Origin of the sequence: Mesorhizobium abyssinicae, from assembly GCF_049887195.1 — a bacterium.
GTDB classification, from domain to species: domain Bacteria; phylum Pseudomonadota; class Alphaproteobacteria; order Rhizobiales; family Rhizobiaceae; genus Mesorhizobium; species Mesorhizobium abyssinicae.
In genome coordinates this window covers 682409-793124 of record NZ_JARAKC010000001.1, presented here as the reverse complement: position 1 = coordinate 793124, position 110716 = coordinate 682409, and the positions used below count along the sequence as shown (strand labels likewise).

Genomic DNA, 110716 nt, shown 5'->3' with positions numbered 1-110716 from the left:
CGGCCATGAAGGCGTTCTGCTGGTCGCGGAACTTCTTCAGCGCCAGGGCCTTGATGTCCTTGACCAGCGGATTGGCGAGGCTGGTGACCTCCTTCACCTGGCCGACGGCGCGGGAGCTCTCATAAGCGTTCATTCAGGCCACCCAGCGCGAGAACAGCGAGGTCGACAGCGCGCGGCCGGCGGATTTCTCGCGGATGATCAGCTCGCCCGATTCGACCGTGCCGCCCATGCCGGCGAAGGTGTCGCGCATCAGGGCATGGATGGCGAAGAATGAAGCGCGGATCGAATAGGCGGTGAGCACAACGGCGAGCGGCTTCGGCGTCAGGATTGAGCGGCAGAGGTCGGTCAATCCGGGCAGGTCGTCGAACAATTGCCAGACCTCGCCCTTCGGGCCGCGGCCATAGGCGGGCGGGTCGAACAGGACGATGTCGTAGCGGCTGCCGCGGCGCTCCTCGCGCTCGGCGAACTTCACGGCGTCCTCGACGATCCAGCGGATCGGCTTGCTGGCGAGCCCGGCCATCTCCTGGTTTTCCCGGGCCCAGCCGATGGCCTTTTTGGACGCATCGACATGGGTGACCTCGGCGCCGGCGCGGGCTGCCACCAGCGATGCGAGCCCGGTATAGCCGAAGAGATTCAGTACCTTGACCGGCCGTCTGGCCGCCATGATCAGCCCGGCCATGTGATCCCAGTGGGAGGCCTGTTCGGGAAAGACGCCGACATGGCGAAACGAGGTGAAGCGGCCAAGATAGTCGATGCCGTCATGCTTCATCGGCCAGGTTTCGCCGAGCGGCGTTTTCGGGAAGCGCCAGCGGCCGATGCCCTCCTCGTCGATGTCGCCGGTGAAGATGGCGTCCGCGCGCTCCCAGTCTCTGGCCGGCAGCGTCCGCTGCCAGATCGCCTGGCCCTCCGGCCGCACGATGCGATAGGGGCCGTACTGCTCCAGCTTCTGTCCGGCGCCGCTGTCCAGCAGGGCGTAGTCGGCATTGGGCGCCACTTCGAGGATCAGTGGCAGCCGCTCGGCCGGCAGCGCGCCCTCGCGGCGCGCAAGGACGCGCGGCGCGGATTTGGGTTCGGGGCGGCCCTGTGGCTCCTGCCTCGTTGCCGCGCCGGCCTCGCGGGGATGCGATTGGGCGGCATTGGCTTTGGCGGGCTGGCGCGGACGGTTGTCGCGGTTTCGATCGCGAAAGGATTTCAAGAACACTCTCCGGAACGGCAGGCCGCTTTTGACATAGGGCCATCGGCGGCGCAACAAAATGGTCCGACGTCCGTGATGGACCTTAGCGGGGGAAACGGGCAAATCTGGGCCATGTCCCGCTCCGAACGCCTGCTCGACCTGATCCAGATCCTGCGCCGCCACCGCCGGCCGGTGAGCGGGCGCACGCTCGCGGGCGAAATGGGCGTCTCGATCCGCACGCTCTACCGCGACATCGCAACGCTGCAGGGGCAGGGCGCGCCGATCGAGGGCGAGGCGGGGCTGGGCTATGTGCTGAAGCCTGGCTTCATGCTGCCGCCGCTGATGTTCACCGACGAGGAGATCGAGGCCGTCGTGCTCGGGTCGCGTTGGGTCGCCAAGCAGCCGGACAAGCGGCTTTCGGCCGCCGCGACCGATGCGCTGGCCAAAATCGCGGCCGTGCTGCCGGATGACCTGCGCGAGGATCTCGACGCCACCGCGCTGCTCGTCGGGCCAGGCGCCGAGGCCACCGAAGGCATCGACCTTGGCCTGGTGCGCCTGGCCATCCGCAACGAACGCAAGCTCGGGTTCCTCTATCGGGATGGCGCAGGCGCCCAGTCCAAGCGCATGGTCTGGCCCTTCGCGATCGGCTTCTTCGACAAGGTGCGGGTGATGGTCGCCTGGTGCGAGACGCGGCAGGATTTTCGCCATTTCCGCGCCGATCGCATGTCCGGCCTCAACGCCACCGATGTGCGCTATCCGCGCCGGCGCCAGTCGCTGCTCAAGGAGTGGCGGGCAACGCTCGACACGCCGCAAGCGGGTCGGGATGCGTCGAAAGGCACCGGCCGCTGATGGCTGCTGCCAGAATCTGACAGTGGTGGTGCGTAAGGTCCTCCAATCGCAGACACGTTGGAGAACAGCAATGAACACCCCCAATTTCGTCATCCTCTATGTCGACAGCCCGGAGCGGAGCGGCGCCTTCTACAGCGCGCTGCTCGGGCGGCAGCCGGTCGAGGCGTCGCCGACCTTCGTGCTGTTCGTGCTCGACGACGGCTTCAAGCTCGGCCTGTGGTCGCGCCACACGGTGGAGCCGGCAGCGGCGGCCGCCGCGGGCGGCGGAGCCGAGCTTGTCTTCGCGCAGGACACGCCGGCGGCGGTCGACGCCGTCCACCGGGACTGGGCGGGGCGCGGCCTGAACATCGTGCAGGCGCCGACCGACATGGATTTCGGCCGCACCTTCGTCGCGCTCGATCCCGACAATCACCGGCTACGCGTCTATTGGCTGAACGACGGGGACCAGGCGTGAGCGCGCACTGGATCGCCGTCGCCTCGGCCGCGCATGTCAGGCTCGGCCGCGCGGGCGGCTTCATGCAGGTCAATCATGGCAGACTGGCGCCGCTGCGCCGCATCAGGCCCGGCGATGGCATCGCCTACTATTCGCCGAACACGGTCCTCGGCGAAAAGGACGGCCTGCAGTCATTCACGGCAATCGGCACCGTGCGTGACGGCGGGCCCTATCAGGGCGATATGGGTGGCGGCTTCACGCCGTTCCGGCGCGATGTCGATTGGGCGCGGGCGGAGGAAGTGCCGATCAAGCCGCTGCTCGACAGGCTGAACTTCACGGCGGGCAAGGTGAAGTGGGGCTATCAGCTGCGCTTCGGCCTGTTCGAGATCGACGAGCACGATTTTCGGCTGATTGCCGAGGCGATGGGTGTCAAGGCCATCGAGGCTGCCTGAGGTCCGCAGCGGCTCCGGAATGGCCACTGGTGACAAGGCTGCTGACGCCAAGCTGTCAGCAGCCTCGTGCGAGAAGCGCATCGTCACCTGATCCGCAGCGCTCGCTCCAAGGAGAACAATATGGACTTCGTCTCGATCCGCATCATCACCGACCAGATCAAGCCTCTGGTGGCATTTTACGAGGCGATCACCGGCTTGACGGCAACCTGGTTCACTCCGGATTTCGCCGAACTGGCAACCGCCTCCTGCACGCTGGCGATCGGTAGCACGCGCACCCTGGCGCTGTTTGGAGCGGATGTGGCGGAGCCGGCCGCCAATCGTTCGGCAATCATCGAGTTTCGCGTTGCCGATGTCGACGCGGACTATCGCAGGCTGACGGAGACGATCGGCGACTTCGTGCAGACGCCGACGACGATGCCATGGGGAAACCGATCGCTGCTGCTGCGCGATCCCGACGGCAATCTGGTGAATTTCTTCACTCCGGTCAGCGCCGAAGCGATCAGGAAGTTCGATCGCAGGGCCGTGGCGCCGGCAGACGCTATCGCTTGAGCGCGTTGTAGACGGCTATGCCGGCGGCAAGGTCCTCGAGCGCGGCGCCGACCGACTTGAACAGGGTGATCTCGCCGTCGCTTTGCCGCCCGGCCTTCTCGCCGCGCGCCAGCTCATGCAGGTCGGCAATGATGGCATCCGGCTTCAGCACGCCGGCGGCGAGCGGCTGGACAATGTCGCCCGCTTCCTTGGTGGCGCCGGCGCGGGTGTCGACAAAGACGCGGGCGCGCCGGATGGCGTCGTCGTCGCTCTCGCGCATCGTCGGCGTGAAGCCGCCGACAAGGTCGACATGGGCGCCCGGCTTCAACAACGCGCCCCTGACCAGCGGCTGGGTGGTTATCGTCGCCGAGGAGACGATATCAGCCTCCGAAAGCTCGGCGTCGAGGTCTTCGGCGGCGCTGGCCGGCAGCCCCTCGGCGCGCAAGCCGGCGGCGACCTTTTCGGCATTGGCCGGGGTCCGGTTCCAGATGCGAATGGCAGTGATCGGCCGTACCGCCGAATGGGCCTTGGCAAGGAAGGTCGAAAGCGCCCCGGCGCCGACGATCAGCAGCCGCGAGGCGTCCTTGCGGGCGAGGTAGGAGGCGGCAAGCGCCGAGGCGCAAGCGGTGCGCCATTGCGTCAGCCGCTGGCCGTCGATCAGCGCTTCCGGCTCACCGGTCGTTCCGTCGAGCAGCAGGTAAAGACCCATCACGGCCGGCTTGCCGATGGCGTTGTTGTCGGGCGAGACGGTGACGATCTTGACGCCGATATGGCCACCCGCCGAGGTGCCGGCGGCGTTGAAGTCGGTCCAGGCCGGCATCAACAGCAGCGTCGAGGCCTCGCCGTCGGGACGTTCGACGGTGTGATGATGGCGGACCGGCTGCACGGCGCCGTCACGGAAAGCAGTGCGCAGCGTCTCGACCAGCCCGGGAAAGGTCAGCGCCTGGTCGACCTCGGCGGCCGAAATGGTCAGCATGAAAGACTCCGTGCAGTGAGGGCGCCCGCGAAACGGAAATTCTTGCGGCATCCCTGGCGCGCGCCCTGAAGGGACACGCGGCGTTGCAATGCTTCAGGCCGTCGGCTTCGGCAGGGCCGGGCCCTGCGGCGCCTGCGGAGCGCGGCTAACCGCCTGGCGCAGGTTCTCGGCCTCGACGCCGCGCTGGCGCGCCAGCTTGCGATAACGGCCCTGCTTGACCCAGGTCGCCATGCTGCCGACGATCATGCCGACGGCGAGAGCCAGGAACAGGAAGATGAAAAGCGGCAGCTTCAGCGTCAGCGCCGGATTGCCGGGATTGAACGGGTCGAGCGTGAAGGCGACCGGCTCGCGGTTGGCGACGGCCAGCGCGATCAGGATGATGGCCAGCGGCACGAAGACAACGACGAGCATGAAGCGGTTAAACATCTGATTTCCTGTCGAAAGCAGGCCTGTCGGAAGGCCGGCGCATGAATTACGCGCCTATTTGCCGCCGTTAAGCCTTTCGCGCAATTCCTTGCCGGTCTTGAAGAACGGCACCCACTTCTCCTCGACCTCGACGGATTCGCCGGTGCGCGGGTTGCGGCCGGTGCGGGCGGGCCGGTTTTTCACCGAAAAGGCGCCGAAACCGCGCAGCTCGACCCGATTGCCCTCGGCAAGGGCGTCGGTGATCTCGTCGAAGATCGCGCCGACGATGTTTTCGACGTCGCGCAGGAAAAGATGCGGATTGCGTGTGGCAATAATTTGCACAAGCTCGGATTTGATCATGAGAACGGCTCCCCTGAAAGCACTTCAGTCAAATTATGAGGATGATTTTATTTGCTTTTTCGCTCGTCCCAAACGGCTCGTCAAGGGTGCCAGACCGAAACGAGACCGTCAAGAAACAAGCGGTCCGCTCCAATTTCGTGAATGACGTCGCCGCCGGCGTCGGGAAGGCCGAGCGCGCCGGCGATGGTTTTCGCCATTGTCTTTGAGAACAGGAAGCCGCCGTGCCGTTCGGTGTCCTTCCACTCCACCACCTTGAGCTTGGCGTCGACGCCCTTGGTCGCCAGCCAGCCGATCGCCTCGGTCTCGCCGCCGACGGCGTCGATCAGATGGTTGGCGAGCGCCTGCCTGCCGGTGAAGATCGAGCCGTCGGCAAGCGCCAGCGCCTGCTCGTGGGTCATCTTGCGGCGGTCGGCGACGATGCCGACGAACCAGTCATAGCTGTCGAGGATGAGCTTGCGGACCATGGCGCGCTCGTCCTCATTGGTCGGCTTGAAGGGCGAGGGCGAGGCCTTCAGCGGCGAGGATTTCACCTCCTCGAGCTTGATGCCGAGCTTGTCCATCAGGCCGCTGACGTCCGGATACTGGATAAGCACGCCGATCGAGCCGACGATCGAGGATTTGCGCGCGACGATATGGTCGGCCGCGCTTGCAATCATGTAGCCGGCGGACGCGGCGAGCGTGCCGACTTCCGCCACGACGGGCTTGTCGCCGGCGAGCTTGCGCACTGCCTCGAAGATCGATTCACCGCCGACGGTGGTGCCGCCGGGCGAGTCGATCGACAGGATGACGCCCTTCACCCTCGGGGATTCGCGGATGGTCTCCAGCCGCTTGATGAGCTCCTCATCTTCGGTGATGGTGCCTTCGATCCGGACCTTGGCAATATGGTCGACGGCCGAGCCGCTGAAGTCGTCGCGATAGACCCAGGTCGACAGGGCGATCAACGCGATGGCCGCGACGACGAGCGCGGCAACACGCCAGAACGTCACTTTGCGGCGCAAACGGCGGCGGTCGATCAGATCATCGGCTCTCATTGCCATGGTCAGCCTCTCGGTCGGTGGGAAGAGTTGCTTTTAAAGCAAGCGTCCGCGCCCGGCTACCGTTTCCTGGCGGGGTTGCGTCAAAGCGTCCGCGCGGCGCGAGGCGGTGCTTCATGAAAAATTAACGCCGCTCGTCCGTATCTGCTATGAAGTGCGGAAATTGCGTCGACTTCACTTCCGTTTGTACAACGGCAGCCGTCACATTTTTGCGGTTTTCCTCCGCTTGTGCTTGCTTACGGGGGCCGACATCCCACCTATAGGCGGTGATTTGGCGGGGCAAGGGTTTATTAGAATTTAGTCATGCTAGCGCGATCGAACGAAACGACCAATGCCGAGACGGCTTTGGCGCCAGCGGCGCCAGCCGGCACGCGCGGTGATGCGTTCGACCGCGCGCAGCGGCATTCGCGCCGGGTGCGCGTGCTGAAATTCGCGGTGCCGCTGCTTGCAGCTGGCATCGCCATCGCCTTTCCGGTCTATTCCTATCTTGCCGCCCCGGTTTCGATCTCGGTGCAGGCCGAAGGCAGCGCCTTCGCCGACGGCAAGCTGGTGATGGCCAACCCCAAGCTCAACGGCTTCACCAAGCAGAAGCTGCCCTATTCGCTGACGGCGCTGCGCGCCATCCAGGACGTCGGCAAGCAAGGCATCATCGATCTTGAAGGGATCAACGCCAAATTGCCGTTGACATCGGACAATGTGGCGACCGTCAACGCCACGCGCGGCGTCTACAACCGCGACGGCAACACGATGAGCCTGACCAGCGACATTACGGTGACGACGACCGACGGCATCGAGGCCAAGCTCAAATCGGTCTTCCTCGACATGGGCAAAGGCACTATGAAGACGGATGATCCGGTCGATGTCAGCCGTGGCGGCTCGCGGATCACGGCGGATTCGATGGCGGTCCAGGACAATGGCAAGGTCCTGGTCTTCGAGAGCAAGGTGCGCGTCAACATCGATCCCGCCAGCTTGAAGGCGGCAGAGCAACAGGGCGGAGAATCGAATGCGTCGCAATAGTATGGCACGGCTTTTGAGCGCGGCTTCGGTGCTGCTGCTGCTCGGCGCGTCGCCGTCGCTTGCCCAGTCCGGCACGACCAGCCAGGTCTCGGGCCTCAAGCTTTCCGGCGATCAGCCGATCCAGATCGAGAGCGACAAGCTCGAGGTTCGCCAGGCCGACAGCGTCGCCGTGTTCAGCGGCAATGTCACCGTGACGCAAGGGCCGACCACGCTCAAGGCCGGCAAGATGACGGTCTACTATGTCAAGGATCCCAATGCCGCCAAGGGCGCCGCCGCCGGCGCGTCGGCGATGACCGGCTCGGCCAACATCGACCACCTTGTGGTCGACAACAAGGTCTACATCAAGTCGAACGACCAGATCGCCACCGGCGACAATGGCACGTTCGACATGAAGAGCCAGGTGCTCGTGCTTTCCGGCAAGGAAGTGGTGCTGTCGCAGGGCCCCAACGTGCTCAAGGGCTGCAAGCTCACCGTGCAGATGAAGAGCGGCCTCGCCCAGGTCGACGGCTGTGGCGGGCGCGTCATCATGTCGATGACGCCGCCGCCGAAGTCGGGAGCGCCGAAGCAATAATGGCCGGCGTATCGTCGCTGCTGGCTCGCCTTCCGGGGCGGGCCGCCGGCAAACCAGCGGCGCCGGCAACGGTTTCCGCCGATTCCGCCAAGTTCAAGGGCACCTTGATCGCCAAGGGCCTGACCAAGAGCTACAAGGGCCGCAAGGTCGTCAGCGGCGTGACGCTTGGCGTGCGCGCCGGCGAGGCGGTCGGGCTGCTCGGCCCCAACGGCGCCGGCAAGACGACCTGTTTCTATATGGTCACCGGGCTGGTGCCGGTGGACGAAGGCACGATCGAGATCGACGGCTTCGACGTCACTTCGATGCCGATGTACCGCCGCGCCCGGCTCGGCATCGGCTACCTGCCGCAGGAGGCCTCGATCTTCCGGGGCTTGAGCGTCGAACAGAACATCCGCGCCGTGCTCGAAGTGGTCGAGAAGAGCCGCAAGGCACGCGAGCGCAGCCTCGACGAGCTGCTCGAGGAATTCCACATCAGCCATCTGCGCAAGGCGCCCTCGCTGTCGCTGTCCGGTGGCGAGAGGCGGCGTCTCGAGATCGCACGCGCGCTCGCCACGCGCCCGGCCTATATGCTGCTCGACGAGCCTTTCGCCGGCATCGACCCGATCGCGGTGGCCGATATCCAGCAGCTGGTGCGGCACCTGACCGCGCGCGGCATCGGCGTGCTGATCACCGATCACAATGTGCGCGAGACGCTCGGCCTGATCGACCGCGCCTACATCATCCACGCCGGCCAGGTGCTGACGCATGGCCGCGCCGACGAGATCGTCGCCAATGCCGATGTGCGGCGGCTTTATCTCGGCGAGGGTTTTACCCTCTAAACAGGAAATCCAGCTCCCGACGCAATTTTTCGGCGATTTTTGGGATTCTTGTCCGATTTTTGCCTGAAATAACGCTCCGGTAAGCGCGTTTTGCTACCGTTTCCCTTGACAAGCAAAAGCCGGGCCAGTTTGTTTGTCCCGGTCGGAAAAACTCGTTCCGGCATGTCCTGTGCGTAGAGGCGTTTGAAAACCAACCATGGCGCTGGCGGCGAAATTACAGCTACGGCAGTCCCAGTCGCTGGTGATGACGCCGCAACTGATGCAGTCGATCCGGCTGCTGCAGCTCACCCATGTCGAGCTCGAGCGCTTCATTGATGACGAGATCGAGCGCAACCCGCTCTTGGAGCGCGCCGAGCCGCAGGACGACGCGGCGAGCGACCTGGCGCAGAAGAGCGATGCCGCGCCGGAAACCGCCGCCGACGGCGACTGGTTCGAAGCCGAGACCGAATGGAGCGCCGAAGCGATCTCGGACAAGCTCGATTCCTCGCTGGAGAATCTCTTTCCCGACGATCCCGGCACCAGCGAGCGGCTCGGTCCGGATCTCAGCGCGCAATGGAAATCGGCTTCCGGCAGCGGCATGGGCGCGTCCTCGCCCGAAGGTTTCGATGTCGGCGACATGGCCGCCAGCGCGATCACGCTGCGCGAACATGTCGGCGAGCAGATCGCGCTCGCCTTCGCCGACCCGGCGGCGCGGCTGATTGCCGGGGAGCTTGCCGATGGCCTCGATGAAGCCGGCTATCTGCGCGCCGACATGGCCGAGATCGCGGCTCGCCTCGGCGCCAGCGAAGCGGCGGTGGCCAAGGTGCTGGTGATCTGCCAGACGTTCGAACCCGCCGGCCTGTTTGCCCGCGACCTCGCCGAATGCCTGTCGCTGCAGCTTGCCGTGCGCGACCGGCTCGATCCGGCGATGCGGGCGCTGGTCGCCAACCTCGAGCTGCTGGCGCGGCGCGATTTCCAGACGCTGAAGCGGATCTGCGGGGTCGACGAGGAGGATCTGCTCGACATGCTGGCCGAGATCCGGGCCCTCGATCCGCGGCCCGGAATGGCGTTTTCGGGCGGCGCCAGCGACGCCATCGTCGCCGATGTCGAGGTGCGGGCCGCCAACGACGGCAGCTGGGCAGTCGAGCTCAATGCCGAGACGCTGCCGCGCGTCCTGGTCGACAATGTCTATTTCGCCAGGGTTTCGGGCCACGCGAAGGACCAGGCGGAGAAGGACTTCCTGGCCGAGTGCCTGCAGAGCGCCAACTGGCTGACGCGCAGCCTCGACCAGCGGGCCAAGACCATCCTCAAGGTCGCTTCGGAGATCGTTCGCCAGCAGGACGCCTTCCTGGTCCATGGCGTGCGCCACCTCAAGCCGCTCAATCTGCGTACGGTGGCCGATGCCATCGGCATGCACGAATCGACGGTGAGCCGGGTCACGGCCAACAAATACATGCTGACACCGCGCGGCGTGTTCGAACTGCGCTATTTCTTCACCGCTTCCATCGCCTCGGCGGGCGGCGGCGAGGCGCATTCCTCGGAAGCGGTGCGCGACCGCATCAAGCAATTGATCGATGAGGAAAAGCCTGTCGACGTGCTCTCCGACGACGCCATCGTCGACATGCTGCGGGAAAGCGGCGTCGACATCGCCCGTCGTACAGTCGCCAAATACCGGGAAGGCATGAATATTCCGTCCTCGGTGCAGCGGCGGCGTGAAAAGCGGGCTATCGCCAGCGCCGGGCGCTGACCGCACCGTCAAACGGCCGCGGCGCGGATTTCCACAGTTTTCGAGCTTCATTGACAAGCCGCAATGAAGTGTCTAGAAGCCCGCCCGCATGAGGCGGGCCTGAAACCCGCAAGCGGATGGGTCCGTCACAGCGAAGGCCTCGCGACGGCCAGAAGGCAACTTGTGATCAACCGGAAAGTTCGGATTTAAAATCGGCGCGAGCGCCGCCGCAAAGCTTGTGCGCGCGGACCACGAGTATAAACTCGGGACAGTTTGAAGCCTGAGTAGGGAAGGTCAGTTTTCAGATGAAACTGCGCATTTCGGGAAAACACATGGACATCGGCGATGCGTTCCGTACGCGCATCAACGACCGTGTCGGCGAGGCGATCGGGAAATATTTCGATCGCGGTTTTTCAGGGCATGTCACGGTCATCAAATCGGGGTCGCGCTTTTCGGCCGACTGCATGATCCGGCTCGATTCCGGCGCCTCATTGCAGGCGACGGGCGACGCACAGGACCCCACGCTTGCCTTCGAGGCGGCGGCTGATCGCCTCGAAACCCGCCTGCGGCGCTACAAGCGCCGCCTGAAATCGCACAATTCCGGCAACGGCAATGGCGAGCCAACCGACATCGCCTATACGGTGATGGCGCCTCTCGCCGACGACGACGAGGAGATTCCGGAGAATTTCGCTCCGGCGGTCGTCGCCGAATCGACCATGACGCTGCGCACCATGTCGGTGGCGTCCGCCGTCATCGAGCTCGACACCAAGGACAGCCCGGTCTTCGTGTTCCGCAACGCCGGAAACGAGCATCTCAACATCGTCTACCGCCGGCCGGATGGGAACATCGGCTGGATCGACCCGTCCACGACCAAAGTCGCACAGGGATAGCAGCCAGCCGCGCGAGGGGGCGAGGACTGGCTGCGGCGGGCGAACAAGGGATTTTTCAGGCATGGATCTTAGCGATCTGATCAACGTTCCGGCGATCATGCCGGCGTTGAAGGCGAACTCCAAGAAACAGCTGCTGCAATTGCTGTCTGAGAGGGCGGCGGCGATTTCGGGCATTCCGGAGCGGGAGGTGTTCGACACCATCCTGCAGCGCGAGCGGCTGGGTTCGACCGGAGTCGGCAACGGCATCGCCATTCCGCATGGCAAGCTCGCCGGGGTGAAGCGGATCGCCGGCGTCTTCGCCCGGCTGGAAACGCCGGTCGATTTCGAGGCGCTGGACGACCAGCCGGTCGACCTGGTGTTCCTGCTGCTTGCACCGGAGGGTGCTGGCGCCGACCATCTCAAGGCGTTGTCGCGCATCGCGCGCGTGCTGCGCGACGCCGACACCGTGGCCAAGATCAGGGGTACGCGCGATGCGGTGGCGATCCACGCGCTGTTGTCGGACACGCAGGCCTCGCACGCGGCCTGAAGCTCTTTTCGGGATTAAAACCTTCGGAGGGCCGCCAAAAGCGGCCCTTTCCATTTGGACCCTGACAGACCGCCGTCAGTGAATGGCGACGGTGGTCAGGTCGTTCTCCAGCGCGCCAGCCAGCGCCCGGTCGCGGGCGTCGGACAGCAGGATCGGCTGGCCATTGGCCGCAAACAGCGCCCACAGCTCCATGCCGGGGGCGATTTCGTCGAGGCCGGGGAAGCGGCCGCGCAAATCGTCGCTCGAGACTTTCCGGAGATAGGCGACCGAGCCTTCGCCGAGATGGGCGAATTCGCCGCTGGTCATGGTCGAGGTTTCGTCGGTTCTGGTCATTTCAAGCCTCCTTGGCGCGAGGACGCCGTCCAAGGCCGCCCCGCATGAGAGCCATTAGAGCGCCGTGCGTCCAGTTGGACGCACAAAGGACGCTCTAACTTCAAGTCTGCTGCATCGTGCTTTCGGAAAATCGATTCCAATTTTCCGGCCGATGCAGTGGTAAAAATCAGTCTTTCACCGATATGTTTATTTTCCGTACCAGCCGCTCGACCTCCGGCCGATCGAGATCGATCGACAACAGGCCGTTCTTCAGCTCCGCCGCGATCACCCGCATGCCGTCGGCCAGCACGAAACAGCGCTGGAACTGGCGCGCGGCAATGCCGCGGTGAAGGAATTCGCGCTCGGTATCGTCGGTCTGACGGCCGCGCACGATCAACTGGTTCTCCTCCGTCGTGACATCGAGGTCGCTTTCGGCGAAGCCGGCGACGGCGAGCGTGATGCGCAGCCTTTCGGCCATGCCGTCGGCGCCGCTGAGGCGCTCGATGTTGTAAGGAGGATAGCTGTCACCGGACTTCGCCAGACGCTCGAGCGTCTTTTCCATGGTGTCGAAGCCCAGGAGAAGCGGGCTCGAAAAGGGCGTCATTCGGCTCATGTTACAGTGTCCTCTGGAGAGCGACATAAACTGGAAAAACCCGGATGGCATTTTTCCCGATTGTCTTGATATGGTCCGCCGCGCGGACAAGTTCAAGCCATCACAAACCCCGCCCCAAAACCCCGCGCAAAAGACTCCCAGAAGGAATTGAAATGCCGCAGTCACGCAAGATCATCATCGACACGGATCCCGGCCAGGACGATGCCGTCGCCATTTTGCTGGCGCTCGGCAGCGCCGAGCTGGAGATCGTCGGCATCACCGCCGTTGCCGGCAACGTGCCGCTGAATCTGACCGAGAAGAACGCCCGCAAGATCTGCGAGCTGGCCGGCCGGCCCGATATCAAGGTCTATGCCGGCGCCATCCGGCCGCTGGCGCGCCAGCTCGTCACCGCCGAGGAAGTGCATGGCAAGACCGGCCTCAACGGCCCGCAACTGCCCGATCCGACGATGCCGCTGCAGGATCAGTACGCCGTCGATTTCATCGTCGAGACGCTGATGAGCGAAGACAGCGGCACGATCACGCTCTGCCCGCTCGGACCGCTCACCAACATCGCGCTGGCGCTGATCCGCGAGCCGCGGATCGCGCCGCGCATCAAGGAAATCGTGCTGATGGGCGGCGGTTTCTTCGAGGGCGGCAACGTCACCCCGACCGCCGAGTTCAACATCTATGTCGACCCGCACGCCGCCGACGTCGTCTTCAAATCCGGCGTTCCTATCGTGATGATGCCGCTCGACGTCACCCACAAGGCATTGACCACGGCCAAGCGCACGCAGGCTTTCCGCGACCTCGGCACCAGGGTGGGCATCGCCACGTCGGAGATGCTGGAGTTCTTCGAGCGTTTCGACGAGGAGAAGTACGGCACCGATGGCGGGCCGCTGCACGATCCGTGCGTGATCGCCTATCTCATCAAGCCCGAGCTGTTCAAGGGCCGCAATTGCAATGTCAGCGTCGAGACCTCTTCCGAGCTCACCATGGGCATGACGGTGATCGACTGGTGGGGCGTGACCAAGCGGGAAACGAACGCCATGGTGATGCGCGACATCGACCATGACGCGTTTTTCGCGCTGCTGGTCGAGAGGCTGGGGCGGCTCTGAAAGCTTCCTTCTCCCCGTTTAGGTGGAGAAGGTGCCGGCAGGCGGATGAGGGGCGGCGCGAATGTCGGTGTTTTGCCTGCAACCTGGCGCTGCCCCTAACCCGGTCGCTTCGCGACCAACCTCTCCGCGTAAGCGGGGCGAGGGAAGGTAGGCGCTACTTCGCCTTCGAGAACGCCAGCCAGAGGCCGCCGCCGACCAGGAAGCTGCCGCTGATGCGGGACATCAGCTTGATGCGGCTGGCCGACAGCAGCCGGCCGGCGCGGCCGGCGGCAAGCGCGTAGGTGGAATCCGACATCGCGGCGAAAACCATCGCGGTGAGACCCATCACCACGATCTGCAGCGTGTAGTTGCCCTGCGGCGCGATGAACTGCGGGAAGAAGGCACCGAAGAAGACCAGCGTCTTCGGATTGCTGATCGCCACCAGGAAACCCTGCAGGAAGAAGCCGCCGCGCGGCTTCCTGGCCGAGCCGTCAGGGTTCAGCGTGCCTTTCGAACGGAACATCTGCACGCCCATCCAGATCAGATAGGCGGCGCCGATCAGCCTGACCCATTCGAACCAGTGCCCCATGCCGGCGATCAGCGTGTTGAGGCCGATGCCGACGATGGCGATCATGATGGCGAGGCCGGCCTGGGTGCCGGCGACATTGGCAAGGCCGGCACGCGAGCCGTGGCGGATGCTGTTGGCGATGATCAGCGTGACGGTCGGGCCGGGCACCAGGATGATGACGATGCAGGCGACGACATAGGTGGCGTAGAGTTCCAGCGACATGGTCTTCCCTCAAGCAGGATGGCGCCGATCCGGCGGCGGCCGAACGCGATCAATGCACGGCGCCGAGGCCGGCGCAAGCGCCAGCCTGCCGCCACAGGCGGTCCTCAGCTTGCCCCTGCCTGCCAGGGCAAGGTCGCCTCGTAGGCCGCGCCGGCCTTGAGCACAGCGAGGTCACCGCGTGGCCTCCCGATCAGTTGCATGCCCATCGGCCGGCCCTTGCCGTCGAAGCCGACGGGTACGTTGAGCGCCGGACAGCCGCCGAGCGTGGCGAAGGCGGAGACCTGCATCCAGCGATGGTAGCTGTCCATGGCGCGCCCGGCCACTTCGCGCGGCCAGCGGGTGGCGACCTCGAAGGGAAAGACCTGCGCGGTGGGCAGCGCGACGAGGTCGAAGCGATCGAAGATCGACAGCAGCGTCCGGTGCCAGGACGAGCGCCGTACCGTGGCGGCATGGATCTCGGGCGCGGTGAGGCGCATCGCCTGCTCCACTTCCCAAACGGCCTCCGGCTTCAGCAGTTTGCGCCTGGCCGGATCGTCGTAGTGGACCTTGAGCGCGCAGCCGCTGCTCGCCTGGCGCAGCGTGACGAAGGCCTGCCACAGCGCCTCGAAATCGACATGCGGAACCAGCGCTTCGCTGTGGAACGACGCGTCGGCGAAGCGGACGAGCGCGGCCTGGCAAAGGTCGAGGATGCCAGGCTCCATCGGCAAATGGCCGCCGAGATCGCCGAGCCAGGCGATGCGGCCGCCGGTCGCCTTCGTCGACAATCCGTCGAGGAAGGAACCCTGCTTGTCGTACGACAGTGGGGCGCGCGGATGATGGCCGGCCTGTTCGTCAAGCAGCAGGGCGATGTCGCGGACGCTGCGGCCCATTGGCCCTTCGACGCCCATCTGGGCATGGAAGACATCGATGTCCGGCCCGGCCGGGACCAGTCCCTGCGAGGGGCGGAAGCCGTAGACGTTGTTGTAGGCGGCAGGGTTGCGCAACGAGCCGCCGAAGTCGCTGCCGTCGGCGACCGGCAGCATGTCGAGCGCCAGCGCCACCGCAGCGCCGCCGCTCGAGCCGCCGGCGGTGAGAAGCGGATCGAAGGCGTTGAGCGTCGGGCCGAACACGCTGTTGTAGGTGTTGGAGCCAAGTCCGAATTCGGGAACGTTGGTCTTGCCGATGATGATGGCGCCCGCCTTGCGGACGCGCTCGACGAAGAAGTCGTCCTCGCCGGGGACAAAGTCGGCGAAGATCGGCGAGCCGAAAGTGGTCCTCAGGCCCTTGGTCAGCGCCAGGTCCTTGATCGCAATGGGCAGACCGAACAGCGATCCCGCCTTGCCGCCGCGCGCCAGATGGGCGTCGGCCCTGTCGGCTTCGGCGAGGATATCGGCGCGGTCGCGTAGCGACACGATGGCATTGACCAGCGGGTTCACCGCCTCGATGCGGTCGAGGAAGGCGGTGACCACCTCGCGCACCGACAGGCGGCGCTCACGGACTGCGCCGGCCAGCTCCACGGCGGACAGCCGGCAGATATCACCCGCGGGCGGGACGGCATGTCTGGTCGCCGGACGCATGGCCGTCACCCGGCGGCCGACAAGGCGGCGTCGACGTCCTTCGCCAGCGGTATCGCCGGCTGGGCGCCGGGCTTCAGGCAAGCGAGCGAGCCGGCGGCGGCGGCGCGGACGAGCGCCTGTTCGAGTGGCAGGCCCGACGACAGGCCGGCACCGAAATAGCCGCAAAACGTGTCGCCGGCGCCGACCGTATCGACCGGAGTGATCTTCAACGCCGGCACGGTCAGGAAGGTGTCGGGCGTCGCGGCGAGCACGCCGTCGCCACCGAGGGTGACGACAATGGCGCGTCCGGTCTTGCCGGCATAGTCGCGCATCCGCGCCGGGCGGTCGCGGCCGCTGAGCGACAGCACCTCGCCGTAGAGATCGAATTCGGTCTCGTTGGCGACGGCATAGTCGGCCTTGCCCAGAAGCTCGGACGCCTCGGGGCGGAACGGCGCGGTGTTGAGCACGCTGATGGCGCCGGCCGCCCGCGCCGCCTCCAGCGCGGCGTCAACGGTCTGCAAGGGGATCTCGTGCTGCAGCAGCACGACGTCGCCCTTCTTGAGCTGTGCCTTGGCGATATCGCCTGGCAGCACCGAATCATTGGCGCCCGGGACCACGGCGATGACGTTTTCGCCGTCGGCGCCGACCAGGATCAGCGCCGTGCCGGTCGAGGCGAAGCTCTCGCCTATGCCGGAGAGATCGACCTTGCCAGTGAGCAAAGCCAGCGCCTCGGCGGCGAAGCCATCCTTGCCGACGGCGCCGACCATGCTCACCTTGGCGCCGGCGCGCGCGGCGGCCAGCGCCTGGTTGGCACCCTTGCCGCCGGGCGCGGTGGCGAAAGCGGAACCGCGCACCGTCTCGCCAGGCGCTGGCAAGCGGTCGACATTGGCGATGAGGTCGAGGTTGATCGAGCCGACTACGATAATCAAGAAGTGCCTCCTGCTTAATGGGCGGGAAGCTAGCCCGTAAGAGTGCCGGTTGCCAGCCCATTGAGCAGTTCCGCGCGAGCCGCCACGCTTTCATTCGCAGCGCACGGTGACAGTGCCCTGGTAGCTGCCGGCGGGAAAGATGCCCGGCGATTTGGTGGCGGTGAGGTCGACCTGCATGGTGTGGGTGCCGTTGATCACACGCTGCGGCGAACTGCCGGGAATATCCGTGCCCGAGCCGTCGAGACGGAAGACGGTGGCGAAAGTGACGTTGGTGTCGCCTCCGCTTGGAGCGGAGGTGAAGGCGATCGGCGCCGGCGCCGAAACAGAAAAGCAGTCGATCAGGTTGAGGATCGTGCACAGCAGCGAGCTTGCGGTGATGGTGGCGCCGGCGCTCGACCCGCCCGCCTGCTTGGAGCCGAAGATGTTGATGGCGGGATTCGGCTTCATCGTTCCGGAGGCGCCGATCACGATCGTGCAGGTGCCAACGACCGCCGCCTGGGTCGGAAGGCAGAGGCCGGCAAGTGCTGCCATCGCCAGCAGGGCGCGGCTATTTCTTCTTCTTTTTCCTGCCATCGCCGTTTGTCCCTCTGATGCTCCAGCCTTCGTTGGCCCATCCGGCCGATGCGGCCGCGGGAGCGCGAGCGGCCGTCGGAGGGGCGACAGGCACGCTTGCCGTCGTCTGGCCGTCGGTGCCGAGGCCCATCTTGAGCAGCTTCAGTTCCAGTTGCAGGCGCTCGACCTCGAGCTCGTACAGGCGGCTGCAATCGACGCGCTTCGGCGTCCGCCCGATCGGCACCACCACGCGGCCATAGGTGGCGAGGTCGCTGTTCGACTGGCTGCTGTTGTTGCCTCTGATGACGCCGACATCGAGATAGGCGCCGCTGCCGGAAACCGAAGAGCGGCAGGTGGTGCCGTCGGAAGCGTGAACCTCGTCCTGGCCCTGGGGCAGGGTGACGCCGGGCAGGGTGAAGCCCGTCTGGTTCTGGTTCAGGTTCAGTATGTCCTCGGCAAACCCCTGACTCACGACCGCCAAGGCGGGCAGCAAGGCAAGGGTCAGGACCTGCGATGTCCGAAGAACTTTCCGCATATCTGTGCCCTTATCTGCGTCTGCTCGCTTGGAAAGGGGATACTCTCGGTACAGATACGCACTTTACGCTCGGTCGCGCCGTCGAACGGCACGACCACCAGGACCGGACGCGATGCCTGGCCGGCCAAAAGGAAGGCGCTCGGTGTGATCCTGGCGGCGACCGGCTGGAAATCCTGGTCGTAGACATGAACCTCGACGCGAATGCGCTGGTCGTACGGGTTGCCCGGGAAGACCCGGACGGCGAAGGCATCGGTGAACGACCTCACCTCGCCGCGCATCGGCGTCATCGACTGGCCCGTCGCGGCGATGGGAGACAGCACGGCGGCCAACGCCGCCGCCAGAGTTCCAATCTTTCTCAAAGATCGCTCCTTTCGCGAGAGGCTATTCGCAGCGCAATGTCACGGTCGCCTGGTAGTTGCCGGCGGAGAAGCGGTTTGAGCCGCCCTTGGTGCCTGCAAGGTTGACGGCGACCGTCGATGTGCCGGGTACCGTCAGCGCGGTCGCCGTTCCGGTTTCGGCAATCGTCTGCGCGCCGGAGGTGGCGAAGGTCGGGGTCCATGTGGTGGCCGTGACATCCGAGGCCGGCACGGTGGTGGTCGTAACCGGGTCGACGCTGAGCGTGACGCCGCCCGTGGTGTCGACCTGGGCGCTGCCGGCCGAACCGCCGGCATTGTGGGAGCTCAGCGACTGAAGGTTGGTGCTGACGGTCATCGTGCCGTTGGAATTGATTGTGATCGTGCAGGTCGCGGTGATCGTGCCGTTGAACAACACGTTTCCGGTGGCGGCCGATGCGGTCTGGTCGATACAGGCGACCAGCAGTGCCGCACCGATGACGGCGCGAAAGAACTTCATCGAGACCCTCCTATCAAGCCGGCTGGTCCGACTTAATGCAAAGGTATCTTCGCTTTGTCGTGGTTAATTTAGGGTAAACTCAAGTGGCGTGACTTGCCTGCAAAGAGAAAAACCGGCGAAACCACAGGTTGTCGCCGGTTGCATCGCTTATTGTTGCAGGCCAATAAGTGTAAGAATACTTGCTTATACTTCGATCTGCGGTTTTGTGCAACAATCACCGAAAAAATCGATGTTTCAAGGCCCGACCTGTCCCGCCTCCCAGCCGAGGATGGCGCGCTTGCGCGTCAGGCCCCAGTGATAGCCGGTCAACGCCCCGGATTTGCCGAGCGCGCGATGGCAGGGCACGACGAAGGACATCGGATTGGCGCCGACGGCCGCGCCAACCGCGCGGCTCGCGCTCGGCGCGCCGATGCTGGCGGCGATCGAGGAGTAGGTGCAGGCCTTGCCCATCGGAATGCGCAGCAGGGCTTCCCAGACGCGCAGCTGGAAGTCGGTGCCGATCATCACCACGCGCAGCGGCTGGTCGGCGCGCCACAGCCTCGGATCGAAGATGCGCGCGGCATAGGGCGCGGTGGCGCTCATGTCCTCGACATACGTCGCGTTCGGCCAGCGCCCCGACATGTCGGCGAAGGCTGCGCGCTCGCCGCCGGCATCGTTGAAGGCAAGGCCGGCAAGGCCGCGGTCGGTGACCATGATCAGCGCGATGCCGAAGGGCGAGATGTGATAGCCGTAGCGGATGGTGAGGCCGGCGCCGCGCGTCTTGTAGTCGCCCGGCGACATCGCCTCATGGGTAACGAAGAGGTCGTGCAGCCGGCCGGGGCCGGACATGCCGAGCTCGAACGAGGTCTCGAGAAGCGGCATGCCGGAATCGAGCAGCCGGCGCGCGTGGTCGAGCGTGACCGCCTGCAGGAAGGCCTTGGGCGACAGGCCGGCCCAGCGGGTGAACAGCTTCTGCAACCCGGTCGGCGTCTCGCCGACCTCCTCGGCCAGAACCTCGAGCGAGGGCTGGTCGCGATAGTCGAGGCTGATCTTCTCGATGGCGCGGCGCACGACCTCGTAATCACTGCCTTCGGGGGTGATGTCGTTCTGAAGGATCGCGGTCGGTTTCATCTGCGCATTCATGGTCATCTGGGCGTTCATGGCAATATCTCCTTGAGCGCGAATATCGTTGTTCCCGCCCTCTGCCACCACCCGAAACTTGCCTTCCAGCAACCGGCGCCCAGATAGAACTGGCTCAGTGAAAGGAAAGCCCATGGCCGGCGAGAAAGTCCATCTCACCCGGGAAAAGGAAACCCTGCTCATCACCGTCTACGGCAAGGCGCTGGAAAGCCGGAGGCCGGATTCGCTGTTGCAAGATCGCTTCGCGGATGAGGCCGTTCGCCGGATCGACTATGACTTCGCGAGGCTTAAGGTCGACGACAATCTCGCCGTCAGCCTGGCAATCCGGGCGAAGGCGCTGGACGACTGGACGTCGGCCTTCTTGGCCATGCACCCCAACGCCATCGTGCTGCATCTCGGCTGCGGGCTCGACACACGGGTGTTCCGCATCGATCCGCCGCCAGGCGTCGATTGGTTCGACGTAGACTATCCCGAGGTCATCGAGCTCAGGCGCAAGCTCTTTCCGCCGCGCGACCACACCCATTTGATCGCTTCGTCGGTTACCGAGCCCGGCTGGCTCGATGCTGTGCCGGGCAATCGGCCGGCAATGATCGTTGCGGAGGGGCTCACGCCCTATCTCGCCGCCGACGAGGGTCCAAAATTGTTTGCGCGGCTTGTGTCGCATCTGGCCGGTGGCGAGCTTGTCTGCGACGCCTACAGCGATCTCGGTCTGAAATTCGTGCGTTCCAGCCCGACGTTCCGAGCTACCGGGGCCGAGCTTCACTGGGCGATCAACGACCCGCGCGAGCTGGAGCAGGCTGCGCCTGGCCTGCGGTTGGTGGAGGAGACCTCCGCCTACAAACCCGAACATGCCGCGCGCGTGAGCTGGTTCGCGGGCCTGATCTTCCGCCTTTGGAGCCACATCCCGGCCCTTCGCAAGGTGGGTCGGTTGCTGCGGTTCCAATTTTGACGATCAGCGCGCCCTGGCGGTGGCGAGCGCGCGCGAAAAGGCTGCGGCAAAACTTTCGCGGGAAGCGGGGTCGAGGAAGGACCCGATCGACACGATCTGCCCCTGCGCCTCCACTGCCATCCTGGTGATGCCGATCTCGGCATGGCGGGCGATCGAGAAGCGGGCCCAGAATGGATTGAAGCGGTGCGCTTCCGATTTGCCCGAGGGCGCGGTCTTGCGGATGTCGAGGCTGGTGCGCGACACCGACACCTCCTCGCGGGCGCGGGCGGCGCGGTAGTTGACGCGGAAGGCGATGTAGACGGCGATCACGTCGAGCCCGAAGAAGCCGAACACCGGCCAGGCGCCGCGCGACAGGAAGAACGCGCCGGTGACCAGCCAGCCGAACGACAACGCGGCCATCAGGACGAAGAAGCCGGTGCGGCCGAGCGAGCGGTGCGGTGTCAGCAAGGCATGGAAGAAGGGTTCGTCGGCCTGGAAAGAGGCGTTTGTGTCGCTCATGGCTGGATATTATAGGAAGGGAATGGCAAGCCCCAAGACGAAAAAATCCCCGATGGCCAAAAATGCACTGCCGCCCGGCCGGCGCGACGGCTCGAACGCCAAGCCGCGGCCGCGGCCGGCACGATCACGGCCGCTCTACAGCCCGGCCGAAGTGCATGAGATCTTCCGGCGGTTTTCGGTGCAGCGGCCGGAGCCGAAGGGCGAGCTCGAGCATGTCAACGCCTTCACCTTCCTGGTCGCCGTGGTGCTTTCGGCGCAAGCGACCGATGCCGGCGTCAACAAGGCGACGCGGGCGCTGTTCAAGGTCGCCGACACGCCGCAGAAGATGCTGGCGCTGGGCGAGGCAGAGGTCGGCGACTACATCCGCACCATCGGACTCTGGCGCAACAAGGCCAAGAACGTGATCGCGCTGTCCAAGGCGCTGATCGACGAGCATGGCGGCGAAGTGCCAGACGACCGCGACCAGCTGGTCAGGCTGCCGGGGGTCGGGCGCAAGACCGCCAATGTCGTGCTCAACATGGCCTTCGGCCAGCACACGATGGCGGTCGACACGCATATATTGCGCATCGGCAACCGGTTGGGGCTGGCGCCCGGCAAGACGCCTGAGCAGGTCGAGCAGGGGCTGCTGAAGATCATTCCGGAAGAATATATGCGCCATGCGCATCACTGGTTGATCCTGCACGGCCGCTATGTCTGCAAGGCGCGCAAGCCGGACTGCCCGGCCTGCGTCATCGCCGATCTGTGCAAAGCGGCCGAGAAAACGTCCGAGATACCAGCGCCGCTGGTGCCGATCGCGCCGCTTGCGGAGAGCGTCGCCGTGGAGGCTCAGTAGCCGCGCGCCATCGCCGCGGCAAAGACCGGGATCAGCAGGAAGACAAAGGCTTCGGCGCGGACATAGGTCTTCACCGAGGCGAGCTCCGCCGCCGGCACCTGAAAGCCGGGAGTGGCGCCGGCCTGCCGGTTCCAGGAGATGAAGCGCATGGTCGGGATGATCGACAAAAGGCCGACGATGACGAAGGCCGTCATCTTTGCCCAGAACATCCAGTTGTAGATGTAGAACTCCGAGCCCTTGAGGCCATAGAAGACACGGCCGGCGCCGACGATGACGATCAGCGCGGCGATGATGCCGTAATGGCGGTCGATGCCGACAAGGCGCTTCAGCGTCGCGGCGGGCAAGTCGCCGCGGATCAGCACGAATTCGGCGCCGATGATGCCGGCCAGCGAAAACACCAGCAGATGATGGATGATGGCCAGCACGAGGTCGGTGGTATCCATGCTTTTTCCTCTGGTTGGATGACACGCGGGCTGAATCAGATTCCCGCGAAGACTAGCATCGCCGGACAGAATTCCCAGACATGGCCGGCAGCTAGCTGCCCTGGCGTGATGGGACGTTCTGGTCTGGAGGATGATCCGGACCGCCGTGGCCCTTGTTCGGTGCAGGAGGTTTGCTAGGCGCCTGCTTGACGTTCAAGGGAGGCAAGTTTCATGGGCAGTCCGAAGGCAACCGGCGTGCCGGTCATCGAAACGGCGCGGACCATCCTGCGGGCGCACCGGCTGGACGATTTCGACGCCTACGTCGCCATGTGGGCCGATCCCGCCGTCACCCGCTTCATCGGCGGCAAGCCGCGCACACGCGAGGAAAGCTGGATGCGCTTCCTGCGTCATGCCGGCCTGTGGTCGCTGCTCGGCTACGGTTTCTGGGCGATCGAGGAGAAGACGACCAGCCGTTTCATCGGCGAGGCCGGCTTTCACGATCTGAAGCGCGCCATCGAGCCCTCGATCGAGGGCGTGCCGGAAGCTGGCTGGGCGCTGGCTCCGGAAGCGCAGGGCCGGGGACTGGCCAGCGAAGTGGTACAGCGGGCTCTCGCCTGGGGCGACGTGACGTTCTCGCCGGCCAGAACAGTCTGCATCATCGATCCGGAAAACACCGCCTCGCTCAATGTCGCGGCCAAATGCGGCTACACGGAAATCCTGCGCACCACCTATCACGACAACGCGACGATCCTGCTGGAGCGGCATCCCTGAGCCGGCCCGGCCATCCTCAGCCGGCCATCCTCAGCCGGCCATGCGCAGCTTGCGCGCGAGAGCGCTGTCCGGACCGCCGTCAGCGGCAGGATGCGCGCTCGGACTCAGCAGCTTCGTCGTTGCGTTGAAGGGTTGCGGCCGGGCGATCGCATAGCCCTGGCCATAGTCGACGCCGATCGACTTCAGGGCCTCGATGATGCTCTCGCTTTCAACGAACTCGGCAATCGTGCGCTTGCCCATCACCTTGCCGATATGATGGATCATCTCGACCATGGCTCGGTCGATGCGGTCCTCCAGCATGTCCTTGACGAAGCTGCCGTCGATTTTCAGATAGTCGACGGGCAGGTGTTTCAGATAGGCGAAGGACGACATGCCGGAGCCGAAGTCGTCGAGGGCGAAGCGGCATCCCAACTCGCGCAACTGGGCAATGAAGCGCATCGCGTTGGCGAGATCGGCAATGGCGCTGGTCTCGGTGATCTCCAGGCAGACCATGTTCGGCGGAATGCCGAAGACGCCGAACTGTTCGCGCAGGAAGTCGAGGAACGTCTCGTCGCCGAAGCTCGCCCCCGAGAGATTGATGGCGCAGGTGGCGATCGGAGCGGCCGTTGGGTTGGCAAGGCGCGCGGCCAGAACGGCGAATGCGCCGCGCACGACCCAGCGGTCGATCGCCGGCATCAGCCCATAGCGCTCGGCCGCCGGGATGAAGCTGGCCGGCGAGACGATGGAGCCGTCCTCATCCGTCAGCCGCAGCAGGATTTCGATATGCGCGCCGGCTTCGGCCACGGCATCATTGAGCGGCCAGATCTCCTGGCAATGGAGCCTGAAGCGATTTTCCTCCAGGGCAGCGTGCAGGCGCTGGACCCAGGCCATCTCGGTGAAGCGTTCGCGCAGGGCAGTGTCGCTGTCGCTGTGCAGCTGAACCCGGTTGCGGCCCTTCTCCTTGGCCATGTAACAGGCGACGTCGGCGGCCTGCAGGGTCTCCTCGAGTGTGACTTCGGCATCGGTGATCTGCACCACGCCGATGCTGACAGTGATAACGAAGGGCCGTCCATTCCAGGAGAAATGCAGATCCTGCACGGTCGCCCGCAACCGTTCGGCGATATCGGCCGCGACATCGGCGCTGCAGTCGAAGAGCAGCACGCCGAACTCGTCGCCGCCGAGCCTGGCCAGGATGTCGCCCGCGCGCAGCTCGTTGCCGAGCAGGACCGAAACCTGGCGTAGCAGCTGGTCGCCGGCGGCATGGCCGCATGTATCGTTGACGAGCTTGAACTGATCGAGATCGAGATACATCAGCGCGTGCTGGCCGGGCCGGCTGTGCAAGTCCGCCGCCGTCCTTTGCAGGCGGTTCTCGAAGTCGCGGCGGTTGGCAAGCCCGGTCAGCGCGTCGTGCGATGCCTGCCATGAGAGCCGCTCGATATAGTCCTGTTCGCGCGTCATGTCGTGGACCGCGAGCACGGCGCCGACCAGCCTGCCCGCGACCGACAGCGGCGCGCCGGTCAAGGCGACGGGAACGACCGAGCCGTCGGCGCGCTTGAGCAGCCATGGTCGGGCGTTGGCGGGCTGCGGCTCGCCGGCCAGCAGGCGCTCCATCCATCGTGTCTCCTCGACGCCCGTTTCCTTGTCGATGAGCCTGAACAGCGATGCGATCGGCTTGCCCTTTTCCGCATCGAACTGGCGCGCCAGCAGACGCTCGGCAACGGCGTTCATATAGTCCAGCCGCCCGTCGGCAGTCGTGCTGATGACGGCCTGGCCGATCGAGGCGAGCGTGATCTGGGCCCGTTCGCGTTCGGCGTTGAGCGCGTTCTGAAAGGCCTGACGCTGCGCCAGCAGCTTGCGCGTGCGCCACACGGCAAGCAGGATCAGCAAGGCCGCCGTGGCGAGGTTGGCCAGCGTCAATGCCAGCTTGATGAAACGCGAACCTTCACCCAGGCTGTCGGAGAATGCCTTGGAAAGGGGGCCGATCTCATCGTTGAGCCGGTGGATCTCTGCCTTCCAGGCGCCGATCTGCGCCGCCGATGCCGGTCCTTCCTCGATCTTGCGGTGGATGGCGTTGCCAAGCTCGTCGAGCGCCAGGATCATGACGTCTGCCGCCGCCCAGCGCTGGATGGCCACATCGAGGTAGCTGACATCGCGGAAGTTGCGGAACAGCCAGATCATCCCGGTGACATCGTCGGCGTGATTTCCGCCTTGCAGGAAACCGGCGCGCGCCGCGTCGGTGTCAGGCTCGGCTTGCTCGAGCGCCAGCCGCGCCTTGTGGTCGGCCAGCGGAACGGCGATCGCGGCGCGATATTCGTTGAAGAAGTCCGTTTTGCCGGTATCGACATAGAGGCTGAGGAAATAGATGGCCTCTTTCTGTCCCTTCGACCAATGGCTTTCGCCGCCAACGTAGGCGCGAACGGCCGAAAGCGTATAGAGGCTGCCGCTGGCAACGAGAGCCTGGATCAGGACCACGAGTATGAATGGCCAGACCAGCCCGACAAGACGCGGACTGGCAAGCGCCGCTGACAGCCTCATCAAGCTTCCATGGAAATTGCCATGGCTCCCCGTGAATCCGCCGGTCCGACCGATCAGTCATGGGTCGGACGAAACCTCTCGCCCTCATGTCGCAGCTCGTCATGCGACAACAGCTCGACTAGCATGTCGGCCTTAACAGCCAATAAACTTGTCGAGTATTTTAGCTCGACACAAGGCGTCTTCTTCCGCGGCGAGCTTACGCTAGGGTATAGGATCGGATTTTAGGAAAATATTATTGCGGCTCGACTGCTTCCAATTTGCCCGAACGCCAATGTCCGGCAAGTCGCGGCCGAAGCCTGTGAACATAATTCAGATGGATTCCAGTGCTTTGCCGGCGCCGGCCGCTTTCACGCTTGCCCGTTCGAGCATCGAGGCGTCTTCGCCGAAGGCGCGGGTGGCGCGGGCGGCGGCCTCGAGCAGGGGCGTGGTCATGCGCCGCAGAAAGGCCGCGTCCACGCGCGTTCTCGGCCCGGCCAGGGTGATCGCGCCGAGAAGGGTCCGTCCGGGGCCGAAGACAGGCGCCGAGACGCCAGCCGTCTCGGGATCGCGATCGCCCACCGACAGGTGATGATAGTCTTCGCGGATGGTCTCATAGGGTTCGCCCGGCTCGCCGGAAAATGCCGCGAGCACGCGGCCGCCGGAGCCGGCCAGCAAGGGCAGCACGTCGCCCTCGCGGATCGTGTAGCGGATCGGATGCTTGGACTCGACGCGGTAGAGGCAGGTACGGACGTCGCCGGAGCGGACATAGAAGGCGACGCTTTCCCAGCTCCGCTCGGACAGGTCGCGCATGATCGGCAGCAGGACATCCATCGCCACCACCGAGCGCTGGTAGAGCGCGCCAAGCCTGAAGGTGGCCGGCCCGATGCGATAGCGCCCGTCGTCCAGGCGTTCCAGCAATTGCCCGCGCATCAGCGAGTTGGCGAGCCTCAGTATGGTGCTCTTGTAGAGGCCGGTGCGGGTCGCGATCTCGGCCAGGCCGAGCGAGCGGTCGGCGGGGGTGAATGCGTCGAGGATGGCGATGGCGCGGTCGAGCGCGGCAACGCCTTCGGCCGACGCCGGGCTGGCAGGTGTATTTTTCATCCCGATGATGATTTCATGTTGGTCGCCCCGTCCAGGCCAAGCCCGGATGAGGCGATTTTGTCGTGGCAAAATCGTTCTGTCCAGTAGAATGCCATTCCCGTTGACAGAACGCAGTCACAAATGCTTGAACTCGAAGGCGGGTCTGAATTCAGGCCACGTCTTGGCAGGCACCGGAGGAGGTGTCGTGATTTGGAGGAATCCCATGCTGAACAGACGCAGATTCTTGACGAGCACCGCGGCCGGCTTCGCGGCACTGCACTTCACGCCCGCCTTCGCGCAGGACGCGCCGCAGCTCCAGATCTTCGTGCCGGCCGCGCCCGGCGGCGGCTGGGACCAGACGGCACGCACGATCGACCAGGTGCTGCGCTCTGAAAAGCTGATCTCGGGCTCGCAGATCACCAATGTCGGCGGTGCCGGCGGCACGGTCGGCCTGCCGCAATTCGTCAACCAGTGGAATGGCAAGGCCAATTCGCTGATGGTGGCCGGCATGGTCATGGTCGGCGCCATCATCGCCAACAAGTCGGCCAACAACCTGACCGAGGTGATCCCGATCGCCCGCCTCACCGGCGAGTTCGAAGCGCTGGTGGTGCCGGCGGCGTCGCCGTTCAAGACCGCCGCCGACTTCGTCGCCGCGCTCAAGGCCGATCCGACCCAGGTTCCGGTGGCCGGAGGCTCGGCCGGCGGTTCGGACCATATTTTGTTCGGGCTGATCGCCAAGTCGGCCGGCGTGCCGGCGACCAATCTCTCCTATGTGCCGTTCGCCGGCGGTGGCGAGGCGCTGTCGGCGCTGCTCGGCAACCAGGTGGCGGCCGGCATTTCCGGCTATGGCGAGTTCTCCGAGCAGATCAAGGCGGGGGCGCTCAGGCTGCTCGCCATCTCCGCCGATAAGCGCCAGGAGGGCATCGACGCGCCGACGCTGAAGGAGGCCGGCATCGATGTCGAATTGTTCAACTGGCGTGGCGTCTTCGCCCCGCCCGGCGTGTCCGATGCCGACAAGGCGTCGCTCATCAAGCTGGTCGAGACGATGGCAAAGAGCGAGGCCTGGGCGACCGAGTGCAAGAACCGCAACTGGACGCCGATCCTGCTCACCGGCGACGACTATGCCAAGTTCGTCACCGAGGACACCGCCCGCATCGGCGCCATCCTCAAGGATCTCGGCCTCGCCTGACGCCTCCCCCGGAGCGGGGCGGCCGGCGCCGCCCCGCCTCGACGCTCGCCATGCGCATGGACATGAACTCCATAGCGGGTGAGACTGCGGTCAGGGCCGGCCGTGGGATGCCGGTCATCCAGGGAGGACATTCATGAGCACCAGCGACCAGCAGGCGCCGCCGCGCTTCGCCATACCCGAATTGTTGATCGGCGTCGGGCTCCTCGCCTGCGCCGCGGCCGTGGCCTGGCAGACGCTGGCGATCCCGGTGTCGCCGCTCTATTCCAAGGTCGGTCCCAGGGTCTTCCCCTACATCACCATGGCCGGCATGGTGGTGCTGTCGCTGCTGCTCATCGTCGCGGCGCTCCGGGGCGGCTGGCAGCCCGAGGAGGAGAAGGAGACGCCGACCGACTGGAAGTCGATGGGCTTCGTGGTTGCCGGCCTCGTCGCCAACCTTACGCTCATCCATCCGCTCGGCTTCACCGCCGCCTCGGTGATCATGTTCGTTCTGGTCTGCTACGGCTTCGGCAGCCGCCGTCCGCTGCGCGACGTGCTGCTCGGGCTGATCCTGGCGCTAGCGGCCTATTTCGGCTTCGCCAAGGCGCTCGGCGTCAACATCGGCGCCGGCTTCGTCGAGAACCAGCTGAACACGGTGATCAACGCCGTCATCGCCATGGTCAGGGGCTGACGCCATGGACACGCTCAACCAACTCGCACACGGCTTCTCGGTAGCCTTCACGCCGGCCAATCTTTTGTGGTGCCTGGTCGGCACGACGCTCGGAACGGCGATCGGCGTGCTGCCCGGCCTCGGGCCGGCGCTGACCATCGCGCTGCTTCTGCCGATCACCTACCAGGTGGCGCCGGAAGCCTCCTTCATCCTGTTCGCCGGCATCTATTACGGCGCCATGTATGGCGGCTCGACGACGTCGATCCTGCTCAACACGCCCGGCGAAAGCGCCACCATCGTCACCGCCCTGGAAGGCAACCGGATGGCGCGCTCGGGCCGCGGCGGCGCCGCGCTCGCCACCTCGGCGATCGGCTCTTTCGTCGCCGGCACCATTGGCACGCTGGGCGTCGCCTTCCTGGCCCCGCTCGTGGTCAAGTTCGCATTGGCCTTCGGCCCGGCCGAGTATTTCTCGCTGATGGTGCTCGCCTTCATCACCGTCTCGGCGGTGCTGGGCTCGTCCTCGGTGCGCGGTCTCACCAGCCTGTTCGCCGGCTTCGTCATCGGCATGATCGGCGTCGACCTGCAAACCGGGCAGCCGCGCTTCACCTTCGGCATGGGCGAACTGCTCGACGGCGTCGACGTCATCATCGTCGCGGTCGGCCTGTTCGCGGTCGGCGAGACGCTCTACATGGCCTCGCGCCGCTATGCCGGCAAGGACGAGATCGTGCCGCTCAAGGGCTCGCTCTACATGACCGCGGCCGAATGGGGACGCTCGTGGAAGGCATGGCTGCGCGGCGCCCTGATCGGCTTCCCGATCGGCGCCATGCCGGCCGGCGGCGCCGAGATCCCGACCTTCCTCTCCTATGCGATCGAGAAGAAGCTGTCGAAGCACAAGGAGGAGTTCGGCACGGTCGGCGCCATCGAGGGCGTGGCCGGCCCGGAAGCCGCCAACAACGCCTCCGCCGCCGGCGTGCTGGTGCCGATGCTCACGCTTGGACTGCCGACCTCAGCCACCGCCGCGATCATGCTGTCGGCCTTCCAAAGCTACGGCATCAACCCGGGGCCGCTGCTCTTGACGACACAGGCCAATCTCGTCTGGGGCCTGATCGCCAGCCTGTTCATCGCCAACGTCATCCTCGTCATCCTCAACCTGCCGCTGATCGGCCTGTGGGTGCGGCTCTTGAAGATCCCGGCGCCGCAGCTTTATGCCGGCATCCTGGTGTTCGCCACCGTCGGCACCTATGGCATCTCGCAGTCGCCGGTCGATCTCGTCATCCTCTATCTTCTGGGGGCGGCCGGCTTCCTGATGCGGCGCTTCGATTTCCCGACCGCGCCGGTCGTCATCGGCATGATCCTCGGGCCTTTGGCCGAGACGCAGTTCCGCCGCGCGATGACGATCGCCAACGGCGACTGGACGGTATTCTACCGGCATCCGCTGTCGCTGACGCTGCTGACGCTCGCCTTCATCGGTCTCGTCGGGCCGCATATCTGGGCCTGGATCGAGCACCGGCGCAGGCGCGGACCGGAGCACGTGCCCGGCGATGCCTGATCGATCTGGAGCATCATGACCGACCTGCTTTCCGGCATCCGCGTCCTCGATCTGACCAATGTGCTGGCCGGCCCTTATTGCGCCTACCAGCTGGCGCTGCTCGGCGCCGACGTGATCAAGGTCGAGGCGCCGAATGGCGGGGATCTGGCGCGTCAGCTCGGCGCTTCGGCAACGCTCAACCAGGCCGGCATGGGCGCCTCTTTCCTGGCGCAGAACGCCGGCAAACGATCGGTCGTGCTCGATCTCAAGCAGGAGGCCGATCGCGACCGCTTCCTCGACCTGGTCGCGTCCGCCGACGCGCTGGTGGAAAACTTCCGGCCGGGCGTCATGGACAGGCTTGGGCTCGGCTATGCCAGCTTGAAGGCGGTCCGCCCGGGTCTCGTCTACTGCGCCATATCGGGCTTCGGCCAGAGCGGGCCGATGCGCGACAATCCGGCCTATGACCAGATCATCCAGGGCCTGTCGGGCATCATGAGCATCACCGGCACGCCGGAAACGGCGCCGCTGCGTGTCGGCTATCCGGTCGCCGACACCCTCGGCGGGCTGGTCGGCGCCTTCGCCATTGCTGCGGCCCTGGTCAAGCAGAAGACGAGCGGCGAGGGGGCATTCCTCGACGTGTCGATGTTAGAATGCACGCTTTCGGCGCTCGGCTGGCCGGTGTCCAACTATCTGACCGCCGGCGTCGAGCCGCGGCCGATGGGCAATGAGAACATGACGGCCGCACCGTCGGGCGCGTTCCGCACCGGCGAGGGGCTGCTCAACATCGCCGCCAACAAGCAGGAGCAGTTCGTCACGCTTTCCCAACTGATCAGACGGCCCGAACTGGCATCGGATCCGCGCTTTGCCGAGCGCGAGGCGCGCAAGCAGAACCGCGCCGCGCTGAAGGCGCTGATCGAGGATGCGCTGGCGGGCGCCTCGGCCGCCGCCTGGGAGGAAAAGCTCAACCGCGCCGGCGTGCCGGCCGGGCGGGTGCTGACGATCCCGCAGGTGCTCGACGAGCGCCAGGTGACCGAGCGCGGCATGACGACCCGCTTCGAAGGCGTGCCCGGCATGGACCGGCCGCTGACGGTGGTGCGCGGCGGCTTCATGGTCGACGGCGCGGCACCGCTGCCGGCCGGGCCGCCGCCGGCGCTGGGCGAGCATATGGACGAGGTGTTTGCGACGCTGCCGGCGCGCGACAAGACAAGAGCGCCGGCATGAGCGAGGACAAAAAGACCGGCCGCGCGCGCGGCGAGGATTGGTGGCGGACCGGCATCATCGAGATGAGCCCCGGCGTGATCCGGCTGCGCGGCTACGAGATCCAGGACCTTATCGGTCGCGTCAGCTTTCCAGCCATGATCTGGCTGATGCTGCGCGGCGAATTGCCCAGCGAGGACCAGGCGGCGCTGCTTGGCATCGCGCTGGGCGCCGCCGTCGACCACGGGCCGCAGGCGCCGTCGATCGCCATCGCCCGCATGGCGGCGACCTGCGGCGTCGGCATCAACAATGCGATGGCTTCGGCCATCAACGTGCTGGGCGACGTGCATGGCGGCGCCGGCGAGCAGGCGCTTTCCTTCTACGGCGACATCGCCGCGGCGATAGACCAGGGCACGACGCTGGCCGATGCGGTGGCGGCGCGGCTCGATCGTTTCTTCGCCGAGGACAGGGGCTATGTGCCGGGTCTCGGCCATCGCTTCCATCCGGTTGATCCGCGTGCGCCGCGGCTCATCGAACTGACCCGCGATTTCGCGGCGCGCGGCGTGGTCGGCGGCCGCTTCGCCGACATCGCAGAGGCCATCGAGGCCGAGGTGGCGCGGCGCAAGGGCAAGCGCATCCCGCTCAACATCGACGGCGCGACGGCGGTGATCTATGGCGAGCTCGGCTTCCCGCCACCGCTGACGCGCGGCCTTTTCGTGCTGTCGCGCTCGGTCGGCGTCCTGGCGCATGCCTGGGAGCAGTCGCAGGAAACCGAGCGCAACAAGGGGCCGCTGCCGCGGGAATGGCTGTGGGCCTATACGGGTACTCCGGCACGACCGTTTCCCGGGCGCGAGGATGAGAGCAGCTGATCTCAAATCGCGTCGGGAGGCTCGGTCTGGGGGACAGTCAAATCCCTCAGCAACGTCGACAGATCCGGCTCGTCGATAAGCAGCGCCGCATCGGCCGGGGCAAGCCATGCCCGCTGCCGCGTGCCCGCTTCCATCCAGCGGGGCAGCTCCTCCGTCACGTTCAGCAGGTAGACGACGACGTCGACGCGGACGAAGCGGCTTGCCAGGCGTTTCCAGTAGGAATAGGTGCCGGCCGGCTGTTTCAGGATGTCGCCGAGGACGCCGGCTTCTTCCCGCGCTTCGATCATGGCCGCCTTGCGCCCGCTCTTGCCCTTCATCGGCCAGCCTTTTGGCACGATGAAGCGCCTGGTCGTGCGCGACGTCACCAGCATCACCTCGATGTTGCCGCCGGCGTCCAGCCGAAAGGGGATGGCCGCCACCTGGCGGATCCGTTCCCCCTTCTTTGCCTTGCGTACCGCTGTCTTCTTGGTCGCTGCCATTCCCAGAATCCGGCCGGATCGCGCCCCTGCCCAGAAGGGAGGGCGCCATGCCGCAAAACCCCAAAACCGCCGGCAACGCAACGTGCATTTTCCAGCAGGTAAGTCGGCTAAATAAATCGAAAATGCCGGCTTGTCAGCGGCACGACGTCAAAATTGCATTGCCCAGCACCTGGCAGCCCGGCTTGACAACCGGCACCTGCGGACGAGGCTGCGGCACAATCTGGCGGTCCAGCTCGCGATTTAGCTGCTGCTGTTGCTGGAACTGCTGCCGCAGCATCCTGTTCTGCAGCTGCAGCAGTTCGTTCTGCTGGACCAGCACATTGCGATTTGTTGGGACAATCACCTGCGCCAAGGCATGGGGAGCCACCGCCGGCACGATCGCCGTCGCCAGCATTGCCGACATCAGAACCGTCGTTGGACGAAGCTGCGGCATCGGTCCGCTCCCGCGTTAAAATCTACCATCCATATAGGGCATTTGACAGGCGGTGCCATGGTCGATGGGCGGCCACGCCGAATTGATTGGTTCATCCGCCACGAATCTGCCCACCAACCTGGCATTGCCCTTGATGGCGGAGCTGTCGGCGGACTGAGTGCCTTCTTTGGCCGACCGGGACGATCGGCAGTGCCGATCGCCCTTGGGATCGGGACGATCGGCAGTGCCGATCGCCCGTATCAGTCCACCTCGCGCAGGCGGTAGCCGACGCCGGTCTCGGTGGTGATGTAGCGCGGCTGATCGGGGGTCTTCTCGATCTTTTGCCGGAGCTGGCGGACGTAGACCCTGAGATATTGCACGTCGGTGGAGTCGCCCCAGACCTGCTTCAGCAGGAAATGATGGGTGAGCACCTTGCCGGCGTGCTGCACCAGGATGCGCAAGATGTCGTATTCCTTGGGCGAGAGTTTCACCTCCTTGCCCTCGACCGTGACGATGCGCTTGACCAGGTCGACGGTCAGGTCGCCGGTGTGGAACACCGGCTTCTCGCCCTGCTGCTGGAACTTGTGGCGCAGCGCCACGCGGATGCGGGCGACGAGCTCGTTCATGCCGAACGGCTTGGTAACGTAGTCGTCGGCGCCGAGCTCCAGTGCCGAGACGATGCCGGCCTCGTCGGTGCGGCTGGAGAGGATGACGACGGGAATGTCGAGACCCTCGCCCCGCCATTTGCCGAGCAATTCATGACCGGTCATGCCGGGCAGGCCGAGATCGAGCAGGATCAGGTCCGGCTTCTCCGTCGCCACCAGCTCGATGGCTGCCTTCGCGTTGGGTGCTTCGGAGACCGCATAGCCCTGGCTGCCCAGACCGACGCGCAGCAATTTGCGGATCGGCGGCTCGTCGTCGACGACCAGTATGGTGACGTTCTGATTGGTCATGCCGGATCACTGTTGGTCTGATCGTCCGTACTGGCGCGGCGCATGCCGGGCACATCGGCCGGCACCGGCATGCGGATGGTGAAGATCGCGCCGGCGCGGTCGGTGCGGTTTGCCGCGGTGATCGTGCCGCCCATCGCCTCGATGAAGCCGCGACTGATCGACAGGCCGAGCCCGGTGCCGGCGCGCACCTGGTCGCGCTTGCGCACCCGGTAGAAGGTGTCGAAGATCCGCTCCAGATCATCGGGCGGAATGCCCGGTCCCTCGTCCATGATCTGCAGGATGACGCAGCCGTTGTCGACCCAGCCCTGCAGCCGGATGGTGGAGCCGGGCGGGGCATATTTCGCGGCATTGTCGAGGAGATTGAACAGCGCCTGCTCGAACAGCACCGGATCGAGCCTGAGCATCGGCAAGTCGGCGGGGATGTCGATCTCGGTCTTGTGCTCCTCGGTGATCTTGCGTGCGCGAAGCAGGGCCGAGCCGACAATGTCACCGACAAAATGGAAGGCGTGGTTCGGCTCCATCGCGCCGGATTCGATCTTGGTCATGTCGAGCAGGTTGGCGATGAAGCGGTTCAGCCGCTCCGATTCGTCGAGCACGGTCGACAACAGCTCGGCACGGTCCGTTTCGGGCAGCGCAGCCGCGAATTCCCTCAGCGTGCCGGCCGCGCCCATGATGGCGGCGAGCGGGGTCTTCAGGTCATGCGAAATCGAGGTGAGCAGCGCCGAGCGCAAGCGGTCGGCCTCGGCGGCGAGCTTGGCACGGTCGACGTCGGCGGCGAGCTGGATGCGCTCGATGGCGACCGCCGCCTGGTCGGCAAGCGCATCGAGCAGGCGTTGCTGCTCGGGCGTCAGCAGCGGTCCCTGCCTGTCGTCGTCGAGGCCGACGACGCCGATCGCGGTGCGGCCAGTTCTCAGAGGAAGGTAGAGGCGTTTCGCGCCGGGCAGCGTGTCGGCGCCGCGGCCGGCGGCGCGGTTATGCTCCCAGGCCCAGCGGGCGGCCGCGATGTCGGCCTCGGCCAGCGTGTCGTCGGGAGGATAGCCGGCCTTGACGGTGATCGTGCCGTTCTCGGGCAGAAGCAGGACGACGCGCAGCTTCAGCATCAGCGCGATCTGGAAGGCGGTCGCCCACAACACGTCGTCCAGCGTGCCGGCGCCGGCGAGCTTCCTTGAAAACTGATAGAGGTCCTCCGTGGCGCGCGCCCGCGAGCGGGCGGCGATCGCCTGGCGCTGCACGCGCGCGGTCAGGTTGCTGGCGATGACGGCGACGACGAGGAAGATGGCAAGCGCGACAATGCTCTCGGGATCCCGGATCGTCAGCGTGTAGCGCGGTTCGAGGAAAAAGAAGTTGAACGCCAGGGCACTGACCAGGCAGGCATACAAGGCCGGCCAGATGCCGCCGGTCACGGCCGAGGCCAGCACCGCCACGAGAAAGACGATGGCGAGATTGCGGACGTCGAGAAACTGGTCGAGGGCCGCGCCGAAGGCGAGCGAGCCGGCGACATAGGCCGTGGCAAACAGATAGGGCCAGATCTCGAAGGGCTTCTGCTCGGCTGCCGTGCCGACAGTCTTCGGCACCGCCTCGCTGGCCTGCTCCGTTCCCGAAATGACATGGACGCTGATGTCGCCAGCATCGCGGATGAGATCGTAGGTGAGCGAGCCCTCGATCAATTCCCGCCAGCGCGAGCGGGTCGGCCTGCCGATGACGATATGGGTGAAGTTGTTCGCCTTGGCATGGCGAACGATGTCCTGCGCGACGTACTGGCCCGGAATGGTGGTGACCTCGGCGCCGAGCTGCTCGGCGAGGCGCAGGTTCGCCGCAAGCCGGTCCTTATGGTCTTCGCTCATGCCGGCCGAGCGTGGCGTGTCGACATGCAGCGCCGTCCAGGGGGCGCGAAGCCGGTCGGCCAGTCGGCGCGCATAGCGGATGCGGGCAGCGCCGCCCGGGCGCGCATCGACGCAGACGAGCACCCTTTCGCCCGCCGCCCACGGCCCGGGAATGGCGTGCAACTGCATGTGGTTCAGCAATTGCTCGTCGACGCGCTGGGCGGTGCGGCGCAGCGCCAGCTCGCGCAGCGCCGTCAGATTGCCCGGCGAGAAATAGTTCTCGATGGCGCGCTGGGCGGTGTTGGGGAAATAGACCTTGCCTTCCTCCAGCCGCTTGATCAGGTCGTCCGGCGTGAGATCGATGATCTCGATGTCGTCGGCCTGGTCGATAACGGAATCGGGGACCGTCTCGCGCACCCTGACGCGGGTGATCTGCGCCACGACATCGTTCAGGCTTTCGACATGCTGGATGTTGAGCGTGGTGTAGACGTCGATGCCGTGCGTCAGGATCTCCTGGACGTCGAGATAGCGCTTGGGATGGCGGCTGCCGGGAGCGTTGGTGTGGGCGAGCTCGTCGACGAGTACCAGGGCCGGGCGGCGGACAAGGATGGCGTCGAGGTCCATCTCGTCGAGGACACGCCCCTTGTAGTCGACCTGGCGGCGCGGGATCAGCTCATAGCCTTCGACCAGCGCCTGGGTCTCCTTGCGGCCGTGCGTCTCGACGATGCCGATCACCACGTCAATGCCGTCGGCCAGCCGGGCGCGGCCGGCCATCAGCATCTCATAGGTCTTGCCGACGCCGGGCGCGGCGCCGAGGAAAATCCGCAGGCGGCCGCGCTCCTCCCGTTCAGCGTGCTCGAGCAGCGCGTCGGGAGAGGGTCTGGTTTCGTTGCTTCTGTCGTCCGGCATCTGATCCTAGATCTGGCACCAATCCTAAACATGGATGGCGCCGGGTACGCTGTCGATCCCCGGCGCCGCCATTCACGGTTTCGTGGCGTCGTCCAGCGCGAGGTTGAGCGCCAGCACGTTGACGACCGGCTCGCCGAGGACGCCGAGCTCGCGGTCCTCGATATGGCTTTCGACAAGCGCCTTGACCTTGGCTTCGCTGATGTCCCTTGCCTTGGCGACGCGGGCAATCTGGAAATAGGCGGCCTCGGGGCTGACGTGCGGATCGAGGCCGCTGCCCGAGGTCGTCACCAGATCCATCGGCACCGGCTGGCCCGGATTTTCCGCCTTCAGCTTGTCGGCATCGCCCTTGATGCGGTCGACCAGCTTGGGGTTGGTCGGGCCGAGGTTGGAGCCGCCGGAGGCGGTGGCGTTGTAGCCGTCGCCGGCGGCGGAGGGGCGGCCGTGGAAATAGCGGTCGCTGGCAAAGGCCTGGCCGATCAGTTCGGAGCCGATGACCTTGCCGTCCTTCTCGACCAGGCTGCCATTGGCCTGGCGCGGAAACAGCGCCTGGGCGATCCCGGTCATGCCGATCGGGTAGACCAGGCCGGTGAGGATGGTGAAGAAGACGATCATGACTATCGCGGGTCTGATTTGCTTGAGCATGGAGATGGTCCTTATGCGAGGCCGAGCGCGGTGACGGCCATGTCGATCGCCTTGATGCCGAGGAAGGGGACGATGACGCCGCCAAGGCCGTAGACGAGGAGATTGCGGCTGAGCAGCGCGCCGGCGCCGATGGCGCGGTATTTGACGCCCTTCAGCGACAGCGGGATCAGGGCGATGATGATCAGCGCGTTGAAGATGATGGCCGACAGGATGGCGCTTTGCGGCGTCGCCAGATGCATGATGTTGAGCGCCTGCAGTGGGCCGGTTGTCTGGCCCGGCGCGACATAGAAGACGGCGAACATCGCCGGGATGATGGCGAAGTATTTTGCGACATCGTTGGCGATGGAGAAGGTGGTCAGCGAGCCGCGCGTCATCAGCAGCGCCTTGCCGATCTCGACGATCTCGATCAACTTGGTCGGGTCGGAATCCAGGTCCACCATGTTGCCCGCTTCACGCGCGGCCACCGTGCCGGTGTTCATGGCGACGCCGACATCGGCCTGGGCGAGCGCCGGCGCGTCGTTGGTGCCGTCGCCGCACATGGCGACCAGCTTGCCCTTGGCCTGCTCGTCGCGGATCAGCTTCAACTTGTCCTCGGGCGTCGCCTGGGCGAGGAAGTCGTCGACGCCTGCCTCCGCCGCGATCGCCGCCGCAGTCATCGGGTTGTCGCCGGTGATCATCACGGTGCGGATGCCCATCTTGCGCAATTCGGCGAAACGCTCGCGGATGCCGCCCTTGACGATGTCCTTCAGGTGGACGATGCCGAGCAGGCGTCCGTCGCGCTCGACCGCCAGCGGCGTGCCGCCGGACTTGGCGACCTCGTCGGCGATTGCCTGCAGGTCCCGGATCGTCTCGGTGCCCGGCCGCGTTGCATGGCTGGCTGATGTCAACTGGTTGACATGGGCAAGCACGGAATCGACGGCGCCCTTGCGCACCGACGAGCCGTCGATGTCGACACCGCTCATGCGGGTCTGCGCGGTGAAGGGCACGAAGGTCGCGTGCAATGTCGCCATGTCGCGGGCGCGGATGGCGTATTTCTCCTTGGCCAGCACTACGATCGAGCGGCCCTCCGGCGTCTCGTCGGCCAGCGAGGCAAGCTGCGCGGCGTCGGCCAGCTCCTGCTCGGTGACGCCCTTGACCGGACGGAACTCCGTCGCCTGGCGGTTGCCGAGCGTGATCGTGCCGGTCTTGTCGAGCAGCAGCGTGTCGACGTCGCCGGCGGCCTCGACGGCGCGGCCGGACATGGCCAGCACGTTGAAGCGCACCAGGCGGTCCATGCCGGCGATGCCGATGGCTGAGAGCAGCGCGCCGATCGTCGTCGGGATCAGCGTCACGAAGAGCGCGACCAGCACCGTCACCGGTATGTAGCCACCCGAATAGGAGGCGAAGCTCGGAATGGTGGCGGTGGCCAGCACGAAGATCAGCGTCATGCCGACGAGCAGGATGTTGAGTGCGATCTCGTTCGGCGTCTTCTGGCGTTCCGCGCCCTCGACCAGCGAGATCATGCGGTCGAGGAAGGTATGGCCGGAGGCTGCGGTGATGCGCACGCGGATCCAGTCCGACAGCACCTGCGTGCCGCCGGTGACGGCCGAGCGGTCGCCGCCGGATTCGCGGATGACCGGTGCGGATTCGCCGGTGATCGCCGCTTCGTTCACGGAGGCGACGCCTTCGATCACCTCGCCGTCGGAGGGGATGATGTCGCCGGCCTCGACCAGCACGATGTCGCCGACCTTGAGGCTGGTGCCGGGCACCAGCTTGAACTTGGCGCGGTCCTCGCCGGCGAGCAGCTTGGCCTGGGTCTCGGTGCGCGCCTTGCGTAGCGAGTCGGCCTGCGCCTTGCCGCGGCCTTCGGCGACGGCTTCGGCGAAGTTGGCGAACAGCACGGTGAACCACAGCCAGATGATGATCTGCAGTGTGAAGCCGCGATCGCCGCCGCCGGTGAGCAGGTCCCTGACGAACAGCACGGTGGTGAGCAGCGAGACGACGGCGACGACGAACATCACCGGGTTCCTGACCAGCGTGCGCGGGTCGAGCTTCCGGAAGGCGCCGCCCATGGCGGGCCACAGGATGCGGGCATCGATGATGCTGGCGGATTTGGACTGGCTCATTTTGAGGCTCCAGTATCGATGGTGTTGGACGACGCCGAGCGGTCGGATGCCGAAAAGGGCGGCCCGTAGACCAGCAGCCAGATCACGATCATGACCACTGCCAGGCCGAGGAAGGTGGATATGGTCGGGAAGGGACGGGGAGTTGCCTCCCCCTCATTTTCAGCTCGGGGCCTGACCTTGCGACGCATGTAGGTGAACCAGGACATGGTGGTTTCAGAAGGTCTGCCCATGGATCATGGCCAGGTGCTCGACGATCGGTCCGATCGCCAGCGCCGGGAAGAAGGTGAGGCCGACGACGATCAGGATGACGCCGACCAGCAGGCCGACGAACAGCGGGCCGTCGGTGGGGAAGGTGCCGGCCGACGCGGGCACCGTCTTCTTTGCCACCAGCGAGCCGGCGATGGCCAGCGCCGGGATGATGACCAGGAAGCGGCCCATCAGCATGCCGATGCCGAGCGTGATGTTGTACCAGGGCGTGTTGCCGGTGAGGCCGCCAAAGGCCGAGCCGTTGTTGGCAGCGGCGGACGTGTAGGCGTAGAGGACCTCGGAGAAGCCGTGCGGACCGCCATTGCCCATCGAGGCGACGGCGCTCGGCAGCACGACTGCGATGGCCGTGAAGATCAGCATCGCCAGCGGCAGGCAGAGGATGGCGAGCATCGCCATCTTGACCTCCTTGGCCTCGATCTTCTTGCCGAGATATTCAGGCGTGCGGCCGACCATCAGGCCGGCGACGAAGACGGTGACGACGATGAACATCAGGATGCCGTAGAAGCCGGCGCCGACGCCGCCGACGATGACCTCGCCGAGCTGCATGTTGAGGATCGGGACCAGGCCGCCAATGGCGGTGAAGGAATCATGCATGGCGTTGACCGCGCCGCAGGAGGCGGCCGTGGTGATGACGGCAAACAGCGCCGACGCGGCGATGCCGAAGCGCGTCTCCTTGCCTTCCATGTTGCCGCCATCGATGCCGAGCGCATGGACCAGCGGATTGCCAGATGCTTCTGCCCAGTAGCAGACGGCGACGCCGGCGACGAACAGCACGCCCATGGCGGCGAGGATCGCCCAGCCCTGGCGCTGGTTGCCGACCATGCGGCCGATGACGTTGGTGAGCGCCGCGCCCAGCGCGAAAATCGTCACCATCTGGATCAGGTTGGAGATCGCGTCGGGGTTCTCGAAGGGATGCGCGGCGTTGGCGTTGAAGAAGCCGCCGCCATTGGTGCCGAGCATCTTGATGGCGACCTGCGAGGCGACAGGGCCGAGGGCGAGCGTCTGCCTGGCGCCCTCGAGCGTGGTGGCGTCGACATAGGGGCCAAGCGTCTGCGGCATGCCCAGCCAAACATAGACGAGGGTGAGCGGGACGCAGAGCGGCAGCAGGATGTAGAGCGTGCAGCGGGTCACATCGACCCAGAAATTACCGATCGACTTCGACGAGGCGCGGGCGAAGCCGCGGATCAGGGCGACCGCGATGGCAATACCGACGGCCGCCGAGACGAAGTTCTGCACGGTAAGGCCGGCCATCTGCACCAGGTAGGACATGGTGCTTTCGCCGCCATAGTTCTGCCAGTTGGTGTTGGTGACGAAGCTGGCGGCGGTGTTGAAGGCGAGGTTTTGCTCGACGGCGGTCATCCCAGCGGGGTTGTAGGGCAGCACGCCCTGCAGCCGCTGAAGGGCATAGAGCAGCAGGAAGCTCGCCAGGCTGAAGACCATGATGCCGGCCGCATAGGTGGTCCAGTGCTGCTCCTCGCGCTCGCTGGTCCCCGAAATGCGATAGAGCCCGCGTTCGATCGGGCCGAAGACCGGCGACAGCAAGGTGCGTTCGCCGTTGAAGACCCGGTACATGTAGCCGCCGAGCGGCTTCACCAGCAAAACGACGATCCCGCAATAGACGAGGATCTGTATCCAACCGTTGAGAGTCATGAGAAGAGCTTTCCGTGCCTTGCGCCAGATGCGGTCAGAAGCGTTCCGGGCGAACGAGGGCGTATGTCAGGTAGACGAGCATGAACAAGGTCACGCCACCCCCGAGGAAATAGTCGAGAAGCATTTTCGGACCTTTCGCTCAGAGAATGTCGCAGGCTTTGATGTAGGCGAAGGATAGGGCGAAGAACAAAACGCCTATCCCGATAACGATGACGTCCATCGCGCGTGGTCCTTATTTCCGGTTTGGCTTCGGCCTGCCCGCGGTCGGCAGGGTCAGAGCGGCACGAGACACCGCCGCGACTGCAATGGTGCAGCCGTTACGGGGTGCTTGCCCCCGGGAATATGGATCGGAAGGCCATAAAGGTTCGAGACGGGGTGGACAGGAAAGAAATAGGAATCCCATAAAGATTTCGGACCGCCGGACCGGCGCCACCTCTCACTGTCCGCGGGGCACTTGCAGGCTGGCCTCACCGGATTATCAATAGTCTCGAGACACATTCTGCGTGGCCCCAGGCTTGGCGGCGCGCGGTCGATATTCCGAGGAAGGACAAGAAATGCTCGACATCGCACCATCGCAGCAGGCGGCCACCTGGCTCGGTTCCTTCGCCCGCACGCTCGAAGCCGGCGACATCGAGGCGGTGGCCAATCTGTTCGTCGAGGACTGCTACTGGCGCGACCTGCTCACCTTCACATGGAACATCAAGACCATGGAGGGCCGGGCGGCGATCCGCGACATGCTGGAGGCGACGCTCGCGACGGCACGGCCGTCGCGATGGAGCCTCACCGGCGACGCGAGCGTCGACGATGGCATCATCGAGGCCTGGTTCAGCTTCGAGACGGTCGTTGCCAGGGGCGAGGGGATCCTGCGCCTCAAGGATGGTCGCTGCCGGAGCCTGTTCACGGCGATGAGCGAACTCAAGGGGTTCGAGGAGCAAAGGGGTCCGGCGCGGCCGCTCGGCATCCGCCACAAGGCCGATCCCGATCGCGAGACCTGGGCGGAGGCGCGGGCACGCGAGGCACGCGACCTCGGTGTCAGGGAGCAGCCCTATTGCCTTGTCATCGGCGGCGGCCAGGGCGGCATCATGCTGGGCGCCAGGCTGAGGCAGCTCGGCGTTCCCGCGCTCATCATCGAGAGGAATGCGCGCGCCGGCGATTCCTGGCGCAACCGCTATCGGTCGCTCGTGCTGCACGATCCGGTCTGGTACGACCATCTGCCCTATATCCCGTTCCCGGAGAACTGGCCGGTGTTCACGCCCAAGGACAAGATGGGCGACTGGCTGGAAATGTATGCCCGGGTGATGGAGCTGAACTACTGGGTCGCCACCAAATGCGTCAGCGCGGCCTATGACGAGACCGAACAGGTCTGGACGGTCGTCGTCGACCGCGTCGGCCAGCGCATCACGCTGAAGCCGAAACACATCGTCTTCGCCACCGGCGCCTACGGACCGCCGCGGCGGATCGACCTGCCGGGCGCCGAGGCCTTCAAGGGCGAGATCCTGCATTCCAGCCAGTATTCCAGCGGCGAGAAGTTCCGCGGCAAGCGGGTCGCGGTCATCGGTGCCGCAAGCTCGGGCCATGATGTCAGCGTCGACCTCTGGGAGAGCGGCGCCAAGGTGACCATGGTCCAGCGCTCGCCGACCACGGTGGTGAAGTCCGACACGCTGATGGAGGTCGGCTTCGAGATTTTTTCCGAGAAGGCACTGGCGCGCGGCATCACCACCGACAAGGCCGACATGATCGTCGCCTCGACACCCTTCGCCCTGGTGCCCAAGGGCCAGCGGGCGCTTTACGATGTCATCCGGAAACGCGACGCGGACTTCTATGATCGCCTTCAAGCCTCGGGCTTCGCCATCGATTTTGGCGAGGACGAGACGGGGCTATTGATGAAGGCCTACCGCACCGGCTCCGGCTTCTACATCGATGTCGGCGCCTGCGAGTTGATCCTGAACGGCGAGATCGCGGTCAAGAGCGGCGTCGGCATCAAGTCGCTGACACCGAGCGGCATTCTGTTCGAGGACGGCAGCGAGCTTGCCGTCGATGCAATCGTCTGCAGCACCGGCTTCCAATCGATGAACGAGACGGTGGCGCAGATCGTTTCGCGCGAGGTCGCCGACAAGGTCGGTCCGTGCTGGGGCCTCGGGTCGGGTGTCAAGGGCGACCCCGGACCGTGGCAAGGCGAGTTGCGCAACATGTGGAAGCCGACGGCGCAGGAGGCGCTATGGTTCCACGGCGGCAATCTCGCGCTGTCGCGCTTCTATTCGAAGTTCGTAGCGATGCAGATCAAGGCGCGGATGAAGGGGATTGCGACGCCGGTTTATGGCGAGCCGAGCAACGCCGGGTAAGGTCGACCCCCACTCCGTCGAGCTTCGCTCGCCACCTCTCCCCCGATCGACGGGGGAGAGGAAAGGCGCGAATTCGCCAACCCTGGCGCGCCCTTCCTCTCCCTCCGGAGGGGGGAGAGGTGGCGCTGCGAAGCAGCGACGGAGTGGGGGAAGCCATTCGCCAAATGTGCCGCCACCGCAACCCGGGCATCTCCCCTCACGTGGGGGGAGATTGGCCAATCACTTTCCAAAATGCCTGGCCGCAACCTCGACATGCGTGTGACCCGCATGCGGCTCGAAGCGTTCGGTCTCATTGTGGTCGCCGGCGTCGTTCGGCCACCATGTGCCGCCGATGACGATGCCTTCTGAGACCAGCCGCTGATCGGCGACCAGCGCGGCGCCGACCGCGTCGACGAAGGTGAAGCGGCCCGCTTGCTGTCGCAGAACCGCGACGTCGCCGATGCCGCCGACCTTGAGCGTGCCAAGCTCCGGCCTGGCGATCGCCTCGGCCGGCCGCTGCGTCGCTGCGCGCAGAACTTCGGTAAGCGGCATGCCGAGCGCCATCAGCTTCGACATGCAGACGAGGATGTCGAAGGCGGGGCCGTCGACGCAGTAGAGATGCACGTCGCTCGAGATGACGTCAGGCGCAAGTCCCTCGCCGAGCATCGCCTTCGCGACTTCGAAGTCGAAGGAGCCCATTCCATGGCCGATGTCGAAGATGACGCCGCGCTCGCGCGCCAGCCGCATGTCCGGGCGCACCGCACCCGAGGCGAACACCGGCGCGTTGGGAAATGGGCGGAAGCAGTGGGTGAGGATGTCGCCCCGGCGCAGCCGCGGCAGCACTTCGGAGCGGCCGGGCGGCGGCTCGTCAATATGCGCCATCAACGGCAGGCCGGCCTGATCGGCCGCTTCCAGCGCCAGGTCGACCGGGGCGATGCCGCTGGTGCCGCCGGCATGCTTGCCGGAGCGGACCTTGACGCCGACGACGACATCGGCGTGCTCGCGCACCGCGGCCACCGTCTCGCGCGGCTCGCAGAGCCGCAGATCGCTGCACTCGCCGACCGACACCGTCTGCGAGAAGCCGAAGATGCCGGCGAAGGAGATGTTGACGTAGGCGAGGATGCGGACCCTCGAGCGCTCGATGACGTGACGGCGAAAGCCGAGGAAATTGCCGGCGCCGGCGCTGCCGGCGTCGATGAAGGTGGTGGTGCCGCTCTTCGCCGCCAGCCGGTCGGCGTCGACACCGAGCGAGGTGCCGCCCCAATAGACGTGGCTGTGCAGGTCGATCAGTCCCGGCGTGACGAGGCAATCCCGCGCATCGATGACCTGCGTTGCGTGCTCGGCATCGATGGCGGCCTCGATCGCGGCGACATGGCCATCGGCGATGGCAAGGTCGCGCGGCGCATCGAGTCCGGAAGCTGGATCGATGACACGGCCGCCCTTGATCAGGAGATCGAATTGCATCGGGCCAACCTCCGGCTTGTTCGTTGTGGTGTCAGAGCGGTCGGTAGGCGACGGCTTCGACCTCGATCTTGATGTCGATCATCAGTCGCGACTCGACCGTGGTGCGGGCCGGCGGATCCTTGGGGAAATGCCTGGCATAGACGGTGTTGAAGGTGCCGAAGTCGCGCGCGTCCTCCAGCCACACGGTCGTCTTGACGACATCGTCCATGGTGCAGCCGGCAAGCGCCAGGGCCGCCTTGATGTTCTGAAGCACCTGCTCGGTTTGCTCGACGATGCCACCCTTGACCACCATGCCGTCGCTGCCGACCGGCACCTGGCCCGAGACATAGACGAAATCGCCGGCGCGGACGGCTGGCGAAAGCGGCACATGGGACGTTCCGAAACACTGCTTGGGCAAGGAATAGCCTCCTGTTCAGACATGGCAGGACGGTTGCTGGTCCCGCCGCTGCCGACCCTCTACCCCTATCGACGCGATCCTCCTAGTGCCCGCTGTTGGAAAGCAACATTCTTAGCGATGGATGTTGCTTTCTTACAGGCAGGCCAGCATCTTGCGCCGCCATGCCGGCCGCGACCCAGGAGAGAGAAAAATGACCTTCGACAAGAACCCGTTTCCGGCAGGCGACGCCGATCGCCACGCGCTGTGGGAAATGCTGGTGCGGCGCGACATCGATGCCTTTCTCTCGCAGGACTGGTCGATGGTCGAGGACGATTTCGTCGCCGAAAGCTTCTTCGGCATGCATGCGCATTTCCTCAACGACGCGGACGCCTGGCGGCTGCAGTTTCCGACGCTTGTCGCCTATCGCGACGAATGGCTGCGCCAGGCGAAGGAGACCGCGACGACGGCATTCGCCGAGCCGCTGCGCGAGGCGCTGTTCCGTGTCACTAACATGCGCGACATCGACGTCGACGGCGATCGCGCGGTGCTGCACAAGAAGTTCAACGGTTCGGTCACCAAGGCGGACGGCAGCGTCGACAGGCTGAAATGGCAGACGCTCTATTTCTGCTCGAAGGCGGGCGGCCGCTGGAAGATAACGGGTTTTGTCGGCTACATGCCGCATCCGCTGGGAAGCTAGGCTGCAGCTGAAGCCTTCGGCCTACTGCCCTTTGATGCTCTCGGCGATTTCGTGCAGCACCTTGCGATCAGTGCCGTGCCGCTTGATGAGCGTGCGGGCCTGTTCCGGCGTGATGCCGGCTTCCTCGGCGAAATGCCTGACCTCGTAGTCCTCGTCGCCGGCCACTTGCGAACGGTCGCGGTTGTCGGTCTTCGTCTTGTCGTCGGCCATGACTGCGTTCCTCGTTCAACACGAGATAACGAAGAGGGTCCGGTGGGGTTCCCGGACCCTGGGATTCAACGCGAGCGCACGGATGCGCAAGGAGCAAGCAGGCTCGGGCCTTAGTGTGTCCGGTGATCGAAAACCACGCCCATGGTCTTACCAATTGCCGCCATCACGATCAGCTCGACCAGATGGTCGTCGCTGTCGTCGCAAGCCGGACCGATGCGACGGATGGCGTCGATCGCCGCCCGGGTCGATACGGTATCGCCGGCGCGGAATCTCGAAAGCGCAGAGGAAACAAGTTCTTCTGCCGTCGGGTCGATGGCTGCCACTTTTGGCACGATGGTCATTGGCCTCCTCCTGCCATGAACCCTCACACGGACAATGATACGCCAAAGGCCGGCCGGCGCCAGCGAAATGGTGGTCCGACCAGTGTCACTGGCGACAGCCTGCCGCCATTGCCTACCCTGTCCTCGATGATCCGCAACTACGCCGCTGTCACGAGCAACCGATGGTGTGCTTGGGCGGCGCGTCGTTTTCGTCCGGGTTGGGAACCGGGTCTTCGTCCGGAAGCCGCTCCGGTTCCGGCTCACGCATCGGCTCCGGTTCGGGAAGCGGCGGCGGCGTTGGCATCGGAGTGGGCGTGGGATCGGGATTGGGAAGAATTGCCATCGTGTTTTGTCCCTGCGCTCGGTGTCTCAGGCGCGTTCGTTCAGGCTCGACGTTCGGGTGATGCGGGCAGAACGGCTGCGCCCCGCGCATGGTTCCGACTGACCTCTGCGCGCCGGCCGCGGCATGCGGTCACGCCGCCCCCGAAAATGATTCACGACGCGGCCCGTTCCGGGTCTTGCCGACCATCGGCGGCGCCATAATTCCACTTCAGGGGTTGGGTCATCTGCTGAAACAGGAGGCGGCCGTGAAACACCAAACCGTGGACCAACTCAATGCCGTTGCCGACGTTCATGCCGAAGCAACGTCTCTCTTCGCAACCCGAGCCCAACGCCTCGAACGCTGGGCGAAACTACTGGAACAAAATCTCGATCGGCGCCTCGTGGCGCTCACGGGCACCGAGTACACGGCGCCCGACCTGCGTGACAAAATGCGCTGCGCCGGATCTCCGATCGATGTCGCCTTCGAGGATCCGATCTTTCGCGCGCAAGGCCTGGCCGATGACACCTACGGCGAAGCCAGGCGCTTCTTCGAGCTGAGCGACTGGCAGCTGCACGAGATCGTCTGCCATTGCCATGTCGGCGCGTCGTTGCCGGCCAGATGGACTGCCTCCCGCGTGCGCGCGGCAATCTCTCCCGGATCGGGCGTCTTCGCCTGGCTGAGAGCCTTGTTCATCCACTGACAGGGTGGTGAGGCCGCCGACTTGAAGCGGCTCCGGTTCGACCTCGAACCGGACCGCTTTCATCGTGGATGGAGCGAGGTTCAGACCGAAAGGGTCCCGCGCGGCCGGGCGCGCCCTTGCAGCCAAGCGGGCGACGATCGGGTCTGTCGACCGGCGCGCCGGTCACGTCGTTGTCTGGATGATCAGCGTCAGCGTGCCGTCGCCGTCGATGTTGGCCGCGACGACTTGCGAGGAGTTGAGCCCGTTGGCCTGCAACACGGACAATGCCTGCGGCGAGGCATCGACGGAACGCTGCAGCTCCAGCAGCTCGTCGGCGCTGGTCTCGGTGATCACGGCTTCGGCCTGATGCTTGAGTTCCGCCGGCAGGTCCTCCACCGCGACGAGGGCGATGTTGGTGAAATCCTGTCCGGAGAGGTTCTGGTCGGGCGCCGGCTGATCCGGCAGCGGCTGCTGGGCCGGGGGCAGGTTCTGGGGAAGCTGCGGGTCGGCTAGTTGCGCCGAGGCCGGCTGGGACAGGGCGAGCGCAGAGAGCGCAACGATCGCCGTCAACATCCGCATCGTCTTTCCTTCCGTTCTTTTGGGGTGGTGTCCTTGCGACACAACCAATCCGCGGACCGATGGTTCCCGAATGAGGAAGGCACCAGAGCGGGGCCGCCACCCGGCGGCGTCATCAGGCCGAGATGGAACGTTTCGGACAGGCGTTCATTTTTCCAGATCACCGCATTGGCGAGGGGCGCTGCAACGTGAGGAGAGAACCATGAAAATCAGGGATTGCATGACGCAGGCCGTTCGGGTCGCCAGTCCCGACCAGACCTTGCGGGACGCGGCTCGGGCCATGGCCGATCTCGACGCCGGTGTGTTGCCCGTCGGCGAGAACGACCGGCTGGTCGGGATGATCACCGATCGCGACATTGCCGTACGCGGCGTCGCGGAAGGCAAAGGCCCGGATACGAAGATCAGGGAGGTGATGAGCGCGGAGGTGAAATATTGCTTCGACGACCAGGAAGTGGACGACATCCTGCGCAACATGGGTGACCTGAAGCTTCGGCGGATGCCGGTCCTCAGCCGCGAGCACCGGCTGGTCGGCATCATTTCGCTCGGCGACCTCGCCACCAGCAGCAACGCGGCATGGGCCGGCGAGGCGCTTGGCGGCATTTCGCAGCCGGGCGGCGAGCATTCACAGACCGCACACTGACGGATCACGCCAGCGCGTCTAAAGCGAGCCCTCAGCGCCAGCCGAGGGCTGGCGCGACGAATTTGAGGATCGCCTCGATCACATGCGCATTGTAGGCGACGCCGAGCTGGTTGGGCACGGTGAGAAGTAGCGTGTCGGCCTCGGCGATCGCCTCGTCCGCCTTTAGTTGTTCGATGAGCATGTCCGGCTCGGCGGCATAGGTGCGGCCGAAGACGGCGCGCTTTTCGGGCTCGATATAGCCGAAATGATCCTCGCCCTCGCTGTTGCCGAAATAGGCGCGGTCCATGTCGTTGACCAGCGCGAAGATGCTGCGGCTGACCGAGACGCGCGGCTCGCGGCTATGGCCGGCCTCGGCCCATGCCTTGCGGAAGGCGCGGATCTGCTCGGCCTGCTGGATATGCAGCGGCTGGCCGCCCTCGTCGAACTTCAGCGTCGAGCTCTGCAGGTTCATGCCAACCTTGGCCGCCCATTCCGCCGTGGCGTTGGTGGCCGCACCCCACCAGATCCTGTCGCGCAGGCCCTCGGATAAAGGTTCCAGGCGCAGCAGGCCGGGCGGGTTGGGGAACATCGGCCGCGGATTGGGCTGGGCGAAGCCGTGGCCGCGCAGCACCTCGAGGAAGACCTCGGCGTGGCGGCGGGCCATGTCGGCATCGCTCTTGCCCTCCTCGGGCACGTAGCCGAAATAGCGCCAGCCATCGATCACCTGCTCCGGCGAACCGCGGCTGATGCCGAGCTGCAGCCGGCCGCCGGCGATCAGGTCGGCGGCACCCGCGTCCTCGACCATGTAGAGCGGGTTCTCGTAGCGCATGTCGATGACCGCGGTGCCGAGCTCGATACGGCTGGTTTTGGCGCCGGCAGCGGCCAGCAGTGGAAAGGGCGAGGCGAGCTGGCGGGCAAAGTGGTGGACGCGGAAGTAGGCGCCATCGGCGCCCAGCTCCTCGGCGGCGACCGCAAGGTCGATCGACTGCAGCAGCGCATCGGCCGCCGAGCGCGTCCCCGACTGCGGCGACGGCGACCAATGCCCGAACGACAGAAAGCCAATTTTCTTCATGGGATTACCGGATGCGGGGTGGAGGAATGGGCGGAATGCGATCGCATATAGGGTTTCACGCGGTATCGCCGCAAGGTGGCCGCTGGTTCCTTCGCAAGCGCGTGACGCTCACACAGACGGCTCCATCATTGCATGCTGGGTGAAAGCGCGATGACGATCGGATGGTCGCTGAGCGTAATTTCGAGCGAACGCACGTTGCTCAGTGTTTGGACAGGCTCAACGCCAATTGTTGGATCGTAGGTCGTCACCGACGCGCGTGTGTCGCCAAACTGGACCGTCACATGGTCCTGACCGCTCAATCGTTCGTCCCACACGATAAGTTGGAATGTGCCGTCGCTGTGTTGCAGGAGCAGCTCGTGCACGGTCTCGGGTTGGTCCGCGATCGTGAAGTCGAGCTGGCCGGGCTTGGCGAGGGTACCTTTGTCCGCCAAAATCGTCGTAAGGTTGTGAAGGTAGATCGCGGCCTTGCGGGGTGAATAATCGGGTTTGAAGAAGCCGAAGGATTGGTTGCCGTCTTCGTCGGTACGGTCCCGCAACAGATAGACCGATGTATAGGCGTAGCCGCGCTTGAACTGCGCGAGGTACATGCTCATCAAATTCAAACCGTGCATTTGTTCGGTGACGGCACCTCCGATCGTAACCCCGGTCTCGGTCGTGACACGCGGCAGCGTATTGAGTTGCCCCTGGGTGTAGCCCTGAAATCCTCTCCCCCAGGTGACGCCGAAATTGCCGAAGAGCCCGTCCACTCTGGACGCGGCGGTTGGATCCGCAGCGTGCCACGTCTTGTTGTCCGCCGGATATGGCGAATGCGAGTGATAGATGTAGTTGTGCAAATTGGCGTAGTCGGCATACTTCGTGCCGTCTGGCATCCGGGTTTGGGCGTCGGGCGGGATCGTAAGGAACTGAAGGCCGACATTGTCTCGCTGCGCGCCGGATTCCGAGATCGACCAGACGGGATATTTCGCGAGCACCGGATCACTTTTGACAGCCTGGTAAAGATCGCGCTGAAGCTTTGCGACGGCCATCCACGAAGCCTCCCTACCGCCGCCGCTCTCTCCCTGATAGGTGACACCCCAGTTGTTCGGCTCGTTGTTGCCCTCGAACGCGAGTAGCGCGCCGGCTTCAGCAAGCACTCTGCCTGTTTCAACCAGCTTTTTCACATCGGTCCCACCACTGACCAATCCCCAATTCAGACGCGCGCCGGTTTCACGATGCAGATCAAGAAAGGTCTGGATGGTTGTTGGACCCTCGTCGCTCAAACCTTCTATTCCCGCCCTGACCCACCGAAAGCCGCAATAGCGGACCATTTCGATCGTCCTGGCCAACGGCTGGCCTCGATCGGGGAATGTGCTGACGACGCCGATGCTATTGAGAAAGTCGTTGGTCGCAACGGCGGTTTTGGGCGCTGCAAGCGAATGGTGGGGCGATACCGGCACCACAGCCAGCGCCAAACACCCGGCGACGAGGGAGCGAAGCATTTTGGAAGGGAGGATCATCGCCTGGGACTTCAAGCCTCTCCGGGAAGAGCAGGGTCTGCGCGCGTGCGCTGCTCCCGCCGTCGCTGGTACACCCGCAGTCGGGTGCCGGACCTAAAGCTTGAACCAGCCAGTGCTGGAGGTCCCGCGCCAGCGAAGTTACAGCCGCATCAGGAGTTCCTCAATTAAGGCTAAGTGCGGGTGGCCGTCATCCTTTTTGGGGGCGTGACCGGCCCGCGGTGCCATCTGACAGCCAGGCTTTGCGAGGCGGCCAAAGAGGTGATGATCGAGGTGGCAGCGGCCCACGAGGGAAGTGGCAATTCCGGTGGTGGAGAAATGACGCCGCCGGTCCAAGGCGGTGGTTTCACACTTTCGCCGTGCGCCAGCCGGCCGATCCCGCTTCCGGTCGCGAACAGAACCATTGCTCGCCACGGGCCGGGTTTGTGGGGGCGCCGGCTTTTGGCGGCTTTCCCCAAAATGTTTGTTTTTCAGGTCTTTAGTGGCCTACGGCAGTGATGGCGGAGAGAGCGACAGCCATATTGGTGTCTCATGTCGTCTCTGTCAATAGAAATTATAACGTAATATCAACTCATTAATCTGAAATAGCTGTCCCACGCCGTTGCAATCCGCATCATCCAATGCCATTATTTTTGGCGGGTAAGATGATGGGTCTGAGAGATGCCGAAGATCGCGAAGGAACTTTCAGCACTGGCCGTCAAGAACTTGAAACACCCCGGGTCGACCACACCGAGCAACGCTGTGTTTGCCGTTGGCGGTGTTGCCGGGCTCATGCTCCAGATCACGCCGGGCGGCGGCCGGTCATGGCTATTGCGAACCATGCTCAACGGCAAGCGCCGCGAAATCGGCCTCGGCGGACACGACGTTTCGTTGGGCGAAGCTCGCGAGCGGGCGAGGGCAACCAAGGGTGAAATCCGCAATGGCGTCGATCCGCTGCAAGAGAAGCGCGATCGCCGCAAAGCCGCGATTGAGGCCGCAAAGCGCCATCTCACATTCCGCGATGCCGTCGACAAATTCCTTGCCGACACGCTGGTGGAATTCAGGAACGAAAAGCATCGGAAGCAATGGCAATCCACGCTGGACACATATGCAATGCCCGTCATCGGCAATCTTGCCGTTTCCGAAGTCACCAAACATCACATGGTCGAAATCCTTAAGCCGATCTGGGCGACCAAGACCGAAACGGCCACACGGCTGCGGCAGCGCTGCGAACGCGTGCTTGATTGGGCAAAGGCGCATGGTCACCGCGAGGGCGACAACCCGGCAGCATGGAAGGGCAATCTCAACGCCATGCTGTCCAAGCCAAGCAAGGTTGCGACCGTCGATAATCAGCCGGCCATTCAGTTGAAAGACGCGCCCAGGTGGTTCGCAGCCCTGCGCAAACGCGAAGGCACGGGTGCACGGGCATTGGAATTCGCGACATTGACCGCTGCGCGATCTGGCGAAGTGCGCGGCATGGAATTCAACGAAATCGATTCGAGCGCCAAATTGTGGACGGTGCCAGCGTCGCGAATGAAAATGAAGCGTCCGCATGTTGTGGCACTATCCGATGAGGCGCTTGCGATCCTAGACGCGATGAAAGATGCCGCGACCGGCGAAAGCAAATATGTGTTTCCGGCAATCCGTGGTGGCATGCTGTCCGACATGACGTTGAGCGCCACCATGAAGCGGATGCACGAAAGCGAGATTGAGGCGGGCCGCATGGGCTGGCTGGACAAGAATTCAAAGCGTCCGGCCGTTCCCCATGGGCTGCGGTCAACGTTTTCTGATTGGGCAGGCGAGTTGTCCGACTATCCCCGCGACATGCGGGAATTTGCGCTCGCCCACGCCATCAACAGCGACGTTGAGGCCGCATACCGGCGCGAAACCATGATTGAGAAGCGCCGCGCCATGATGAACGATTGGGCTGCGTTTTTGCGGGGCGGGAACGGACCAAAGCCCTAAGACATGAGCCTCGCAACGCTGGCCGAAGGCGATAAGCTAGCGAGCGAGACGGAACGCTAAGCTGTTCAGCAATATCGATCGCTGATCGCATCGGGCGAACCGGAATTATCAGCGGTGGCGCTGAGCTGTTTCCGCTCAGTTCGATGGGCGCTGCGTGACGCCACGTCTAATTTCGGCTGGCTAAGCGCACGCCTGGCCCACCACCATTCTCTGGAATGAATTCGATGCCAGCGTTCTCCAGGGCACCTTGTACCGCCTGCAGCGTGTTGTCGAACAGAACCTCGCCGCGCTCCAATCGGGCGATAGTGTTGGGAGAGACCTTGGCGAGGGCAGCAAGCTCCCGAATGCCTAGCTGAAGAGCTGCCCGCGCCATCCGACACTGGGCCGAAGTTATTGCCATTCGTAGTAACCTTGTTACTAAGTTGTTGCATTTGCTGGCCATAGATAGTAACACTGATACTACCGTTGATGCCGACAAGCATCTTGAGCGGTTGGACAGGTGCGGTCACACCTGTCCAACCTAACCACAACCCCAGCTTTCATGGAGCTCGGATCATGGATGATTCCGACAATAGCATGAGTTTGTCTTTCGTCACCCGGCGGCGCTTGCTCGCGGGCACGGCCACGGCCGCCGTGGCATGGCCCTTCCAGGTAAAGTCGCGGGCCGCCGAACTGACGGACGGCAGCAGCGCGGCTGATCCTGCTCTTCGTCTGTGTGGGAACTGGCAAAAGATCCACAACGAGACACTGGCGCTGTGCCGCGAACAGCAAAGGTTGGAGACACACCTCGCCAGGACGGTCGGCTTTCCCTGTGCCAAGGTACGGCTTGCCGATGGTACGGAATTAACGCTCCATTCCATGGAAGGCATGAACGATGCCTACTCTCCCGAAATTGAAGTCGAATGGGGCAGGGCGGTTGCCGACTTTGCGGCACACCCAGGCGCGTTGGGATGCCGCCGATGCTGAGATCGGCTATTCGAGAGCAGACGAACTTATCCGGCAATCGGAAACAGCCGAAAGCGCGCTTCTGGATGATCTACCGCAGACAGCGGCCACGTCCATAGAAGGCATTTTGGCCAAGCTCAAGGTTGTCCTGCGTGACGGTGAGCACTGGGAACATCCAGACGATTTCCCCTGGCCGCATATCCGATCTGTGCTGGATGACCTCGCCCGCCACCATAAATATCGATCCGGCGGTGATCGCGATCGATCGGTCAATCGTTAGCCGACGGACCTTATAGGCGGCCCTGCTTGAGCAAGCCATCTTGATGGGCGCGAGGCCGACTATCGTTTCTGGTTTGCCGTGTTCGTTCGTCTCGGCGACGCTCCTAAAGGACACGGCCCACATGGGCTCAAGCAATCGCCTCGCCGCCGTGACCGCTGCGTCTCGATGAAGGCCAGCTTTCCGCACAGTGTGCATAACCGTCATCACAACTTGTCGCCTTGGTTTTGCTGACGCCAAGAAACGGGATTGGTGATCCAGCGACTGATTTCGGATTCATGCCAGCCTGCACCGTGGATACTGATCTGGATCTGCCGGGGGAAAGTGCCTTGGGCGATCTTGCGATAGATCGTGGACCGGGACAGACCGGTCCGGAAAAGGACGGTCTTCAGGCGGATGATCCGGTCTGGTTCAGGCATGGGTCGCACTGCCTCTTGCTGGTTGGTTCTGATTGCTCCTGATCCAGAGAGGACAGACACGTACGCACGCGCAAGACGGTTTTTCGGGTCGTCTTGCCCCGGCGTGGAAACGGCTGCGAATCGGACGTGTTCAGATCCCAATGCCGCGTCCCCTGCCGATGCCATGGCTGAATGCGAGTTCCGCAGCGAGGCGCCGGCTGGAATCGGTATGAATGCCAAGCTCGCGCTTGCGGTTGGCGAGGAGCGATTCAAGTTGTGGATCGCGTTCGAGGCTCTTGGCCATGTCGGCCATGGCCGCGCGGGTTGACTTGTAACCCGACATGTCGCCGACCTGGTATTGGCCCTGGCTAGTTCGCTCGAGCTTTTGCCAACGTTCCACGAAACGGTCTGCGCGGCGGCCCGGATCGGCTTCCAGTTCGGTGCGGATTTCCGTTTCAAGCTGGAGAGCAAGGACGATGCGGCTGACCCGGCCGACCCCAGCCTCACGAATTAGCTCGGGATTCTTGACATAGGCCGCTTCGGCATCGCGCCAGCCGTGCGGCCGAACCCTCTCGAAAGCGTTGCGAGCATCTCTCAATTCGCGCATCTGCTCGGGACTGTCCTGCCCGTCCGCGTTTCCAGTGCTGAGGATCGCGTCGAGCGCCCGCGCGTGACGCACAAGCGCCTTCGTACGAGCCCTGCGCAACGCCGCTTCCTGGTCCACCGGCACATCGATGTCGCGCTGCATTCCCGTGGCGGAAACTTCTCGTTCGGGCGTCGGGCGGCCATCTTCGCCTTGCGCTCTAACATTCTCCCTTCCCGGACCGCGCCCACGGTCCTGGCCCGGCTCGGCATCTCCGGGCGAGCGCAACCCGTCCAGCAGCTCGCCGATCCTGTCGCGGAGTTTCTCCGGAACGATGCGGCGCACGATCTCGACCACACGCTCGCGGAAGGTGATGCCGCGCCGCTCGGCATAGCTCTGCGCTGGGTCGATCCGCTCGTAGTCCGACGCCATGTCTTTGGCGCGGTCGCGTGACAGTGTGCGGACAAGCCGCTCGCGGGTCGCGAAGTCATCGCCGCTATAATGCAGGTCCATCCCGTCTCGATGACGCGATAGCGCAACGTAGCTGCCGTGCGCATCCATGCCTGGCGTCGCCAAGACATGGGTGCGGTCAACCGTCATGCCCTGCGCCTTATGGATGGTCGCGGCATAGCCGTGGTCGACATGGGCATAATCTTTCAGGTCGAAGCGCACCGACCTGCCGTCGTCGGTGCGCACGGCCATGCTTTCTGCGCTGACGTCCTCCACGATACCGGGCGTGCCGTTCTTGACGCCGAGCCCGCGCTCGTTGCGTAGGAACATGACGCGGTCGCCGCTTGCGAAGTTCCTTGCCCCGCGTTCGACATTCACCTGAACATCCTCGCCGAGATCGCCGGCGCCGCGCATGCGCTCGCGCGCGGCATGGTTCAGCGCGCGAACTTCGTCGTTTGTGTGGGTGAGAATGATCCGGCTTGCCTCTGGCTCTGCCTGCCTGTCGCGATCCCAGCGCTCGACCAGATCGCTGCGCGCCTCGTCGCGCGTCGCGGCCTGATGCACCATGCCTTGCGCGTCATAGGCGCCGATCGCAACGCCGATCCTGCCGGTTGCAAGATCGCGGGTCGCGTCACGCTGCCAGTCCTCTCGCTGCCGGCGCACTTGGCCGATCTCGACGCCGCCGTAACGATCATGGATGGAGCGGAATGCAGCACCGGCTTCGATGGCCTGCAGCTGCTGCGGATCGCCGACCAGCACGACCTTTGCGCCAACGTCCGCCGCATGGGAGAGCACGCGCTCCAACTGGCGTGTGCCGACCATGCCGGCTTCATCGATCACCAGGACATTGCGCGCGGTGAGCAGATCGCGGCCCTGTCCCCAGCCATGTTCCAGGCTGGCAATCGTGCGCGAGGCAATTCCCGAACCGCTCTCAAGATTCTCTGCCGCGATGCCGGACAGTGCCGCGCCTCGGACTTCATAACCTGCGGCTGCCCATGCCTGGCGCGCAACGCCAAGCATGGCGCTCTTGCCCGTTCCGGCAAACCCAACAATGACACCGAGACCGCAGCCGTCAGTGACATGCGCGATCGCTTCCGCCTGTTCACCTGACAGAGCAAGCCCGCGCTGGCTGGCGTGCGCCAAAGCCGCCTCACGATCCTGATCATTCACGACGTGACGTTCTTGCTCCGCTATCAACTCTACCGCGCGATGCAGACGCTGTTCGGTCTCGATCATCTGCCGGGTGGTGAAGCGGTCTTCGCCGCGTCCGTCCTTGCCGAGCTCGATCAGATCAGGCGCGTTGCCGATCGCGCCCATCACTTGGTCGAACTGCCCGATGCCGTCGCTGTGCCGATGCGCGAACTTCGCGATGTCGCGGCGGGTGAAAGTCGATTGCTGATGCGTGATGGCATCCAGCGCCACGGATGGATCCGCGATGATGCGCGCGCCATTGTTGCGCGCAATCTCGCGGTGCAGTTCGGCGCGATCTGCTTCAATCCCACCAGGGTCAAGCGCGCTGCCCTCGATGCGTTGCGACGGCGCGCCGATCTGGGTTTGCGGCTCCAAGGCAATGCCCTGGGCTTCCAGACTGCGATGATCAATACGCGTGTCGATATCGAGTTCAGCCAGGCGTTCATTGGCAAGCTCGGCCCAACGTTCGCGCCAGCGCTCGACCAGATCCGTCTGGTTCCAGTCGCGAACCTTTGGGCCAAAACCGTTCTCATCGACTGAGCGCATGGTGAGCATGACATGAGCATGCGGTTTAGGGCTTCCGTCCTCCGCCCTGTCCCAATGCACATTCATGTCGGCGACCATGCCCCGGCTGACAAACTCAGCCTGTACGAAGTCGCGCGCCAGTTCGATCCCTTGCGCCTGGCTGAGTTCGCGCGGCAGGGCAAACTCCACCTCGCGGGCAAGCTGTGCGTCCTTGCGCACCTCGAAGGCCTCGACATCGTTCCACAGCCGTTCGCGGTCGTTCCAGGCTTCCGGTGCATTCTGCGGCAGGATCACCTCGGAATGAACGACGCCGCGCTTGCTAGAAAAGTCCTGCACACGATCAATGCGCTCGTTACGCAGCCGCGAGGCCGAGCGGTAGGCGGCGGATGCCACAGCGCTCGAGCCCGCCTTGCGGCCAATGACCTTGACGTGAAGATGATAGATCGCCATCGCGACCAGATCATTTGCACGTTAAAGCGCACGTCGGCACGACGTATAAGCGCGCCCTCCCTCAAAAAATTATCGGGATGGACCAGCCCGTCCCGAGCTGTCTCGGCAACCCTGAAGCCTTCTAGCTTGGTGGCCGCTCGGAATCAGCTGCGGGAACACTGTAAACCTTCGGCCTAAAATTCACCCTCGACGGCAATCCTGTCGGCGGCATCGGCGAGGGCATTGCGGCCGAACTTTTCTCTATCACCAACAATCAGCACTCGGTGCAAACCGAAGGGCAATCGCGTCTCTCTCCCAGATGCTCGACTTTCCCCCTCCGTTACCTCCGGCTATTCTGCTGCCGGATTTTTCGGGAGGGGGATCGATGTTTCGATATCTGGCGGCCGCGGCTTTCGCGATCTCGGTTGCTACATGGGCAGCTCCGGCAGCGGCCGAAGACCCCACCCATGAAAAGTGCACTTGCGACCTCATCCGAGAGAGCGTGCTGAACAACGGCGCTTCGGTCCGCAACGCGACCGCATGCTGGTCTACGGAGGACCCGGATCGGCAATGGTGCGACATCACGGTTCAAGCGATCGAGGGCGACGGCCGCAACCAGACGATCATCAACCAATTCGTCGAGTTTCAGAACGATCCTGCCCGAGTCACCGATTTCCTGACGGACCAAGCAGAAGGCTCGGTCCTGAAGGGAGATTACCCGGCCGACATGGAATACCTGGCGCAGGCCCGGCGGGAACTCCCTGCGCTGATGAAGGCCAACGACAAGCTGACGGCCGCCTGCGTTCAAGAGTTCAACCGCTCGCGGGAAACGAAGCAGTCCTTCAAGCCGATTGTCGACGGCGACTTCTCATGTCGCGTCGGCGAGACGACAGGCTGGTTACGGATGGCGTTCCAAGTTGGTCGTCTCCGGTTCGTCTTCATGGTTGCGCCTCATGAGTGATCGGCTGAAAGCGTTCGGGCAATGGTTGGCAGGGATGGCCCGCGCCGACATCCCGGCGATGCGCCAGAACCTGCTTTGGGCATTGCTCCTTCTGTTGATCGGTGCCGGATGGGCCTATATCCGATATGACCCAAAGGAAATAAGCATCGACTTCAATGACGTCCAAGGCTGCTCTCAGGGGAAGCTAGCGGACATCGCTAAACGCCAATTGGACGGCGTCGACCTCACGAATGGTGCTGACGCTCTCATCATTTGCGATAACCAATCCCTAAAGACTGTCCGCAAGGAAATGCCTCGGGCGCTTGCTAACCGGATTCCGGGCTGCCTCGATTGGAGCAGCTGGGAGACTGGTGGGCTTGTCTTGGTGCGCAAAAGTTCTGCTGTCTGCTCTCTGCCAGGCGGCAAGCAGTTTGTTTGCGATGGCGCGAATGCACGCCATGGTCTCGGGGCCAACGCTGTCGGCGATTCCACCAAGGACGCCATTTCATCCTGCTCAGATGCGGTTTTGAAAAAATTCGGATTCCAGTCTTAGGCGCTCGGGGTTGTAGGCAATGCCGTTGCTTTGCTTACAAGTTGATTTCTAGGCTTTTTGGTTGAGGCTCTGCGTCTTTGAGGTGGTCCGCGCGGCCGCTTAAGCTTCAAGGTAAATTTGTCGACGATAAATGATTGAAAATATCCTGGATACGCCAATCGGCGCTCGATCTGTGTAAGCGCGCTCTCCCTCGAAAAATCTTGGGATGGATCAGTCCGTCCCGGGCTGTCTCGGCAACCCCGGGGCCTTCTGGCAGACACTCCCTTATCATTGCCTCATCGACAATCGACGGAGACAGCCATGCGTAAACCACGCGACTTTGACGCGGAACTGAAAGCACTGGAAGACAAGGCGCGCGAGCTCAAGACGCGAAAGGTGCAGCAGCTTGGCGAACTGGTGATCGCCGCCGGCGCCGATCAACTCAATTCAGACGAACTGGCTGGTGCATTGGTCGCAATCGCCGAGACGAAAGAGACGGCAAAGCGTGAGGCATGGGCCAAGCGTGGGATGACGTTTTTCGAGAGCCGATCCCGCCGAACTGATCCGGCGTCTAAGCGCAACCTCCACGGCGCTCCAGCGCAACCGGGCAGCCCACAATCGCCGGCAAGCGGCACAGGCTCGGCATGACTTGCGCGCCTGGCAGGTCGAGCGCCGCAAGCGCACCCGACATCTGATCGAACTCGGCGGTCTCGTCATCAAGGCAGGCGTTGTAGACCTGACGGGCGATGGGCGCGCGACGATCTACGGCGCGCTGCTTTGGATTGCTGACAAGCTCCGAAGCGAGCAAGGCGAGCATGCACGGAATCTATGGGCCGCCAAGGGAAGGCAGGCTTTCGATGCGGAACGGCATGAAGACAAAAAAGCCAGCTAATATAGCGATGGTTGGCGAGCGCGGGGCGCGGAGACCTCAAATATCGCAGCGCCGCGCTTCGCGCCTGCAGTCAAATCTAAGCGCCAAAACCGCGAAGGTCTCAAGCGCATGGTCGGTTCCTGATCCAAACGTCCGGAAGCGGCCAATCAGATTGTGCATGCCTCAGATTTCGCTGGTTTGCCGCAGACCAAAAACATTGCGGCTTGATTGCTGATTAACGCATTTCCAAGTAGTGGTGGGTCATCAACAATTCACTTCATGAGGTTGTTCGTTTGGCGCAGGAAATTGAAGCTGACAGTGGTCTGCGAGACGAAAAGACCCCGACATTCCGTCCTGTTTCAAACGGTATCGAAGAGGTCATTCATCAGACGATCCCCGTGCTCGACCACGGCTTCATACGTGTCGTTGATTACATGGGCGACGACGCAGCCGTCGTTCAGGCTGCCAGGGTCTCCTACGGGCGAGGTACAAAAAAGGTCAGCGAAGATCGCGGCTTGATCCGATACCTTATGCGCCATTCCCACACTACCCCGTTCGAAATGGCTGAGATCAAGATCCACGTAAAACTTCCCATTTTTGTTGCGCGACAGTGGATCCGGCATAGGACAGCGAGCGTCAATGAATATTCTGCGCGATATTCGATCCTGGACAAAGAGTTTTACGTGCCAGACAGTTCGCACCTTGCCGCGCAATCGAGTACGAATAAGCAAGGGAGAGAGGATCAGTCACTCGATGACAGCGCGTGGGTTCTTGATCTCCTCAGAAACGAGTCTGAAAGAAGCTATCGCGGATACACCTCGCTTTTGAATGCATCTGAGGATGGGTCTGCTCTCGACAATGGTAGGATGGGGTTAGCTCGGGAACTGGCTCGTATGAACCTGAGCCTGAATTTCTACACTCAGTGGTATTGGAAAACGAATCTCCACAATCTTCTGAATTTCCTCAAGTTGCGGGCTGACCCTCACGCGCAGTACGAAATCAGGGTCTATGCGGAGAAGCTGCTCGATATCACCGAAAAGTGGGTGCCGCTGACATTCGAGGCATTTAAAGAATATAGGCTCGGTGCAGTCACACTGTCGGCTTCGGCCTGGCGGGTAGTTCAGGATCGCCTAGCTGGCAAAACCGTATCGTTCGAAGAGAGCGGACTCTCGCGGCGCGAGTGGGCCGAGTTGGCGGCTGCGCTGAAAAATGAATGAACTCGTCCGGCCAGTTGTAAGCGACATAGTGGGAGCTAACCCGCACGTTCGGGTACGCGATTCGAACAAATGGAATTTCGACGCTGATCTTCAGGCCCTGCAAGAGGATTATGAAGAGACGGGCTCACCAGTTGCGGTCAATTTTCGAAGCCTTGTTCCCCTCGGCTCGGGAGTGGATCGGGCTACCCACCTGTTTCATTCGTATCCGGCAAAGCTACTTCTGAATATTCCGCTATTCTTCGTTAATTGCAGCAAGTATTCATCTGCAAACGACGTAGTATACGATCCGTTCTCTGGGTCAGGAACAGTCCTCGTAGAGGCTTTGCTAGCTGGTAGGCGAGCACTAGGGGCAGATGCCAATCCCTTGGCCAGGCTTATCGCAACGGCAAAGACCACTCACGTCGACACTGACGTGATATTCACCGCGATGGATGCCATCGTGTCAAATATCAACCTCCGCCGCCAGGTACCATTCACCACCACCATCAAGAAGGATATGTGGTTTTCTGAAACCGTCGTACAATCCCTTGGGGCCCTTCTTTACTCCATCCGGAAAAACACAACCGGCAACATTCTTACATTCATGGAGGTATGTTTCTCCGCTTGCGTAAAGCGTCTCAGCGTGAGTGACCCAAGACTTTCGGTGCCGGTCAGATTAAAGGGTGATGCGCTTTCAAAGCATGTTTTGAATGCTCCAGCCACCATTGACCTGTTCACAAAGGTTGTCGTGATGAACTGCGCCCGGTTAGGCAAGATGCCTACCGGCTGCACCTCTTTAATCCACACGGATGCGCGACAAGCGCAGCCCTGTGGGGCGCTCCAAGCGAACCTGATCATCACCTCCCCTCCTTATGCCGGAGCCCAGAAATATATCCGAGCTTCTTCACTGAGCATCGGGTGGCTGGGCTTGGCCCCCTCCGATCGTCTTCGCGAACTAGAGAAATTAAATATTGGCAGAGAGCATTTTCGCAAATCCGATTACAGCGCTGACATCCAGCCGCTCCTGCCCGGAGCGCGGGAGATCCTCGCAAAGATTAAATCTGTAAATCCACTTCGATCCCACATCACGGATACCTACCTTCGGGAAATGGACGATGCGGCAAGCGCAATCGTTTCGAGGCTTCGGCAACATGGTCATCTTGTTTTGGTAGTCGGAGATAATATGATCTGCGGCCAGACCTTTCCGACCAGTCATTTTGTTAAGGAAATTTTCACGACCAAAGGCCTGTCAACCGTACTCGAACTTGTGGACGACATACGATCAAGAGGGCTGATGACAAAGCGCAATAAAACTGCCGGGACTATTGAACGTGAGCATGTGATTGTCTTCCAGAAGCGCTGAAAGGAAAGAAATTTTGCGGGAGGAAATATTCGATGCGCTTATTAAGAAAATCAAGCAACTGACAGAGACAGCATGGTATGGCAAGGTTCTTGAGCCAGACGTGCGGCAATGGCTTGAGCAGTTTGAAGCGTCTGATGATGTTCGAAGTGATGAGCAGCTTCAGGCGTTGTTTCTACTTTCGAATTTTGTCTATTTCGGTCAACGAGAGGTCAGAGAACTCCTTCGATCTCTTTATAGAGACCTTTTTAAGACACCGGCTATTCATTCGATCAGACGTGCCAACGGTGATACCAAGGATACGGAGTTGCTCAACCGCCAGTTTGCCGAACATCTGAGCAAGACAAGGTTTCTTGGCGTAGGCAATCCGTCGGAGAGTGGGGTCCACCTACTATATTACTTCCGGCAGGAGAACCGCCTGCACAGCAACCAGTTCATAAATACGCACGAGATTTTCGCGCGAGACCCCGCCTCCGGCACCGCAACCATACGCATTCGCAATTCCGCGATCACTGATTACGTGTTCATTGATGACCTTTGCGGATCGGGTACTCAGGCAGCGCAATACTCCCAAGACATTATCGATCCGCTCCGGGCGCTGAATCCAGCCTTGAAGGTCCACTATCTCGTGTTGTTTGCCACGCAAAGAGGCCTTGATTCCATCAGAAGCCTTCATCGGTACAACACAATTGCCGCGGTCTACGAACTTGACGACAGCTTCAAAGCGCTTGAGCCAGATTCTCGCATTTTCAATGCCATAAACGTCGATTTTGACCGGGTGAAGGTGAAGGCGACGTGTATGAAGTATGGGACGCGCCTTTGGGCCAGGCATCCCTTGGGATATAAAGACAGCCAGCTTCTGATCGGATTCAACCACAACACGCCGGATAACACCCTGCCAATATTCTGGGCTGATGCTCCATGGCGGCCCATTTTCAAACGCTATCATAAGAACGCGAGCTAGCTAATGCAGCCTGTGCGAAGAAGAAATCCGTTCGGCATCACAAAGGCGGTCGACCTGAACAACGAACAGATCGAACAGCTGTGGGTTGAGATGGTGATCGATGATAGTCGGATTAAACCCGAGTTCGATCATCCTGCTTCACCGATGCCGACTTACATACTGGGAGCTAAGGGCAGCGGCAAAACGCATTTGATGCGGCACCAGTCATTCGAGCTTCAGAAGCTGCGACACATCGCGGCCGGGAAAACGATCCCTGATGGCTTGCGGGACGACGGATATCTAGGCCTCTACGTTCGATGCAGCGGGTTACACTCGAATAGATTTTCAGGAAAGCAGCAGACAGAAGAGGTGTGGATTCAGCTCTTCTCCTTTTACTTCGAGCTGTGGTTAGCGCAGCACGCGCTACGCCTCCTCTGTGAAGTCCTCGGCGACGAGAGTGAGCAGGTTAACCGAGAGATCACTTTTGATATCATTGAACTTTTGGACAAAAAGCCTGTTGGAGAAATAAAGTCTCTACCGGTCCTCTCGTCGTATTTCTCGGAACAACAAAAAAAGCTGGACTACGAGATAAATAATTGCTTGATAACCGGAGTGCTGAGTCCGGACATAATAATGACGCCCGGAAACGTTATTTTCGGAATACCCAAAATAGTTGAGGGTAAAATTCCATTCTTGCGAAACGTTTTGTTCGTCTACGCTATCGACGAATTCGAAAACCTCACGGCGGCGCAGCAGGTTCATGTCAACACGATCTATCGTGAACGAGAGCCGCCGAGCACGTTTCGTATTGGCGCGCGCACATATGGGATTCATACATATAGAACCAACAGCGCTGGCGAAGAGAATATCAAAGATTCAGAGTTCACCGAAATTCAGCTAGATTCGAAGTTGAGGGAACTCGAAGCTCATTATAACTCCTTTTGTCGCAGTCTCGTCTCAAAGAGACTAAACCAGCTTGGTGGCTCCGAGTCGGGGCAGTTGGAACAGTATTTTGCCAATTTTGATGCCGGGTGGCGGAGCGCGGACTGGCTTAATGTGGTTGAACCGAAATCAATCGACCGCCCCCACTTCAAGAGCCTCGAACAACTTGTGGCGAGGCATCTCGCGGAGGTGAGCTTTCCTGACGTCTTTCTCGCATTCTCCCAATCCGACAGCCCCATACTCGAAAAGCTGAACATTCTTTTTTTCATGCAAGAATGGGCGAAGGGACGTGACTTGAAGGCGGCTGTCGCGCGCATCTCGTCGGAGATGAACGCATTTCTGAATGGCGACAAAGCTGGTGATCGCTACAAACAAGCACTCGGTCACTATTCCGGCGACCTATCCGCACAACTCCTGCGGGATGCGCGAAGACCGCAGTATTACGGCGGAATCGATAATTTCATCCGTATGTCAGCCGGCATCCCTCGCGCCCTGTTGACGATCCTGAGGTCCGTTTTCGAATGGTCGAGTTTTGCTGATGAACATCCGTTTGAAGGCGGGCTGATCTCGCTCCGTTCGCAGCAAAAGGGCGTTCTGGATGCGTCTGACTGGTATTTCAGCAACATGCGGAAGGCAGGACCCGACGGAGTTGTCATTCAGGCCGCAGTCGAGCGGCTGGCAAACATCTTTCGTATCAATCGCTTTGCAGACAAGCCTGTTGAGATATCACTTTGCAGCTTCAGCGTCTCCGAGCGTGAAGTGAGTGAGGAAGCCAGACGAGTACTCGGGCTAGCGGAGGCGAGAGCGTTCGTCCACCGTATTCCAGGCGGTCAAAAGGAACGCAATTCGGAAGATGTCACCGCGAAATTTCAGTTGAGTCCCATGCTTGCACCACGCTGGGATCTGCCATTGTCAAGGCGGGGGGTCGTGACGTTTTCTGCCGACCAGTTCAATGCAATTTTCGATGCAAGCCGAGACGACGAGTATCAGCTTCTGCTCTCTGAGTGGCGGTCGAAAGTCAATGCGCCATTCCGGCGAGCCCCCAAGCCGCCAGGCGCCCAGATCGGACTGTTTGATGATTGATTATACCTATCAGTACAAGACAGTGCTCGAGCTCGGCGCGGTCGGCAGTGTCAGGTGGGACATATTCATCTCAGCCTTCAATCCTTCCGAACGAGTGCTGAAGGTATTCGATGAAGTTCGTGCCGCAAAAAAATTTTGGCTCATCCATCATGAATACGGCCTCTCCGAAAGTGACACACCAGAAGGGGCATTCAGGTGCAATGCAGTCCGTGAAGACGACTTCATGGTGGAGTTCTTCACTCGCCTTTCGAAAGATGTCGGGCTAGCGGGAGCTCGTGTCTGCATAGACGTGACCGGATTCATGCGACCCCACATGATCTACCTTATAAACTATCTCCGGGTCATGGGCGTCCTAAGCTTTGACGTAATCTACACTGAGCCTGGCCATTACTCTGGACACGACCGAACTCGGTTTGCAAGCGAACTGGTACATGACGTTCGTCAAGTCGCAGGATATGAAGGGTATATAAACAACATCGCCGATAACGATCTTCTGGTGATCGGAGCTGGATATGAAGACAGCTTGATTGCAGAGGTGGCGGAAGAAAAGGGTAAAGCCCACAAAGCCTTGATTTACGGACTACCCTCTCTCCAGGCAGATATGTATCAACAAAACGTCCTTAGAAGCTATGCGGCTGCGGACGCCCTTGGGGACGTAGCTGAGAGAGTATTTGCACCAGCTAGCGATCCGTTCGCGACAGCGACGGTTCTAAGTGAATTGATCGCGCGGGAGGAATCGAAAAAGCCGATCACCAACCTGTTCCTCTCCCCACTTTCCACCAAACCCCAAGCGCTCGGATTTGCCCTTTTCTATCATCGGGAATGCGCAAGTCGCGCGGCGAGCATCATTTACCCATTTAGCGATGCCTACTCTATCGATACCAGCACACGGATAGGGCGAATTTGGAAATACGAAATTGAGCTCGCGTAGAGCTGCAAGACCCCCCTGGTTCACCGCGATCGACCCGCTTAGGATCGCGCTCTAAGCATTGGGAAGGGAGGGCTATCCCGAAATGTCGGCGACATAGCCACCGTGCAGGGAAACGTAACGCCCGTCCAAACAATATCGCTGCTATCCGGCGCGCCCCTCACGGCCCGCCACGCCTTTATCGCCATCCGTCGGGTCGGTAGGCATCCTGGCAATTTGGCCGCGCGGCGCTCGGCTCCAAGCGTTGGATTGCAATCGCGCCGAGACAGAAGCTATCTTAGCGCGAATCTACTAGTAGGCCGCTTTTCCCCGATGACGGCCTGCCTCAGAACGGTCACCTGAGCGGCTGTCATCGCCGTTGTGCTCCAACTTTCCTTCAATAGGCCCGACGTCTGCTCGGAATGGCTCATCCCGCCAAAAGCGATATTTTTTGCCGCGAGTTCGGCCCACGACAGGTCATCCTTTGTCACAAATCGGCTCTATACGGTAGTTCGGGTACTTTCCGTGCCCATTTAAGCCAACGCGAACGGCACAGGGGCATTTCAGAGCTTTTTCGCGAGCGGACAAATTTTTAGCAACGGCCCGGAGAAATTCCTCAGGGTCCGCAAGCAACTTCGTCTTCCATAAGTCGACCAGGGTGACGTTGTCGGAGAGCATTCGTTGAGTGTATCAGGCCGCTAGCCGGAGACGCAAACAAGACTGCTGGAGACGCGTCTTTGGCCGCATCCCAGCTGGTGCCGAGGGGTGCCGAGTTTGCCGCTAGCAGTTCATCGCGGCAGCGCGAAATGAGATCCCTTCTTGCATGCCAACGCTCGGCGTGCATGACATGGTCAAGGGCGAGGCAAACATTTTCAAAAAGGGGGCTCGTTTTATGCAGCTTAATCCTATGCACCTGAAAGTCGCCGGGCTGCTATCTGGCCGGCTGTTCCGAATACCCGGGTATCAACGTGCTTACGCATGGGGCAGTAAGCAAAGAACGGACTTCTTCAACGATATCGAAGACGTCGCTCGATCGGGGCGCGAGCATTTTATGGCTACTGTAGTTGGTCTCGGCAAAAAAACTAGAAAGATTGGCGCAGACGAGTTCACAGAGGTCGAACTAGTCGACGGGCAGCAAAGAATAACGACAGTAATCATCCTTTTGAAGGCAATATCGCTTAACCTGTCGTTGGACGTCGCGATGGAAACCAAACTGCGGAGAGAGATAGATGATCTTCTTGTAAAAAGTGATGAGAACTCACTGATTTTGCTGCAAACAAACCACGATACGAGCAATATTTTCACGTCATACATTAGAACAGGCAGTGCTGAAGCTCCCAAAAACCCAACGTCAGCTGACGAAAATCTCCTTGCGGCTATATCTGAGTGTGAAGGATTTGCACTCTATTGGAAGGACAAGTCAACTCTCGTTGAATTGATTTCAATTGTAAGGCATAGTCTTTCAGTCATCTACCATGAGATTGCTGATGAGGCAACAGTCTACAGAGTATTTGAGGTACTTAACAGCCGTGGTCTAGATGTTAAATGGATTGATAAACTTAAGAGTCAGCTTATGGCGCTGATATTCGAGCACGGCAAGCAAAGTGCGAGAAAAGAAGCTCTGCGCGAGATGCAAGGAATATGGCAAGATATTTACAGAGTTCTTGGATTGCGCAGTGATCTCGGAGATGAAGCGCTTAGATTTTCTGGTACTTGGAGACGATCTGCTCGCCCAAACAAGATTTTAAGTCAGGAGGACGCAGCGGTTGAAATCGCGCTGGCCGCGGGATCGAGGATACCTTCAATCATCCAAGTTGCGCGGGACCTTCTAAATGTCGTTGAGGCAGTTCGGGAGTTAAATGCTAACGTAAGGTATAATGCTGTTACGCGAATATCGCATGCTCGCTTTGTTGCAATTGCAATTGTATTGCGCAAGTTTGACAACAAGACTGAAGCTGAGTTGCTGCAACATTGGGAACGCGTGACTTTTAGGCTCTATGGCCTAGGGGGGGCGGATGCCCGACACAAGGTCGGAGAGTTTGTTCGCCTAGGCCACGATGTTGTTCGCGGGGATTTGAGTCCGGCTGATATCAAAGCAGTGCTTCTCGAAATCGGCGAGGACTACCCGATGGAGGAAATCATCGATGGGCCGACGTATTGGGACTACTGCTACAACGACTGGGCAGAGGAGCTAAGGTACTTACTATTCAGATATGAAGAACATCTCTGTAGAGCGGCCGGAGAAAGGATTAACAAAGGCCAGTGGAACAAGATTTGGATGGAAGATCCGTCTAAGTCAGTCGAGCACATACAGCCGCAGAGTTCTAATCTCGGATACGTTCATAATATAGGTAATCTAATTATGCTTCCGCCTGGCCTAAACGCGGCCCTTGGTGCCAAAAAACCTCAGGATAAGGCAAACGACTATATTGTTTCTGGCCTCAGGCAAGCCTCGAACGTTGGTGTGACGTTACGGAAGAACCGTCGATGGACTAAGGCAATGGTTCTCGCAAGGGCAAAAGACATTGAGCGTTTCGTTAGAAGCGAATGGGGCGGAAACTAGGCGCATCTGCATAGCCGGATCCGTCACCACACCGCGAGCCCGCGAGCTACGGGAAGCTCTTGGTCGGCCGGTTCGAAAAATAACGCTTTGCCACTCGCGCGATGGCTCGCCCCAGGCGGCCGTGCCGGTGTGCGGCTAAAACGGAGTTGGGAGGCTGAACATGGCAGCGCCATGGGATAGGAGTATTGTTTGTGAAAAGTGCGGTTGGCACAATCGTGTCATTACCCACTATGCGTACGGTCCCGCCGAGGAAACTGACACAGCCAATTGCATCAAATGTGGGACCGAAATTGCGCGCGAGAAATGTGGTTATATCGAAGTGAGCGAGGCGAGTCGGTCCGAATGATGAACGAAAAACCACTCGGACAGGTGACGCGTATCAATGGGCACAATGTCTATAATGCCTCCGGCAAAGCGTCGTGACGAATGCGGCAGGCGAAGTCGTGGCGAAATTTGAGAGCTTTGAAGAAGCAACTGCTTATGCGCGCTCACTTAGATTGCCCGACTCCCGAAACTCTCGATAGCATATGGCAGACACCGCGACCGATCCGGAAAAGTCGTACTACCGCGCAATGGCAGCAGAAGATGCCTTCGGCGTGGTTATCCGCGCCGGGGCCTACATCGACCATGAGCTCATCAAGCTCCTCGAGGCCACACTCGCCCATCCGAAAGCGCTGAAAAAAATTCAGCTGGATTACGACGGGCGCTGCGCTTTGGCTGTTGCTGTCGGTCTGGATCCGCGCTTTCAAGCTCCTTTGGCTGCTCTCGGTTCAATTCGAAACCGTCTCGCGCATAATCCGGAGGCGAGCCTGACTGTCCAGGACGCCAACAACCTATACGACGCGCTGTCGTCCGCAGAGCGACAGATGGTCCAAGACAATTTCGCCAAAACGCTGAAGCGCCGTGGGCAGAGAATCGTTCGGCTGGCCGACCAGAAACCTTTGGCGCGCTTCGTCCTGATCGCGATCGTGCTACGATCTGCGCTTGTTGCTGCACGAAGAGAGATAGAAGCGCTTAAGGCGCCTGATTGACTGCCTTTCCCGCTCGATACGAAGTTTGCCGCCCAAGACCCTCACCGCACCATTAATCGCACGAAATCATGCTTCTTGCGCCGCCGGATCCTGCCGGTGAAGTAGCGGGGGCCATGCCACCTATTTCGACCGATCGTCGACTAACCCTGCGGGCTATGCAGAGCGTCGCCGATAGCAGAAGAGTGCTTCTTCGATAGCGGGACTCGCGATGTAGCGGTCTCCCGCTATCACTAAAATTGCCAATTAAATCAGTACATTGAATCCAAATCAGCGGCGTGAAAAAGTCACGCCGCTGACGGCGATTTACGTCGCTTTACGGCAGTTTACGGTGATTCAGTGAGCACAAAAGTGAGCACGGAAACACGGCTCACCCGTTCCGAAGCATAGCGCGCCGTCCAGCGTCAGCCGCGAATGCCCGCATCTGGTTCTTCGAAGCGCGGAACGTGTCGGCATCCTTCACGCCGTTGAAGTTCATCGCGTTGGAAATGTTCTGGTTCGCGGCGCGCAGGCGAGGCCAATCGCGGCATAGATGAGCCGCGCGGTACTGGATTCGGTGCCGCGCCCCCTTTACCGTGCTGGGTGTGGGGCGTTTTGACCAAGCGCACCCGATCTTTTTCAGGTTCGCTCATGTTCGATGATGAAACTCGTGATGCGCTTTATCTCAATGTGGGCCGCTGCCTCTCAGCTTGGAATCAGGTTGAGGACCAAATCCTGCATTTGACCCAATTCGCTCTCGAGGCGGGCGGGCATCGGGATGCAACCTTCGCAGCCGGTTATTGGATGGTGGTCTCTTTCGACGCGAGATTGAAGCTATGCAATGCGATGATTTCCTATGCGCTGCGTGGCTCTCGGAATGAAGACTTCAAACTCCGATGGGATACACTCAACAACAGGTCCCACGCAAAAAGCCGAAAGCGAGCAGAGATCGCGCACGGGTCCGTGGTCGTTACGCGAGAGCGAGATCAAGACCAGTTCCACGCTTACTTTTTTCCTTATTACCACAAGAGGCAGTTCGATCATCATGCCTCCGGTGGATTCTGGAAAGGCGAGTCGTTCTCGGGTACGACGAAGCATCTAAGGGTCGAAGACCTTCAAAATATCGCGGCTGCCTTCAATCGCCTGCGGGACGATATTGCTGAGCTTCAATCCGATTGGGTTAAGCGAGACATACTCGCAAAAGATGGCGAACAATGATTCGTACAGGAAAGCGTTCCTAAGCTTTTCTGTTGGCGCGTGAGCTGGTGAAATGGATACTGATAACCCTGAGAAGCCAGAATTTGCCTCCTACCGCAGCTATTGGGACTTTGCGAAGCGCGTTCGCTTTCAACAGCGATACGTTTGGGACGAACACGTCAAAGCATTCATCGCAACCGTGCTTGCAACGCTGAAAGACCGAGATGTTCTCCTGAGAAGGGGTACCGTTTTCTTTAGAGCCCAGCGGGGTATCGAATATGTGAGATTCCGCAAACACGACCCCGACGAACCATCTGGTTACTCTGCTGCGCGGATGAAGCCGAGACCAAATCGAGCAACGGAGGGCCGGGCGAACGCGTCGGGGGTTTCGGTTCTATATCTCGGCAGCACCTTGCAGACAGTGATCTCCGAAGTTCGGCCCTGGGTCGGCGCAGACATCTCAGTTGCGCAACTTAAGCTCAAGCGAAGATTGAAAGTGGTGGACCTTTCACGTGGTCATGGTCGTTCGGCTTTTGGTTCGATTCCGCTAGGGCATTTCTTGCAAGGCACGCCGCTAACCCTTGAGCAGAAGGAAGCTGCAGTATGGATCGACATAGACAACGGTTTCTCGCAACCGGTCACCTTGTCTGACGATACTGCCGATTACGTGCCAACGCAGATACTAGCTGAAGTCTTCAAGAATGCGGGCTATGACGGTATTGTCTACAAGAGTCAGTTTGGCGAAAAAGGTTATAATATAGCGCTTTTCAATCCAGACGATGCGAATGTGATCAACTGCGCACCGTACAGAGTTGAAGGCTTCGAAGTCTCGTTCGATCAAATTGGAAACCGATGGTTTGTTCCCAAGCGAACAAGAAGTTCTAAAGCCAAACGGAAAATGGCGGGATCAAGGCGGAAGGCTGGAAAGTAGCATCATTAAAGCCCCTCATTACACCTGCGCAGAGGGGCAGAATCAGCTATTTCTCTGCACGCATAAGCAATGAGGTACAATAAGTCAGATGAGTATTCTCGCAGGCGATCCTCTCACGCAACTTGCATTCTCAATGTTCGAAAACAAAGGCGTTTATGCCTTGCTTCTCGGATCTGGCCTTTCCCGCACTGCCGGGGTTCCGACCGGCTGGGAAATCACACTTGATCTGGTCCGACGTATCGCTCTTGCGAAGGGTATCGAGAATCAGGCGGATTGGGCTGAGTGGTATCGGAAGGAAAGTGGTGGCGAGCCCGACTATTCGGCGCTGCTAGCAGAATTAGCCATATTCCCGGCCGAACGTAGGTCGATCCTGCATTCCTATATCGAGCCCGATGAAGAAGACCGGGCAGAAGGCAAGAAGCTGCCCACTGCTGCGCACCATGCTGTCGCGAAACTCGTGCGCGACGGCTACGTTCGCGTCATCGTCACAACCAATTTCGACCGACTGTTGGAAAACGCACTGCGCGAAGCTGGTGTCGAGCCAACCGTTGTTTCGTCACCGGACACGTTGTTGGGAGCCGAGCCGATAACGCACAGCAGTTGCTACGTGCTGAAACTGCACGGCGACTACAAGGACGCACGTATCCTAAACACCGACGAAGAACTGAGTACCTATCCAGAGTCCTATAATGCCCTGCTGGATCGCATCTTCGATGAGCACGGCTTGGTTGTCTGTGGGTGGTCAGGCGAATGGGACCATGCTCTGCGCGCTGCAATGTTGAGGGCGCCAAACAGGCGCTATCCGACATTCTGGACCGCACGAGGTAAGATGGGAGCGGGAGCCGAAGCGATAATCGATCAGCGTAGAGCTGTTTCGATCTCGATACCCGATGCAGATGGCTTCTTCACCACGCTGAGCGAGCGGGTCACGACATTAGGAGCAACGCAGAAACAAAATCCACTCACGATCGATCTGCTGATTGGATCGGTAAAGCGATATGTGGCCAAACCGGAATTTCGCATCCGCCTCGACGAATTGCTGACGCAGGAGGTTAACAAACTGTTTGACCGCCTCGACGTGCCAGAACTGTCACCGCAAGGAGGTTGGTCTGGCGAAGAATTTCGTCAGCGAGTTGCGCGTTACGAGGCGGCAACAGAATCTCTAGCAAAGAGCTTTGGGGTCCTCGGTCGATGGGGCGACGGCTCCGAACTCGTCATCGTCGCCGAAACCATCCGGGCCATAGTAGTTAGGGCAAATAAGGAAGGTAGCGGCCTCACAGCTTGGCTGGGCCTGCGGACATATCCTGTCGTTTTGATGATGACAGCGTATGGGCTCGGACTCGTTCGATCTGAACGCTGGAAGCCGTTGCACGATCTCTTCTCCCTCCAAATCGCGAGGGAAGACCGCGAACCCAAGCGGGTCGCAAATTACCTATTCCTATGGGGATGGAAGGGCTCGGGCGATGATATATGGAACAACATAGCCGGGTTCATTACCACCACCCCTAACAACACTACCAAAAGGAGAACGCCACTCAGCGACCATCTATACGATGTGTTCAAAGACTGGGGGCCGTCGTTCATTGGGGTCGCGGCGGATGATCAGCTTCTCTTCGATTGGTTCGAAGCTTTGGGCGGTCTGGCACATCTTGAAGAAAACAGTGAAGAGAGTCTGAAAGAACAGCTTTCGCGGCATGACAACAAGGTGCGCATGTCCACGGGCCGGCTCGGCTGGCGGAGTGAAGGACTCAGATCGATTGAGCACGATCTGAAATCGACAGAAAGGCGGACGGCTCTGCTACAAGCGGGTTTTGCTCACGGGAGCGCATCCTATCTTGATCTCTACCTGGAGAATCTGCGCCGGATCGCCAGTTGGATGGAATGGCATTGAGGCGCTACGTTTAACTGATCAATGCGCACCTGGCGTGTGCGGCCCAAGGCCGCCCTAACGCTTCGCCAACTTGGCCAGCGTGGACCGGGAAGCACCGGTTGCCGCGACGATCGAATAGACCAGTCTGTGACCGCTGCGGCAGGGGGCGTCCATCCATGCCAATTCTTGATATATTATAGTCTTCCGCCATAGCAGACTCCTTTTGCCGTGCATCGCTCGGCCTTCAGATCGTCGGGAAAGGTGCCGGGTCGGGGCCGGCGAAGATTACGCGTTACCGTCTGCCGTGCTGATACAGGTCGCCGCAAAAGTTTCGGAGCCCCAGCGCTGACGGCAGTGTGGGAGGTCAGCGCCGAAATCCGGCGTCCCTATCACAACTAGCCACTGGGTCCTTTATCGCGACTGAAGCTTCTTACATATGAGTTGGGTCTTGACCAAGCAGCCAATGCAATACGAACCGGCGCTGTTTCCCCAAGACGTCAGGCCAACGGCGTAGTAGCCATCCGGGCAAGTTGTGGTGACTGGACCATATCCGCCATTTGTTGCTGCAGGGGTTCCATTTTTAGGTAGACTGCCACTGAAGTATATAGCGTCGTAGACGTAAATTGCCGTTACAGTGACTAACGCTGAAAAGACAGCAGTTAAAAGGCCGAGCTTCAACTGGGGCCGCTCATTGAGCCTTTGCCTGACAGCAGGAATTTGCGCGAAAAGCCACGCAAGGGCTAGTGGTACAGCCCAGCCTATGGCGGCCGCAAACAGGTGATCAATCATGTCTATGCCCCCGATTTCGTTTCGGACCGATTGTATTTTTTCAGTCCATGGGCGTCTGAGACGGTGACTTCACACGTGGATCGTACTCAGTAGCATTAGCTTGCTATAAACTACTCAGTCAATCAGCCTCGGAAGGAAACCTGTGACGCGCCTGTGCTTTGCGGCAGCCACCGGCTGTTCCGGCAACAACGCTGGCCGCGTCAATAGCGCAGCCGAGTCCAAGATATCGTTTTATGATGGGAATGGCGCCCCGGCCGGATGTCTCATGCCGTCGCATGCTGCCTAAATCAATAGCATCCTACATGATGGGCTCTTTGGCGGGTAAGTTCTGAAATTCACTGTAAGTTGTTGATTTTTTTGATGATATGGCGGAGAGAGCGGGATTCGAACCCGCGTTACGGTTTCCCGTAAACACACTTTCCAGGCGTGCGCCTTCAACCACTCGGCCACCTCTCCGTCCTTGCATGGCGCGCCGGCCGGTTTTGCCGCGCGGGTTGGGGATATGCGGTCCCTTGGGAATTTTTCGGGCGGTATTTCCGCACCTCGAGCGCCGTCAACCGGCGGGCACTCTTTCCCCGCACCTGCAGCGTCGAAGCAGCAGGCGCGGGGCTCATCTAGTCGATCCCGGAGCGAATGCCAAGCCATAATGGCGCTTTGTCGGCTTTGCCGCATAAGGGATCGCTCGCGAGGCCCCGGCCGCGGCTTCGCCAGGCTCCCGGCGGGCCGAATGATGTGCACAGGCCGGGTGTCACAGCCTGTCGTTGCTTGACTTCGCCATCCGTCCGCTGTCCTTGTCGATACAAGGCTTTGCGGGGGCTCAGTCCGGAGATGACTTCGACCAACCAGGAGCCGGCGGCGCGGCCGGATAGCGGGCTGTCCTACGTGCCCGTGGCGTGGCTCGTCATCGTCATGGCCATGTCGGTCTACGGCCTGATGTCGACATGGCGGCTGATCGGCGAACCCAGCCTGCCGGAAAGCGTCTTCTTCCTCATCTATGGCGGCCTGATCGCGGGCATCGTCACCATATTGTGGGGCCTTTACCTGCTCGGCCTCGCCTTCAACCGCTCGGCGCGCTTCCCGCGCCATTTCGCCATCTGGCAGGTCGCGACCATCCTATGGCTCTTGGCGCGGCAGGCCTATGTGCTGCTCACGCCCGACTTCGTCTTCTCGGCGAGGAGCCTCGTCTTCACCGCGGGCGAGATCGCCATCGGCGCGCTTTGCCTCTATCTGCTGCGGCGCGGGGCCGGCGCCGATGCGGTCTATGCCAATGCGGAAACCGAAAGGCCGTCGGTGCTGGTTTCCGTGGTCGCGGCCTTGCTCGGCATCGTCCTTGGCGCGGCGATCGGCGCCTGCGCCGGCTTTGCCGCCGGCTCGCTGATCGCGGATGCCACCGATATGAGCTGCTTCGAGGGCGCCTGCGGCTATTTCGCCGTGTTCATCGGGCTGGCCGGCCTGATCGCCGGCGCCATCGCCGGCGGGCTGTTCGCGGTCTGGCGCGTCAACCGCAAACGCAAGCCGGCGGCATAGCTCAAATTCGCGTGTCGCGATTGCCGGCAAGGCGCGCACGCTCTATCTCTGCGACGGGGAAGGGACGATGCCCCAGGCTCTCGCGATGGGCTTGGCACCTCGTCCCGAGGGAGGATGGTCTCGATGCTACGCTTCATCTTTCGTCTCGCGGCGATGGTCGCGCTTTCGGTTTCGGTGATCATGGCAGTGGTCGACGCGACGCGCTCGGTGGCGGCCTCGGCGCTGGTCATGACGCCGCTCAACACGAGCTGGCTGGCGGTATCGCCAGACACCCGCGCGGCCTTCGAGACCTACGTGCGCGACGAGGCCAGCCCGCTGCTGTGGGATGGCGTCATCGCCTGGGTGCTCGCCCAGCCCGGTTTCGCGGTGTTCGCTGTCGTGGCCTTCCTGTTCTACGCCATCGGCTACCGGCGGCAGCGGCGGGGCGGCGAGTTCGCCGCCACCTGACGTCGTCCGCGCCGGCCCCAAGGGCAGCCGAAGAACGGATGATGCGCCGCGCCGCATGCCGGCGGCATGCTTTTCCAAAAGGTCAAAATTCCGCGTGAATTTTGTTTCGGGCCGTGCCAGATTGGCCGCGAGCGGGAGGGGCATACTTCCTGCCAGACGCCGTCTGCCCGCCGGAGAACCGGGCTGTCAGGCGGTGCGTAACGGAAAAATAACCGACAGGGTGTGGATCACATGAAACGTATCGTTCTTGGCCTTCTGGCCGCAACCGCAATGGTTCTTCCGGCTTTCGCCGCGGATATCCAGCCGGCGATCCTCTATGATCTCGGCGGCAAGTTCGACAAGTCGTTCAACGAGGCATCCTTTAACGGCGCCGAGAAGTTCAAGACCGAGACCGGCATCGCCTATGTGGAATTCGAGGTCTCGAACGCCACCCAGCGCGAGCAGGCACTGCGCCGCTTCGCCGAGGACGGCCGCAATCCGATCGTCATGGCCGGCTTCTCCTGGGCGGACGCGCTGGACAAGATCGCCACCGAATTCCCCGACACCAAGTTCGCCATCATCGACATGGTCGTCGACAAGCCCAACGTCCGCTCCGTCGTCTACAAGGAGCAGGAAGGCTCCTACCTCGTCGGCGTGATGGCGGCGATGGCCTCGAAGTCCAAGAAGGTCGGCTTCATCGGCGGCATGGACATCCCGCTGATCCGCAAGTTCGGCTGCGGCTATGTCGGCGGCGCCAAGTCGGCCGGTGCGACCGATGTCATCCAGAACATGACCGGCGACACGCCCGCCGCCTGGAACGATCCGGCCAAGGGCGGCGAGATCGCCAAGACGCAGATCGACCAGGGCGCCGATGTGATCTACGCCGCGGCCGGCGGCACCGGCGTCGGCGTGCTGCAGGCGGCCGCCGATTCCGGAAAGCTCGGCATCGGCGTCGATTCCAACCAGAACGGGCTGCAGCCCGGCAAGGTGCTGACCTCGATGGTCAAGCGCGTCGACGTTGCCGTCTACAACACCTTCATGGATGCCAAGAACGACAAGTTCACCGCCGGCATCAACGACCTCGGCCTCAAGGAAGGCGGCGTCGACTACGCCATGGACGACAACAACAAGGCGCTCGTCGACGATGCCATGAAGACGGCGGTCGAAAAGGCCAAGGCCGACATCATCGCCGGCACCGTCAAGGTGCACGACTACATGTCGGACAACGCCTGCCCGTATTGATCGGCTCTGATCTTCAGCAATGTGGACCGCCGGGTGAAAGCCCGGCGGTTTCTTTTTTGCCGCCGTCGGCGTCCTAAGTGTTTGTTTTGACGCAATTCCGGACGGAATACCGTTTCACACTTTTCCTGGAATTGCTCTAGGGCACAAGCATGCCGTCGGCCGACCATGCACCGGTGAGATAGCCGAGCGCGAAGGCGGCCACCAGCGCCATGGCGATGGCAAATCCGCGCCGGCCGCCAAGGGCGTGCAGGCCGACGCCGTAGGGCGGGCGCTCCAGCCTGCGGATCATCGTTGGCCCCGCTTCCTCGCCGCTGTCGCCGCCACCAACGCCGGCAAGCCGCATCTGCGGCAATTCGGCGATGCGCCGGGTGACCAGGTCCCAGCGCTTGTCGGTCGCGCCGTCCGCCGGCGCGGCGGGGTCGAAGGCGCGCATGCGCTCGGCCAGGCGCAGCACCGCGTCGCGGAAGGCGGGGTCGATTTCCAAATCGCGTTCGGCGCGCCGGCGCTCGACGTCGTTCATCAGGCCGAACACATAGTCGCCGGCGCGGGCGATGCGGTCGCTTTCACTGGCCATGCGGCTGTCCCTCCCTCACCAATGCGGCGGCTTGGTGACCGGCACGTCGGACGCGGCCTGCTCCTCCAGGGCCAGGAAGCGGTCGGTAAGCGCGCTGAGCTTGCGTTCCATCCGCTCGATCACCTTCCACTGCTCGGCGATCTGGCCTGACAGCTCCTCGATGGTCTTTTCCTGCTCGGCGGCGCGGATTTCCAGCGTCGTCAGCCGGTCGGCAGGCATGATCATTTCAAAACCCCGGTCTGTTGCGCTCACAGGCGATGCGTCCGTCGCGTTCCCCACATTAGCGAATGTGAAGGTCCCGGCCACCTTCGAAATTGACAAGCACGCGGGGATTTGTCGAGAGTGGACAACCCCCCGGCCGATTGGCACGGGCGGGGCAGCATGCTAGGCGTTTTGACCAAGCGATAAAAAATAAGAGTGGGACAGGCTGCATGGCGCAAGCCGCAATCGAACTGATCGGCATCAACAAGAGTTTTGGCGCCGTGCGCGCCAACCGCGACATCAATCTGGAGGTCGCGCGCGGCACCATCCATGGCATCGTCGGCGAGAACGGCGCCGGCAAGTCGACGCTGATGTCGATCCTCTACGGTTTCTACCAGGCCGACAGCGGCGAGATCCGCGTCGGCGGCCAGCCGGCGTCGATCAAGACGCCGAACGACGCCATCGCGCTCGGCATCGGCATGGTGCACCAGCATTTCATGCTGGTCGACAATTTCTCGGTGCTGGAGAACGTCATCCTCGGCGCCGAGAGCGATGCGCTCTTGAAGCGCAGCATCGCCAAGGCGCGTTCCGAGCTGGAACGGCTGGAGCGCGAATACGGGCTGGAGGTCGATCCCGACGCAATCATCGAGGAACTGCCCGTCGGCCTGCAGCAACGCGTCGAAATCCTCAAGGCGCTCTATCGCGGCGCCGAGATTCTGATCCTCGACGAGCCGACCGGCGTCTTGACGCCGGCGGAGGCCGACCACCTATTCCGCATCCTCAAGCAGCTGAAGGAGCAGGGCAAGACGGTGGTGCTGATCACCCACAAGCTGCGCGAGATCATGGCCATCACCGACACCGTCTCGGTGATGCGCCAGGGCACGATGGTGGCGACCAGGGTGACGAAGGAGACCACGGTCGGCGAACTCGCCGAACTGATGGTCGGACGCCGCGTGCTGCTCAGGGTCGAGAAGGGCGAGGCGGAAGCCGGCGCCGTGAAGCTCGCGGTCAAGAACCTGACGGTGAAGGACCAGCGCGGCGTCACCATGGTCGACGACATTTCCTTCGACCTGCGCGCCGGCGAGATCGTCGGCATCGCCGGCGTGGCCGGCAACGGACAGTCCGAACTGCTCGAGGCGATTTCCGGCATCCGCCACGCCGTCTCCGGCTCGGTCATGCTCGACGGCAAGCCGATCGATCTCACAGGCAAGGCGGATCCCGGCGAACTGCGCGACCGCGGGCTCGCCCACGTGCCGGAGGATCGCCACCATGTCGGGCTCGTGCTCGCCTTCGAGGAGAACGAGAACTCGATCCTCGGCTACCACGACGACGAGCGCTATCTGAAGGGGCCGCTGCTCGACATCGACGCCATCCGCAACGACGCCAAGGACAAGATCGCCAAATACGACATCCGTCCCGCCGACTGCCGGCTGAAGACGGCCAATTTCTCCGGCGGCAACCAGCAGAAGATCGTGCTGGCCAGGGAGATGGAGCAGGATCCGGGCGTGCTGATCGTCGGCCAGCCGACGCGCGGCGTCGATGTCGGCGCCATCGAATTCATCCACAAGCGGCTGATCGCCATGCGCGACCAGGGCAAGGCGGTGCTGGTGGTGTCGGTCGAGCTCGACGAGATCCGTTCGCTGTCCGACCGCATCCTGGTGATGTTCGCCGGCCGCATCGTCGGCGAGCGCGGTCCGGAAGCGACAGAAGGGGAACTCGGCCTGCTGATGGCCGGCGTCGAGCAGCGGGAGGCCGCGCAATGAGCACGCCTTACGCAAAACTTCCGGCCTGGGCCGACTACGGCCTGATCCCGGTGATCAACCTGTTCGTTGCCTTCGTCGTCGCCGGCTTCGTGGTGGTCCTGGTCGGCGAGAATCCGTTCCGCGCCGCGGTCATCCTGGTGCAAGGCGCCTTCGGCAAGGGGACGGGTATCGCGTTCACGCTGTTCTACGCCACCACCTTCATCTTCAGCGGGCTGTCGGTGGCGGTCGCGGCGCATTGCGGCCTGTTCAACATCGGCGGCGAGGGCCAGGGCTACATAGCCGGGCTCGGCATCGGCGTCGTGTGCCTCGCCTTCGACAGCGTGCTGCCATGGTGGCTGACCTTTCCGCTGGCCATCATCGCCGCCGCGGCGATGGGAGCGCTGTGGGCGCTGATCCCGGCCTATCTGCAGGCCAGGCGCGGCTCGCACATCGTCATCACCACCATCATGTTCAACTTCATCGCCGCCAGCGTCATGGTCTATGCGCTGGTCGGCTTCCTGAAGCCGCTCGGCTCGATGGCGCCGCAGACGCGCACCTTCCTCGACGGCGCGCAATTGCCGAAGCTCAACTGGGTGATCGAGCTGTTCGGCGCCAAAATCCGCTCGGCGCCGCTCAACGTCTGCTTCCTCCTGGCGCTGCTAATGGCGTTCCTGGTCTGGCTGCTGATCTGGCGCACCAGGCTCGGCTACGAGATGCGCACCTATGGCCACAGCGCGAAGGCGGCGCGCTATGCCGGCATTTCGGAAACCCGCATCGTCATCATCGCGATGATGATCTCGGGCGCGCTGGCCGGCATGATGGCGCTCAACCCGACCATGGGCGACCAGCACAATGTCGCGCTCGATTTCGTCTCCGGCGCCGGTTTCGTCGGCATCGCGGTGGCGCTGATGGGACGCCTGCATCCGGTCGGCATCGTGCTGGCGGCGATCCTGTTCGGCATGCTCTACCAGGGCGGCGCCGAACTCGCCTTCGAGATGCCGGCGATCTCGCGCGACATGATCGTCATCATCCAGGGCCTGGTCATCCTGTTCGCCGGCGCGCTCGAACACATGTTCCGGCCCTATATCCAGGCGCTGTTCGCGTCGATCAGTCCGAAGACGGTCGGCATCGAAGCGGTCAAGGGGAAGGGCGCCTGAGATGGATTTCTTCATCGCCATTGTGCAGATACTCGACTCGACCATCCGCCTGTCGGTGCCGCTGTTGCTGGCCTGCCTCGCCGGCCTCTATTCGGAGCGCGCCGGCGTCTTCGATATCGGGCTCGAGGGCAAGATGCTGGTCGGCGCCTTCGCCGGCGCCGCGGCCGCCTCGGTGCTGCATTCGGCCCTGCTCGGCCTCGGCACGGCCATCCTGATCTCGGTCGCCTTCGCCATGGTGCACGGCTTTGCCTCGATCACCCATCGCGGCAACCAGATCGTGTCCGGCGTGGCGATCAATTTCATCGCCGCCGGCTCCACCATCATGCTCGGGCAGCACTGGTTCCAGCAGGGTGGGCGCACGCCGGCGCTGGCGCCGGGTGAACGTTTCGAGGCGATCACCTGGCCCGGCGCCGACGCGCTGCGTGACGTGCCGATCATCGGGCCGATCTACTCGGAACTGATCTCCGGTCACTCGATACTGGTCTATTTCGCCTTCCTGATGGTGCCGTTCGCCTGGTGGGTGCTCTACCGCACCCGCTTCGGCCTCAGGCTGCGCGCCGTCGGCGAGAACCCGGCCGCCGTCGACACTGCCGGCATCTCGGTCGCCTGGCTGCGCTACCGGGCGCTGATCTGCACCGGCATCCTCACCGGGGTTGCCGGCGCCTATCTGTCGATGGTGCAGAATGGCGGCTTCGTGAAGGACATGACCGCCGGCAAGGGCTACATCGCGCTGGCGGCGCTGATCTTCGCCAAATGGAAGCCGGTCAACGCCATGTTCGCCTGCCTGTTGTTCGGCTTCCTCGACGCGCTGTCGATCCGCCTGCAGGGCACGCCGCTGCCGGTCATCGGCAAGGTGCCGGTGCAATTCATGCAGGCGCTGCCCTATGTGCTCACCGTGATCCTGCTCGCCGGCTTCATCGGCAAGGCGATCCCGCCCCGCGCCGGCGGCGTGCCCTATGTCAAGGAACGCTGAGGCAAACGCGGAAGCGAACCGGCTTTTGGACAAGATCGTGGGAGAGAACAACTGAATGTCGCAAGATCTGTTCGAGGCGGCCAAGGCTGCGATGGCCAAGGCCTATGCGCCCTATTCGAAATTTCCGGTGGGCGCCGCATTGCGCACCGAGGATGGGCGGGTCTTTGCCGGCGCCAACATCGAGGTGGCCTCCTATCCCGAGGGCTGGTGCGCCGAAACAACGGCGCTCGGCCACTACATCATGGGCGGCGGCGGCAGGATCACCGAGATCGCGGTCCTTGCCGAGCGCATGGCCAAATGCTCGCCCTGCGGCGGCTGCCGGCAGCGGCTGGCGGAGTTCTGCCGGCCGGAGACGAAACTCTATCTTTGCGACAATGGCGGCGTGGTCGAGACGGTGACCATGGGCGACATGCTGCCTTACGGCTTCAGGGGCGACATACTGAAATGATGGAAAAGGCGCTCGATCATCTCGTCGAACGGCTGGACGGGCTGGCGCCCACGGTCGCGCTGGTGCTGGGTTCGGGCCTTGGCGGCCTCGTCGACAAGGTCGAGGACGCCAGGCGCATTTCCTATGCCGAACTGCCGGGCTTCCCGAGAAGCGGCGTCAGCGGCCATGCGGGCGAGGTGGTGGCGGGGCATTTCGCCGGCACGCCGGTGCTGATGCTGTCTGGCCGCGCGCATTATTACGAGCACGGCGTTGCCGCGGCGATGCGCCCGGCGCTGGAGGTGCTGGCCGGCATCGGCATCTCGCAGCTCATCCTGACCAATGCCGCCGGCTCGGTCGATCCGGAGATGGGGCCGGGCTCGGTGATGCTGATCACCGACCACATCAATTTCTCGGGCTCCAATCCGCTGATCGGAGAGCCAAGCGACCGCCGTTTCGTCGGCCTCACCGAGGCTTATGATGCGGGCCTGCGCAAGGCGATCGAGAAGGCGGCCAAGGCGACCGGCACCAAGCTGCATCAGGGCGTCTATATGTGGTTCTCCGGCCCTTGCTTCGAGACGCCGGCCGAGATCCGCATGGCGCGCATCATGGGCGCCAATGCGGTCGGCATGTCGACGGTGCCGGAGGTCATCCTCGCCCGCTTCCTGGGCTTGCGCGTCGCCGCCTGCTCGGTCGTCACCAACCTCGCCGCCGGCATGACCGGAGCGGAGCTTTCGCATCAGGAGACCAAGGACATGGCGCCTATCGGCGGCGCGCGGCTGGCGACGATCCTCGAACGCGTGTTCCGCGACGGGCTGCCGGAGAGCTGATGCTTCCGCAGGAAATCATCCGCCGCAAGCGTGACGGCCACCGGCTTTCGGCACCTGAGATCGCGGCCTTCATCGAAGGGCTGACCGCTGGCACCGTCACGGAAGGCCAGGTCGGCGCCTTCGCCATGGCGGTGTTCTTCAACGGCATGAGCCGCGAGGAAGCGGTGGCGCTGACCGTCGCCATGCGCGATTCCGGCGACGTGCTCGACTGGTCCGACCTGCCCGGCCCGGTCACCGACAAGCATTCGACGGGCGGCGTCGGCGACAATGTCTCGCTGATGCTGGCGCCGATCGTCGCCGCCTGCGGCGCCTATGTGCCGATGATCTCCGGCCGCGGCCTCGGCCATACCGGCGGCACGCTGGACAAGATGGACGCCATCCCCGGCTACATCAGCCAGCCGGACGTGGCGCGCCTGCGCAAGACGGTGCTCGAGACCGGCTGCGCCATTATCGGCCAGACCGCCGACCTGGCGCCCGCCGACCGCCGCTTCTACGCCATCCGCGACGTCACCGGCACGGTGGAATCGGTGCCGCTGATCACCGCCTCGATCCTGTCGAAGAAGCTCGCCGCCGGACTTGGCTCGCTGGTGCTCGACGTCAAGGTCGGCAACGGCGCCTTCATGGAGAAGTCGCGCGATGCGACGGCGCTTGCCAGCAGCCTGGTCGAGGTCGCCAACGGCGCCGGGCTGAAGACCTCGGCGCTGGTCACCGGCATGAACGAGCCGCTGGCATCGGCCGCCGGCAACGCCGTCGAGGTGCGCAACGCGGTCGATTTCCTCACCGGTCGTTTCCGCGACAAGCGGCTGGAGGATGTGACGCTGGCGCTCGCCGCCGAGATGCTGCAGTCGGCCGGGCTGGCCGCGTCCAACCAGGACGGTATAAGGCGCGCCACCGAGACGCTTGCCGGCGGCCGCGCGGCTGCCGTCTTCCAGCGCATGGTGGCAGCGCTCGGCGGCCCCGCCGATTTCATCGACCGGCCGGAAAAGTATCTGCCGAAAGCGCCGGTAGAACTCGCCGTGAAGGCGTCTGGAAACGGCTTCGTAAGCGGCATCGCGACGCGCGAGATCGGACTTGCGGTGGTCGGCCTCGGCGGCGGACGGACGCGGCCGGACGACAGGATCGACCACGCGGTCGGCATCACCAGGCTGTCGCCGGTCGGCGCGGAAGGGCGGGCGGGCGAGCCGCTGGCGCTGGTCCATGCGCGCACCGACGCGGATGCCGAGGCGGCTGCTGCGGCCGTGCTTGCGGCCTACACGATCGGGGCGTCCAAGCCGGCAGCCGAAAAGACCGTCATCCGGCGCGTGCTGCCGCGCTGACCGTCCGGTCCCGCAGCCCTACTGGACCAGCAGCAGCGCCCCGTTCTCGACCTGGTATTTCTGCAGCCGCTGCAGGAAGCTCATGCCGATCAGGTTGGTCTGCAGCGCCCGGTCGTCGAGCACCACCGCCTGAATATTGTCGACCGAGATCTTGCCGATCTGCAAGCGGTCGACCGTCACCACGGCGGCCTTGATCGAGCCATTGGCAGTGTTGACCTCGTGGATGAAATCCGACGGGCTGAGCGAGATCCCGACGCGGCGCGCCGTGGACGTGTTGATGGCGACCAGCGTCGCGCCGGTGTCGATCATGCCGTCGACCTGGCGGCCGTTGACCTTGAACGCGGAGCTGAAGTGGCCGCGCGCGTCGGCGTTGACCACCACCTTGCGGCCGAGCGGCAGCGGCGCGGCAGGCTTGTCCGGAACCGCGGCGAGGTTCAGGGCCGGCTGCGGCTCGGTCGCCGGCCTGGAGTCGGCCGCCGGTTTGAACAGCCCATCGAGCATCTGCGGGTTCGACTGATAGACGATCGGGATCGATGCCGATGTTCCGGCAAAGACGCCAAGGAAGAGGAGCTTGCGCAGCATGGGACCGGCCTGTGTGAAGGCCGATCCTTAACCCCGACATGGTGTTTTCGACTTTAACGTCGGCCGAAACCGCGGCTTTGCGTAAACGGGTGGTAAACAGCGGGCCTATTTGGTGCCGTACATGCGGTCGCCGGCGTCGCCAAGGCCGGGCATGATATAGCCCTTGTCGTTCAACTGGCGGTCGATCGAGGCGGTGAAGACGGGCACGTCGGGATGCGCCTGGGTGAAGCGCTCGATGCCCTCGGGCGCTGCCAAGAGGCAGAGGAAGCGGATGTTGGTGGCGCCACGCCCCTTCAGCTTGTCGATCGCCGCGATCGCCGAATTGGCGGTGGCGAGCATCGGATCGACGACGATCACCAGCCGGTCGGCGAGGTCGCTCGGCGCCTTGAAGAAATATTCGACCGCCTCAAGAGTGTCATGGTCGCGGTAGAGCCCAATATGGGCGACGCGCGCCGCCGGCACCAGATCTAGCAGGCCTTCGAGCAGGCCGTTGCCAGCGCGCAGCACCGAGGCGAAGACCAGCTTCTTGCCCTCGAGCGTCGGCGCCTCCATCGTTTCGATGGGCGTCTCGATCTCGGTCGTCGTCAGCTCGAGATTGCGCGTGACCTCATAGCCCAGAAGCAACGAGATCTCGCGCAGCAGCCTGCGGAAGCCGGCGGTCGACGTCTCCTTCTTGCGCATGATGGTCAGCTTGTGCTGGACAAGCGGGTGGTCGACGACAGTGACGCCCTGCATGGTGCTCTCCTGGAATTCCGGCAATCCGAAAGACCCTAGCGACAATGCGGCGGCCAAGGAACCGCTTGGCCGTCACCGATCACAGTTTTTGCCGGAAATTTGCCTGTAAGGCAGTCAGCGCCCGGCGCCGTTCAGCCGGGCGAGAAGCGCTGCTTTCGTCTTGCGGTCGACGAAGGCGGCCTCGATCGCCGTCCTGGTGATGGCGACAAGCGCCTTGTCCTTGATCCCGAAATGCTCGGTGGCGATGTCGTATTCGCGCTTCAGCGAGGTCCAGAAATAGGGCGGATCGTCCGAATTGAGCGTCACCTTGCAGCCCGCCGCCAGCAGCGCCGGGAACGGATGGTCGGCGAAACTGCCGAACACCTTGAGCGCGATGTTGGAGCCCGGGCAGCATTCGAGCACCACGCCTTCCTCGGCGATGCGCCGGACGAGGTCGGGATTCTCGATGGCGCGCACGCCATGGCCGATGCGCGATGGCCGGATGTGGTCGAGCGCGGCCGCCACACTCTCCCAGCCCATCAGTTCGCCGGCGTGGATGGTGATGCCGAGGCCGGCCTCGCGGGCGATCTCGAAGGCGCGGACATAGTCCTCGAAATCGCCGATGCGCTCGTCGCCGGCGACGCCGAAGCCGGTCACCAGCGGGTGGCCGCAGCGGGCGGCGAAGCGCGCCGCCTGCTCGATCGACTCGACGCCGACATGGCGCACGCCGGTGACGATCATGCGGCCCTCGATCCCGGTCTTGGCCTTGGCGCGCGCCATGCCTTCGCCGAGCGCGTCGGTATAGGCCTTGGGCGACAGGCCGGCCTTTTTTGCGTGGTCCGGCGAGGTGAAGACCTCGGAATAGATGGCGCCGTCGCGGGCGAGGCTGGTGAGATAGTGGTCTGCCAGCCGCGCATAGTCCTCCTCGGTGCGGAACAGGTCGGAGGCGAAATCGTAAGCCGCGAGGAAGGAGGTGAAATCATGCCAGACGAAGGCGCCGTCCTTGATGTAGGGCGACGTGTCCTTGCCGTATTTGCGCGCCTGGCTGATGACGAGCTCGGGCGCCGCTGCCCCTTCGATGTGGCAGTGCAGTTCCGCTTTCAGAGGCATACAGTCATCCCGTCAAGTTCGGTCCAGGTCGATAAGCCCACCACCTGGAAGCGCGGCCGAACACCGCGCCTTAAACAATAGCGCCCGCACCAGTGATCGGCTATGGTCCCGCCGGTTTTATGACGGATCAAAATAATGTCAGGTGAGAGAACCACGGCCGCGGGCGGCATGGAAACCTCCTATGGTTTCAAGCGGGTAGGGGCCGGCGACAAGCAGTCCCTGGTCAACGACGTTTTCCACAAGGTCGCCAATCGCTATGACCTGATGAACGACCTGATGTCGGGCGGGCTGCACCGGTTGTGGAAGGACGCCATGGTGACATGGCTCAACCCGCCGAAACGGCCGGGCTGGAAAGTGCTCGACGTTGCCGGCGGCACCGGCGACATCGCCTTCCGCATCATCGAGGCGAGCGATCGCCAGGCGCACGCCACGGTGCTCGACATCAACGGCTCGATGCTCGACGTCGGCCGCGACCGCGCCGAGAAGAAAGGCCTGCGCGAAAACGCCGATTTCGTCGAGGCCAATGCCGAGGAACTGCCCTTCGCCGACAACTCGTTCGACGCCTATACGATTGCCTTCGGCATCCGCAACGTGCCGCGCATCGACGTGGCGCTCACCGAGGCCTTCCGCGTGCTGAAGCGAGGCGGGCGTTTGCTGTGTCTCGAATTTTCCGAGGTCGAGATGCCGTTGCTCGACAAGGCCTACGAAGCCTGGTCGTTCAACGCCATCCCGAAGATCGGCCAGGCGGTCACCGGCGACGGCGAACCCTATTCCTACCTGGTCGAATCGATCCGCAAATTTCCGAACCAGGCGAATTTCGCTTCCATGATCACCCGGGCGGGCTTCGACCGCGTCTCCTTCCGCAACTATTCCGGCGGCATCGCCGCACTGCATTCGGGCTGGAAGCTTTGAGGCAGGAAACCTTGAGGCAGGCCAGACGATGAGCAGCGGCCGATGAGCAGCGTCGGCGCCGCCTTTCGGCTCGCAAGGGCCGGCTGGGTGCTGGTCCGCGAGGGCGTCGTCTCGGCGCTGCCGGGCGAGGAGCTTTCCGGCCTGCCGAAATTCGGCTGGCGCATGGCGCGGCTGTTCACCCGCCGCAGCGCGCTTGCCTACAAGCGCGGCGACCGGCTGGCCAAGGCGGTGGTGCGCCTGGGGCCATCCTACGTCAAGCTCGGCCAGTTCCTGGCGACACGGCCAGACGTCGTCGGCAATGACATGGCGCTCGACCTCGCGCTTCTCCAGGACAAGATGCATACGTTCCCGCAGGCCGAGGCGATCGCCGCCATCGAGGCCTCGCTCGGGCGCAAGATCGGCGATCTCTACGCCAGCTTCGACGGCGCCGTCGCCGCCGCCTCGATCGCCCAGGTGCACAACGCCGAGACGGTGAAGGAAGGGGTTGCTACCCGGGTGGCGGTGAAGGTCATCCGGCCTGGTGTGCGGCGGCGCTTCTTCCACGATCTCGAAAGCTATTTCCTCGCCGCCCGCCTGCAGGAAAAATACATCCCCTCGTCGCGCCGCCTGCGGCCGGTCGAGGTGACCGAGACGCTGGCGCAGACCACAAAGATCGAGATGGATCTCAGGCTCGAGGCGGCGGCGCTGTCCGAGCTCGGCGAGAATACCAAGGACGATCCGGGCTTCCGCGTGCCCTCGGTCGACTGGGAGCGGACCGGCCGCGACGTCTTGACCATGGAGTGGGTCGACGGCGTCAAGATGAACGACATTGCCGGCCTCGTGGAGGCAGGTCACGATCTCAAGGCGATCGCCACCAACCTCATCCAGTCGTTCCTGCGCCATACGCTGCGCGACGGCTTCTTCCATGCCGACATGCATCCGGGCAATCTGTTCGTCGAGGCCGACGGCACCATCGTCGCCGTTGATCTCGGTATTGCCGGCCGGCTCGGCAAGAAGGAGCGCCGCTTCCTCGCCGAGATCCTTTACGGCTTCATCGTGCGCGACTACCAGCGTGTCGCCGAGGTGCATTTCGAGGCCGGTTATGTGCCGCGCCAGCACAATGTCTCGGCCTTCGCGCAAGCGATCCGCGCCATCGGCGAGCCGATCCACGGCCAGCCGGCGGAAACCATCTCGATGGCCAAGCTGTTGACGCTGCTGTTCGAGGTCACCGAACTGTTCGACATGGCGACCCGGCCCGAGCTGATCCTGTTGCAGAAGACCATGGTGGTGGTCGAGGGCGTCGCCCGCACGCTCGATCCGGCCTTCAACATGTGGAAGACATCCGAGCCGGTGGTCGGCGACTGGATCGCCGGCAATCTCGGCCCGCGCGGCCTTCTTGTCGATGCGCGCGACGGCACCAAGGCGCTGCTGGCACTGGCCCGCCAGGCTCCAGATATCGCCGCCCGCACCGAGCGGCTGTCCCGCGAGATCGACCTGATGGCCGAGCACGGGCTGCGCTTCGACGAGGCGACGGCACGCGCCATCGGCAAGGCCGAGGCACGCCATACCCGCTCAGGCCGCGTGGCCCTGTGGGTGATCGCGCTGACGCTGCTCTACATCGTGTGGAAGCTCACCTAGCGGTCTGGTTGCCCTCTCTTGATTGCATTGCTATCATTGCAACCAGAGATGCCAAGCAGAGTGCAATCACATGGCCAGCATCACCATTCGCAATCTTGACGACGAAATCAAGGACCTGCTGCGCCGGCTGGCGGCCGAAAACGACCGCTCGATGGAGGAGCAGGCGCGGGTGATGCTTCGGGCCTCGGTCGAAGGTCAAGTCGGATCCGCCGGCCGCCTCGACCAGATCGAGAAGACGCTGCACGAACTGGCAGGCTCGCGCCAGCCGGCGATGCCCGTTGCCGCCGCATCCGGAAGGGCTGCCCTGCGAGGCAGCCTTTCCGGCAAGCGCATCCTGCTCATCATCGGCGGCGGCATCGCCGCCTACAAGGCGCTCGACCTGATCCGCCGCCTGCGCGAGCGCGGTGCGGCGGTGCGGGTGGTGATGACGGCGGCGGCGCAGGAGTTCGTCACCACGCTTTCGGCCGGCGCGCTTTCGGCCGACCATGTCTTCACCGAACTGTTCGACCGCAATGACGAGCATGATGTCGGCCATATCCGCCTGTCGCGCGAGGCCGACCTGCTGGTGGTGGCGCCGGCCACCGCCGATCTGATGGCGAAGCTTGCCAACGGCCATGCCAATGATCTCGCCTCGACGGTGCTTCTTGCCACCGACAAGAAGGTGCTGATGGCCCCGGCGATGAACCCGAAAATGTGGTCGCATCCGGCGACCCGCCGCAACCGGGCGACCCTGCAAAAAGACGGCGTTGTCTTCGTCGGCCCGGCCAAAGGCGAGATGGCCGAGAGCAACGAGGCGGGCGAGGGCCGCATGGCCGAACCGCTGGAGATAGCAGCCGCGATCGAGGCGCTGCTCGACGAGAGGCCGAAGCCGCTGGCGGGCCGCAGGATCATCGTCACCTCGGGGCCGACGCATGAGCCGATCGACCCGGTGCGCTACATCGCCAACCGCTCGTCCGGCAAGCAGGGTCACGCCATTGCGGCGGCGTTGGCGAAGCTCGGCGCCGATGTACGGCTGGTCTCCGGTCCGGTCACCATCGCCGATCCGGCCGGCGTCATCACTACCCATGTCGAGACCGCAGCCGAGATGAAGGGCGCGGTCGAAAGCCTTTTGCCGGCGGATGCGGCGGTGTTCGTCGCCGCCGTCGCGGACTGGCGCACGGCCAATGCTGCCGGCGAGAAGATCAAGAAGGTGGCCGGCGAGGGGCCGCCTTCGCTGCAGATGGTCGAGAATCCGGACATCCTCGCCGGCGTCGGTCATCACCAGCAGCGGCCGGGGCTGGTCGTCGGCTTCGCCGCCGAGACGCAGGATCTAATCAGCAACGCCGAGGCCAAGCTGAAGAAGAAGGGCGCCGATTTCATCGTCGCCAACGACGTCTCGCATGAAAGCGGCATCGGCCCGTCCGGCGTGATGGGCGGCGACCGCAACAAGGTGCGGATCGTCTCGAAGGCAGGCGTCGAGGAATGGCCTGAGATGGGCAAGGACGAGGTGGCGACACGACTCGCCGCGCTCATTGCCGAGCGGCTGAAGACCATCGTTGTCTGAACGCCCCGCCGCCGAAGACGGCCGGCCCGGGTAATTTCACTCGGCGGCTATGCCTGGAAGGCTCGCGTTGGCGGCTAATCCGGCTTCGATGGACTCCGAAATGATCCTCAGGCCGAGATCCAGTTCCTCCTCGGAGATGGTCAAAGGAGGGGCTATGCGGAAGACGCCGCCCATCCCGGGAAGCTTGACGATGTTCATGCTCAGGCCGCGCCGGAACGCTTCCGCCGCGATTGCGGCGCCCAACTCGTGATTGGGCACCTTGCCGTCCTTGACGATCTCGACCCCGAGCAGCAGGCCGCGACCGCGCACGTCGCCGACACATTCATATCGCTGCTTCAGCCGCGACAGCCCTTCGAACAGTTTCGCTCCGAGGCGCTGGGCCCGGTCGACGAGCTTTTCCTCTTCCACCACATCGAGCACCGCAACGCCGACAGCCGCCGGCAGCGGGTCGGAGACATGCGTGGTATAGAACAGGAAGCCCTTGTCGTGCGCTGCTTCCTCGATTTCAGCCGTCGTCATCACCGCCGATAGGGGAAGCCCGGCGCCGATGGTCTTGGACAGCGTAAGGATGTCAGGGGTGACGCCATCCCTTTGGAAAGCGAACATGTCTCCGGTGCGGCCGATGCCGGTCTGCGCTTCATCGAGGATCAGCAGCATTCCGCGCTCGCGGCATTTCTGCTGGAGCGCCGCCAGATAGCCTTGCGGCAATTCCAGAATGCCGCCGCTCGACAGGATCGGCTCGGCGACAAAGGCCGCCAGGCTCCCCGTCGACTGGCTGTCGATCAGATCGAAGGCATCGTTCAGCTCGGTCAGCCAATCCAATGAACCGTCGGCATTCCTGAAGCGCGGCCGGAAGCTGTTGGGCGCGGGAATTGCAAGAGATCCAACCGCCGCGGGCCCATAGCCCTTGCGGCCGGCGCTGTAGGTCGCCGACGCGGCAGCACCGGTCATCCCGTGCCAACTCTTCGAGAAGGCGACGATCTCGTGCTTGCCGGTCACCAGCTTGGCCATCCGGATGGCTGCTTCGTTGGACTCGGCGCCGGTCGAGAGCAGCAGCACCCTGTCGAGGCCGGGCGCCAGCGCGGCGAGACGTTCGGCAAGCTCGACCACCGGGCGAGACAGCATGCCGCTGAAAAGATGCGCGGCTCTTTCCACCTGGCGGCTGACCGTCGAGACGATCCTGGGGTGAGCATGCCCGAGCAGGGCGCTCATCTGTCCGGAGGTGAAGTCGAGGATGGGCCTGTCGTCGGCATCGTAGACGAAGGAGCCAGCGGCGCGCTCGATGATGGCGGGCTCGAAGCTGCCGCCATAGCGGATCAGGTGCTTGCGCGCCGAATCCCAAAACCCAGGCTCCAAGTTTTTCGACATCTCTCAACTCCAGCAAGCGTTGAGCCAACAATCTAGCGGCTGGCGCGGATGCAGTAAAATTGATAGTTGTCGGATTCTGATATCAATGGATTTGATATGCTCGATCTCAAGCTGCTGGCGACATTCGTGCGCGCGGCGCATTCGGGAACCCTCAGTGCGGTGGCGGTACAGGTCGGACGCACGCAGTCGGCCGTGACAATGCAGGTGCAGCGGCTCGAGGAAGCCCTCGGCCAGAGCCTGTTTCATCGCAGCGGCAGCGGGGTGCGGCTCACCGGCAGCGGCGAGCGCTTCCTGGCCTATGCCGAGCGCATCCTCAAAATCCATGACGAGGCGATCTCGGCGCTGTCCGACAAAGGCCTGCACGGTTCGATTATTTTCGGCAGTCCCGAGGACTATCTGAGCGCGTTCTTTCCCGCGCTGCTGAAGGGCTTCGGAACCATATATCCCGATGTCGAAATCAAGGTGGTTTCGGCGCCCACCGTCGAATTGCGGACGCTTCTCAACGCGCGCCAGATCGACCTGGCGCTTGTCTCCAGTCCGAACGCAAGCGACGCGCATGTGCGCACCGAAGCGCTCGTATGGGTGGGCAGCAAGCCGGCGCTGGACCTCTACGATTTTGGCGACGTCGTGCCGCTGGCGTTGTCGGCGTCGAATGCCGTCGACCACAAGGCGGCTTGCGAGGCCATGGCGCGCGCCGGACTGCGCTACAAAATATCCTATGCCAGCAACAGCCTTGCGGGACTGATCGCCGTTGCGCGGTCGGGCCTGGCAATCAGCGTGATGACCGAGGATGCGGTGCCGTCGGACCTCCATGTTCTGGGCGCGCCGCTTCCTCGCTTGCCCCAGCTTGGCATTCTGGTCGCCTTTGCCGACACCGAGCGATCACCCGCGGTCGAGGCCTTCGCCGATCACATCCGAGCCGTTCTGCCGTCTCTGTGAGAACTTCCGCTCTCCGATTGTCTCCCGAGGTCAGCCCGTCGCTTCCTGTGGATGCGCGGCTGGCATAGCGATCCTGATGGCCGCCAGGCAGCCGAGAATGCCGAGCGGCACGAAAGCGAGGAACAGCCAGCCGGCGACGTTCGCCGCCGCGTCGCGGTTCAGGCCTTCGGAAAAGCCGCTGGCATTGGCGATGATGCCGGCGAGCGCCGCCCCCACCGCATAGCCGATGCGCTGCATGGTCGGCACCGCGGCGGAGGCGATGGTCTGCTCGCCGTCACGGGCCGAGGCGACGATGACGCGGGTGAGGAACGGCCAGGACACACCGAAGCCGCCGCCCTGCAGCAGAGCGCAGAGCAGGATCAACGGAATCGAGCCGCTCGGGATTGCATAGGCAAGCCCGGCGAGGCCGACCGCGATCATCAGGGCGCCGATGACGATGATCAGCCGCTCGCGCTCCAGCGGTGCGTTGGCGACGAGGATCGCGAGAATAGACCAGGCGATCGATTCGGCGGCGATGATGTAGCCGGTGGTCAGGATCGGGATGCCGTGCAGCGTGGTCAAGAGCAGCGGACCGTAGATGGCGAAGGAACAGGTCGCCACCGAGAAGGCGGCCACCATGGTCATGCCGCTGCCGACCGGCGAGCGCCATGAAAACAGCCGCGACGGAAACAGCCGCGAGGGTGGCTTCAGCGCATCGATGCGGAAGAATAGCACGAGGCCGATCAACCCCAGCCCAAGCAGCAGCGAGGAGCGCAGCAGGGCGACATCGACGCCGGCGCTGGCGATCAGCACGACGCTGACGGCAAGGCAGCCGAGCGCTGCATAAGGGAAGGGCGGCGCCGTGCCCTTGTCCACCTGCGGCCTGGTCGCCTGCGGCGTGTCGAGCACGATGAAGCTTGCCAGCGCCATGGCGGTGCCGCCGACGGTGAAGATGCCGAAGGCCCAGCGCCACGACAGAAGCTCGGCCATGATGGCGCCAAGCATCGGGCCGCTGAAGGCGGCAACACCCCAGATCGCCGACATGATGCCGAAAAGCTGCGGCCAAATGTTGCGCGGGAACAGCCGCTCGACCGAGACGAAGGCCAGCGACACCAGCGCACCGCCGCCCAGCCCCTCGACCAGCCGTCCGGCAAGGAAGAGCGGCATTGAGGGTGCGGTGGCGCAGATCAGCGCGCCGGCCGCATAGAGCAAGGCGGCAACCATCATGTTGGTGCGCAGCGCCACATAACTCACCAGCCTTCCGGCGGCAGCACCGGCGACGATGGCGCCAAGCTCGTAGATCGCCAGCGACCAGCCGACCAATTGCACGCCGGCCAGCTCGCCGACCATCGCCGGCATCACCGTCGCCACCATCGTCTCGTTGGTGGCGTGCAACAGAATGCCGAGGCTGATGAAGCAAAAGCGCGCCAGGTCGCCGCTCGCCCACAATGCCCGCCAGTCCACCTTGCCGCCCGCCTTGTTGCCGCTTGCCGCCGTCACGTCGATCTCCTGCTTGCCATTCGCAGCCTCATCCGCAACGCGAAAGGGCGCCAGATCCAGTTCGGCTGAGCTTGTAGAACCTCAAGCGCGGTTGAGCTCAAGAGGCCTTTTCAGGAATGTATGGCGAACGCCGCGACGCTTGAAGACCGGCTTTTGATGAGCTGTCAGTTGGCGGTGCTGCGCAGCTGGAACTGGCTGACGCCGATGGCGATGTTGATGCCGGTCTGCGTCTGCAAGCTGAGAGGCTGCAGCGTGAAGGCCTGTTCGGAGCCGCCGACGAGTAGATTGGCGCCGGCGCCGACCGCCGCCGTCAACTCGGCGCTGGCGCCGACATAGTCGCCGGCAAGGGCGCCCGGCGCATAGATGTTCTTCAGCGGCGTCAGCACCAGCCACTGCATGACACTCTGTTTGGTGGTGCCGATGTCCAGCCCGTATTTGTTGACGGCGCCGAAATAGGCCTCCGGCGCGAAAGTCTTGTCGGCGGGCGTGAAGGTGCAGCTCAGGTCCTTGCTCGAGCCGAAGACAAAGCCGGTGCCGCCGCCGATGGCGCAATCGAGCACGCCAAGCTCGACGCCGCCGCTCTGCGCATCGGCCTGTCCCGCGCAGGCGGTAGCGATCAGAGCAGCGGCAATTATGGTTCTTGGCATGGCGGTCCCCCCAAAAGCATGCGGCGCGAAACAGTAACCTGTTCCGCGCCGCGCGTAAGGGAGCAAATGCGCCTTATTTGAAGGAGTGGATCAGCTCCAGCGAGGTGACCGCCACCGCCAGGTTGACGCCAGTCTGCGCCTGAACGCTGAGCGGCTCGAGCATGAAGGCGCCACCCAGCCCGCCGACCAGGAGATTGGCGCCGCCGCCGGTCACGACACTCGCCTCGGCGTTGACGCCATAATAGCTGCCGGCAAGGTCGCCCTCGTCATGGCTTCGGGTGGCGGCCAGAACCGCCCATGCCAGCTGGCCCTGATGCGTCTGGCCGACATCGATGCCGAGCTTGGAGATCATTCCCGTGTACTGCTCGGCCGGCCCATGATGATACGGGCGGAAGGTGCAGGACACGCCCTTGTTCGAGGTGATGACATAGCCGACGCCGCCGTCGATGGTGCAATCAAGCGTGCCAAGCCGGAGCGTGCCGGCGTTGACGGGGAACGCGAGGACCGTGGTGGCGAGCGCGGCGGCATAGGCAAGTGTCTTGAGCATTGGAAAGGTCCTTTCGCAAATTTGGCCCCGGTTAACGGTCGAGGTGCGTGGAGCGTTCCGCCGAAAACTTGGCGCGAACATGGCAAGGGTTAACGCTTTGCCCTCGCTGTCAGCATGGGTGACAGCGGTTCGTCGTCGGACACGGCCGGCGGATTTTCCAAGCATCTCCGACTGAGGATCGGTTCTTTTGGGCGGAAGGCCTCGTTGGCGACCAGGCCTTCCAGCCATGCGGGATCGACCCTATCGACAGGGCGTCGCGCGGCGCGCCGGCTGTATCAGCTGGCGCTGGCGGTGTTGGTGCGCGACAGGCCGTCCTTGGCCGGCTGGTAGTTCGGATCGAGATGAACCGCCTCGCGGTAGGACTTCGCCGCCCGCGCCTTGTCGCCGCGCCGCTCGTAGATCAGCGCCTGGTTGGCCCAGGCCTCGGCGTTCTTGCCGTCGAGCTTGATGGCCATGTTGAAGTCGGAGAAGGCGTTGTCCTCGTCGCCCGTCGCCAGATAGGAGAGGCCGCGGCCGTTGTAGGGCTCGGCGGCGTCCGGCGCCAGCGAGATGGCGGTCGAGAAATCCTCGATGGCGAATTTGTGCTGACCCTGGCTCTGATAGATCAGGCCGCGATTGTGGTAGGCGCGGGCATCGGTCGTATCGAGCTGGATCGCCTTCTGGAAATCGTTGAAGGCGTCCTGGGTGCGGCCCGCCTTGCGGTAGAGATTGCCGCGGCCGATAAAGGCGGCGTCGTAATTGGCGTTGATCTGGATCGAACGGTTGTAGTCGGCGAGCGCGGCCTCCTGGTTGCCGAGGAAGCGCTGGATGAGCGCGCGGTTCGAATAGGCCTGGTAGAAATTCGGGTTGAGCTGGATGGCGGTGTCGAAGTCCTTCAGCGCCGCCTGGTACTGGCCGCCGCGGCCATAGGCCGAACCGCGCACATTGTAGCCTTCCGGATCCTGCGGATTGCGCTGGATCACCGCCGACAGCGAGGAGATGTTCTCGGTCGAGCCCTGCGCCTTGTCGATGTTGTTGAATTCGCCGGTCGGGGCCGTCTGGCATGCGGCAAGCGCCAGGCCCGAGAGCAGGGCCGCCGTCAGGGCGAAGCCGCGCATTGCGGTTCTGCGCTCCACGGAAATTGAATTCATCTCTGCTTTGTCCTCACTGCCCGCCGCGCCGTCAGGTCCGTTCCCTCTCCGAACCGGGTCAAACTTCATCACAAAGTGTCAGAGCATCCGTTGTGCGTCCAAGCAGGCGCACGTCGCTCTAAACAAAAGGGTGGCGGCGATTCCGCATCGCGCCACCCTTGGGTATCCTTCGAAAAGGACGAAAAATTGGCGGTATCAGCGCGGCGAACGCGCAGCACCCGCAGCGCCAGCCGGAGCCGGACGCGGCGTCATCGGCAGCAGGCCTTCGCGCTGGGCGCGCTTGCGGGCCAGCTTGCGGGCGCGGCGCACGGCTTCCGCCTTTTCGCGGGCGCGCTTCTCGGAAGGCTTCTCGTAGTGACCGCGCATCTTCATTTCGCGGAAAATGCCTTCGCGCTGCATCTTTTTCTTCAGCGCGCGGAGCGCCTGGTCAACATTGTTGTCGCGGACGAGTACCTGCACGTGCAATCCTGTCTTTCGGGTTTGAAATCAACAGGCAAGCGGCCATAGCCACTATGCCTCCGCGGCAGGTTGCACCGCGAATTGTGGCGGCTGATAGCAGAATCAGGCCGTCCTGTCCACTGCCGAATGCAATCGAGCGGCGAAATCGCAACCCGCCGCCGCTCGTCGGGCGTCCGCTACGCGGTCGCCAGGTGCAGGCGGGCGAAATCCTCGAAGAATTCGCCGTAGTCGCAGGTGATCTCCTCGCCCGCCGCGATGTCGCGGGTCGCGGTCGCCCCGCCATACTGAGAGAAGTCCGTGTTCGGCCGCTCGGCATGGTTCATGAAGCGGCCATTGTCGACCTCGTAGACCATGAAGCCCGGCCGGTCGGGGCTGGGGTAGGCGTAGCGGTCGAGCAGTTCCTTCAGATGCGGCGGCGCCGCCTCGTATTTCTCCATCGGGATCAGCCGGTCGAAATCCGGATCGAGGCGCCAGATCGAGGCACCCTTGCGGATCGGCTCGGCGGCGAAAACGCCGACACCTTCGATGGCGCTCTGGGCGACGTAGGTCCTGATCAGCAGCATCTCTTACCGTCCGTTTTCGACGGGAAACGGAATCGTCAAATCGAAGCGAAATGCAAGGCCGCTTCGTGAGATTTTCGGCCGGCGGGCAGTGCTGTGGCCGCCAATCCCTTCACGTCCGGTTGATCGAGACGCCGCCATCGGCAAACAGCGCGGTGCCGGTGGTGAAGCTCGATGCGTCCGAGGCGAGATAAAGCGCCGAGCGGGCGATCTCTTCCGGCTGCGCCACACGCTTCAATGCATGAAGGTTTTCGACGAAGGTTCGCGATTCCGGGGTCTTGAATGTCGCCGCCGGCGTGTCGGTGCCGCCCGGCAATAAAGCGTTGACGCGCAAGCCCTGCGGCCCGTATTCGGCGGCCAGCACCTGCGTCAAACCGATCAACCCGGCCTTGCTTGCCGCATAGCTCGTCATGCCGGGCATGCCGATGGTGTGGCCGACAAAGGTGGAGGTGAAGATCAGTGAGCCGCCGCCGCGCTCGATCATCGCCGGCACCTGGTATTTCGCGCCGAGAAACGCGCTGGTGAGGTTGGTATCGAGCGTCTCGCGCCAGCTATCGAGCGACAGGTCGGAAATCGATCCCATCTGCCCGACGGCGCCGACATTGTTGAAGGCGATGTCGAGGCCACCGAACTTTTCGACCGCGAGGTCGACGAGGGCCTTGGCATAGGCTTCGTCGCGGACGTCGCCCGCAAGCGCGATCGCCGCGCCGTCAGCGTCCCCGATTTCGGCCACCAGCCCCTCGAGCTCGGCCTGGCGGCGGGCGGCGACGATCAGCCTGGCGCCTTCCTCGGCAAACAGCTTTGCGGTGGCGCGGCCGATGCCGGAACTGGCGCCGGTGACGATGGCGACCTTGTCTGTCAGTGCGAGCATCTTCTGAGCATCCTTCTTTCGTGCCGGCCTTGCCAGCGATTGGACGCTTGGTCGCAAATGGCGGCGGTCCGAGCCACCCGAAAGCTGCATTGGGGTTTGTGCCGCGTGGCTTGGTTGCTCGCCCGTGGATGCCACGGCGCAAAACGGCAAGCGCCGTCGCAAACAGCGCAAGGATGGCTGCGCGGTTTCGCTAGTGATACTCCTCGCGTGCCGAGGCGGGGATGCCCGGCCGCAAAATTCCGCGAAAGCTACTGGCGCGAGGCCTGGAACGTGAAGAAATATTCGGTATTCGCCATCGCCCGCGAGGCCATGCGCGGCCACAAGGGCTGGGAAGAGCAATGGTCTTCGCCGGAGCCGAAGAAGGAATACGACGTCATCATCGTCGGCGGCGGCGGCCATGGCCTGGCGACGGCCTACTATCTGGCCACCGTGCACGGCATCACCAATGTCGCGGTGCTGGAGAAGGGCTGGCTCGGCGGCGGCAACACCGGCCGCAACACCACCATCATCCGCTCCAACTATCTCTATGACGAGAGCGCCGGCATCTATGACCATGCGCTGAAGCTGTGGGATGGGCTCTCGCAGGAGCTCAACTACAACGTCATGTACTCGGCGCGCGGCGTCATGATGCTCGCCCACAATGTGCACGACATCCAGGTGCTGAAGCGCCACGTGCACGCCAACCGTCTCAACGGCATCGACAATGAATGGCTGACGCCGGAGCAGGCGAAGGAATTCTGCCCGCCGCTCAACATCTCCAAGGATGCGCGCTACCCCGTCGTGGGAGCGGCGCTGCAGCGGCGCGGCGGCACGGCGCGCCACGACGCCGTCGCCTGGGGCTATGCGCGCGGCGCCTCGGCGCGCGGCGTCCACATCATCCAGAACTGCGAGGTCACCGGCGTCAAGCGTGCGGCCAATGGCGCGGTCACGGGCGTCGACACGACGCGCGGCTTCATCGGCGCCAAGAAAGTCGGCGTGGTCGCCGCCGGCCATTCCTCGGTGATCATGAACATGGCCGGCGTGCGCATGCCGCTGGAGAGCTACCCGCTGCAGGCGCTGGTGTCGGAGCCGGTCAAGCCGGTGGTGCCTTGCGTGATCATGTCGAACACGGTGCACGCCTATATCTCGCAGTCCGACAAGGGCGAACTGGTCATCGGCGCCGGCACCGACCAGTACGTCTCCTATTCGCAGACCGGCGGCCTGCACATATTGCAGCACACGCTCGACGCCATCTGCGAGATGTTCCCGATCTTCACGCGCATGAAGATGCTGCGCTCCTGGGGCGGCATCGTCGACGTCACGCCCGACCGCTCGCCAATCCTGGCCAAGACCCCGGTCAAGGGACTCTATGTCAATTGCGGCTGGGGCACCGGCGGCTTCAAGGCCACACCGGGCTCGGGCCACGTCTTTGCCCACACCATCGCCAAGGACGATCCGCACCCGATCAACGCGCCCTTCACCATCGAGCGCTTCCGCACCGGCCGCCTGATCGACGAGGCGGCAGCGGCGGCGGTGGCGCATTGATGGCTGCCGAAAGGCTTTGCGACCAACCGGCCACTGGCCACGGCGAATTGTAGGAACCAACAGATGCTTCTCATCCGCTGCCCCTATTGCGAGGAAGAGCGCCCGGAACTCGAGTTCCGCAACGCCGGCGAGGCGCATATCGCGCGCTCGACCAACATTGCCGGCGAGAGCGACGACGATTTCGAGAAGTTCTTCTTCATCCGCTCGAACCCCAAGGGCGTGATCTATGAGCGCTGGCGCCACATGCATGGCTGCGCGCGCTTCTTCAACGCCGTGCGCGACACCGTCACCGACAAGTTCATCATGACCTACAAGGCCGGCGAGCCGAAGCCTGCGAAGCTGCCGGGAGCCTCGAAATGAGCATCTCTTTCCGCATTTCCGGCGCCGGCCGCCTCAAGCAGGCGAAGACCGCCCGCTTCAGCTTCGACGGCCAGGCCTATACCGGCGTCGAGGGCGACACGCTGGCCTCGGCGCTGCTCGCCAACGGCGTCCACCTCGTCGGCCGTTCGTTCAAGTACCATCGGCCGCGCGGCTTCCTGTCGGCCGGCGCGGAGGAGCCCAACGCGCTGGTGCAGATCGTGCGCGACGACGCGCGCAAGACGCCGAATGTGCGGGCGACCGTGCAGGAGCTCTATGACGGGCTCACCGCCAACTCGCAGAACCGCTGGCCGTCGCTCGCCTTCGACGTCGGCGCGGTCAACGACATCGCCTCGCCGCTGTTCTCGGCCGGCTTCTACTACAAGACCTTCATGTGGCCGAAGGCGGCCTGGAAGAGCCTCTACGAGCCGAAGATCCGCGCCGCGGCAGGCCTCGGCGTGTCGCCGGACAAGCCGGATCCCGACCATTACGGCGCGCGCTACGCCCATTGCGAGGTGCTGGTGCTGGGCGGCGGCGCTGCCGGCATCGCCGCGGCGCTCGCCGCGGCCGAGACCGGCGTCAGGGTGATCCTCGCCGACGAGCAGGCCGAATTCGGCGGCAGCCTGCGCTTCGAGGCCGGCGCCCGGATCGACGGCGAGGACGGCTTCGCCTGGGCGCAAGCTGCCATCGCCAGGCTCAAGGCAATGGACAACGTCCGGCTGCTGACGCGCACGACTGCTTTCGGCTATTACGCGCAGAATTTCGTCGGCCTGGTCGAGCGGGTCAGCGACCATTTGCAGAACCCCGGCCGCGAACTGGCGCGCGAGCGCCTCTGGCAAGTCCGCGCCAGCCGAGTCGTGCTGGCGACCGGCGCCATCGAACGGCACATGGTGTTCGCCGACAATGACCGTCCTGGCGTCATGCTGGCCTCGGCCGCGCGCACCTATCTCAACCATTACGGCGTCGCTGTCGGCAGGAATGTCGGCGTCTACACGGCAAACGATTCCGCCTACGCGGCGGCGATCGACCTGAAGAAGGCCGGCGTCAACATCGCGGCAATCGTCGACCTGCGCGACAACCCGACCGGACCGGTGATCGACGAGGCGAGAGGACTCGGCATCGAGATCAATTTCGGCCGCGCTGTTGTTCGCGCCGGCGGCAAGCTGCGCGTGTCGTCGATGACGGTGCAGCCGAAGAATGGCGGCGGCGAGCGCACCATCCCGGTCGACGCGATCCTGATGTCGGCCGGCTGGACGCCGTCGGTGCATCTGTTCTCGCAGTCGCGCGGCAAGGTCGCGTTCAACGAGGAGACGCGGCGCTTCGTGCCGGGAACCTATGCGCAGGACTGCGTTTCGGTCGGCGCCTGCAACGGCACGGATGGCCTCGACGCGACGGTCGACGAGGCCTATGCGGCGGGCGCCAAGGCGGCGAAAGAGGCCGGCGGCAAGGCAGGCAAAGGCGCCAAGCCGAAGGTCGATGCCAGCGAGAGCTGGTCGCGCGGCATGCTGGGCGCCGCGCCCGGCGCCGGACAGGGCACGACGGTCAAGGCCTTCGTCGATTTCCAGAACGACGTCACCGCCAAAGACATCCGCCAGGCGGTGCATGAAGGCATGCACTCGATCGAGCATGTCAAGCGCTTCACCACCAACGGCATGGCGACCGACCAGGGCAAGACGTCCAACATGCACGGTCTGGCGATCGCCGCCGAGACGCTCGGCAAGCCGATCCCGCAGGTCGGGCTCACCACCTTCCGCGCGCCCTATACGCCAGTGACCTTCGGATCGATCGTCGGCCATGCGCGCGGCGCGCTGTTCGACCCGACGCGGCGGACGGCGATCCATCCCTGGGCCGCGGCGCAAGGGGCGGTGTTCGAGGATGTCGGCCAGTGGAAGCGCGCCTGGTATTTCCCCCGGGGAGCCGAGGACATGCACGCAGCCGTGGACCGCGAATGCGTGACGGTGCGCAAGACGGCCGGCCTGTTCGACGCCTCGACGCTGGGCAAGATCGAGGTGGTCGGGCCGGACGCGGCCAAGTTCATGGAGCTGCTCTACACCAATCCGTGGGAGAAGCTCGAGCCCGGCCGCTGCCGCTATGGCATCATGCTGCGCGAGGACGGCTTCATCTATGATGACGGCGTCGTCGGCAGGCTGGCGCCGGATCGCTTCCATGTGACGACGACGACGGGCGGCGCGCCGCGCGTCATGCACCACATGGAGGACTATCTCCAGACCGAGTTCCCGCATCTCAATGTCTGGCTGACCTCGATCACCGAGCAGTGGGCGGTCATCGCGGTGCAAGGGCCGAAGTCGCGCGACATTATCGCGCCGCTGGTCGAAGGCATCGACATGTCGGACGAGGCGCTGCCGCATATGTCGGTGCGCGAAGGCAAGATCTGCGGCGTGCCGACGCGGCTGTTCCGCATGTCGTTCACCGGCGAGCGCGGCTTCGAGGTCAACGTGCCGGCCGACTACGGCCAGGCCGTCTGGGGGGCGCTGTGGGCCGAAGGCCAGAAACATGGCGCCTGCGCCTACGGCACCGAGTCCATGCACGTGCTGCGCGCCGAGAAGGGCTACATCATCGTCGGCCAGGATACCGACGGCACGGTGACGCCGAACGATGCAGCCCTCGACTGGGCGGTCGGCAAGAAGAAGACCGACTTCGTCGGCATCCGTGGCCTGATGCGGCCGGACCTTGTCGCCAAGGGCCGCAAGCAGCTCGTCGGCCTCAAGACCAAGGATCCGAAGGTGGTGCTGGAAGAGGGCGCGCAAATCGTCGAGGATCCTGGCCAAGCGATCCCGATGAAGATGATCGGCCACGTCACCTCAAGTTACTGGTCGGAGAATTGCGGCCGTTCGATTGCGCTGGCGCTGGTCGCCGGCGGACGCGACCGCATGGGCAAGACGCTCTATGTGCCGATGCCGAACGGGACGATCGAGGTGGAAGTCACCGGCATGGTGTTCTTCGACGAGAAGGGGGAGCGCCTCAATGGCTAAGGCTGCCGCAAAGACAACCGCTGCGGGCTCGTCGGCCGAGCGCCGCCCGGCGCTGGCCGGGCGCACGACAGAGGCGAAGGGCGTCACGCTCGCCGTGCTGGCGCCGGCCGAACGCATTTCGCTGCGCGCGCCGGAGGCTTCGCTGACCGCGCTTTCGAAGGCGCTCGGCGTGAGCTTGCCGACAAAGCCGAAGACCTCGGCGGCCAAGGCCGGGCGCACGGCGCTCTGGCTCGGACCGGACGAATGGCTGGTGATCGACGAGGCGGGCAAGGATCCGCTCGCCGACTGCGCCAAGGTGACGGCGCTGCATTCGGCGGTTGGCATCTCGCACCGCAACGTCGCGTTTTCCGTCACCGGCCCGGCGGCCGCCGTGACCGTCAACTCCGGCTGCCCGCAGGATCTCTCTCTTGACGCGTTCCCGGTCGGGGGGGCTTCGCGCACCATCCTCGGCAAGGCCGAGATCGTGCTGCTGCGCACGGCGGCGGATGCCTTCCGGGTCGAATGCTGGCGTTCGTTCTCGGACTATGTCTTTACTCTGCTGTCGGATGCGGCGAGCGACGCGGCGAACTGAGCCATAGGAACCATCGACGCCCCGATCCGTTTTGCGGCAGCGTGTCGAGGGAGAATGCCGATGCCGTCGAAATCCGCGCCTAGGCCGCCCAGGAAGACGGCGGCAGTCCGCTCGCTCGAGCACGAACGAACACACGAGGTCGAGGAAGAGGAACTCGAGGAAGGTCTCGAGGACACGTTCCCGGCCAGCGATCCGGTGTCGATCACCTCGACCTCCATTCCGGGCGGCCCCGCAAGACCTGGCAAGGCCAAGACGGTGCCGGGGCGCAAGCCACGCAGGTAAGAAGGCCAGCAAAAAGGGCGGTCAGGATATCCTGCCGCCCTTTGAGTATTTCGTGGCGTTTGAACCGCCTTAGAACGTGCTCGGCACGATCCACGGATCGATTTCGATGCCCAGACGCTGGCCCTTGGCGGCGTCGGTCGTCGCGCCGGTCTTTTCGACCGAGCCGGTCGTGCCGCAATCGAGCTTCACATTGGCGTTGGTCTGGACGCAAGCTGCGGCAGGAGCCTGCTTGGCCTGATGGCTGGTGCCGGCGAAAGCGGCGCCCGAGAAAGCCAGGACGGTAGCGAGAGCGAGGATTGTCTTTTTCATCATCTTTCTCCGGTCAATCTTGTTCGTACATGTACGATATGGCGTACATATACGTCCGGAGGAGTGGGAGTTCAAGTGAGAAATTGTACATGTACGGTCAAATTTTCTGAAAATACGAAAATGTCGCACTGCGCGACGCTCGGCCAGATCGGACGGTAAAAGCCGGGGGTTCGCTCCTGCGCAATTCCGGCCCAAAACCGCTGGGCGGAATTGCTCCAGTCAGCAGTTGACTGGCGTCTCGGTCAGCGGCGGCACGTCCTGCGTCGAAAGCGAGGCAAGCGTGAAATCGCACATCCGCTTCACGAAAGCCTGCGGGTCGCCGAACGGATAGAACGGAAAGGTGATCAAGAGCGAGATCGTGCCGTGGCCGACCGCCCACAGCATGGTGGCGATGGCGCGCGGGTCGCCCTTGAGCTTGCCGGCGGCGACGCAGGCCTCGACCCTGCTGATCAGCACCTTCATCGCCGGATTGCCCTCTTCCATGTCCTCGTAGCTGCGGCCTTCCGGCAGCCGGGTCTTTTCGGTCATGAAAACGGTGCGGTATTCGTTGGGATTGCCGAGGCCGAAGGCGGCGTACTCGGTCATCACCGCCTGCAGGGCCTCGATCGGATCGTCGGCGGGGTGCGCCTCGATGCGCCGCGCCAGCGTCTCGAAGGCGTCCTCGGCCAGCGCGAACAGGATGTCCTGCTTGTCGGCGAAGTAGGAATAGACCGACATCGGCGCGTAGCCGACCCGCTTGGCCAGCTTGCGGATGGTCAGGCCCTCATAGCCTTCTTCCTGAACGAGCTTGTGGGCCGCTTCGACGAGTTCGGAGCGCAGCTCTGCTTTCTGTTTTTCGCGGCGTGTCTGGACGCTCAACGGCAAGGTTTGCCTGCCTTCGTTGGTTGGTTGCCTTGTTAAATTATATACGCTGTACGGAAACGAACAAGTGCGTGGCAGGTTCCCCAACGTCCGCCCTAACCCTTTGTTCCAACGCAATTCCTAGATGGCGCCGATGCCGCCGTCGAGCGCCAGCGCATGGCCGGTCATGAAGGAGTTGGCGGGATCGGCAAGAAACAGGATCCCCGTCGTGATCTCGTCAACCTCGCCGACCCGCTTCATCGGCACGCCGCGCGTGAGTTCGGCAATCGCCTCGGCTTCCGGGGAGCCGCTGGCGCGGACGAAGCCGTCCACCATCGCGGTCCTGGTATGCGCGGGACAGACTGCGTTGATGCGCACGCCCTTGGTGGCATATTCGGCAGCGGCCGAGCGCGTCAGCCCGACAACGCCATGCTTGGCGGCAGCATAGACCGACAGCTTGGGCGCGCCGGACAGGCCGGCGACAGAGGCGACGTTGACGATGACGCCGCCCTTGCCGCTTGCCTTGAACTGCCGTTCCATCTGCGGGATGTGATGCTTCATGGCGTAGAAGACGCCGAGCAAGTCGACCTCCAGCACCCGGCGCGCCTCGTCCGACACCACCTGCGGCAGGCGCACGAAGGAATGGACGATGCCGGCATTGTTGACGGCAATATCGAGCCGGCCGTACTTCTCCACCGCCAGCGCGACGAGAACCTCGGAGAGTTTCTCGTCAGCGATGTTGCCGGCGAGGATGGTCGACTCGACATCAAGCGTCGCAGCGAAATCGCGTAGCGCTGCCTCGTCGAGATCCGATAGGACCAGCCGCGCACCTTCGGCGGCGAAGGCGTTTGCCGCGCCGCGGCCGAGGCCGCCGGTCGCACCGGTGATCAGCACCGTCGCTCCATCGAAACGGCCCATCGCTCAGTTCTCCCAATGTCAAATCTTGTTGTCGATCAGGTCCACGGCGAGCGCGGCAAGCAGTTTTACCGCCTCGCCATAGGTCCTGGCCTTTTCCGGATTGGAGGCGTTGCCGTCCAGCGCGCGGCGGTAGACGCCCTGGCAAATCGCCGCCAGGCGGAAGAAGGAGAAGGCGAGGAAGAAACTCCAGTTGCCGATGCCGGCGAGGCCGCGGCGGCGGCAATAGGCGTCGACATAGGCTTCTTCCGAGGGCAGGCCAAGGACCGAACGGTCGAGGCCGCCGAGGCCGCGAAAGCCCGATGCATGCGGCAGGCGCCATTGCATGCATTGATAGGCGATGTCGGCGAAGGGGTGGCCGAGCGTCGACAACTCCCAGTCGAGCACCGCGACCACCTTGGGCTCGCTGGCTGCGAAGATCATGTTGTCCAGCCGGTAGTCGCCATGCACCAGCGAGACGCGGCCGTCATCGGCCGGCATGTGCGTCTCCAGCCAGGCGATCAGCCGATCCATGTCCGGGATGGTTCCGGTTTCGGAGGCGCGGTACTGGCTGGTCCAGCGGCCGAACTGGCGCTCGAAATAGTTGCCGGGCTTGCCGAAATCGCCGAGGCCGACGGCTTCGACATCGACGTCGTGCAAGGCGGCCAGCGTCGCGTTCATGGCGTCGTAGATGGCGGCGCGGTCCTCGTTTCCGGATGCCTCCGGCAGCGACGGGTCCCAAAAGATGCGGCCGTCGAGGAACTCCATGACGTAGAACATGCGGCCGATGGGCGAGTCCTCGTCGGACAGGTGCAGCATGCGCGGCACCGGCACGGCGGTGGCGGCAAGCGCCTTCATCACCCGGAACTCGCGGTCGACCTGATGCGCGGATTTCAGCAACTGGCCCGGCGGCTTGGCGCGCAGCACGTAGCGGCCGCTTGCCGCGGTCAAAAGATAGGTCGGGTTCGATTGTCCGGACTTGAACTTCTCGATGGCGGAAAGCCCGCCAAAACCCGGGATATGCGCCTCGAGATAGGGCGCAAGCGCCGCCTGATCGAGCGCGTTCAGGTCGTTCATGCGGTCTCGGGCTGGCGCTCGATCAGCGTCAGGGTCAGCCAGCGCGCGGTCAGCGCCGGCTTCTTCGAGCCCTCGATCTCGATGGTCACGTCATGCGCCGTCTGCACCCAGCCCGAGGGCCTGACCTTGACGTCGGCGAGCACGAAACGGGTGCGGATGCGCGCGCCGGTCTTTACCGGCGCCAAAAAGCGCAGCGAATCGAAGCCGTGGTTGACGCCCATCTTGCTGTTTTCGAGCGGCGGCATGGTCTCGAAGGTCATCGCCGAGAGCAGCGACAGCGACAGGAAGCCATGCGCGATGGTGCCGCCGAACGGCGTCTCGCGGCTGGCGCGGTCCGGATCGCAGTGGATGAACTGGTGGTCGTCGGTGGCGTCGGCGAACTGGTCGATCATGCGCTGCGTGACCACGCGCCAGGGCGACACGCCGACTTCCTTGCCGACGCTGGCCAGAAGCACATCGAGACTGATCGGTTCCACGCTGATGTCCTCCACTTCACCCCCGCCGGCGTTCCGGTCGGACATTCATTCCTTGAACAGGGTCAGCCCATGCTGCACCGACTGGCCGCCGTCGATCGGCAGGATGGCGCCGGTGACATAGCTGCCCGCACGGCTGCACAAATAGAGCGTTGCGCCGGCAATGTCATCCGGCATGCCGATGCGGCCGATCGGAACATGGCCGCCGACATGTTTCGCCTGTTCCTCGGTTCCGGTCGCAAAGGCAGTCATCCGGCTCTGGAAGGGGCCGGGGGCGAAGGCGTTGACGGTGATGCGGCGGGCGGCGAACTCGATCGCCAGCGTGCGCGTCAGGTGATGAACCGCGGCCTTGGAGGCGGTGTAGGAATAGGCATCATCGGCAAGCGGCTGCGTGCCCATCACCGAACCCAGATTGATCACCCGGGCCGGATCCGCCTCGCTGGCGGCGGCGTCGAGCAGCGGCAGCAGCTCGCGCGTCAGATGGAAGACAGCGGTGACGTTGACGCCGAACACCTTGGCCCAGGCGTGGTAGGGGAACTCTTCCAGTGGCGCCCCCCAGGAGATGCCGGCATTGTTGACCAGAATGTGCAGCCGCTCCGTCCGCGCTTTTACCTCGGCGACGAGCGCGGCGATGCCGGCCTCGCTGGAGACGTCGCCGGCAAAGCCCTCGGCATGCCCCGGGCCGCCGAGGGCGTTGATTTCGCTCGCGACCTTGATGCAGT

117 protein-coding genes and 1 tRNA gene (2 of these 118 cut by a window edge) are annotated in these 110716 nt (G+C 63.3%); 58 read left to right on the top strand and 60 right to left on the bottom strand.

Annotation, left to right across the window (positions count from 1 at the left end; all coding sequences use genetic code 11):
* Together PU724_RS03680 and PU724_RS03675 are read right to left on the bottom strand one after the other, a co-directional pair.
* Positions 1 to 133: the 5' end (the start) of a TrmH family RNA methyltransferase gene (locus PU724_RS03680; RefSeq protein WP_128275681.1), read on the bottom strand. 716 nt of this gene lie to the left of the window's left edge; the window shows 133 of its 849 coding nt (coding positions 1-133); it begins with the start codon at positions 131 to 133; the stop codon falls past the left edge of the window.
* Positions 134 to 1195: an RsmD family RNA methyltransferase gene (locus PU724_RS03675; RefSeq protein WP_354419734.1), complete on the bottom strand. Its 1062-nt coding sequence runs from the start codon at positions 1193 to 1195 to the stop codon at positions 134 to 136.
* Positions 1196 to 1306: 111 nt separating this feature from the next.
* Here PU724_RS03675 and PU724_RS03670 point away from each other — a divergent pair, with 111 nt between their 5' ends.
* From PU724_RS03670 to PU724_RS03655, 4 genes are all read left to right on the top strand, one after another.
* Positions 1307 to 2023 (top strand): helix-turn-helix transcriptional regulator, encoded by a 717-nt coding sequence (locus tag PU724_RS03670; protein WP_292171923.1) that lies wholly within the window; start codon positions 1307 to 1309, stop codon positions 2021 to 2023.
* A 70-nt stretch (positions 2024 to 2093) separates the two neighbouring features.
* Entirely contained in the window at positions 2094 to 2477 is a 384-nt protein-coding gene (locus PU724_RS03665; RefSeq protein ID WP_292171926.1) for a VOC family protein, read from the top strand.
* Entirely contained in the window at positions 2474 to 2908 is a 435-nt protein-coding gene (locus PU724_RS03660; protein WP_292171928.1) for an EVE domain-containing protein, read from the top strand. Before PU724_RS03665 ends, PU724_RS03660 begins: the two co-directional genes overlap by 4 nt.
* Before the next feature lie 120 nt (positions 2909 to 3028).
* Positions 3029 to 3457 (top strand): VOC family protein, encoded by a 429-nt coding sequence (locus PU724_RS03655; RefSeq protein ID WP_292171931.1) that lies wholly within the window; start codon positions 3029 to 3031, stop codon positions 3455 to 3457.
* Here PU724_RS03655 and lhpI read toward each other — a convergent pair.
* From lhpI to sppA, 4 genes are all read right to left on the bottom strand, one after another.
* Complete coding sequence (gene lhpI / locus PU724_RS03650) at positions 3447 to 4412, bottom strand: bifunctional Delta(1)-pyrroline-2-carboxylate/Delta(1)-piperideine-2-carboxylate reductase (protein ID WP_354419732.1); 966 nt, start codon at positions 4410 to 4412, stop codon at positions 3447 to 3449. The genes PU724_RS03655 and lhpI overlap by 11 nt on opposite strands.
* Before the next feature lie 93 nt (positions 4413 to 4505).
* Positions 4506 to 4838, bottom strand: a complete 333-nt coding sequence (locus PU724_RS03645) for a DUF1049 domain-containing protein (protein WP_127282409.1) — start codon at positions 4836 to 4838, stop codon at positions 4506 to 4508.
* A 54-nt stretch (positions 4839 to 4892) separates the two neighbouring features.
* Complete coding sequence (locus PU724_RS03640) at positions 4893 to 5177, bottom strand: integration host factor subunit beta (RefSeq protein ID WP_006200394.1); 285 nt, start codon at positions 5175 to 5177, stop codon at positions 4893 to 4895.
* A gap of 80 nt (positions 5178 to 5257) precedes the next feature.
* Complete coding sequence (gene sppA / locus PU724_RS03635) at positions 5258 to 6214, bottom strand: signal peptide peptidase SppA (RefSeq protein WP_127282410.1); 957 nt, start codon at positions 6212 to 6214, stop codon at positions 5258 to 5260.
* A 300-nt stretch (positions 6215 to 6514) separates the two neighbouring features.
* Between sppA and lptC the strand changes: the two genes are divergently transcribed.
* The 6 genes from lptC to ptsN all read left to right on the top strand — a co-directional run bounded on the left by lptC (position 6515) and on the right by ptsN (position 11738).
* Positions 6515 to 7228: an LPS export ABC transporter periplasmic protein LptC gene (gene lptC / locus PU724_RS03630; RefSeq protein WP_127282411.1), complete on the top strand. Its 714-nt coding sequence runs from the start codon at positions 6515 to 6517 to the stop codon at positions 7226 to 7228.
* A complete protein-coding gene (locus tag PU724_RS03625) occupies positions 7215 to 7799 on the top strand; it encodes an LptA/OstA family protein (RefSeq protein WP_127282412.1) in 585 nt (194 codons plus the stop codon). Before lptC ends, PU724_RS03625 begins: the two co-directional genes overlap by 14 nt.
* Positions 7799 to 8617, top strand: coding sequence for an LPS export ABC transporter ATP-binding protein (lptB, locus tag PU724_RS03620; RefSeq protein ID WP_127309347.1), 819 nt, complete (start codon positions 7799 to 7801; stop codon positions 8615 to 8617). The genes PU724_RS03625 and lptB overlap by 1 nt, the downstream gene beginning before the upstream one ends.
* A 196-nt stretch (positions 8618 to 8813) precedes the next feature.
* On the top strand, positions 8814 to 10343 hold the full coding sequence (gene rpoN, locus PU724_RS03615; RefSeq protein ID WP_135860064.1) for an RNA polymerase factor sigma-54: 1530 nt from the start codon (positions 8814 to 8816) through the stop codon (positions 10341 to 10343).
* A 284-nt stretch (positions 10344 to 10627) separates the two neighbouring features.
* Complete coding sequence (hpf, locus tag PU724_RS03610) at positions 10628 to 11212, top strand: ribosome hibernation-promoting factor, HPF/YfiA family (RefSeq protein WP_127286970.1); 585 nt, start codon at positions 10628 to 10630, stop codon at positions 11210 to 11212.
* A 61-nt stretch (positions 11213 to 11273) separates the two neighbouring features.
* Positions 11274 to 11738, top strand: coding sequence for a PTS IIA-like nitrogen regulatory protein PtsN (gene ptsN, locus PU724_RS03605; RefSeq protein WP_006200387.1), 465 nt, complete (start codon positions 11274 to 11276; stop codon positions 11736 to 11738).
* A 75-nt stretch (positions 11739 to 11813) separates the two neighbouring features.
* On the opposite strand, the gene PU724_RS03600 is transcribed toward ptsN, so the two are convergent.
* Entirely contained in the window at positions 11814 to 12071 is a 258-nt protein-coding gene (locus PU724_RS03600) for a BQ00720 family protein (RefSeq protein WP_127286971.1), read from the bottom strand.
* Positions 12072 to 12237: 166 nt separating this feature from the next.
* Positions 12238 to 12663, bottom strand: coding sequence for an Hsp20 family protein (locus PU724_RS03595; RefSeq protein WP_126058304.1), 426 nt, complete (start codon positions 12661 to 12663; stop codon positions 12238 to 12240).
* 152 nt (positions 12664 to 12815) lie between these two features.
* Here PU724_RS03595 and PU724_RS03590 point away from each other — a divergent pair, with 152 nt between their 5' ends.
* A complete protein-coding gene (locus PU724_RS03590) occupies positions 12816 to 13757 on the top strand; it encodes a nucleoside hydrolase (protein ID WP_127392277.1) in 942 nt (313 codons plus the stop codon).
* A gap of 154 nt (positions 13758 to 13911) precedes the next feature.
* Here PU724_RS03590 and PU724_RS03585 read toward each other — a convergent pair whose 3' ends face one another.
* The 8 genes from PU724_RS03585 to PU724_RS03550 all read right to left on the bottom strand — a co-directional run bounded on the left by PU724_RS03585 (position 13912) and on the right by PU724_RS03550 (position 20051).
* Positions 13912 to 14526 carry a LysE family translocator gene (locus tag PU724_RS03585; protein WP_354419723.1) on the bottom strand — a complete coding sequence of 205 codons (615 nt, stop codon included), beginning with the start codon at positions 14524 to 14526 and terminating at the stop codon, positions 13912 to 13914.
* A 104-nt stretch (positions 14527 to 14630) separates the two neighbouring features.
* Entirely contained in the window at positions 14631 to 16082 is a 1452-nt protein-coding gene (locus tag PU724_RS03580; RefSeq protein ID WP_354419721.1) for an amidase, read from the bottom strand.
* Between the two features lie 5 nt (positions 16083 to 16087).
* Entirely contained in the window at positions 16088 to 16990 is a 903-nt protein-coding gene (locus PU724_RS03575) for a ribokinase (RefSeq protein ID WP_354419719.1), read from the bottom strand.
* A gap of 90 nt (positions 16991 to 17080) precedes the next feature.
* Positions 17081 to 17521, bottom strand: coding sequence for a hypothetical protein (locus PU724_RS03570; RefSeq protein ID WP_426213029.1), 441 nt, complete (start codon positions 17519 to 17521; stop codon positions 17081 to 17083).
* A gap of 16 nt (positions 17522 to 17537) precedes the next feature.
* On the bottom strand, positions 17538 to 18077 hold the full coding sequence (locus PU724_RS03565; RefSeq protein WP_320255864.1) for a hypothetical protein: 540 nt from the start codon (positions 18075 to 18077) through the stop codon (positions 17538 to 17540).
* Complete coding sequence (locus PU724_RS03560; protein WP_127286383.1) at positions 18044 to 18436, bottom strand: hypothetical protein; 393 nt, start codon at positions 18434 to 18436, stop codon at positions 18044 to 18046. The genes PU724_RS03565 and PU724_RS03560 overlap by 34 nt, the downstream gene beginning before the upstream one ends.
* Positions 18437 to 18458: 22 nt before the next feature.
* Entirely contained in the window at positions 18459 to 18929 is a 471-nt protein-coding gene (locus tag PU724_RS03555) for a hypothetical protein (protein WP_127286382.1), read from the bottom strand.
* A 234-nt stretch (positions 18930 to 19163) separates the two neighbouring features.
* Complete coding sequence (locus PU724_RS03550; RefSeq protein ID WP_354420154.1) at positions 19164 to 20051, bottom strand: methylated-DNA--[protein]-cysteine S-methyltransferase; 888 nt, start codon at positions 20049 to 20051, stop codon at positions 19164 to 19166.
* A 130-nt stretch (positions 20052 to 20181) separates the two neighbouring features.
* Between PU724_RS03550 and PU724_RS03545 the strand changes: the two genes are divergently transcribed.
* Positions 20182 to 20997 carry a class I SAM-dependent methyltransferase gene (locus PU724_RS03545; protein WP_354419716.1) on the top strand — a complete coding sequence of 272 codons (816 nt, stop codon included), beginning with the start codon at positions 20182 to 20184 and terminating at the stop codon, positions 20995 to 20997.
* 3 nt (positions 20998 to 21000) lie between these two features.
* Here PU724_RS03545 and PU724_RS03540 read toward each other — a convergent pair whose 3' ends face one another.
* On the bottom strand, positions 21001 to 21495 hold the full coding sequence (locus PU724_RS03540) for a DUF2244 domain-containing protein (RefSeq protein WP_354419715.1): 495 nt from the start codon (positions 21493 to 21495) through the stop codon (positions 21001 to 21003).
* Positions 21496 to 21517: 22 nt separating this feature from the next.
* Here PU724_RS03540 and nth point away from each other — a divergent pair, with 22 nt between their 5' ends.
* A complete protein-coding gene (gene nth, locus PU724_RS03535) occupies positions 21518 to 22327 on the top strand; it encodes an endonuclease III (RefSeq protein WP_354419713.1) in 810 nt (269 codons plus the stop codon).
* Here nth and PU724_RS03530 read toward each other — a convergent pair.
* Positions 22321 to 22770: a DUF2214 family protein gene (locus tag PU724_RS03530; RefSeq protein WP_354419711.1), complete on the bottom strand. Its 450-nt coding sequence runs from the start codon at positions 22768 to 22770 to the stop codon at positions 22321 to 22323. The genes nth and PU724_RS03530 overlap by 7 nt on opposite strands.
* A 210-nt stretch (positions 22771 to 22980) precedes the next feature.
* Between PU724_RS03530 and PU724_RS03525 the strand changes: the two genes are divergently transcribed.
* Positions 22981 to 23520 carry a GNAT family N-acetyltransferase gene (locus tag PU724_RS03525; RefSeq protein WP_320255859.1) on the top strand — a complete coding sequence of 180 codons (540 nt, stop codon included), beginning with the start codon at positions 22981 to 22983 and terminating at the stop codon, positions 23518 to 23520.
* A 30-nt stretch (positions 23521 to 23550) separates the two neighbouring features.
* On the opposite strand, the gene PU724_RS03520 is transcribed toward PU724_RS03525, so the two are convergent.
* On the bottom strand, positions 23551 to 26034 hold the full coding sequence (locus PU724_RS03520; RefSeq protein ID WP_354419709.1) for an EAL domain-containing protein: 2484 nt from the start codon (positions 26032 to 26034) through the stop codon (positions 23551 to 23553).
* A 309-nt stretch (positions 26035 to 26343) separates the two neighbouring features.
* A complete protein-coding gene (locus PU724_RS03515) occupies positions 26344 to 27114 on the bottom strand; it encodes an IclR family transcriptional regulator (protein ID WP_354419708.1) in 771 nt (256 codons plus the stop codon).
* A gap of 202 nt (positions 27115 to 27316) precedes the next feature.
* Between PU724_RS03515 and PU724_RS03510 the strand changes: the two genes are divergently transcribed.
* The 5 genes from PU724_RS03510 (at position 27317) to PU724_RS03490 (ending at position 32522) form a co-directional block, all read left to right on the top strand.
* Positions 27317 to 28282: a Bug family tripartite tricarboxylate transporter substrate binding protein gene (locus tag PU724_RS03510; RefSeq protein ID WP_128275121.1), complete on the top strand. Its 966-nt coding sequence runs from the start codon at positions 27317 to 27319 to the stop codon at positions 28280 to 28282.
* Positions 28283 to 28415: 133 nt separating this feature from the next.
* The gene (locus tag PU724_RS03505; protein WP_354419706.1) at positions 28416 to 28949 is read left to right on the top strand and encodes a tripartite tricarboxylate transporter TctB family protein; all 534 of its coding nucleotides are present in this window, start codon (positions 28416 to 28418) and stop codon (positions 28947 to 28949) included.
* A 4-nt stretch (positions 28950 to 28953) separates the two neighbouring features.
* Positions 28954 to 30477, top strand: coding sequence for a tripartite tricarboxylate transporter permease (locus PU724_RS03500; protein WP_354419704.1), 1524 nt, complete (start codon positions 28954 to 28956; stop codon positions 30475 to 30477).
* Positions 30478 to 30492: 15 nt separating this feature from the next.
* Positions 30493 to 31677, top strand: coding sequence for a CaiB/BaiF CoA transferase family protein (locus PU724_RS03495; RefSeq protein ID WP_354419702.1), 1185 nt, complete (start codon positions 30493 to 30495; stop codon positions 31675 to 31677).
* A complete protein-coding gene (locus tag PU724_RS03490) occupies positions 31674 to 32522 on the top strand; it encodes a citryl-CoA lyase (RefSeq protein ID WP_354419700.1) in 849 nt (282 codons plus the stop codon). Before PU724_RS03495 ends, PU724_RS03490 begins: the two co-directional genes overlap by 4 nt.
* A gap of 2 nt (positions 32523 to 32524) precedes the next feature.
* On the opposite strand, the gene PU724_RS03485 is transcribed toward PU724_RS03490, so the two are convergent.
* From PU724_RS03485 to PU724_RS03445, 9 genes are all read right to left on the bottom strand, one after another.
* Positions 32525 to 33001 (bottom strand): NUDIX hydrolase, encoded by a 477-nt coding sequence (locus PU724_RS03485; RefSeq protein ID WP_354419699.1) that lies wholly within the window; start codon positions 32999 to 33001, stop codon positions 32525 to 32527.
* Between the two features lie 133 nt (positions 33002 to 33134).
* The gene (locus PU724_RS03480; protein ID WP_354419697.1) at positions 33135 to 33434 is read right to left on the bottom strand and encodes a hypothetical protein; all 300 of its coding nucleotides are present in this window, start codon (positions 33432 to 33434) and stop codon (positions 33135 to 33137) included.
* Positions 33435 to 33673: 239 nt separating this feature from the next.
* Positions 33674 to 34366 (bottom strand): response regulator transcription factor, encoded by a 693-nt coding sequence (locus PU724_RS03475; protein WP_127287136.1) that lies wholly within the window; start codon positions 34364 to 34366, stop codon positions 33674 to 33676.
* Positions 34363 to 37098: a DUF4118 domain-containing protein gene (locus PU724_RS03470; RefSeq protein ID WP_354419695.1), complete on the bottom strand. Its 2736-nt coding sequence runs from the start codon at positions 37096 to 37098 to the stop codon at positions 34363 to 34365. Before PU724_RS03470 ends, PU724_RS03475 begins: the two co-directional genes overlap by 4 nt.
* Positions 37099 to 37170: 72 nt before the next feature.
* Positions 37171 to 37740, bottom strand: coding sequence for a potassium-transporting ATPase subunit KdpC (gene kdpC, locus PU724_RS03465; RefSeq protein ID WP_354419693.1), 570 nt, complete (start codon positions 37738 to 37740; stop codon positions 37171 to 37173).
* Positions 37741 to 37751: 11 nt separating this feature from the next.
* Complete coding sequence (gene kdpB / locus PU724_RS03460) at positions 37752 to 39845, bottom strand: potassium-transporting ATPase subunit KdpB (protein WP_354419692.1); 2094 nt, start codon at positions 39843 to 39845, stop codon at positions 37752 to 37754.
* The gene (locus PU724_RS03455; protein WP_127283513.1) at positions 39842 to 40051 is read right to left on the bottom strand and encodes a hypothetical protein; all 210 of its coding nucleotides are present in this window, start codon (positions 40049 to 40051) and stop codon (positions 39842 to 39844) included. The genes kdpB and PU724_RS03455 overlap by 4 nt, the downstream gene beginning before the upstream one ends.
* Positions 40052 to 40058: 7 nt before the next feature.
* On the bottom strand, positions 40059 to 41762 hold the full coding sequence (gene kdpA / locus PU724_RS03450) for a potassium-transporting ATPase subunit KdpA (protein ID WP_128273637.1): 1704 nt from the start codon (positions 41760 to 41762) through the stop codon (positions 40059 to 40061).
* 34 nt (positions 41763 to 41796) lie between these two features.
* A complete protein-coding gene (locus tag PU724_RS03445) occupies positions 41797 to 41886 on the bottom strand; it encodes a K(+)-transporting ATPase subunit F (RefSeq protein WP_354419689.1) in 90 nt (29 codons plus the stop codon).
* A gap of 430 nt (positions 41887 to 42316) precedes the next feature.
* Between PU724_RS03445 and PU724_RS03440 the strand changes: the two genes are divergently transcribed.
* Positions 42317 to 44104, top strand: coding sequence for an NAD(P)/FAD-dependent oxidoreductase (locus PU724_RS03440; RefSeq protein WP_354419687.1), 1788 nt, complete (start codon positions 42317 to 42319; stop codon positions 44102 to 44104).
* Positions 44105 to 44323: 219 nt separating this feature from the next.
* Here the strand turns inward: PU724_RS03440 and PU724_RS03435 are convergent, their stop codons facing one another.
* Both PU724_RS03435 and PU724_RS03430 read right to left on the bottom strand, forming a co-directional pair.
* Positions 44324 to 45547: an amidohydrolase/deacetylase family metallohydrolase gene (locus PU724_RS03435; RefSeq protein WP_354419685.1), complete on the bottom strand. Its 1224-nt coding sequence runs from the start codon at positions 45545 to 45547 to the stop codon at positions 44324 to 44326.
* 31 nt (positions 45548 to 45578) lie between these two features.
* A complete protein-coding gene (locus PU724_RS03430) occupies positions 45579 to 45944 on the bottom strand; it encodes a RidA family protein (RefSeq protein ID WP_127283517.1) in 366 nt (121 codons plus the stop codon).
* 190 nt (positions 45945 to 46134) lie between these two features.
* Between PU724_RS03430 and PU724_RS03425 the strand changes: the two genes are divergently transcribed.
* The gene (locus PU724_RS03425; RefSeq protein ID WP_320255844.1) at positions 46135 to 46620 is read left to right on the top strand and encodes a hypothetical protein; all 486 of its coding nucleotides are present in this window, start codon (positions 46135 to 46137) and stop codon (positions 46618 to 46620) included.
* A gap of 21 nt (positions 46621 to 46641) precedes the next feature.
* On the opposite strand, the gene PU724_RS03420 is transcribed toward PU724_RS03425, so the two are convergent.
* The 3 genes from PU724_RS03420 to PU724_RS03410 form a co-directional block, all read right to left on the bottom strand.
* Positions 46642 to 46830 (bottom strand): DUF3606 domain-containing protein, encoded by a 189-nt coding sequence (locus tag PU724_RS03420; RefSeq protein WP_126058336.1) that lies wholly within the window; start codon positions 46828 to 46830, stop codon positions 46642 to 46644.
* Between the two features lie 110 nt (positions 46831 to 46940).
* Positions 46941 to 47171 (bottom strand): hypothetical protein, encoded by a 231-nt coding sequence (locus PU724_RS03415; protein ID WP_127391222.1) that lies wholly within the window; start codon positions 47169 to 47171, stop codon positions 46941 to 46943.
* Positions 47172 to 47319: 148 nt separating this feature from the next.
* The gene (locus tag PU724_RS03410; RefSeq protein WP_187331323.1) at positions 47320 to 47493 is read right to left on the bottom strand and encodes a hypothetical protein; all 174 of its coding nucleotides are present in this window, start codon (positions 47491 to 47493) and stop codon (positions 47320 to 47322) included.
* Positions 47494 to 47737: 244 nt separating this feature from the next.
* Here PU724_RS03410 and PU724_RS03405 point away from each other — a divergent pair, with 244 nt between their 5' ends.
* Complete coding sequence (locus PU724_RS03405) at positions 47738 to 48172, top strand: hypothetical protein (RefSeq protein ID WP_127283530.1); 435 nt, start codon at positions 47738 to 47740, stop codon at positions 48170 to 48172.
* 162 nt (positions 48173 to 48334) lie between these two features.
* Here the strand turns inward: PU724_RS03405 and PU724_RS03400 are convergent, their stop codons facing one another.
* A complete protein-coding gene (locus tag PU724_RS03400) occupies positions 48335 to 48724 on the bottom strand; it encodes a hypothetical protein (RefSeq protein WP_354419682.1) in 390 nt (129 codons plus the stop codon).
* Positions 48725 to 48929: 205 nt separating this feature from the next.
* On the opposite strand from PU724_RS03400, the gene PU724_RS03395 reads away from it, so the two are divergent.
* Positions 48930 to 49367 carry a CBS domain-containing protein gene (locus PU724_RS03395; protein ID WP_292105247.1) on the top strand — a complete coding sequence of 146 codons (438 nt, stop codon included), beginning with the start codon at positions 48930 to 48932 and terminating at the stop codon, positions 49365 to 49367.
* Positions 49368 to 49398: 31 nt separating this feature from the next.
* On the opposite strand, the gene PU724_RS03390 is transcribed toward PU724_RS03395, so the two are convergent.
* Positions 49399 to 50418 (bottom strand): LLM class flavin-dependent oxidoreductase, encoded by a 1020-nt coding sequence (locus PU724_RS03390; protein WP_354419681.1) that lies wholly within the window; start codon positions 50416 to 50418, stop codon positions 49399 to 49401.
* A 125-nt stretch (positions 50419 to 50543) separates the two neighbouring features.
* Positions 50544 to 51929, bottom strand: coding sequence for a glycosyl hydrolase (locus PU724_RS03385; RefSeq protein ID WP_354419680.1), 1386 nt, complete (start codon positions 51927 to 51929; stop codon positions 50544 to 50546).
* A gap of 642 nt (positions 51930 to 52571) precedes the next feature.
* Between PU724_RS03385 and PU724_RS03380 the strand changes: the two genes are divergently transcribed.
* Positions 52572 to 53855, top strand: a complete 1284-nt coding sequence (locus PU724_RS03380) for a tyrosine-type recombinase/integrase (protein WP_354419678.1) — start codon at positions 52572 to 52574, stop codon at positions 53853 to 53855.
* Between the two features lie 166 nt (positions 53856 to 54021).
* Here PU724_RS03380 and PU724_RS03375 read toward each other — a convergent pair whose 3' ends face one another.
* A complete protein-coding gene (locus PU724_RS03375) occupies positions 54022 to 54228 on the bottom strand; it encodes a helix-turn-helix domain-containing protein (RefSeq protein ID WP_354420153.1) in 207 nt (68 codons plus the stop codon).
* 182 nt (positions 54229 to 54410) lie between these two features.
* On the opposite strand from PU724_RS03375, the gene PU724_RS03370 reads away from it, so the two are divergent.
* On the top strand, positions 54411 to 54821 hold the full coding sequence (locus PU724_RS03370; RefSeq protein ID WP_354419676.1) for a hypothetical protein: 411 nt from the start codon (positions 54411 to 54413) through the stop codon (positions 54819 to 54821).
* Positions 54781 to 55080 (top strand): hypothetical protein, encoded by a 300-nt coding sequence (locus PU724_RS03365; RefSeq protein ID WP_426213028.1) that lies wholly within the window; start codon positions 54781 to 54783, stop codon positions 55078 to 55080. Before PU724_RS03370 ends, PU724_RS03365 begins: the two co-directional genes overlap by 41 nt.
* 203 nt (positions 55081 to 55283) lie before the next feature.
* Here PU724_RS03365 and PU724_RS03360 read toward each other — a convergent pair whose 3' ends face one another.
* Together PU724_RS03360 and traA are read right to left on the bottom strand one after the other, a co-directional pair.
* Positions 55284 to 55496 (bottom strand): helix-turn-helix transcriptional regulator, encoded by a 213-nt coding sequence (locus PU724_RS03360; RefSeq protein WP_354419672.1) that lies wholly within the window; start codon positions 55494 to 55496, stop codon positions 55284 to 55286.
* 130 nt (positions 55497 to 55626) lie between these two features.
* On the bottom strand, positions 55627 to 58674 hold the full coding sequence (traA, locus tag PU724_RS03355) for a Ti-type conjugative transfer relaxase TraA (RefSeq protein ID WP_354419671.1): 3048 nt from the start codon (positions 58672 to 58674) through the stop codon (positions 55627 to 55629).
* A 364-nt stretch (positions 58675 to 59038) separates the two neighbouring features.
* Here traA and PU724_RS03350 point away from each other — a divergent pair, with 364 nt between their 5' ends.
* From PU724_RS03350 to PU724_RS03285, 14 genes are all read left to right on the top strand, one after another.
* Entirely contained in the window at positions 59039 to 59614 is a 576-nt protein-coding gene (locus PU724_RS03350) for a hypothetical protein (RefSeq protein ID WP_354419669.1), read from the top strand.
* Positions 59607 to 60146 (top strand): hypothetical protein, encoded by a 540-nt coding sequence (locus PU724_RS03345; protein ID WP_354419667.1) that lies wholly within the window; start codon positions 59607 to 59609, stop codon positions 60144 to 60146. Before PU724_RS03350 ends, PU724_RS03345 begins: the two co-directional genes overlap by 8 nt.
* 300 nt (positions 60147 to 60446) lie before the next feature.
* Positions 60447 to 60773, top strand: a complete 327-nt coding sequence (locus PU724_RS03340) for a conjugal transfer protein TraD (RefSeq protein WP_354419665.1) — start codon at positions 60447 to 60449, stop codon at positions 60771 to 60773.
* Position 60774: 1 nt separating this feature from the next.
* Entirely contained in the window at positions 60775 to 61017 is a 243-nt protein-coding gene (locus tag PU724_RS03335; RefSeq protein ID WP_354419663.1) for a conjugal transfer protein TraD, read from the top strand.
* A 272-nt stretch (positions 61018 to 61289) separates the two neighbouring features.
* Positions 61290 to 62213 (top strand): FAD-dependent thymidylate synthase, encoded by a 924-nt coding sequence (thyX, locus tag PU724_RS03330; protein ID WP_354419662.1) that lies wholly within the window; start codon positions 61290 to 61292, stop codon positions 62211 to 62213.
* Positions 62206 to 63555 (top strand): DNA methyltransferase, encoded by a 1350-nt coding sequence (locus PU724_RS03325; RefSeq protein ID WP_354419660.1) that lies wholly within the window; start codon positions 62206 to 62208, stop codon positions 63553 to 63555. The genes thyX and PU724_RS03325 overlap by 8 nt, the downstream gene beginning before the upstream one ends.
* A gap of 13 nt (positions 63556 to 63568) precedes the next feature.
* Positions 63569 to 64516, top strand: coding sequence for a phosphoribosyltransferase-like protein (locus tag PU724_RS03320; protein WP_354419658.1), 948 nt, complete (start codon positions 63569 to 63571; stop codon positions 64514 to 64516).
* A gap of 3 nt (positions 64517 to 64519) precedes the next feature.
* Positions 64520 to 66520 carry an ORC-CDC6 family AAA ATPase gene (locus tag PU724_RS03315; RefSeq protein WP_354419657.1) on the top strand — a complete coding sequence of 667 codons (2001 nt, stop codon included), beginning with the start codon at positions 64520 to 64522 and terminating at the stop codon, positions 66518 to 66520.
* Positions 66513 to 67451, top strand: a complete 939-nt coding sequence (locus PU724_RS03310; protein WP_354419655.1) for a hypothetical protein — start codon at positions 66513 to 66515, stop codon at positions 67449 to 67451. Before PU724_RS03315 ends, PU724_RS03310 begins: the two co-directional genes overlap by 8 nt.
* Positions 67452 to 68250: 799 nt before the next feature.
* Entirely contained in the window at positions 68251 to 69990 is a 1740-nt protein-coding gene (locus PU724_RS03305) for a DUF262 domain-containing protein (protein WP_354419654.1), read from the top strand.
* A 527-nt stretch (positions 69991 to 70517) separates the two neighbouring features.
* Entirely contained in the window at positions 70518 to 71021 is a 504-nt protein-coding gene (locus tag PU724_RS03300) for a hypothetical protein (RefSeq protein WP_354419652.1), read from the top strand.
* A gap of 591 nt (positions 71022 to 71612) precedes the next feature.
* Positions 71613 to 72215 (top strand): hypothetical protein, encoded by a 603-nt coding sequence (locus tag PU724_RS03295; protein WP_354419650.1) that lies wholly within the window; start codon positions 71613 to 71615, stop codon positions 72213 to 72215.
* A 52-nt stretch (positions 72216 to 72267) separates the two neighbouring features.
* Positions 72268 to 73125 carry an RES family NAD+ phosphorylase gene (locus PU724_RS03290; RefSeq protein WP_354419648.1) on the top strand — a complete coding sequence of 286 codons (858 nt, stop codon included), beginning with the start codon at positions 72268 to 72270 and terminating at the stop codon, positions 73123 to 73125.
* 88 nt (positions 73126 to 73213) lie between these two features.
* A complete protein-coding gene (locus PU724_RS03285; protein WP_354419647.1) occupies positions 73214 to 75016 on the top strand; it encodes an SIR2 family protein in 1803 nt (600 codons plus the stop codon).
* A gap of 1134 nt (positions 75017 to 76150) precedes the next feature.
* Here PU724_RS03285 and PU724_RS03280 read toward each other — a convergent pair.
* Positions 76151 to 76240, bottom strand: a tRNA-Ser gene (locus PU724_RS03280).
* A 372-nt stretch (positions 76241 to 76612) separates the two neighbouring features.
* Here PU724_RS03280 and PU724_RS03275 point away from each other — a divergent pair.
* From PU724_RS03275 to PU724_RS03265, 3 genes are all read left to right on the top strand, one after another.
* Positions 76613 to 77311 (top strand): hypothetical protein, encoded by a 699-nt coding sequence (locus tag PU724_RS03275; protein WP_127391236.1) that lies wholly within the window; start codon positions 76613 to 76615, stop codon positions 77309 to 77311.
* 123 nt (positions 77312 to 77434) lie between these two features.
* On the top strand, positions 77435 to 77758 hold the full coding sequence (locus PU724_RS03270; RefSeq protein WP_354419645.1) for a hypothetical protein: 324 nt from the start codon (positions 77435 to 77437) through the stop codon (positions 77756 to 77758).
* A gap of 231 nt (positions 77759 to 77989) precedes the next feature.
* A complete protein-coding gene (locus tag PU724_RS03265; protein WP_127283526.1) occupies positions 77990 to 78979 on the top strand; it encodes a BMP family lipoprotein in 990 nt (329 codons plus the stop codon).
* Between the two features lie 136 nt (positions 78980 to 79115).
* Here PU724_RS03265 and PU724_RS03260 read toward each other — a convergent pair whose 3' ends face one another.
* Entirely contained in the window at positions 79116 to 79553 is a 438-nt protein-coding gene (locus tag PU724_RS03260; protein WP_127283527.1) for a hypothetical protein, read from the bottom strand.
* A gap of 15 nt (positions 79554 to 79568) precedes the next feature.
* Entirely contained in the window at positions 79569 to 79778 is a 210-nt protein-coding gene (locus PU724_RS03255; protein ID WP_126058350.1) for a SlyX family protein, read from the bottom strand.
* A 206-nt stretch (positions 79779 to 79984) separates the two neighbouring features.
* Between PU724_RS03255 and PU724_RS03250 the strand changes: the two genes are divergently transcribed.
* Genes PU724_RS03250 through deoA form a run of 6 tightly spaced genes read left to right on the top strand, consistent with a single transcriptional unit; the run spans position 79985 to position 86196 of the window.
* Entirely contained in the window at positions 79985 to 81517 is a 1533-nt protein-coding gene (locus PU724_RS03250; RefSeq protein ID WP_127283528.1) for an ABC transporter ATP-binding protein, read from the top strand.
* Complete coding sequence (locus tag PU724_RS03245) at positions 81514 to 82653, top strand: ABC transporter permease (protein WP_354419642.1); 1140 nt, start codon at positions 81514 to 81516, stop codon at positions 82651 to 82653. Before PU724_RS03250 ends, PU724_RS03245 begins: the two co-directional genes overlap by 4 nt.
* Before the next feature lies 1 nt (position 82654).
* On the top strand, positions 82655 to 83626 hold the full coding sequence (locus tag PU724_RS03240; RefSeq protein ID WP_127312239.1) for an ABC transporter permease: 972 nt from the start codon (positions 82655 to 82657) through the stop codon (positions 83624 to 83626).
* Between the two features lie 55 nt (positions 83627 to 83681).
* Positions 83682 to 84074 carry a cytidine deaminase gene (cdd, locus tag PU724_RS03235; protein WP_354419640.1) on the top strand — a complete coding sequence of 131 codons (393 nt, stop codon included), beginning with the start codon at positions 83682 to 83684 and terminating at the stop codon, positions 84072 to 84074.
* Entirely contained in the window at positions 84071 to 84880 is an 810-nt protein-coding gene (locus tag PU724_RS03230; RefSeq protein WP_292105261.1) for a purine-nucleoside phosphorylase, read from the top strand. Before cdd ends, PU724_RS03230 begins: the two co-directional genes overlap by 4 nt.
* The gene (gene deoA / locus PU724_RS03225) at positions 84880 to 86196 is read left to right on the top strand and encodes a thymidine phosphorylase (RefSeq protein ID WP_354419638.1); all 1317 of its coding nucleotides are present in this window, start codon (positions 84880 to 84882) and stop codon (positions 86194 to 86196) included. The genes PU724_RS03230 and deoA overlap by 1 nt, the downstream gene beginning before the upstream one ends.
* A gap of 18 nt (positions 86197 to 86214) precedes the next feature.
* Here the strand turns inward: deoA and PU724_RS03220 are convergent, their stop codons facing one another.
* From PU724_RS03220 to PU724_RS03210, 3 genes are all read right to left on the bottom strand, one after another.
* Positions 86215 to 86778 (bottom strand): TIGR02281 family clan AA aspartic protease, encoded by a 564-nt coding sequence (locus PU724_RS03220; RefSeq protein ID WP_292168975.1) that lies wholly within the window; start codon positions 86776 to 86778, stop codon positions 86215 to 86217.
* A 105-nt stretch (positions 86779 to 86883) separates the two neighbouring features.
* On the bottom strand, positions 86884 to 87513 hold the full coding sequence (gene upp / locus PU724_RS03215) for a uracil phosphoribosyltransferase (protein ID WP_354419636.1): 630 nt from the start codon (positions 87511 to 87513) through the stop codon (positions 86884 to 86886).
* Between the two features lie 114 nt (positions 87514 to 87627).
* Positions 87628 to 88602 (bottom strand): adenosine deaminase, encoded by a 975-nt coding sequence (locus PU724_RS03210; protein ID WP_354419634.1) that lies wholly within the window; start codon positions 88600 to 88602, stop codon positions 87628 to 87630.
* A 135-nt stretch (positions 88603 to 88737) separates the two neighbouring features.
* Between PU724_RS03210 and ubiE the strand changes: the two genes are divergently transcribed.
* The 3 genes from ubiE to coaBC all read left to right on the top strand — a co-directional run bounded on the left by ubiE (position 88738) and on the right by coaBC (position 92674).
* Positions 88738 to 89514: a bifunctional demethylmenaquinone methyltransferase/2-methoxy-6-polyprenyl-1,4-benzoquinol methylase UbiE gene (gene ubiE, locus PU724_RS03205; protein WP_320253962.1), complete on the top strand. Its 777-nt coding sequence runs from the start codon at positions 88738 to 88740 to the stop codon at positions 89512 to 89514.
* A 42-nt stretch (positions 89515 to 89556) separates the two neighbouring features.
* Positions 89557 to 91131: a 2-polyprenylphenol 6-hydroxylase gene (gene ubiB / locus PU724_RS03200; protein ID WP_354419633.1), complete on the top strand. Its 1575-nt coding sequence runs from the start codon at positions 89557 to 89559 to the stop codon at positions 91129 to 91131.
* A 70-nt stretch (positions 91132 to 91201) separates the two neighbouring features.
* The gene (coaBC, locus tag PU724_RS03195; protein ID WP_210212278.1) at positions 91202 to 92674 is read left to right on the top strand and encodes a bifunctional phosphopantothenoylcysteine decarboxylase/phosphopantothenate--cysteine ligase CoaBC; all 1473 of its coding nucleotides are present in this window, start codon (positions 91202 to 91204) and stop codon (positions 92672 to 92674) included.
* Positions 92675 to 92710: 36 nt separating this feature from the next.
* On the opposite strand, the gene PU724_RS03190 is transcribed toward coaBC, so the two are convergent.
* The gene (locus tag PU724_RS03190; RefSeq protein ID WP_354419632.1) at positions 92711 to 94042 is read right to left on the bottom strand and encodes an aspartate aminotransferase family protein; all 1332 of its coding nucleotides are present in this window, start codon (positions 94040 to 94042) and stop codon (positions 92711 to 92713) included.
* 96 nt (positions 94043 to 94138) lie between these two features.
* Between PU724_RS03190 and PU724_RS03185 the strand changes: the two genes are divergently transcribed.
* On the top strand, positions 94139 to 94981 hold the full coding sequence (locus tag PU724_RS03185) for a LysR family transcriptional regulator (protein ID WP_127308938.1): 843 nt from the start codon (positions 94139 to 94141) through the stop codon (positions 94979 to 94981).
* Positions 94982 to 95011: 30 nt separating this feature from the next.
* Here the strand turns inward: PU724_RS03185 and PU724_RS03180 are convergent, their stop codons facing one another.
* From PU724_RS03180 to PU724_RS03150, 7 genes are all read right to left on the bottom strand, one after another.
* Positions 95012 to 96460, bottom strand: a complete 1449-nt coding sequence (locus PU724_RS03180) for an MFS transporter (protein WP_354419629.1) — start codon at positions 96458 to 96460, stop codon at positions 95012 to 95014.
* A gap of 164 nt (positions 96461 to 96624) precedes the next feature.
* Entirely contained in the window at positions 96625 to 97107 is a 483-nt protein-coding gene (locus PU724_RS03175; protein WP_127393779.1) for a DUF992 domain-containing protein, read from the bottom strand.
* Positions 97108 to 97180: 73 nt separating this feature from the next.
* Complete coding sequence (locus PU724_RS03170; RefSeq protein ID WP_354419627.1) at positions 97181 to 97654, bottom strand: DUF992 domain-containing protein; 474 nt, start codon at positions 97652 to 97654, stop codon at positions 97181 to 97183.
* A gap of 275 nt (positions 97655 to 97929) precedes the next feature.
* The gene (locus PU724_RS03165; RefSeq protein WP_127287196.1) at positions 97930 to 98784 is read right to left on the bottom strand and encodes a tetratricopeptide repeat protein; all 855 of its coding nucleotides are present in this window, start codon (positions 98782 to 98784) and stop codon (positions 97930 to 97932) included.
* A gap of 195 nt (positions 98785 to 98979) precedes the next feature.
* Positions 98980 to 99243 (bottom strand): 30S ribosomal protein S21, encoded by a 264-nt coding sequence (rpsU, locus tag PU724_RS03160; RefSeq protein ID WP_126058367.1) that lies wholly within the window; start codon positions 99241 to 99243, stop codon positions 98980 to 98982.
* A 176-nt stretch (positions 99244 to 99419) separates the two neighbouring features.
* Positions 99420 to 99806 carry an SET domain-containing protein gene (locus PU724_RS03155; RefSeq protein WP_127308941.1) on the bottom strand — a complete coding sequence of 129 codons (387 nt, stop codon included), beginning with the start codon at positions 99804 to 99806 and terminating at the stop codon, positions 99420 to 99422.
* A 109-nt stretch (positions 99807 to 99915) separates the two neighbouring features.
* The gene (locus PU724_RS03150; protein ID WP_354419623.1) at positions 99916 to 100674 is read right to left on the bottom strand and encodes an SDR family oxidoreductase; all 759 of its coding nucleotides are present in this window, start codon (positions 100672 to 100674) and stop codon (positions 99916 to 99918) included.
* Between the two features lie 270 nt (positions 100675 to 100944).
* On the opposite strand from PU724_RS03150, the gene PU724_RS03145 reads away from it, so the two are divergent.
* The 5 genes from PU724_RS03145 (at position 100945) to PU724_RS03125 (ending at position 106401) form a co-directional block, all read left to right on the top strand.
* The gene (locus tag PU724_RS03145; RefSeq protein WP_354420152.1) at positions 100945 to 102198 is read left to right on the top strand and encodes a sarcosine oxidase subunit beta; all 1254 of its coding nucleotides are present in this window, start codon (positions 100945 to 100947) and stop codon (positions 102196 to 102198) included.
* A gap of 63 nt (positions 102199 to 102261) precedes the next feature.
* Entirely contained in the window at positions 102262 to 102558 is a 297-nt protein-coding gene (locus PU724_RS03140) for a sarcosine oxidase subunit delta (RefSeq protein WP_127286935.1), read from the top strand.
* The gene (locus PU724_RS03135) at positions 102555 to 105548 is read left to right on the top strand and encodes a sarcosine oxidase subunit alpha (RefSeq protein ID WP_354419621.1); all 2994 of its coding nucleotides are present in this window, start codon (positions 102555 to 102557) and stop codon (positions 105546 to 105548) included. The genes PU724_RS03140 and PU724_RS03135 overlap by 4 nt, the downstream gene beginning before the upstream one ends.
* The gene (locus PU724_RS03130) at positions 105541 to 106119 is read left to right on the top strand and encodes a sarcosine oxidase subunit gamma (protein ID WP_354419619.1); all 579 of its coding nucleotides are present in this window, start codon (positions 105541 to 105543) and stop codon (positions 106117 to 106119) included. Before PU724_RS03135 ends, PU724_RS03130 begins: the two co-directional genes overlap by 8 nt.
* Before the next feature lie 60 nt (positions 106120 to 106179).
* Positions 106180 to 106401, top strand: a complete 222-nt coding sequence (locus PU724_RS03125) for a hypothetical protein (protein WP_127286100.1) — start codon at positions 106180 to 106182, stop codon at positions 106399 to 106401.
* Positions 106402 to 106470: 69 nt separating this feature from the next.
* On the opposite strand, the gene PU724_RS03120 is transcribed toward PU724_RS03125, so the two are convergent.
* The 6 genes from PU724_RS03120 to PU724_RS03095 form a co-directional block, all read right to left on the bottom strand.
* A complete protein-coding gene (locus tag PU724_RS03120; protein WP_354419617.1) occupies positions 106471 to 106710 on the bottom strand; it encodes a DUF680 domain-containing protein in 240 nt (79 codons plus the stop codon).
* A gap of 219 nt (positions 106711 to 106929) precedes the next feature.
* The gene (locus PU724_RS03115) at positions 106930 to 107574 is read right to left on the bottom strand and encodes a TetR/AcrR family transcriptional regulator (RefSeq protein WP_127391342.1); all 645 of its coding nucleotides are present in this window, start codon (positions 107572 to 107574) and stop codon (positions 106930 to 106932) included.
* A gap of 117 nt (positions 107575 to 107691) precedes the next feature.
* A complete protein-coding gene (locus PU724_RS03110; RefSeq protein WP_354419614.1) occupies positions 107692 to 108468 on the bottom strand; it encodes an SDR family NAD(P)-dependent oxidoreductase in 777 nt (258 codons plus the stop codon).
* Between the two features lie 18 nt (positions 108469 to 108486).
* Positions 108487 to 109521 (bottom strand): phosphotransferase, encoded by a 1035-nt coding sequence (locus PU724_RS03105; RefSeq protein ID WP_354419612.1) that lies wholly within the window; start codon positions 109519 to 109521, stop codon positions 108487 to 108489.
* Positions 109518 to 110042 (bottom strand): MaoC family dehydratase, encoded by a 525-nt coding sequence (locus PU724_RS03100; protein ID WP_281015710.1) that lies wholly within the window; start codon positions 110040 to 110042, stop codon positions 109518 to 109520. Before PU724_RS03100 ends, PU724_RS03105 begins: the two co-directional genes overlap by 4 nt.
* Positions 110043 to 110716, bottom strand: the 3' portion of a protein-coding gene (locus tag PU724_RS03095) for an SDR family oxidoreductase (RefSeq protein WP_292102440.1). 142 nt of this gene lie beyond the right edge of the window; the window shows 674 of its 816 coding nt (coding positions 143-816); the start codon falls outside the window, past its right edge; the stop codon is at positions 110043 to 110045.

Excerpts from the sequence above, each read along its gene's own strand:
- PU724_RS03670 (WP_292171923.1), top strand. The coding sequence starts at position 1,307 with ATGTCCCGCTCCGAACGCCTGCTCGACCTGATCCAGATCCTGCGCCGC.
- PU724_RS03665 (WP_292171926.1), top strand. The coding sequence starts at position 2,094 with ATGAACACCCCCAATTTCGTCATCCTCTATGTCGACAGCCCGGAGCGG.
- PU724_RS03655 (WP_292171931.1), top strand. The coding sequence starts at position 3,029 with ATGGACTTCGTCTCGATCCGCATCATCACCGACCAGATCAAGCCTCTG.
- lhpI (WP_354419732.1), bottom strand. The coding sequence starts at position 4,412 with ATGCTGACCATTTCGGCCGCCGAGGTCGACCAGGCGCTGACCTTTCCC.
- PU724_RS03645 (WP_127282409.1), bottom strand. The coding sequence starts at position 4,838 with ATGTTTAACCGCTTCATGCTCGTCGTTGTCTTCGTGCCGCTGGCCATC.
- PU724_RS03640 (WP_006200394.1), bottom strand. The coding sequence starts at position 5,177 with ATGATCAAATCCGAGCTTGTGCAAATTATTGCCACACGCAATCCGCAT.
- sppA (WP_127282410.1), bottom strand. The coding sequence starts at position 6,214 with ATGGCAATGAGAGCCGATGATCTGATCGACCGCCGCCGTTTGCGCCGC.
- lptC (WP_127282411.1), top strand. The coding sequence starts at position 6,515 with ATGCTAGCGCGATCGAACGAAACGACCAATGCCGAGACGGCTTTGGCG.
- PU724_RS03625 (WP_127282412.1), top strand. The coding sequence starts at position 7,215 with ATGCGTCGCAATAGTATGGCACGGCTTTTGAGCGCGGCTTCGGTGCTG.
- lptB (WP_127309347.1), top strand. The coding sequence starts at position 7,799 with ATGGCCGGCGTATCGTCGCTGCTGGCTCGCCTTCCGGGGCGGGCCGCC.
- rpoN (WP_135860064.1), top strand. The coding sequence starts at position 8,814 with ATGGCGCTGGCGGCGAAATTACAGCTACGGCAGTCCCAGTCGCTGGTG.
- hpf (WP_127286970.1), top strand. The coding sequence starts at position 10,628 with ATGAAACTGCGCATTTCGGGAAAACACATGGACATCGGCGATGCGTTC.
- ptsN (WP_006200387.1), top strand. The coding sequence starts at position 11,274 with ATGGATCTTAGCGATCTGATCAACGTTCCGGCGATCATGCCGGCGTTG.
- PU724_RS03600 (WP_127286971.1), bottom strand. The coding sequence starts at position 12,071 with ATGACCAGAACCGACGAAACCTCGACCATGACCAGCGGCGAATTCGCC.
- PU724_RS03595 (WP_126058304.1), bottom strand. The coding sequence starts at position 12,663 with ATGAGCCGAATGACGCCCTTTTCGAGCCCGCTTCTCCTGGGCTTCGAC.
- PU724_RS03590 (WP_127392277.1), top strand. The coding sequence starts at position 12,816 with ATGCCGCAGTCACGCAAGATCATCATCGACACGGATCCCGGCCAGGAC.
- PU724_RS03585 (WP_354419723.1), bottom strand. The coding sequence starts at position 14,526 with ATGTCGCTGGAACTCTACGCCACCTATGTCGTCGCCTGCATCGTCATC.
- PU724_RS03580 (WP_354419721.1), bottom strand. The coding sequence starts at position 16,082 with ATGCGTCCGGCGACCAGACATGCCGTCCCGCCCGCGGGTGATATCTGC.
- PU724_RS03570 (WP_426213029.1), bottom strand. The coding sequence starts at position 17,521 with ATGGCAGCACTTGCCGGCCTCTGCCTTCCGACCCAGGCGGCGGTCGTT.
- PU724_RS03565 (WP_320255864.1), bottom strand. The coding sequence starts at position 18,077 with ATGCGGAAAGTTCTTCGGACATCGCAGGTCCTGACCCTTGCCTTGCTG.
- PU724_RS03555 (WP_127286382.1), bottom strand. The coding sequence starts at position 18,929 with ATGAAGTTCTTTCGCGCCGTCATCGGTGCGGCACTGCTGGTCGCCTGT.
- PU724_RS03550 (WP_354420154.1), bottom strand. The coding sequence starts at position 20,051 with ATGAATGCGCAGATGAAACCGACCGCGATCCTTCAGAACGACATCACC.
- PU724_RS03545 (WP_354419716.1), top strand. The coding sequence starts at position 20,182 with ATGGCCGGCGAGAAAGTCCATCTCACCCGGGAAAAGGAAACCCTGCTC.
- PU724_RS03540 (WP_354419715.1), bottom strand. The coding sequence starts at position 21,495 with ATGAGCGACACAAACGCCTCTTTCCAGGCCGACGAACCCTTCTTCCAT.
- nth (WP_354419713.1), top strand. The coding sequence starts at position 21,518 with ATGGCAAGCCCCAAGACGAAAAAATCCCCGATGGCCAAAAATGCACTG.
- PU724_RS03530 (WP_354419711.1), bottom strand. The coding sequence starts at position 22,770 with ATGGATACCACCGACCTCGTGCTGGCCATCATCCATCATCTGCTGGTG.
- PU724_RS03525 (WP_320255859.1), top strand. The coding sequence starts at position 22,981 with ATGGGCAGTCCGAAGGCAACCGGCGTGCCGGTCATCGAAACGGCGCGG.
- PU724_RS03520 (WP_354419709.1), bottom strand. The coding sequence starts at position 26,034 with ATGAGGCTGTCAGCGGCGCTTGCCAGTCCGCGTCTTGTCGGGCTGGTC.
- PU724_RS03515 (WP_354419708.1), bottom strand. The coding sequence starts at position 27,114 with ATGAAAAATACACCTGCCAGCCCGGCGTCGGCCGAAGGCGTTGCCGCG.
- PU724_RS03510 (WP_128275121.1), top strand. The coding sequence starts at position 27,317 with ATGCTGAACAGACGCAGATTCTTGACGAGCACCGCGGCCGGCTTCGCG.
- PU724_RS03505 (WP_354419706.1), top strand. The coding sequence starts at position 28,416 with ATGAGCACCAGCGACCAGCAGGCGCCGCCGCGCTTCGCCATACCCGAA.
- PU724_RS03500 (WP_354419704.1), top strand. The coding sequence starts at position 28,954 with ATGGACACGCTCAACCAACTCGCACACGGCTTCTCGGTAGCCTTCACG.
- PU724_RS03495 (WP_354419702.1), top strand. The coding sequence starts at position 30,493 with ATGACCGACCTGCTTTCCGGCATCCGCGTCCTCGATCTGACCAATGTG.
- PU724_RS03490 (WP_354419700.1), top strand. The coding sequence starts at position 31,674 with ATGAGCGAGGACAAAAAGACCGGCCGCGCGCGCGGCGAGGATTGGTGG.
- PU724_RS03485 (WP_354419699.1), bottom strand. The coding sequence starts at position 33,001 with ATGGCAGCGACCAAGAAGACAGCGGTACGCAAGGCAAAGAAGGGGGAA.
- PU724_RS03480 (WP_354419697.1), bottom strand. The coding sequence starts at position 33,434 with ATGCCGCAGCTTCGTCCAACGACGGTTCTGATGTCGGCAATGCTGGCG.
- PU724_RS03475 (WP_127287136.1), bottom strand. The coding sequence starts at position 34,366 with ATGACCAATCAGAACGTCACCATACTGGTCGTCGACGACGAGCCGCCG.
- PU724_RS03470 (WP_354419695.1), bottom strand. The coding sequence starts at position 37,098 with ATGCCGGACGACAGAAGCAACGAAACCAGACCCTCTCCCGACGCGCTG.
- kdpC (WP_354419693.1), bottom strand. The coding sequence starts at position 37,740 with ATGCTCAAGCAAATCAGACCCGCGATAGTCATGATCGTCTTCTTCACC.
- kdpB (WP_354419692.1), bottom strand. The coding sequence starts at position 39,845 with ATGAGCCAGTCCAAATCCGCCAGCATCATCGATGCCCGCATCCTGTGG.
- PU724_RS03455 (WP_127283513.1), bottom strand. The coding sequence starts at position 40,051 with ATGTCCTGGTTCACCTACATGCGTCGCAAGGTCAGGCCCCGAGCTGAA.
- kdpA (WP_128273637.1), bottom strand. The coding sequence starts at position 41,762 with ATGACTCTCAACGGTTGGATACAGATCCTCGTCTATTGCGGGATCGTC.
- PU724_RS03445 (WP_354419689.1), bottom strand. The coding sequence starts at position 41,886 with ATGCTTCTCGACTATTTCCTCGGGGGTGGCGTGACCTTGTTCATGCTC.
- PU724_RS03440 (WP_354419687.1), top strand. The coding sequence starts at position 42,317 with ATGCTCGACATCGCACCATCGCAGCAGGCGGCCACCTGGCTCGGTTCC.
- PU724_RS03435 (WP_354419685.1), bottom strand. The coding sequence starts at position 45,547 with ATGCAATTCGATCTCCTGATCAAGGGCGGCCGTGTCATCGATCCAGCT.
- PU724_RS03425 (WP_320255844.1), top strand. The coding sequence starts at position 46,135 with ATGACCTTCGACAAGAACCCGTTTCCGGCAGGCGACGCCGATCGCCAC.
- PU724_RS03420 (WP_126058336.1), bottom strand. The coding sequence starts at position 46,830 with ATGGCCGACGACAAGACGAAGACCGACAACCGCGACCGTTCGCAAGTG.
- PU724_RS03415 (WP_127391222.1), bottom strand. The coding sequence starts at position 47,171 with ATGACCATCGTGCCAAAAGTGGCAGCCATCGACCCGACGGCAGAAGAA.
- PU724_RS03410 (WP_187331323.1), bottom strand. The coding sequence starts at position 47,493 with ATGGCAATTCTTCCCAATCCCGATCCCACGCCCACTCCGATGCCAACG.
- PU724_RS03400 (WP_354419682.1), bottom strand. The coding sequence starts at position 48,724 with ATGTTGACGGCGATCGTTGCGCTCTCTGCGCTCGCCCTGTCCCAGCCG.
- PU724_RS03395 (WP_292105247.1), top strand. The coding sequence starts at position 48,930 with ATGAAAATCAGGGATTGCATGACGCAGGCCGTTCGGGTCGCCAGTCCC.
- PU724_RS03390 (WP_354419681.1), bottom strand. The coding sequence starts at position 50,418 with ATGAAGAAAATTGGCTTTCTGTCGTTCGGGCATTGGTCGCCGTCGCCG.
- PU724_RS03380 (WP_354419678.1), top strand. The coding sequence starts at position 52,572 with ATGCCGAAGATCGCGAAGGAACTTTCAGCACTGGCCGTCAAGAACTTG.
- PU724_RS03375 (WP_354420153.1), bottom strand. The coding sequence starts at position 54,228 with ATGGCGCGGGCAGCTCTTCAGCTAGGCATTCGGGAGCTTGCTGCCCTC.
- PU724_RS03370 (WP_354419676.1), top strand. The coding sequence starts at position 54,411 with ATGGATGATTCCGACAATAGCATGAGTTTGTCTTTCGTCACCCGGCGG.
- PU724_RS03360 (WP_354419672.1), bottom strand. The coding sequence starts at position 55,496 with ATGCCTGAACCAGACCGGATCATCCGCCTGAAGACCGTCCTTTTCCGG.
- traA (WP_354419671.1), bottom strand. The coding sequence starts at position 58,674 with ATGGCGATCTATCATCTTCACGTCAAGGTCATTGGCCGCAAGGCGGGC.
- PU724_RS03350 (WP_354419669.1), top strand. The coding sequence starts at position 59,039 with ATGTTTCGATATCTGGCGGCCGCGGCTTTCGCGATCTCGGTTGCTACA.
- PU724_RS03345 (WP_354419667.1), top strand. The coding sequence starts at position 59,607 with ATGAGTGATCGGCTGAAAGCGTTCGGGCAATGGTTGGCAGGGATGGCC.
- PU724_RS03340 (WP_354419665.1), top strand. The coding sequence starts at position 60,447 with ATGCGTAAACCACGCGACTTTGACGCGGAACTGAAAGCACTGGAAGAC.
- PU724_RS03325 (WP_354419660.1), top strand. The coding sequence starts at position 62,206 with ATGAATGAACTCGTCCGGCCAGTTGTAAGCGACATAGTGGGAGCTAAC.
- PU724_RS03315 (WP_354419657.1), top strand. The coding sequence starts at position 64,520 with ATGCAGCCTGTGCGAAGAAGAAATCCGTTCGGCATCACAAAGGCGGTC.
- PU724_RS03310 (WP_354419655.1), top strand. The coding sequence starts at position 66,513 with ATGATTGATTATACCTATCAGTACAAGACAGTGCTCGAGCTCGGCGCG.
- PU724_RS03305 (WP_354419654.1), top strand. The coding sequence starts at position 68,251 with ATGCCAACGCTCGGCGTGCATGACATGGTCAAGGGCGAGGCAAACATT.
- PU724_RS03300 (WP_354419652.1), top strand. The coding sequence starts at position 70,518 with ATGGCAGACACCGCGACCGATCCGGAAAAGTCGTACTACCGCGCAATG.
- PU724_RS03290 (WP_354419648.1), top strand. The coding sequence starts at position 72,268 with ATGGATACTGATAACCCTGAGAAGCCAGAATTTGCCTCCTACCGCAGC.
- PU724_RS03285 (WP_354419647.1), top strand. The coding sequence starts at position 73,214 with ATGAGTATTCTCGCAGGCGATCCTCTCACGCAACTTGCATTCTCAATG.
- PU724_RS03275 (WP_127391236.1), top strand. The coding sequence starts at position 76,613 with ATGACTTCGACCAACCAGGAGCCGGCGGCGCGGCCGGATAGCGGGCTG.
- PU724_RS03270 (WP_354419645.1), top strand. The coding sequence starts at position 77,435 with ATGCTACGCTTCATCTTTCGTCTCGCGGCGATGGTCGCGCTTTCGGTT.
- PU724_RS03265 (WP_127283526.1), top strand. The coding sequence starts at position 77,990 with ATGAAACGTATCGTTCTTGGCCTTCTGGCCGCAACCGCAATGGTTCTT.
- PU724_RS03260 (WP_127283527.1), bottom strand. The coding sequence starts at position 79,553 with ATGGCCAGTGAAAGCGACCGCATCGCCCGCGCCGGCGACTATGTGTTC.
- PU724_RS03255 (WP_126058350.1), bottom strand. The coding sequence starts at position 79,778 with ATGATCATGCCTGCCGACCGGCTGACGACGCTGGAAATCCGCGCCGCC.
- PU724_RS03250 (WP_127283528.1), top strand. The coding sequence starts at position 79,985 with ATGGCGCAAGCCGCAATCGAACTGATCGGCATCAACAAGAGTTTTGGC.
- PU724_RS03245 (WP_354419642.1), top strand. The coding sequence starts at position 81,514 with ATGAGCACGCCTTACGCAAAACTTCCGGCCTGGGCCGACTACGGCCTG.
- PU724_RS03240 (WP_127312239.1), top strand. The coding sequence starts at position 82,655 with ATGGATTTCTTCATCGCCATTGTGCAGATACTCGACTCGACCATCCGC.
- cdd (WP_354419640.1), top strand. The coding sequence starts at position 83,682 with ATGTCGCAAGATCTGTTCGAGGCGGCCAAGGCTGCGATGGCCAAGGCC.
- PU724_RS03230 (WP_292105261.1), top strand. The coding sequence starts at position 84,071 with ATGATGGAAAAGGCGCTCGATCATCTCGTCGAACGGCTGGACGGGCTG.
- deoA (WP_354419638.1), top strand. The coding sequence starts at position 84,880 with ATGCTTCCGCAGGAAATCATCCGCCGCAAGCGTGACGGCCACCGGCTT.
- PU724_RS03220 (WP_292168975.1), bottom strand. The coding sequence starts at position 86,778 with ATGCTGCGCAAGCTCCTCTTCCTTGGCGTCTTTGCCGGAACATCGGCA.
- upp (WP_354419636.1), bottom strand. The coding sequence starts at position 87,513 with ATGCAGGGCGTCACTGTCGTCGACCACCCGCTTGTCCAGCACAAGCTG.
- PU724_RS03210 (WP_354419634.1), bottom strand. The coding sequence starts at position 88,602 with ATGCCTCTGAAAGCGGAACTGCACTGCCACATCGAAGGGGCAGCGGCG.
- ubiE (WP_320253962.1), top strand. The coding sequence starts at position 88,738 with ATGTCAGGTGAGAGAACCACGGCCGCGGGCGGCATGGAAACCTCCTAT.
- ubiB (WP_354419633.1), top strand. The coding sequence starts at position 89,557 with ATGAGCAGCGTCGGCGCCGCCTTTCGGCTCGCAAGGGCCGGCTGGGTG.
- coaBC (WP_210212278.1), top strand. The coding sequence starts at position 91,202 with ATGGCCAGCATCACCATTCGCAATCTTGACGACGAAATCAAGGACCTG.
- PU724_RS03190 (WP_354419632.1), bottom strand. The coding sequence starts at position 94,042 with ATGTCGAAAAACTTGGAGCCTGGGTTTTGGGATTCGGCGCGCAAGCAC.
- PU724_RS03185 (WP_127308938.1), top strand. The coding sequence starts at position 94,139 with ATGCTCGATCTCAAGCTGCTGGCGACATTCGTGCGCGCGGCGCATTCG.
- PU724_RS03175 (WP_127393779.1), bottom strand. The coding sequence starts at position 97,107 with ATGCCAAGAACCATAATTGCCGCTGCTCTGATCGCTACCGCCTGCGCG.
- PU724_RS03170 (WP_354419627.1), bottom strand. The coding sequence starts at position 97,654 with ATGCTCAAGACACTTGCCTATGCCGCCGCGCTCGCCACCACGGTCCTC.
- PU724_RS03165 (WP_127287196.1), bottom strand. The coding sequence starts at position 98,784 with ATGAATTCAATTTCCGTGGAGCGCAGAACCGCAATGCGCGGCTTCGCC.
- PU724_RS03155 (WP_127308941.1), bottom strand. The coding sequence starts at position 99,806 with ATGCTGCTGATCAGGACCTACGTCGCCCAGAGCGCCATCGAAGGTGTC.
- PU724_RS03150 (WP_354419623.1), bottom strand. The coding sequence starts at position 100,674 with ATGCTCGCACTGACAGACAAGGTCGCCATCGTCACCGGCGCCAGTTCC.
- PU724_RS03140 (WP_127286935.1), top strand. The coding sequence starts at position 102,262 with ATGCTTCTCATCCGCTGCCCCTATTGCGAGGAAGAGCGCCCGGAACTC.
- PU724_RS03135 (WP_354419621.1), top strand. The coding sequence starts at position 102,555 with ATGAGCATCTCTTTCCGCATTTCCGGCGCCGGCCGCCTCAAGCAGGCG.
- PU724_RS03130 (WP_354419619.1), top strand. The coding sequence starts at position 105,541 with ATGGCTAAGGCTGCCGCAAAGACAACCGCTGCGGGCTCGTCGGCCGAG.
- PU724_RS03125 (WP_127286100.1), top strand. The coding sequence starts at position 106,180 with ATGCCGTCGAAATCCGCGCCTAGGCCGCCCAGGAAGACGGCGGCAGTC.
- PU724_RS03120 (WP_354419617.1), bottom strand. The coding sequence starts at position 106,710 with ATGAAAAAGACAATCCTCGCTCTCGCTACCGTCCTGGCTTTCTCGGGC.
- PU724_RS03110 (WP_354419614.1), bottom strand. The coding sequence starts at position 108,468 with ATGGGCCGTTTCGATGGAGCGACGGTGCTGATCACCGGTGCGACCGGC.
- PU724_RS03105 (WP_354419612.1), bottom strand. The coding sequence starts at position 109,521 with ATGAACGACCTGAACGCGCTCGATCAGGCGGCGCTTGCGCCCTATCTC.
- PU724_RS03100 (WP_281015710.1), bottom strand. The coding sequence starts at position 110,042 with ATGTCCGACCGGAACGCCGGCGGGGGTGAAGTGGAGGACATCAGCGTG.